The organism is Archaeoglobus neptunius (assembly GCF_016757965.1).
GTDB classification, from domain to species: Archaea; Halobacteriota; Archaeoglobi; order Archaeoglobales; family Archaeoglobaceae; genus Archaeoglobus; species Archaeoglobus neptunius.
Genome location: NZ_JAEKIW010000003.1, coordinates 1 through 108,549 on the forward strand (window position 1 = coordinate 1; position 108,549 = coordinate 108,549).

Below are 108,549 nucleotides of genomic sequence, written 5' to 3' on the forward strand. Positions count from 1 at the left end.
CCTCATCCGGACTTCTGACGTTGAGAACAACTCCACCGACATCGCTCTTGTGAATGATCTTCCTGCCGGCAACCTTCATCACAACGGGAAATCCGATCTTCCTCGCAGCGGCAATTGCCTCATCCTCCGATTGAGCGAAAATGCATCTTGCGGTTTTTATCCCGTATTTTTCCAGGAGTTCTTTGGATTCGTGTTCCAGCAGTAATTTCATATTTCACGAAAACTTTTTCGAGATTTAAAATACTTTTCAATCTCCAAAAGTTCTTATTCATGTGATTAATAGAAGAATACTGGATGAAGGTGAGGGACATTAACAGTATTGTTGAGGCCTTAAGGGAGGGCAGGGTTAACGAGATACTGTACTCAACCACAACTCAGAAAATTCGAGAAGTAATTGTAATGGCGAGGAAAAAAGGTGTGCCTGTTTACAGAGCCCGTATAAAAGAGAAAATCGTCGCAGACATCTCACCCATAAGGTTTGCCAGTTTTGAGAGAATTCTTGAAAGGGGGCTTAATGACGGTTCCTTCATACTTTTTCTCGACAATGTCGAGGATCAGAGGAATATAGGAGCTTGCATAAGAACCGCAGAATTTTTCGGTGCTGCGGGTGTTGTGATTCCCAAGCGAAGAGGTGGAATGATAGAGGAGGGTGCTTTGAGGGCATCAGCAGGAGCGATATTCCACATCCCGATAGCCAGAATTGACAATTTCGCATCAGCTTTGAAAAAGCTCAGAAAATATGGATTCACAGTAATCGCAGCAGATCCCGATGGAGAGGACATACAAATGTGCAACTTCTCCACACCATCCGCAATAGTTGTTGGTGGGGAGGACAGGGGAATTTCCACGTCGGTGAGAAAGCAAAGCGACATCATTGTTAAAATTCCCGGTTCGGGAAAAACCTCAAGTCTGAATTTAAGCGTGGCAGCAGGTATTTTAATTTACGAGCTAAGCCGACAGAAATATTAACATCCTTTGTCATATTCTGACCAATGCTGAAGAAGGTTGCCGGACTAGCATTGCTCATAATTTCGATCTCTTTTCTGTCATACTTCCTTTCATCGCTTGATTTCAGCAAGACGGGTTTTGAGGGGCTGATTGGAGAGGGCAACAGGGGAAGTGCCACAATTGAGCCTGTATCACAGGGTTACATGGTTTTCCAGAGTGCTGATCAGGGCGAGTTTTTGGGTGGTTTTGAAAATTCTTCTGGCGGTGAAGGCGGTTTTGCAGATTTCAGCAACATGAGCAGCCCGCTAAACCCCCCAAATGTACCTATTTTTTTTGTAGAGGGGCTCGACGAAACAACGAATTACCTCAGGCTCTACACATCCTCAAAATACGAAAGCGGCCACTGGATTCCAGATAGCCTCCAGTGCTCCCAGCCCCCAATCCCGGTCTTTTTCAAAAAATATAAGATTACCCCTATTGTGAATTTGTCCAGGTACCTGCCGGTCTCCAAAGACACGAAAGCAGTCATACCTCTTGGCCAGGATAAAATCTTTAACTGTTACGATTCCGACAGGGGCGTTTTCTCAACCACGTCAACAAAAACATCTTACTACGGATTCTCTACGGCATCAAAAATAACTCCGACCTCTTTTTACGGATCGATAGAACCCTTTCCTGATCCAGAAATAAGGAGTCTGGCGGAAAAAATTACCGCAAACGCCACTACAGACTACGAGAAGGTGAAGGCGATAGAGAGGTTTCTTAAAACAAACTACAAAAATCGCTATGCCAATGTTGATGTGAAGGACTTTCTCTTCAAAACCAGAGCAGGAACGGCGAAGCAATTTGCCTCTGCATTTGTTTTGCTATCTCAGTCACTTGGAATACCCTCAAGAATGGTTTTCGGATATCTCGCAGACCCCGTTTCGACAAATCAGACGATTTTTGCATCTGACGCCTATGTGTGGGCCGAGGTAAGATTCAAGGAGGGGTGGATTGAATTTGATCCCACTCCGAAGGGTTCGGGGATAAATACAACCACCGAAATAACGTATGTAGACGCAAAACTGACCGCAGGTGAGAACTTCACCGTAATGGGAAGGGTTACCGATGAAAATGGTGACCCTGTACGGGGGTTTGTTGAGATATATTTCAAGAAAGATAAAAATAGTGGAGAGGGAATTCTCGCAGGAATTGCTGTGGTAAACGGTACGTTCAATGCCAAACTCAGAGCTCCGAAGATAACCGGCAGGTACAACGTTGTCGCTCATTTCACAGGAAGCAAGTACTATCTCGAGTCCTGGAGCGATCCCGAGGTGGAGGTGTACAACAGACCAGAATTCAATCTCTCAATTCCAGACAGGATTCCGAGGGACTTTGTGCTGAAAGGAAGTCTTGAGACAGGTGGAGCATACACGGGGTACATCAGGCTGTGTGTGGATGGGGATTGCAGAGAGGTAAGGGTAACAGGAGGGCACTTCGAAACGAGGCTGAAACTGCCGGAGGGTGAGCACGATATAAAGCTTGTGTTTCCGGGTCAGGGCTATCTTCTGCCTGCAAAGTTTGAGAAAACCGTTGAAGCGGGTGATTTTGAAATACTGGTTGACGAAACCGTTAGAGAGGGCGAGAACATTACAGGAAAGGTTCTTTTCAATGGTAAGCCCATAAACGCAACTCTTATGATTGACGGAGTGAGTGTAGATGCTATAAACGGCAATTTTAGTGTCAAATTACCGTTAAAGCTCGGGAGAAACGAACTCGAATTTAAACTGGCAGATTTCGGTTACTCCGAGCAAAAAACGGTCTACTACAAAAGAGGGGTGCACATCGACGCCCAAAAACAGGGAGAAAAACTTGTTGTTTCCGTGACCGATAGCGATGGAAATCCTGCAGATGGGTTTGTCGAGCTGAATGGTGTGAAAAAAAAGCTTGAAAACGGAGTTGCCGTGTTTGAGATTGCAGATAATTTCAGCGATGGTGTTCTGATCTATTCCGGAAGTGAAAAATATCTGCCTGCTGTTAAAGATCTCTCTTTTCAATTCCCATGGTATATTTTTGTTCCCCCTCTGATTGCTGCCGGTGTGGCGGCTATCTACCTTCTCTACAGAGTGCTCTACAGGGGAGGCGAGATAAAAATATATGTTGAAAAAGAGTACCCGGAACTTCCAAATGTGTGGGACGTTGGTGAAACCATTAAGATCAGGCTTGAGGAGCCCGCTCTGGTATCTGTAAACGGATTTAGTGAATTTTCAGATCGTCTGGAGGTAAAATTCGACAGCTATGGCCTCAGAAAGGTTGTTGCCATTAAGAAGGAAGGCAGGAAAAGAAAAAAAGGTGAAGTTGAAATTAAAATCATGCCATACTCGGACGGCATCGCCGAAATCGTGAAAAAGCTTGAGGACATGGCCAGAAAACGAATCGATAACATAGAAAGCCTGACTGGCAGAGAGGTCATGGAAAAGCTTGGAGTCAGAGCTCCGGTCCTGCTCAACTATTTCGAGGGTGGGAAGTACGGAAATAGAAGTTACTCACGGAAAGAGTTTCTTGAGGCATTTGAAGACTATCTGAGGGTGGTCGGTCATGAGGATTTCTAAGCTGGTAACCGGGCTATCCACCGTCTTTGTGATATATTTTATCCTTCATAATCAGAAATTAATTTTTGGAAGGGAGTATGTGGCTGCCAGTGAATTTCAAACGGTGCTGCTGTTAACGCTGATCGCCGTATATGCAGTCATATCATCCCTGGAAAGGCTGAGCCACTTTAGGTTGATGCTGCTTCCATTTATTCTGATCACTTTACTTGACATCCTTTTTGCCTCGCTGATGTTTTTTGGATATCCTCAGTATTACGTGCTCTACCAGACACTCAGACTTCCACTTGCAGTTTTTGTAGGAGCACTGGCCTTTTCATACATCCCCCTTACAGAGAATCAGCTTTACCAGTCCCTGATTTCGGCATCGTCCCTTGTTGTGGCGGCCATCTTTTCCTACATACTCTTTTCAACCCTGTCCTCTGCTCTCGACATACCATCAGTGGCAATTCCTTCCTTAGTCCTGTTTTTGATTTTTGCAGCTACAGCCTTGGTAAATGCTTTTGAAGGTGAGGTTTTCGAGTGGATTAGAAGTGAGAGATCGTTTCTTATCCTGATTCTGATAATCCTGACCGTCTACTCCATAATAATAAAGCCGTACCTCTCCGACAGACCGGGTATTGCGAACTTTTTCGAATGGGCAGTAGTAGCTTTCACGGTCATAAAGGTAACAAGGGATCTGAGGGGTGGAATTGAGGTTGACGAGAGAGAATTTGTTGCAGCCCACAAACTTCAGGACAGGTTTTTGAAGGACAGACTTTTTTCAGAAATCGAATTTGCTGAAAGAGCATTTATAGAAGGGGGATCAAAAGCCCTTCTTCTCATCACCATAATAAAAGCTCTGGCCAGCGCCGAGGTAGAGTCGCACAGAATCGCCTCGCTAATAGTGCCCCTTGTCAATTACATTGACGAGAAACCTCCAAAACTCGCCTTTCCATGGGAGAAAAAACTGATAGAATCGAGAAACAGAAAAAGAAGGTTATCAATTGTAGAACAGATTAAAAAAGAGCTTGTGAAATTAAAAATTTAGATGTCAAAGTATTTCATGAACTCCCACGGAGTGATGTAGAGACAGTACTGGTTCCACTCGTCTATCTTCAGTTCCATGAACGCATCGAAGATGTGAGAGCCAAGAACTTCCTGCATGAGTTCGTCGCTGGCAAGATGATCTATAGCATCTCTCAATGTTGTGGGCAGCTCACCAACACCGAACTCCCTCTTCTGCGCAGGAGTGAGCTCGTAAACGTCCTCAAGGAGCGGGTCACCCGGATCAATCTTCTTTTTGATACCATCAAGTCCCGCTGCAAGCTGGGCGGTGATAGCCAGATAGGGGTTGCAGCTCGGATCTACACCGCGGTATTCAACTCTGATTGCGGAGGGCTTCTTCACATACATTGGAACCCTTACCAGAGCCGATCTATTTCTGGGACTCCAGCAGATGTATATTGGAGCCTCAAATCCCGGAACAAGTCTCTTATAGCTGTTCACGGTCGGAGCGCAGAGTGCGGTAAGGGCCTTTGCGTGTTCAAGCAGACCTCCTATGTAGTACCTTGCGGTCTGGCTCAGCATGTACTCGTCATCCGGATCAGCAAAAAGGGCATCTCCGCTGAAAGGCTCACCCTTCCAGAGGCTTTGGTGTGTATGCATTCCGCTCGCATTATCCAGATAGAGGGGCTTCGGCATGAATGTTGCATACAGTCCCTGCATTGCAGCAAGGTTCTTGGCAGCGAACTTGTAGAGGTAGAACGCATCTCCTACGTCCACAAGAGTTTTCGGCTTGAAGTCGAGTTCCACCTGTCCGGCAGTAGCAACCTCGTGGTGGTGGTATTCAACATCCACTCCCATCTGCTCGAGATAGTAAACAAGCTCGTTCCTGTATTCCACCGTTGTGTCCTCGGGAGGTGCGCGGAAATAGCCCTCCTTCGGTCTGATCATGTAACCGCTCTCGAGTTCTGTGCTCATGGGCATGATTCTCGGTGGCCCCCAGCTATCCCCGGCCCCGCCATTCGGCGAGACCCACATGTCCCAGTTAAGTCTTGTGAAGTCGACTCCCTCGAACAGGAAAAACTCAATTTCCGGTCCAAATACTGCGGACATCCCCTGATCCTTCAGGCTGTTTTCCAGCCTCTTGGCGACGTATCCCCTTGGATCGCAGTCAGCCTGCTCAGATCCCCATGCCTCATACACATCTCCAAACATTATGGCGGACTTCTGTATTGGGTCGTCCACCCACGGAATGACCTTCAGTGTTGTCGGGTCTGGCATCCAGACCATGTCACTCTTCTCAATCGTTCTGAATCCCCTGACCGACGAGCCGTCGAATCCAATACCGGTCTCAAAAGCGCTACCCTCGACGAACTCCTTTGCCGGAATTGAGAACATCTGCAAATAACCTCTGACGTCTGTAAAGGTGCAAAGGATCTGCCTTACTTCGTTCTCTTTCAATACCGTTTTAGCCTTCTCTATCTCATCCATTTAACCACCTCTCAGCCGAATTTGTCTTTCGGTATATATTTTTTTGCCTAATGCCACATCATTCTGAAGAAACTTTAAAGTTGTCTGAGAGTTTTTGAGTAATCCTCCACATCAAATCGAATACGTTTAAATACAAATATATACAGATTGCACAAATCTTCATGTATCCTGACGGTAAGGCTTAAATATACTTGGGGTGGAAGGGCAAATCCGGAGGCGAAGAAAATGGCGAAGATAAGGATAGTCTCAAAACCGGAGGTCTGCATCGGCTGCCATTTATGCGAGGTATGGTGCACTGTGGCTCATTCAAAATCAAAAGACATTATTAAAGCTTTTCTTTATGAGCAACCGAGAGCACAACCGAGAGTGGTTGTTGAAGAAGAGCTACCCGAAACGTACGCACTTCAGTGCAGACACTGCAATGAGCCTAAATGTGTTGCAGCGTGCATAGCGGGAGCTCTCTACAAGGATGATGATGGGGTTGTGATCCATGATGAGGAAAAATGCGTTGCCTGTTACAGTTGCATTATGGCGTGCCCCTACGGGGCGATAAGAATTAACCTTGAAACGAAAAAACCGCTGAAATGTGACCTCTGCAGGGGTCTTGATCATCCCTACTGCGTGAAGTACTGTCCAAACAACGCTCTGGAAATCGTGGTTGAGGCGGAGGAATTTGTATGAAGTACGATTATGTTATCATCGGAAATTCGGCGGGAGGAATTGGGTGTGTTGAGGCAATCAGAGAGCTTGACATCGATTCGAGCGTTCTTGTAATTTCAGCCGAGAAGTACCACACATATTCAAGGGCGCTGATACCATACTACCTTGATGGAAAGATAGAGTTCGAAAAGATGTACTATCGTCCACCGGACTTCTACGACAGGATGGACGTGGACACAAAACTGGGAGTTAGGGCAACACGGGTGGATGTCGAAAGAAAGAGGGTTCTGCTGGAAAACGGGGAGGAGATTGAATACGGAAAGCTGCTGATTGCAACGGGGGGAAAACCGTTCATACCTCCAATGGACGGATTGGGGGGGCAAAACAACGTCTTCACATTTCTGAAAATGGATGATGTGCTTGGAGTGGAAAGGGGACTGAAGGATGCCAGGAAGGTTGTGGTTCTTGGAGGAGGAATTATTGGTCTGATGGCCTCTGAGGTTCTGGCAAGAAAGGGTCTGGATGTCAAAGTTGTGGAGCTTGCAGACAGGGTTCTGGCCCCAGTTGTTGATGAAACAACATCAAGGATCATTGAAAAGAAGTTTCAGGAAAATGGTGTTGAGATCATCCTCAACAACACAATTTCCAGAGTTGTTGGTGAGGAAAGAGTTGAAAAGGTAATTCTGCGGGATGGAAGGGAAATTGATACCGACATGCTCATCGTCGCAGTGGGAGTTGTGCCGAACACGGAGGTTGTGAAGGATACGCCGATAAAGGTAAACAGAGGGATAGTCGTTAACAGAAAGATGGAAACATCCGTAAAGGACGTCTACGCCTGTGGAGACTGTGCGGAGATATACGACTTTGTATTCGGCTCGAACAGGGTGCTCCCTCTGTGGCCCACCGCATACACCGGAGGCAGAATTGCCGGCTTCAATATGGTCGGCAGGGAGAGGGAGTACAATCTGGCCACCTCGATGAATGCAATGCACTTCTTTGACTACTACATAATCAACGCCGGTCTTAACGTTCCAAACGATAGCGAGGAGTTTGAAGTAATCTACAGGCTCGAAGGAGACAGTTACAGAAAATTCGCCCTGAAAGATGGAAGGATAGCAGGCTTCATAATCGCCGGAAAAATGGAAAGAGCCGGAATTTTCCTCAAACTGATGGAAGAGGGTATAGACGTTTCAGCGTTTAAGGATAAACTGCTCAAGGAGAATTTTGGATTTATCGACATCCCCGAGCCGGTAAGATGGAAACTGCTTGAGGATAAAGTAAAACTCGGTGTGGTGAGAGAGCTATGAGACGAAGCAGAAGAGTTGTGTTACCTGATAAGGATCATCAGGCCTGCGGTCTTTTTGGAGTTATAGACCGCAGCGGTAACAGATTCAGTGGAGAAATGGCAGTAAATGCAATGGTAAGCATGAAAGTCAGGGGGAATGGGCTTGGTGGTGGTTTTGCGGCATACGGTATCTATCCGGACTACAAGGACTACTATGCCATCCACATTATGTTTCAGGACTGGGATATGGAGGCCAAGCACAGAGTGGATGAGTTTCTGGATGCAAATTTTGATGTGGTCTACGCAGAGGAAATACCTGTAAATCCAGAGGCCAATGTAGCCTCTCCACCACTCTTCTGGAGATACTTTGCCTCACCCAAGAAAAAGGGAGATGATAAGAAACTGAGTGACGATGACTATGTGGTCAAGAAGGTTATGGAGATAAACACCAAAATAGAAAACGCCTATGTTATCTCTTCGGGTAAGGATATGGGAGTTTTCAAGGGTGTTGGATTCCCCGAGGATATTGCTGAATATTTCATGCTGGCAGAGGAGTACAAAGGCTACATGTGGACAGCCCACTCTCGTTTCCCCACCAACACTCCGGGATGGTGGGGAGGAGCGCATCCGTTCTGCATACTCGACTGGACTGTAGTCCACAACGGAGAGATTTCATCTTACGGAACGAATAAACGCTACCTCGAGATGTTCGGCTACTACTGCACCCTGCTGACAGACACCGAGGTTATGGCCTATGCTGTCGATTTGCTGATGAGAAAGCAGGGGCTGCCGATTGAGATAGTCTCCAAGATATTCGCTCCTCCAATGTGGGATCACATAGACATAATGGACGAAAAGAAAAAGAGGTTCTACACCACTCTCAGAATGAACTACGGTCCGCTGCTGATAAACGGGCCTTGGACGATAATTGTTGCGAGGCATGGCGAGATGTTCGGCATCACAGACAGAATCAGACTGAGACCGATAACATCCGGTGAGAAGGGGGATATGCTTTTTGTCTCTTCAGAGGAGTCGGCAATCAGGGCAGTTTGCCCCGATTTGGACAGAGTTTACACCCCAATGGGTGGTGAGCCGGTTATCGGCAGATTGAGAAGCAGAGAGAAGGAAATAGCAAAGCAGCTTTCAGAGGTGGAATGATGCTGGAGGGAGAATTCCACACTCACATGCTTCCCGAATTCACGATTGAAAGAAGGCAGGATCGATGCATACGCTGCAGGGTGTGTGAGAGACAGTGCGGATTCAACGTTCACTGGTATGACGAAGAGATGGACATGATGAGAGAGGATGAGATGAAGTGTGTCGGCTGTCAGAGATGTGCAGTGATGTGCCCAACCAATGCCCTAATCATCAGGCCACACCCCGGAAATTACAGGCAGAACGCAAACTGGACAAGGGAAAGGCTGCAGGATTTGAAGAAGCAGGCCGAAACGGGAGGAGTACTGCTGACCGGAAGTGGAAATGACAAGCCGTACAGGATTTACTGGGATCACATCGTACTTAACGCCTCCCAGGTTACCAACCCATCCATTGATCCGCTCAGAGAGCCGATGGAACTGAGAACTTTCCTTGGAAGGAAGCAGGACAGACTTGAATTCAGGTTTGGTGAGGACTTTGAGGATGTCGAGATCACCACGGAACTCTACCCGAACGTTCAGATTGAGACGCCAATTGTCTTCTCAGCCATGTCGTACGGAGCCATAAGCTATCAGGCCTTTAAGAGCCTTGCAATTGCCGCCAGTGAGTTTGGAACGCTTTTCAACACCGGTGAGGGTGGACTGCCCAAAGAACTCAGGAAATACGGAAAAAATGCCATCGTGCAATGTGCAAGTGGTAGATTTGGTGTAGATCCCGAATACCTCAACGTGGCTGCGGTTGTTGAAATAAAGATCGGACAGGGAGCAAAGCCCGGAATTGGAGGGCACTTGCCGGGTGAGAAGGTTACGATGCCCATCTCGGTAACGAGAATGATTCCGGAAGGGACAGATGCCCTCTCACCTGCTCCACAGCATGATATTTACTCGATAGAGGACCTGAGCATGCTCATCTACGCCCTGAAGGAGGCTACTGACTATGAAAAGCCGGTAAGTGTAAAAATAGCAGCGGTGCACAATGTGGCTGCAATTGCCAGTGGAATGGTTAGAGCCGGAGCGGACATCATAGCCATAGATGGCTTGAGAGGTGGAACGGGGGCAGCACCCAAGATGATCAGAGATAATGTCGGAATTCCAATTGAACTCGCACTGGCTGCGGTAGATCAGAGACTGAGAGATGAGGGAATCAGAAACAAGGCCTCCATTCTAGTTGCTGGCGGATTTAGATGCAGTGCAGATGTCGTCAAGGCAATCGCTCTTGGGGCGGATGCGGTTTACATTGGAACTCCGGCACTGGTGGCGATGGGCTGTACTCTCTGTCAGAAATGCCACACCGGGATATGCAACTGGGGAATCTGCACTCAGGATCCTTACCTTTCCAAGAGGTTAAATCCGGAGATAACTGCAAAAAGGCTTGTCAACCTTCTCAGGGCCTGGAGCCATGAGATAAAGGAAATGCTCGGTGGAATGGGTATAAACGCAATTGAGAGTTTGAGAGGTAACAGGGAGCAGCTTCGTGGTGTTGGTCTGGAAGACTGGGAGCTTGAGGTACTGGGTATAAAGGGGGCTGGAGAATGAAGTACTCGATAGGTGGTTTTTGTGATCTTTTCCTCGACTTCTGCAAGGGGGTCGAGGAGCTGAAGGACAGGATCAAGCTTGAGGGAGACAGAGCGGTTATAGATGCAATGGGTCTTACCCATAAGGAACTCAACGACCTGATGAGGTACGTGGTGTTTGAGCGCTCCGTGAGAAAAATCAAGCTGATCAACGTGGTCGGGCAGAGATACATCGGAACAAGGCTGTGGACGCCAGATATGAAAAGGGTGGAGATAGAGGTACATGGCTATCCGGGCAATGATCTCGGAGCTTTTCTTGGCGGACATAAAATAGTGGTGTACGGCAACGCTCAGGATGGGGTTGGAAACACAATGGATGATGGAGAAATCATCGTTCACGGCAGAGCCGGGGACGTTGTGGCAATGTCGATGAGGGGTGGAAGAATAATGATCAGAGACGATGTTGGCTACAGAACTGCGATCCACATGAAGGAGTACAGGGAGAAGGTACCTGTTCTAATCGTGGGAGGAACGGCACAGGACTTCTTTGGAGAGTACATGGCTGGAGGAAGAGTTGTACTTCTCGGTCTGAATCTCGGAGATAAACCCCACAGAGCAAGATACATCGGAACCGGAATGCATGGGGGAATAATATACATCCGCGGAAGGGTTGAAAAATGGCAGATGGGAAAAGAGGTCGGAGTTGTGGACATGGATGAGGAGGACTGGAAGCTCCTTGACAGACATGTGGGTGATTTCAGCAGGGAATTTGGCTTTGACAAAGACGAAATACTTGGTGGAAAGTTCTTAAAGCTGAAGCCGGTCACAAAAAGACCGTACGGCAGGATTTACGCCTACTGATTCTTTATTTTTGTTTATAAAAACAGATATAAACCCATTCAATAGAATGTAGATGGTGCTGGATCAGCTTGCAGCAGAAATCGCTGAGAAGGCCAGAAGCAAGGAGGACGTATCAAGAATAAAGAGGAAATTCGCAAAGAGACTTGGCCTTTCCACAATTCCATCGGATGCAGAAATTCTGAGGGCTGCCAGAGGAAAGGAATACTACAAAAGGCTGAGAGATATATTGAGAGTAAAGCCGGTCAGAACGATAAGCGGGGTTGCAGTTGTGGCCGTTATGACCTCTCCAGCATCCTGCCCACATGGCAGATGCTTGCCCTGTCCGGGAGGAGTTGAGAGAAACACCCCTCAAAGCTACGTCGGCCTTGAACCGGCTGCGATGCGTGGAAAGCAGCATGACTACGACCCCTTCAGGCAGGTTACGGCGAGGCTGACAGAACTTGAGGCAATCGGTCATGACGTCAGCAAGGTTGAGATCATAGTGATGGGAGGCACATTTCCGGCGAGAGATGCGGAGTACAAGGAGAAATTCATGCTTGGGATATTCAATGCTCTCAATGTATTCAACAGCCGGGCAAGGCCAGAGAAAGATATCGAAAAAGCTGAGAGAAAGAATGAAAGGGCTAAAGCACGATGTGTGGGGATAACATTTGAAACCCGCCCGGATTTTGCGAGAAAGCAGCATGTGGAAGAAATGCTGAGGTACGGCGGAACCAAAGTTGAGCTGGGTGTCCAGAGTATATACGACGATGTTCTTGAGAGGATAAGAAGGGGGCACGGGGTTAGAGAGACTGTCGAGGCAACGAGATTGCTGAAGGATTCAGCTTTCAAGGTCGGGTATCACATCATGCCGGGATTGCCCGGTTCAGATTTCAAAAGGGATCTGAAAATGTTCAGAGAAATATTTGAAAACGAGAATTTCAAGCCGGACTACCTCAAAATCTATCCCACACTCGTAATTGAGGGGACTGATCTTTACGAAATGTGGGCAAGAGGAGAATACAGACCATACACAACGGAAGAAGTTGTTGAGCTTATAGCTCTGGCCAAAAAGCGTTTTCCTGAGTGGGTCAGAGTCCAGAGGATCCAGAGAGACATACCCGTAAGGGCTGCAATAGGGCTTGACAAGGGCAATGTCAGACAGCTTGTCCATCAGAAGTTGAAAGAGCTTGGATGGGAGTGCAGATGCATAAGATGCAGGGAGGCTGGTCACAGGGGTGTCAGGCCCGAGGAGTACTCCAAAGCAGAACTCGTGGTGAGAAGGTACAGAGCGTCAGGAGGAGTGGAACATTTCATTTCATATGAAATTCCGGATTACGATGCGCTGGTTGGTTTTCTAAGGCTCCGATTCCCTTCAGAACCTTTTATAGAAGTTTTGAAAGATGCTGCGCTCGTGAGAGAGCTTCACGTGTACGGCAGAGCAATTCCCATCGGCGAGATCGGAGAGGGATTTCAGCACAGGGGCTTCGGGGAGAAACTGCTGAGGGAGGCAGAGGAAATTGCAAAGGAGAGATACGACAGAATAGCGGTTATAAGCGGTGTGGGTGTCAGGGAATACTACAGAAAGCTTGGATACAGGCTGAAAGGCAGATACATGGTCAAAAGAATCACTTGAGAAGAGTTATTTTCGCCTTCGGCTCTCTTCTTCCGGTAGCAAAGTCCTTGGCTGCTACGATTACAGGACAGTACGATGGACACGATTTCGAAACGTGAACTCTGCAGAAAAGCTTTCTGGAGCAGTCAACAACCCTGTAATTGAGGTCTTTGGCGTTTATAATGACAAGTGCCCTTGTTCTTCTATGAGAAATGGCAAGCTTTAGCTCATCCCTTTCAAGAGCGGTTGTTACCATTGCAGATTCTTTCTTTGACAAAATAAAGGCTTTTTTCACAAAATAAGGATTTTAATAATGTAAGAACCTCTGTTGAATTACATTTTCGTAATTACACGACCAACCACAAGAGTTATAATGTATGTAATTACAATAATCGTAATCATAATGTCTCCTTAAAAGGAGGTGGTGTCGTGATCGATGTCGAAGCGCTGTTTGAGAGAAGGCCGGATGGGGAAGGCCAGAAGATACTGAAGGTTATTTCCCGCAGTGGTATGAGTAACATCCTTTTCAGCCTTGATAAGGCACCCCTCCGGTTTTCTCAGCTTATGTTTGAGACAAAGCTGAATCCGGGGATTTTGGACAGGCATCTCAAGGCCCTAATGCAGTTGAATATTGTGGACAAGAACTCTGATTCATATGAGCTGACCGAAAGCGGGAAGAGGCTTGTTAGGGTTCTTGAGCAACTGTTTTCTATCGTGTAGTTATGGAATGATAAATTATTATATTCTTTTTTAAAATTTTAAAGGTTTCTGCTTTTTGTATATACCGATACATTTAAGTGTCCTGCCGATTACAAGGGTTATGTCCAGCCAGTTTGGCAAAGAAGAGCTTGTTCATCTCCATTTGCTGCTTTTCCACATTAAGAAAACTTTTGAAAGCTATGGTATCGACAACGAATATTTCAAAGAGTATGAGAGTCTGCAGATCTCTCCCGTGCAGATCTTCAGACAGAAAAACGAGCATCAGGAGGCGATTTTTAAACTCTGCATGGGAATAATGAAGGCCATGGGAAAGGAAAAGGAGGCCGAAGAGCTCTGCAAAAGCCTGAAGAAACTGGCAATGGTGAGAGCTGTGTACTAGGGGAAATACCGGAATTCTACCGGTTCGTCGTATCTTTTCCAGTCGGTTTTCCTTTTTTCACCTTTTATAACTTTTTCAGCAATCCTCATAGCGCCAATCCTGTTCAGGGGCTGGTTGTTGTTTCCGCACTGATAGCTGTAGGTGCATCTCGGACATCCATCGGCTCTTCCGCACTCGCAGTTCTTGAGGATGCTGTACGAAATCTCAAATGCCCTTCTCAGTCTTTTGAAGAGGAGTTTTGACAGGCCGCTCCCTCCCGCAGTTGCATCGTAGATGAAGATATCCCCCTCCGGTACTGAAATTCCACCCATTTCCCTGCTTCCACCGCCCGTTATGGCATCCGTAGTTTCAATCAACACATGCTCGAGAGCGTGGAAACTTCCAGCGTAGTAGTCCTCGAAGTCGTCTGGTTGCGGGAACGGAGCGGAGAAGAGAAATCCTTTGGTTCTGAAAGTATAGCTTATAGGTTCTTTGAGGTAATTAATGCTCTTCCTCTCCTTTTCGAAAACGTTCCTCTCAACATAGCCGTGAACTATCATTGTGATTTCAAGATCGCAGTATACGGCGTTAACGGGTTCGTCGATTTCAGCCTCGACACCAACAATCCGGGGTATGGTTGTGTAGAGCGGATCGGTGATTTCGTTTTTCTCATCTATTCTTGCAAGTTCAGCCCTTAGCATGTCCAGATCCAGTTCGACTGATCGGTACGTTGTTCCGTTGTGTATTACTATGCTTCCCGGAAACAATTCTTTTACGGCTACCGGCAGAGACCTCTCACCCACAAACTCTCCGTGGTGATACATTTTCACTGACTTTCCCATTCCCCTCATGCTGAAACCCCTGGAAAATTCAACACCGTAAGCTGTAGGGAAGTAAAATCCGCCCTTTTTAACAACAAGTTTGCGATCCTCGAGCTCTCTGAGGACTGTTCGCCCCTCCTTTTCGATCTCTTCAACCTTCAGTGGTTTCTCAATGCACATCGAGAGAAGCTGGTACTTCATTATCTCTTCGTTGTACTTCTCAACGTAGCCGAGAGCCTCCTCTTTAAAGTACTCGTCGGGATTTGCCCTGTAGTATGTGCTTATCGAGTCCTCCTCTCTCAGGATTATAATCCCAATACTTTCCTGTCCCTTTCTCCCCGCCCTTCCGATTCTCTGCTGCATCTGGCTGTACGGCACAAGTTCGGAGATGACAACATCAACATCACCAATATCTATCCCTAGCTCAAGGGTTGGTGTAGAAACGACAACGTTGATTTCACCATTTCTGAATTTTTCCTCCACCTGCTCCCTTACTTTTTTCGGCAATCCGCTTTTGTGTATCGCTGACCTGATTCCTGACCTTCTCAAAATGAGGTTGATTGTCTCCACGCTTTTGTAGCTGTTTCCAAAAACAAGTATCTTCCTACCCTTTAGAGCGGAAACGATTTCCTTAATCGATGAGTAAAGGCTGGGAGTGTAGCGGGCAACGAGATGCAAAACACCTTTTCTGTGGTGTCCGCTAACATGGACAAATTCCCTGTCAAACAGCTCTTCAGCAAACTCCCTTGCATTGGACAGGGTTGCTGACGCACAGGCAATTTGAAATCTGCCGAACCTCGAAAGCCTCCTGATCAGGTAGTGCATGTTGCTTCCCAGTATACCGGTGTAGGTGTGCAGCTCATCAATTGCAATGAAGGTAACGTCCCGGCAAAAATGACGGAATGCCGGAGTGTTGCGCAGGTGGTAGTCAACCATGTCAGGGTTTGTAAGCAAAATGTCTGCCTTCCCGCTTAGAACCATTCTCCTCTCATCTGTATCTGAATCTCCATCAAATCTCACAGCCTTTAACCCGAGAGATGAGGCGTACTGCTTTATTTTAGCCTCCTGATCTCTTGCCAGAGCTTTAGTCGGATAGAACACAAGAGCCCTGCCATCTTCCGAAACTTTTTCAAGGAGCGGGATAATGAAGGCCTCGGTCTTGCCGAATCCGGTGGGTGCCGTCACAACCACGTTTTTTCCATTCAAAAGCAGTTCCATTGCTTTTTTCTGAAAGGGATACAGCCTTTTTATTCCTCTCTCCTTCAGGACCATTCTAAGTTTTTCTGGGAGAAAACCAAGTTCTTCCGTTGGTTCTTCGTTGAACGGCTTGAAAACTCTGTATATAACGATCTCATCCTCTGTGTTGAAAATCGGAAGGAGATGATCCCTGAAACCGGCTTCGTTCAGCAGCTTCAGATTTCTCTCTCTGATGCTCTCTTTTCTGCAACTGCACCTCGTTTTCAGCATCCCGCATTCCGGACAGAACAACTCCTCTACCACCTGTTTCTCTGAAACAGGAAGAAATAAATTGATTATGCAAGCTCAGTAAAATGTCAGAAACTCAATTCCCCTTTCAATAAGCATATCAATCCCCTCCCTCCCCTGCATCACCCTCTTATGACCCGGCATGATGTATTCCGCCTCAAGAGACCTTATCCTTTCAAGAGACCTTATCATTTGCTTCCTATCACTGCCATAAACGTCGAACCTCCCAACAACACCCCCTTCAAAAATCAGATCACCGGTTATGGCAATCCCAAACTCCTGAAGATAGAACGTGAGGCTTCCGGGTGAGTGACCGGGAGTTCTTATTACCTCTATCTCCGTGTTGCCCACTACAAAAGTCCTACCAAGCTTCAGGTCTGATGAAAAGCTGAACTGGCTTACCTCCCTGTCCCTCTCATCAAATCCCAAAAGCGCCCCTTTCCCCATGAACATGACGTTGCTCTCACAGTGATCTCTATGCAGGTGTGTGTTGAACACGAAATCGACCCTCTCAATTCCATCATTTCTCATTAAACCGAAAAGGTTTGTATAGCTTTTGAAGGTGCCCGGATCGATCAGAACACATTCATCATCTCTGATGATGTAGCAGTTTGATGAGTCGTAAAATGCTCTACCCCAGGTGTAGGCATAAACTTTGTCGAAGAGTCTCATAAACGGACTTGTTTTGAGCGGTTAAGTTTTTTGTGATTCGGTTACCCGAAAATTTTTTAAGTAAAAGAAAAATCATTTAGAATATGGATATCGAAAAAGCCGCCAGAGACCTCGGTGCTGATGTGTTCGGGGTTGCGGACCTGGACTATGTGAGAGGCTACGAAACCTACCCGAAAACCCTCCTGGATGGGTTCGATTACGGAATAACAATAGGGGTAAAGCTTCCCGACACTGTGTTCGATGGTCTTCCAGAATCGAGGCCGATTTATTCGAGGGAATACGTTGTGGCCAACGACATTCTGGACAATATTGCATTCAGACTGAGCAGATTCATTGAAAAAATGGGTTACAGAGCATTACCGATTCCGGCATCGAAGATCATAAGTAAGCTGTACTGGAGGAGCTACATCTCCCACAAAGCCATTGCCAGAGCTGCAGGAGTGGGATGGGTGGGAAGGAATCTGCTGCTGATCACGCCAGAATTTGGACCCAGAGTAAGGCTTGCAAGCATTCTGACGGACATGCCCCTTGAGGCTGGAAAACCTCTAAGGAACAGGTGCGGGGTGTGCAGAGAATGCATTGAGAACTGCATAGTTGGTGCCCTAAAATACTCGGATTTTGCGGATTATCCCTCTTCAAGAGAGGACGTATTCGACGTGGATACGTGCGCATCAAAGCTCCAGGAGTTTGCGGCCGATCCGAACATCGGAACTATGGTTTGCGGGATATGCATAAAGGTGTGTCCGTGGGGAAAAAAGAATAAAGTGCGGAAAGAAGTTAGAGCATGAAGGAGGAGATTGCCAAAAAGGTTAGGGACTGGCTGGTAGAGGAGGGTATTTACAAGGACAAGATTGCAGACGAAAACGCAGACTTTCACTTTCTTGCTGAGGTTCCCCCAAATTCAAGGCAGTTCATAGATGTCATCTTTCCCAAAAACAGGGAGGATATGCTGGTGATAGCTTCGGGTATAAAGCTGAGCGATGATCATTATCGATCCGTTATGAGCCTTGGCGATGCGAAGAGGGAGGAACTGCTATGGGAAATAAGATTCAAAATTCTATTTCTTGAGACCGGCTTCCAAATTTTACCAAATGCTAGAGATCCGCAGCTCTTTCAGTTTACAAGGGAGATATACTTCGACGGGCTTAACAAGAACCTTTTTATGGATGCCATAAGGCAGGTGCACAAATGCAAGCTCTTCATAATCTGGATGATGCAGAGAAGCTTTGGCGGTCATGAGGGTTCGGATTTGATAATGTATCGTTAATTTGTTAATTTTTAAATCAAAAAGTTCATATAGTCTGAATTCCTGTTGCCCCTATGGAATTCGGAACGGTTGCACCTACATTTCCGCCAATAAGTGACATGCCTAAGACTGTAAAGAGGATGGAGGAAAAAGGTTATGCAGCGATATGGGTAGCTGACCATCTGATGGGCTGGTATCCTCACGACCTGTGGAAGGAGACAATTTTTGCAATGCGCTATCCCTCATGTCACATGTTCTACGATGCATTCTGCGAGATATGCTACGCTGCTCCTGCGACGGAGAAGATAAAGTTTGGAGTTAGCGTTACTGAGGTGTTCAGAAGGCATCCTGCAGTGCTTTTGCAGCAGGCGGTAACAGCAGATCATGCAACAAACGGCAGGTTCATCCTTGGTATTGGTGCCGGAGAGGCTGAGAACATAGTGCCGTACGGTATAGATTTTGAAAAGCCTGTTGCAAGACTTGAGGAGGCAGTTGAGATCATGAAGCTCATGCTCAACAGCGATTACGGTGAGACGATAAACTACGAGGGTAAGTTTTACAGGCTTGAAGATGCAGTTTTTGATATTAAGCCTGTGGGAGAGATGCCGTTCTGGTTTGGTGCTCACGGGAACAGAATGTTGAAACTAACAGCAAAGCACGGGGATGGGTGGTTGCCGACAACTCTACCGCCCCAATCTTATGCAGAGAGAGCGGAGAAGCTCGAAAAGTATGCAAAGGAATTTGGCAGGGATCCAGATGATATAACCAAAGCTATTTTTGTTAGTTTGATAGTGGACGAGAAGGCTGAGGAGGTTGAAAGGCTTTTGCAATCGCCAATCCTGAAAGTGCATGCTTTGCTTGTCCCTTCCGAATTCTACGAAGCTCTCGGTTACAAACACCCGTTCGGCAAGTTCTACGGCCTGCTTGACTACATCCCAACGAAGTACACCAAGGAGCAGATAATGGAGGCGGTAAAACAAGTGCCGGATGAGATCATGAGAGTTGCGTACATTGCAGGAACACCGGAAGACATAGTTCAGCAGTTCGAGCAATACGCTAAGGTAGGGGTTGAGCACATCGTCATCTGGAACCTTACGTATTTCGGAGACGTCAGTAAAATAAAGACATCCTACACACTGGTTGATGAGATAATGAGTCACTTTTAGCGGGAAAGTTTTTATTGCCCTTACACCTTTTTTTAGATTATGACCTTAGTTGAGGATGCGAGGAAAGGCAGTGTGGATGAATTCGTTAAAAAAGCTGCTGAGTATGAGAGAGTAGAGGTTGAAAAACTCATCAGGCTGATTTCTCACGGTTATTTAGTACTCCCAAGGAATGTGGGGAGAGGGAATATAGAGCCGAGAGCCATAGGTATGTTCGCATCCACAAAGGTTAACGCTAACATAGGCACTTCGGCGGATTATGTAAATGTTGAAGAGGAGATCGAGAAGGCAATTGTTGCCCAAAAAGCTGGAGCAGATGCTGTTATGGATTTGTCCTCCGGTGGCAATCTGGACGAGATAAGGAAGAAGATAATGAAGGTCGTGAATGTGCCGTTCGGCACCGTTCCAGTATATCAGGCTGCGAGGGATTGTAGCAAGGTTATCGACATGGACGAGGATGACTTCTTCAGGGTTGTGGAAAGGCAGGCAAAGGATGGAGTTGACTTCATGACGATACACTCCGGGGTTAACTGGGTTAGTGTGGAAAGGTTGAAAAGGTCAAACAGACTGCTCGGTGTTGTCAGCAGAGGCGGGGCGATAATCATCGGCTGGATGCTCCACAATGAAAAGGAGAACCCCTACTACAAGGATTTCGACTACCTTCTTGAAATTTTAAAGGAATATGACGTTACGATCAGCCTCGGAGATGCATTCAGGCCGGGATGCATACATGATGCCGGAGACAGGGCGAAATACACCGAGTTCATAATGCTCGGCGAGCTCGTCGAGAAATGCAGGGCAGCAGGAGTGCAGTGCATGGTTGAGGGGCCGGGACATGTGCCTCTCGACCAGATTGAAACTTCCGTCAGGGCAATGAAGAGTGTTACCGACAACGCTCCCCTTTACCTTCTCGGTCCTCTTGTAACTGACATTGCCGCCGGATACGACCACATCGCTGCTGCGATAGGTGCTGCGATAGCCGGGATGGCAGGGGCGGATTTCATCTGTTACGTCACACCTTCAGAGCATCTCGCTTTGCCGACGGTTGAGGATGTGAGGGAAGGGGTTATAGCTGCCAAGATCGCTGCTCACGCCATAGATCTGATAAAAGAGGGACAGAGGGACAGGGCAAGGAGGAGAGATTACGAAATGTCTGTAGCCAGAAAAAATCTTGACTGGGAGAGGCAGTTCGAACTGTCAATCGATCCGGAGAGGGCGAGAGAGGTGTATGGTAGAAGAAGGTCGGAAAGTGATGCATGCAGCATGTGCGGAGATTTGTGTGCGATTAAGCTTGTTAAGGAGGCTTTTGAGCATAATTGAGTTTTTTACTCTGTACACATGCAGTATTTTAACAGTTAGTAAAACTTTTATATGTCATGAAGTGACATTAACAGAGTTATACTCTGTTTAGCTATAGCAGTTGGTATAGCGGGTGCGGAGCAAATGAACGAGTCTTGTATCGATGATTGCCAAGTGTGGCCTTCTGTGCATCCCACAGCGTTCGTCCATTCTACCCCTCCAAACTGAGATGTTGCCGTCCGCTTTGATGCTGCAAACTTTGGGCCGGTTTATGCTTTCAGACAGCAATTATCCGTGGGAGAGAGCAGATATGCGAGTCTTGATGATTCTGATAGCATGGCTGAGTGGATTCCGTACTGCTACACAGGTTAATCTGGGAGTAAAATGTAAGGAGCTTGATCCGGAGAAAACCGGCTGTATGTGCTATCATGGTGTGATTTTCGCTGCAATACCTCATGGCTGGCATGTTGAGAGGAAGAAGGTTGACGAGAACAAATACCACCTGCTCGTGGGGGGAGTTTCGGAGGCTGACTGCTATTACCCAGACCACGGATACGTCAGGGGGAGATTGGCTCAACCCTGACAGCGGGTGGGGGATTACCGGGGTTAACGATTGCAGATACAAGGTGGACAAGAACGGTGGCAGGCCCGCTTACTGTGAAGTAAATGATACGGCAGTCAGATTTGCATCCGGAAGCGGATGCATAGGGTGCTGTGTCTGCGAGGATTCGGGGTATGTGTGGGTGAATGTGACTGTCGAGAAAGGAAAACCAGAGTTGACTGGCTATGAAGTGAAGAACCTATGGGAGAAGTCTCTAAAGAGTATGGTTGCAGACAGTACAATTGATCCCCTATTAGCTTTAAAGACAATAATTGGAAATCCATATCCGATATGGGTCAGGATGAACTCATCGTTTTCAAACCACGTATCTATTAGAGAAGTGAAATACACTACTACACAATATGAGCCGTTTACTTTCAGACAAACTATTGATGCGATGTCAGTAGGAGGAGGTAAATACACAGCAAACGTTTATTTTAGAAATTTAGGAGTAGCACTAAGTCTGTTTCTTGGCACATTTTTTGGTGTGGAACTATGGTTCATCACAACGCCAGATGTATACTGGACAGAAATAAGTGCCTACGATTTCTTAGGGCTCGAACATAAATTTACCATTAACGAGAGATTACCAACCCTTGAAGATGCCGCCCAAGGTTACCAGATAAAAGGAAACTACTACATAGCAGTCTGGTTTGCTCCATTTGGCTCTGATAGAATAGATGTTCTGATCACAGACCCAGCAGGGAGAAACATCGGAACAATCATAACAAATAATGAATCCAAAATACTCAATGAGATACCAAACTCTACTCTACTACCAGATGTTGAGGTGAACGAATCGCAGATGATGCTTGGTTTAGCAATCATTCCAAATCCGTTGCCGGGAGAATATGTTATGACAGTTTATGGAAAAGAAGAGGCAAACTACACCTTACAAACAATCTGGTGGAACAATGGCAATTTAACTGATAAAACAACAATAAATGATAGCATTGAGAAGGGAGAAGTTAAAACGATCAAGAAAAGAGTAGGTAAAGAAGTTAGGGTTGATGTAATACCGCCAATCATCCACAAGTGTCTTAAACATGGTTACATGATGACATTCGTGGAACTACCTGAAGGAGAACTTAACGAATCATCAATCAAGCTTAACTATGCGGTGTCTCCAGTGAAAGTTAAAGTTATTGAGTTTGAAAAACAATTCAAAAAGCTAAAGCTGCCAAAGCATAAGTTCAAGAAACGCATACTGATGGCAATGTTCAAAGTTAGAGATGTCATAAATGTGCTCAGTTGCGGGAGGAATGAAGTTACCGTCAGTGGAGCGACAAACAAAACTCAATTTTATGGTAAAGATACGGTAAGGCTGATATGTCGGTGAGGGAGTTTCTGAGGTTGGAGAGGAGGAAAGTTGTGATAGCTCTGATTATGCCAAGTGTTCACTGGATCGTCATAGAATATATTATCAACTATCTGCATGCAGTTCTCAGTGGCGGTGTACTGCTATCAATTTATCATCCGCCTGAGACATATATTCTTTTTTCTTTATTTTTGATAATTTTTTCACCATTATACTACCCGTTTGCGTGTTCCTTGGTGGTGTTGTGGGATTACAAAAGACGTAAAATTATGCTCAACACAAAAACAAAAGTACTCGTAGCTCTGGGCTTTATTTTCTTCAATCCAATCAGTATTAAATTCATGCTCGTGATGGCAATTTGGATTCAGGTTCACTATTTCAGTAAGGAGGATTTCATAAAGTTTCTATTTTAGCCATACAAAATTGACGATACTCCGAAATCAAGTCAGATATAAAAAGAGTTGAGAGCGCTCCAAAGCTTTTTGATCTTAGCTCCCACCAGTGAATCTCCCGATTAGACCGAAACTTCCCATTACCCACTCTATCTTAAAGCGATTTTACTTAGATGTTCTGTCCGTACTTCTCCAGAATCTCGGCAAATGCATTGAGAACGTAATCCACCTCCTCCCTACTCAACCCATAAGTTGAAAGCTTGAAGTACCTCGTCAATCCGGGCTTTATGCCGTGTATCCTTCTCGCCTTAAGTTCTCTGTAAAGAAAGAACCTCCCCTTTTTTACCTTCTTCGATATTTCGTAAAGGTTCTCCGCATGGAAGAACATCAGATCGTGGTTGTGAGGCTTATCCCCGAGCTGTTTTATTCCCATCTCCTCCATTTTGCTGGCGAAGTATCTCGCCTTCTCCACCTCTCCGTCCCATCTCTTAATCCTTTCTTTCACATGAGGAAAGGAGGCCATCAGTGTTATTATCGTTGCACCTCTCGCTGTGCATCCAAGAAGCTCTAACTCCTTGTTCCTGTATTTCTCGGATCTTCTCAGAACGATCTTTGCCCAGTCTTCTCTCATACCCAGGACGCCAATTGGTCCACTCGCTGCCATGCTCTTGTGCCCGCTACCAACCACGAAGTCCGCATTAATCTTTCTCAGACTTACAGGCATCCTTCCTATGGCGTAAGCGGCATTGACGAGTAAAGGTACCCCGTATTCCTCGCATATCTTAGCAATACTCACAACATCGGGTAGATTTCCGTAATTACCGTCAGGATAAGTTATTAGGGCCAGGACAATCTCTCCTTTTTTCTTAGTCTCCTCCAGCGTTTTGGCAAAATTCTCGGGAGTTATTCTGTACTCGGGATAGTCTGTTTTAGGAACCAGAGCGATGTTCAACCCGGCCCTCTCAGCAGCAACGTAGCTTGAGTAGTGTGCATTCTCATCCATTACAATCCATCCATCCTTCCTCGCCAGAGAGTGCATGACCGCAAACTTCGCTTCCCTGGCACCGTTCGTAACTCTCGCCACATCGCAGTCCAAAAACTCGGGTAGTTGATGGTGTACGAAGTCAAATATGGGTGGAGTTTTTATCTCGTCAAGCCTGCCGGTTGTGCAGAAGTCACAGACGCTGTAACCGTCTCCCCATTCAGCCAAAGCCTTTCTTGCCTCTTCGGTGAGTTTCCCTCCTGTCTGCAGGGGATCGATGTTTATGAAATCTTTGGTGTCCCTCTTGAACATACACCACAAAACTGCCTGGAAGTTAATAAAGTTTTAGCAGGTAAGATGAACAGCAAGCAGAACTCTTTTACCGCTCCTCAGCAACTTGTTGTAGAGTTCAACCGCTTTCCCACTTTCAGATATAACGACCTCTGCGCCCAAATCCCTCAGTGCCTCAACAACATGCCTGTCAACTTTAACCCTCCCGTTCGCACCCGTTCCGAAAATAACGATTTCAGGCTCAGCTTTGATGATATCTTCAATATCCTCCAGAACAACTCTGTGTCCCTCTTTTCTCCACCAGTCTGGTTTAATGAAGTTTGCACCGACAATAACATCATTTGTGTAGTCCTTTCCTCCAATTCTGATTCTGCCAAATGAATAAGCTTCAACTTCCATAAAGATAGTCTCGACCGGACATTAATTTACTTTTTTCCACAATAAAAAAAGTTACATAATCTCCTTCTCCACATCATGGACACAACAATGGCAAAAGAGGCTGCTGTTAATCCGCCTGCTGTAAACTCTGGGATCGGTTCTGCACTTCTTCAATTAATTACCGCCCTGCCAAAACCAACCCCAAATTCGGCATTCGAACCCAGTTCCCACCGGACACGACGATGTTGAAGTTCATAACGGTTGAATCGTACTCTATTGACGGGCTGTTTTCAGGGTTTACGGTACGAGGAGAGTTCAACAGTTTCCGTGTTTCTGTAACACCCGGAAGTCTCTGGGCAGGGATGAGAAATTCAGCACAACTGGTGGAATGGTCGGTTGCCAGAGTACCTGAGGCCTGAGGAAAGGTAATCAATTGCAACAATAGTTCCTTACACCTTGAGTCTGATTGTTGTGTACGGTTATCCTGAATCCGGCCATATCACCAACATCCACATTCAGATCGCTCACCCACTACTATTGCCATAATAACCTGCTCTTGGCGGCTATAACTTCGAGTATGATCTTCGCAGCAAGAGTCTGCGTAACCCCGCTTTGGTCGGGCACCACCTCCACAATATCAAAGGCCACAACTTTTTCTGCCACACCCTCAAAAAACCTTATGAAGTCAATTGGGGCAATTCCAAACGGTTCTGGGGTTGAAACACCCGGGGCGTATGAGGGGTCAAAAACATCAACATCAAGAGAAAGATAGATCCTGTCGTATCTTTCAACCATCCTAACTGCCTCTTTAACGTCAAAATCCCAGGAATGTAACCATTTTATCCCGTTACTCCTTGCAAACTCCTTCTCCGCCTTTGTTCCACTCCTAACACCAAAAATTACCGCATCCATCCCTTCCTCAAAAATTCTCCTGACGGTGCAGGCGTGATTGTAGCGAGAACCATCAAATTCATCCCTCAGATCGAAGTGTGCATCGAAGGCAACGTAAAGACAGTTCCTGAACTTACCAGTCGCTGCAAAGCTCACAGTGTGCTCTCCACCAATAGCAACTGGAAATCCTCCTACATTGTTCAAAAATTCTTCAGTTCTGTGAATTATCTCCTCAAAACTTCCGTCACAGTTGATATTTCCTGCATCACAAATCTTAACTAACTCCAATTCCACATCAAAAAGATTGGAATAGGATTCGAGATTCCAGCTCGCCTCCCGTATCGCATTGGGAGCAAACCTCGATCCGGGCCTGAAAGACTGAGATGCATCAAATGGAATTCCATAAATAATGTATTCAGCATTTTCAAAATTTGAATTTGAGATTGAGAAATATGAGTCTATGTGCATTATGCCATTCTTTCAATTTTTCTTTTGCCGAGAGATTCCAGGTACATCACGTCTTTTCCCGGCTCTATTCTGTCCTTGAGTTCATCGGGAATCTCAAGCTCAAAGGTCTCGTACGTTTCAAGATCCATGAGCTGCGCAACATCGCCTGTTATGCTGATCACCTGTGCCCTTTTCCTTTCCACAATAGGGACGTAAATCTTTGCGGTCACCGGTTGCACTATGCTCCTCTTCTGAGAATCAAAAATCCCTATGGCATCAATTCTTGCCTTCGCAGCACCGTGCTTTCCGGGTTTGCTCACCGAAATGCTGAGAATTTCGCATGGTTCATCGTCAATAACAACATATCCTCCCTCTCTAAGCTGTCTGACCTCAACCTGCTGCCTCATACTCAACCCCCCTGCAGCCTTCTTTTGCGTAAATTTAAATCTTTCTGATATCAATTTTTAGTCTGGTATTTCGGTTCATCTCGGAGGGCAGGCATCTTTATATACATACCAAAAATAGTAACTTCATGTCCCTCAGAAAGGTCAGACGGATATTCTTGTTCTACTCAATGATCCTTTCAGGCATGTTCACGATTTTTACTGGATTTGTTCTTTACTTCTGGCCAAGAGGGCCAAGATCGGGCCAGCTTATTTTCCTTGGATTCCAGAAGCAGTTCTGGCAGGATGTACATACATACGTCGCCCTAGCCGGCGTGATTCTCATAACCCTCCATATTCTGGAGAACAGGAATTGTGTTAAGATGTACGTTAGGGAGACTCTTAAAGGCTAACCATCTCAATTGCGTGTTCCACAGCTTTTTCCACACTCTTCCCGGGCTTAATCGTCATCACAGGTATGTCTACAAGCTTTTCTGCAAGACTGCTGAGGATGGGGGCACAGACAATCGCCCTTGCCCCATCTTTTTCGGCCCTCACAATCGCAACAATCGCATCCTCCAGCGTTGAGGTGGGGTAGACTCTAACCCTCTCATCAACTCTCACGTCCTCAAGTACATACCTGGCGGCGATTAAAGCTATAAAGTCCCTTCTGTCATACAGGGCCGAAAAAATCTTCGCCAGTGTGTCATATCTTGGCTTGTAGCCATTGAGTATCTTGTAGAGTGTTGATTTGGGCAATCCAGCCTTTTTTGAGAACTCGGCTGGAGTTATCCCTTTCTCTGCAAGCAATTTTCTCAGGCAATCTCCAAAATTCTCCCCCCTCGCTATGCATTCTGCCAATCTTGCGCTCATAACCACAATAGAACATTAGAAAATAAAATTTTTCTCTTTTGGTTAGTTTTAAATTCTGATCAGAAAGGTTATTAACAAATGCCGGTTACCTGGGCATATGAGACGTATTGCAGCGCTGGCCCTGCTCGTTGGGCTGCTAATCGCCGGATGCCAGCAACCAGAGGTAACTAAGCATGAACAGGGGAAGATAAAGGTTGTAACGATGTCCCCCAGAGATATGGTTGAGCAATTGAAGCTTGGCCAGATTGACGCATTTGTTGCATGGGAACCCTTTGTTAGCGAAGCTGTAATTCATGGTTACGGAAAAATCATCGCCACCTCGAAGGATATCTGGCCGAATCACCCATGTTGCGTGGTTGCAGCAGCAAAAAACACGGACAGAAAAGTACTGATAGCGCTGGTGTGGGCACATGTAAAGGCAACGAGATTTATAAATTCGGAAGAGAACAGGGAAAAGGTTCTTGAGTACGCTTCTCAATTCACCGGGAAGAGCAAAGAAGTGGTTGAGGAGGCTATGAAAAGGATAAAATTCGTAGAATTTCCGGACAAGGATGAGTTTGTGAAGTACTATGAGGGGCTCAGGAATGGTGGGTATCTTACAAAAACGCCCGAAGAGCTGGGGTACAGAAGTGAGAAGGAATTTTTATCTGATTTTCTGTATGAGGATATTTACAACTACGTTGTTTCCAAGCTGAAGGAGAATGAAAGCTGGGTACCCGAAAAGGTTAACAGGAAGGTGAGGATCGGGTACCTTACTGCTGATCTTCATCAGCTTGCCTTCTATGTTGCCTTGAAAGAGGGTTACTACGATAAGGTTGGTTTGAAGGTTGAGGCAAAGGAATTTGCAAACGGAGTACAGGAGATGGAGGGTTTTAAGAACGGTGAAATAGATGCGGGTTATCTTGGCGGCGCTCCCGCAACACTTAAGAGGGTCAACGATAACATTAGGATAAGCGTGATAGCTGGAGCCAATGCAGAGGGTTCAGCGATAGTTGCCAGAGATGCAAACAGCATTCAGGATTTAGCCGGTAAAAAAGTTGCTATTCCTGGATTTGGAACTGTACAGGACTTTTTGCTTAGAATAGCAGCCGAAAAAGCAGGACTGGGAATAACAACATGAGACTTAAAAGTGCTGCCCTGCTCATTCTGATCTGGTACGGAATTTCATTGTTTACCGAGCTACCGTATCCACATGATGTAGCGGAAACGTTCTTTTATCTTCTGATCCATCCAGAACCTGTTCTCGGAAAAACGCTGATTGAGCATGCTTTTGCGAGTCTTTTGAGGGTTGTCCTTGCCTCGAGCATCGCATTCAGCATCGCAGTTCCTCTGGGAATAATCACTGGATGGAACAGGAATGCTGGAGAATTGCTGATTCCGGCAATTGAGGCTCTTCGTCCCATACCCCCTCTCGCATGGATTCCACTGGCATACATAATTTTCTCTCCGTTCCCGAATACGGTTCAGGTGGCCCAAATTTTCATAGTCTTTGTGGGTGCCTTTTTCCCATGCCTAATTTCGGTTCTGGATTACGCCAGAAACACTCCAGAGGAGCTTCTGGAAATGGCTAAGGCTTTTGGGGCTGACAACAGATTGATCCTGAGAGAGATAGTTATTCCACACTCCCTGCAGGGTATTATGACGGGCATCAGGATTGGAATGGGGGTTGGATGGATGAGCATAATCGCTGCGGAGATGATCGCCACATCCGGGGAGGGGCTTGGATACTTTATACTGATAATGTATCAGGTTGGGGGAAGGACTGCGGAAATCGTTGCCGGAATGGCGATGATAGGCATAATAGGATATCTTATGAACTGGATTCTTGTGAAAACTGAAAGGGTAGTGATGCCATGGCGCTGATCGTTGAGGGTTTGAAAAAATCGTTCGGAAGTCTCAAAGTTCTCAATGGTGTCAGTTTTTTGGTTGAAGAAGGAGAGTTTATCTGTCTTTTGGGCGAAAGCGGTTGTGGAAAGACCACAATTCTGAAAATTATCGCCGGACTGGAGGAGGCCGATGAGGGAAACATAATTTTTGAAGGTGGAAGTAGAATCGGATTCGTCTTCCAGGACGACAGACTTTTACCTTGGAGAACTGTATACGGAAACATTCTATTTGCGTTGAAGGCCGCTGGAACTGGAGGCAGCGTTGAAGACATAATCAACCTTGTTGGTCTCAGAGGATTCGAGAATTATTATCCAAAGCAACTCAGCGGTGGAATGAAGCAGAAAGTTGGAATAGCAAGAGCTCTCGCTGTAAATCCAGATGTGCTGTTGATGGATGAGCCATTTGCCAGCCTTGATGCAAGAACGAGAGAAAGAATGCAGGAGGAACTTTTGAAAATTGTGAGCGGGAAAAGTGTAATTTTTGTCACGCACAGCATTGATGAGGCCATTTATCTGGCAGACAAAATTGTCGTACTGTCTCCACGCCCTTCCAGAGTTGTCAGAACAATTGAAATAGAAATGTCAAAACCCAGAGACAGAAACTCGGAGGAATTTGTTGAACTGAGGAGAGAAATTTACGAAATTTTAAAGAGTTGAAGAAAAAACATGGTTTATGAAAAAAATCATTCCATTGGCAATTCTCATTCTACTGGTCGCTTCAGCTCAGAACACATATTTGATGATTTCTGGAAATAAAGGTGAATGCTTCGTTTCCGTTGCAGAAGGTGATACGTTCACGGTGTCTTTTATCCATTCTGTAGAGCTTTCGAAAGAGATCGATTTTTTCAAAATTGTGAGCGGATCCATAAAGCTGGAGAAAACTCTTGTCAAATCTTCAGGATGGGGGTTACCAAGTACCGAGAAAAACTTTTCAATAGCAAGTTATAAGGGGGAGGAATGGTTTGAGTATAAAATAGAAAGGGACATCGGTACTTTGAAAATATCCACAAGCCCTGTTAACGATTACCGGCTTGAAATTGGCGCTTTGAACATTTCACTTGGAGGGTTTGGTAGAGATATCGAAGTGAAAATCGTGAGGCTGAATCCTGCCATGGCCATGTTAGGGAGGTGCTGGAATGAATGAGGTTGACGTGACCGAGCTTGAGAAAAAATTTTTACACGAGAGAGAACTCAGGGGAAAGTACGCTATCGTTGTATCGGTGATAGCAATCGTTTTCTCAACATTTCACGTTATTAACGGCTCCTTTACTGGTTTGCTGCAGCATGACGTTGTGAAATCGATTCATCTGGCATTTGCAATTGCACTCTCATTTCTCGTCTTTCCAAAAACAAAGAAGAAGGTTGAGAAGAGAATTCCCGTATACGATTTTATACTTGCTGCGGTAGGGTTTTATGTGGCATTCTACCTGGCAATGAACTATACGGAGATACTTTACAGAGCTGCTGTTGGCTTCACACCTTACGACTTTTTTATCGCATTTCTTGCCGTAATTTTTGTTCTCGAGTCGACGAGAAGGGTTGTGAATCCCGCCCTTGTTGCGGTTGCAATTGCTTTCATACTCTACGCCAAATTCGGCTCCGGCCTTCCGGGGGCACTTTCACACCCGAATTATGACTGGAAACAGATACTCGAACACCTGTATTTCACAAAAGAGGGGATTTTTGGAACTCCTATTGCCGTTTCGTCAAGTTTCGTCGTTCTGTTTATAATATTTGGCGCATTTCTGGAGAAATCCGGGGCGGGAAAATTCTTCATTGATCTCGCCTACTCACTCACCGGATGGATGGTTGGTGGGCCAGCTAAAGCTGCAGTTTTGTCCTCAGCCCTCATGGGAACGATATCGGGGAGTTCTGTTGCGAACACCGTTACAACAGGGGCATTCACAATTCCACTGATGAAGAGGGTCGGATACAAGCCAGAATTTGCCGGAGCTGTGGAGCCAGCAGCATCAACCGGCGGACAGATAATGCCTCCAATAATGGGTGCTGCCGCATTCATAATGGCTGAATTCGTGGGAATGCCATACATCAGCATTGTTTACGCAGCAATAATCCCCGCTTTTCTCTACTTCTTCGGCGTTTTCTCTGCAGTTGATCTCGAAGCGAGGAAGGAGAATCTGAGAGGGATAAGGAGGGAGGAGTTGCCATCTCCTTTTCGCGTTCTCAAAGAGGGATGGTACTACCTGGTACCTCTTTTCGTTATAATTTACCTGCTTGTTAAAGGTTACACCCCAATTCTCGCTGCAGTTTTCTCGATCTACACGGTTGTAGCGATAATGGTTCTCGAACCCCTCATCAAGAATGTGAGGAGTGAAGAAAAAATCCCATTTAAAGTTGTGATAAGGGGTATTGCACTGAACATCCTGGCGGCACTTGAACACGGAGGGAGAAGTGCTGTTGCTGTCGCAATGGCATGCGCTTCCGCCGGCATCATTGTGGGAATTGTGACACTGACGGGACTGGGATTCAAAATTGCGGCATCTGCCATAGCAATTTCTCACGGATATTTACTCATCATTCTGGTTTTAACCATGCTTGTTTCTCTTGTTCTCGGAATGGGTGTTCCGACCACTGCCAACTACATAATAACAAGCACAATTGCTGCCCCGGCGATAATCACGTTCATGGCGCAGGGATACGGCATGTCTGTCAGGGACTTTTTAAGTGCCTACCCTGAACTCGTTTTGCCGGCACACATGTTTGTGTTCTACTTTGGCGTTGCCGCTGATTTAACACCTCCGGTCGCCCTCGCAGCCTATGCTGGTTCAGCCATAGCCGGCAGCGATCCGTGGAAAACCGGTATTAATGCTGTCAAAATTGGTATCGGAAAGTATCTTGTGCCGTATCTATTCATTTTTTCACCGGTTCTTCTTTTAATCGGTATCAGGACGTTTGATGATGTCGTTTACCTCCTAACCCTTCTGGCATCCATAATGCTGGGGATCACAGCAGTCAATGCCGGAACAATTGGAAATCTGATCAAACCACTATCAAAGCCCCTGAGACTTGTTGCCCTGATTTCTGGCTTGCTACTTCTAGCTCCAAACTATATGATAAAAATTGCTGGCCTTGCCATTTTTATGGGAATAATTATAAATCAGAAATACAGTGTATATAATGGGTGATATGATGAAAAAAATTTGGCCGATCTTGCTGCTTCTTTTTGGAGCTATTTTTCTACTTGGCTGCACCCAGGAGGGGAAACCTGCAGCGCCCACAGCCACAACCGCTGCTGAGGTAAGAGAGGTAACAATTTTGACCGGGGGCTCGGCAGGAACCTACTATCCAATTGGAGGTGCGATGGCACAGGTAATAACGGAGTACGCCCCCGGAATAAAAGCGACGGCGGTAACAAGCGGCGCCTCCGTCGTCAATGCCAGAAAAGTGGGCACACTTGAAGCAGAATTTGGTCTGATGCAGAACGATGTAGCATATTATGCCTACAACGGAATTGAGATGTTCAAGGACGCAAAGCAGGACAGGTTAAGGGGTGTCGCAACCCTGTATCCCGAAATAATCCAGATTGTTACGCTCAGGGAAAATAACATCAAGACCGTCTACGATCTGAAAGGGAAGAAGGTGGCAGTTGGAGCTCCGGGTTCAGGAACTGCTGTTGATGCATTGCAAATTCTGAAGGCTGCAGGAATCGACGAATCCAACGCGGAAATAAGATATCTTAATTTCAAGGAGGTTTCAGATGCTCTCAAAGACAGAACTATCGATGCAGGCTTCATCGTTGCTGGAATACCTACGGCTGCTGTGAGTGATATCGCAGCAGTGAGAGATGTCACAATAGTTGAAGTCCCTGATGAGATATACCAGAAACTCAAGCAGGACTATCCCTTCTACACCCAGGTGACGATTCCGGCAGGCACGTACAAGGGCCTGGATGGAGACGTTAAAACCGTAGCTGTTCTTGCAATGCTAGCCACCAATGCTGACCTTCCTGAAGACTTGGTTTACGAGGTGACAAAATCCATATTTGAGCATAGAGACGTGCTTGAAGCTGCCCACAAAAGAGCTGCTGATATAACACTTGAAACTGCGCTGGAGGGCATGTCCATTCCACTACATCCCGGAGCTGAGAAATACTACAAAGAGAAGGGTTTACTCCAGTAATTTTTACATTTTTGGCCTGAATGGAATTATATCGGCCATTGTAATCAAACCCGGTTTTGACCCGACAGCAAATTCTGTAAGATTGACGATCACGGAAGCAGTACCAAGATCTCCTTTTGTTCCGGTGCTTCTCCATTTTACCGGGTTATCCCCCTCAATCACGATCTCTTCGTACTCCTCTGCACCGACGTAAGAGTGAAATTCGACCCTTATCTTTTCCACACCGCCCTTTACTGCAGATCCAAATCCCCTCATGCCGACAACAGTATCGTTTTTTACAACAAATTCCTGCCCCTCTTTCACGTCGTCAGGCACAAAACCCATGGATTTTGCAATGAGGAGTACGGACTCAGCGTATCCGACATGCCCTGTAATTTCCCCGTTTCTGAGCTTTTTCTCTGCATCCTCTAAACTCAGACCAATTCCAATTTTCCTCTGGAATGATTCTCTTCTCTTCATCGCATCAATGCTTCTGACGGCCATAACTCGGCCAACTTCAGTGGACGTTGCGGAGAGGGTTACGATCAGGGAGTCCAGAAGAAACCCGGGGTTAATCCCGGAACCAAGAATGGTTTTTCCACATTCCATCGCCAGTACATCAAGCTTCTCGGAAAGTGCGGGATAGCGATAGTAGGGAAAGCTCAGAGTTTCACAAGTGCTGATCACGTTAAACCCCTTTTCAAGGCACTCCTTAATCTGGAGATAAATTTCATCAAGATAAGAGCCTGTGCAGAGAAAGGCAACGTCACCCTCAAATTCGAGCTCAGTTTTTATAATACCCTCAGATTTTATGCCAAAATCTTTCAGACGTTTCCCAACAAGCTGCGGGTCGACATCTACCGCTCCGACAACATTATAACCTTTTTTAACGCAGCATTCTGCAATGAGTCTTCCGATTGGGCCAAATCCATAGATAACAACGTCCATAAAAAAAATTGAAAGAAGGGTTATTAACTTTACTTAAACTTTTTAATCCACATGAAGTTTTGGTTTCATGCTTCCCGCTAAATACTCACCAAAAGATGTGGAATCTGAAATTTTCAGATTCTGGGAGGATAATGCCATATACAAAAAGGTAAAAGAGAGAGGAGAGAGAAAATTTTACTTTGTTGATGGGCCTCCTTACACCACAGGCAGAATTCATCTTGGAACGGCCTGGAATAAAGTACTGAAGGACACGATTCTGAGATACAAAAGGATGAAGGGCTTTGCCCCAACAGACACACCGGGCTGGGATATGCACGGACTGCCTATCGAAGTTAAAGTCGAACAGGAGCTCGGGTTCAGGACGAAAAGAGACATAGAAAGCTTTGGGATCGACAGATTCATCAAGAAGTGTATGGACTATGCTTTGAAAAACAAGGATGCCATGACCGAGCAATTCAAAAATCTGGCCGTCTGGATGGACTGGGAAAATCCGTACATGACGATCAAGGCGGAGTACATGAATGCAGCGTGGTTTGCGATTAAAAGAGCCTACGAGAGAGGGCTGCTTGAAAGGAAGAAAATGGTCGTCAACTGGTGCTACCGCTGTGAGACCGCTTTGGCGGATGCTGAAGTTGAGTATTGGGATGAGGAGGATCCATCAATATACGTCAAATTCCCGGTTAAGGGTGAAAGGGATACCTACATAGTAATCTGGACCACAACGCCATGGACATTACCAGCAAACATGGCCGTGGCAGTCCACCCATCCCTCGAGTATGCGAAGGTTAAGGCGGTGAGAAACGGAAAAGTCGAATACCTAATTCTGGCAAAGGAGCTTGCGGATAGCATCCTCGGTAAGGGGGACTACGATAGATGGGAGATTGTGGAAACATATTTAGGAGAAGACCTTGAAGGTCTGGAATATGAGCATCCGCTTGCAGATGAGGTTCCGGTGCAGAGGAGCTGGAGCCATCAGGTCTATCAGGCTGAATTCGTCACAGCAGAAAACACTGGCTGTGTCCACATCGCACCCGGACACGGTGTTGAGGACTACGAGCTTGGAGTGGAAAAGGGGCTGGAAATTTTCAATCCTGTAGATGACAGGGGAATGTATACGGAGAAAGCCGGAAAATATGCTGGAAAGCACGTTAAAGAGGCCAACGATGACATCATAGATGACCTCTACAGAAAAGATCTGCTCCTTGCCGAGGAAAAGATCGTCCACAGATACGGGCATTGCTGGCGCTGCAAGACGCCGATAATCTACAGGGCGACGGAACAGTGGTTTATAAAGATTTCAGAGCTCAAAGAGGAAATGATGCGCGAAATTGATAAGGTTAAGTGGATTCCGGAATGGGCGGGAAGTGCAAGGTTCAAGGACTGGGTGAGCAACGCCAAGGACTGGTGTATCAGCAGACAGAGGTACTGGGGAATTCCGATTCCAGTGTGGATCTGCGAAAACTGCGGGGAAATGAAGGTTATCGGAAGCATTGAGGAAGTGCCATGGGAGAACGATCTGGATCTGCACAGGCCAAAAATTGACCACGTGACCTTTAAATGCAATTGTGGAGGAGAGATGAGAAGGGTTCCAGACGTTTTCGATGTATGGTTTGACAGTGGAGTTGCAAGCTGGGGTAGCATCGCCTATCCGCTAAAAAAAGATGAGTTTGAAGATTTGTGGCCAGCAGATTTCATAACTGAAGGGCATGACCAAACGAGAGGATGGTTCTACTCACAGCTTGGTAGCTCAGTGGTTTGCTTCGACAGAGCACCTTACAGAGCAGTTCTGATGCACGGTTTCACCCTTGACGATCAGGGGAGGAAAATGAGCAAAAGCCTCGGCAATGTGGTTGAGCCCGAGGAAGTTGTTGAGCAAATCGGGGTTGACGGGTTCAGGCTTTACGTCCTCTACTCAGCCCCATGGGAGGACCTGAAATTTAGCTGGGAGGAGGCGAGGAATATAAACAGGATGCTGAACGTTGTGTGGAATGCCATAAGGTTCGCCTATACCTACATGAACCTCGACGGCTACAGGTTTAACAACGAGCAGGGAGAGCTGAAGATTGAAGACAGGTGGATTCTATCGAGACTGGAAAGCTTCTGCAGGGACGCAAATGAGGCCATGGAGGAGTACCACATACACAGAGTTGTGAGAGCATTCTTTGATTTCTTTGTTGAGGACTTCAGCAGATGGTACATCCAGCTCATCAGACCGAGAGTTTGGGAAGAAAGGGATTCACCGTCAAAGATTGCCGCATATTACACGATGTTCAGGGTAATAGACAGGTCCCTCAGAATTATTGCCCCATTTGCACCCATGCTGGCGGAATGGTTCTACCAGCACGTCATCAAGAACTTCAGGGATGGAGAGGAATCGATCTTTCTCGAAAGATATCCTGAAGTTGAGGCAGAGCTGATAGACACAGAACTGGAAGCTGCCATGAAGGTTGCAAAGGATGTTGTTGAAGCGGCAAGTAACGCAAGGAACAAGGCAAAGAGAAAGCTCAGATGGCCTCTAAGAGAGATTGTCGTAGAGACGGACAGCGAGAAAGTTAAGAAGGCGATTGAAATGCTGAGGGATATCCTACTAAGCCAGTGCAACGTGAAGGATGTTAGAGTCGTGGAGGAGTTTGAGAAAGAAATCGAGATCAAGCCAAACTACAGATACATTGGACCACTGCTTAAAGATAAGGCCGGAGAATTTGCGAGGTACGTTGCATCTCTTAAGGAAGTTCCGGAGAAAATCGTGTTTGAAGGTGAGGAAATCGACGCAAAGGAGGCAATAGTTGTAGAATACAGACTTCCTGAGGGATATGAATATGCAGAGTTCCCGGGTGGAATTGTTTACATTTACAAGGAGCTTGATGATGAGCTGATGAAAGAAGCATACGCCAGAGAGCTTGTGAGGAGAATACAGGAAATGCGGAAGGAGCTCGACCTTGATGTGGAGGAGTTTATTGAGACAGGTGTGGAAATGGACAGAGAGCTCGTAAGGGGCTTCGAAGAGTACATAAAGAGAGAAACAAGGTCTGAGAGACTCGAGTTCGGCAAGGCTGAAGGATACGTCAGGGAATGGGATATAGAGGGGCATAAAGTCATAATCGGTATAAGGAGGCTGCAGTGAGATAATTTTAAATATTTTAAATATATCTTATAATGAACAGAAAAACTGACCAACCTGAATCATAGTGGAAGACTACGTTCTGAGGAAAATCTTACTTCTCTGGGGATTTCGGGAGCATTCAGGCCTTCTTCATCACCCTGACGAACTTTCTGTACCACTCGAACTCCCTTGGCGTAACAAGGTGTATCTCGAAGGGTGCGAAGACGTCTATCTCCTTCATCACTGCACCCCTTATCCTCGCCCGCTCATGCTGGCTTGCAGGCATGTTTTCAGAAACGATGAGTATGTCTATATCACTTGCCGGAGTGTGGCGATGATCAACAACAGAGCCGAACACGTAAACTTCAGCGTCGCCAAGCAGAGTTTTAACCTTATCTTTTATCAGTCTGGCGTAATGCATGTAGTTCTCGAAGTACTTTTTTCCTCCTCCGCCACTTCTCTAACAGCATCCATCAGCTTCATAGTCCATCAACAAGCGACCTTATTCGCTTTGCTAGGTTCAGCATGTTCTCAACTTCCCTCCCTTATTTCGTCGACTTTATCCGCAACCTTCCCTATCTCCTTCAGCAGCCTTTCTATCGAATGCGTTTTCGGATAATCTCCGGCGAGAAGAAAGAGTTTGTTTCTGAGGTACAGCTCGACAGATTGCTGGATGTTGAAGGCTGCGAGGTCGAGAACACCTTTCGATAGCAGATATTCTCCATTCTCCAGCTCAACCCTCTCTTTGAGTATTTCCACCTCTTCGAAGCTCATTATGTTCAACTTTTTCAGAAGTACAGTTAGCGTTTTTGGCGATTTGCTGCAAGTTTCTTCGTTTGATGTGCTATTTATATATTAAACTTTTAAAAATATAAACCATAGGTAGCAAAAAACTTAAGTTACGTTATGGCAAGTCAATGACGGCGGTGGTATGGCAGGATGGAGAAAACTTGTAAGCTTGCTGCTAGTGCTGGTGATGGTTGGAAACATGATGCCGGTGATGGCCTATTAGATAAACGATGGGAAGAAAATAAAAATCCAGAGTGCGGCAAATGAATTGGTATCCAAGGAGAACAGTGTGTTGAGTAAAATAAAAATCAAAAAAGTATCCCTACACAGCAGGCCAGAAAACTGGCGATTATCCTGCATGAAAAATCGAAAAAGGCCATTCATGAATCGGTAAGAAGATTAGGGAGCCGACATGGTATGGATCCCAGTACGACTTGTCGCTGAATAAAGTTGAAGCTGCAACGCTCCTAGGACCAGGCGGTTATGGTAGCGCGTCAGCCTGGGGATGGGTAGGCAAATCGTTCTATGTGAGTGGAATCGGTACAAAGCCTGCAAATATAATCATGAGAGGCCATATCTACGGACTCACGAGTGCTGTTGCTGGGGGCAATAGCAATGTCGAGATAAACTTGGTTGTCTACGATGCTACGGCAGATGCAAGATATTCGACTACCATATATCAGAAATCCGAAGGAGGAATTGGCTGGACAGGGGTTGACAGAGATTTCAGCAGCGGAATTTCTGTCAATTTACAGGGCGGCCACACCTACATAGTGTACATTGAGGTTATAACGAGCGGAGCAGTTTACGGTGCTGGAGAAGCTGGATCGGATTTTGGAAGATTGACGGTGACTATCTGGGTGAGGGGGCGTGGTTCTACAGCATTACGATTGATTTTTAAATTTTTATCGAGGTGAAACCTTATGTCTGAGAACATCAGGGCAATAGAAATAGTCGGAAAGGTTTTGATTCTCGTACCCACATTCATCGCACTCATACTGCTCATCTATGCGAATATAACCGGTAAAAGCGTTAGTGCTGGTGGTTCGGGATTCTGCATTGGCACGATCATAGTATGCGGACTGGTGTTGGTCGTTTACGCTGCTGTGAAAGAGTTTCATGAAAATGCAAAGGGCAGATAAAGTGTGAAATCAAATAAGCTCCTTTTCTCTCAACCATTTAAAAACCTCTTCGAAGAACTCCGAAATTGAAACTTCCTTGCTACCATTCTCCCCAAAATCGTGTTCGTCGGGATTTTCGAACGGATGCTTGTCCATTCCCCTCCGACGCAATCTCTTCCGAACAGCCTTCTGTTCCATCCTATCAAAACGTAGTTCTTGGTGCCACTTTCCCTGTTGTAGTACAACTGAATGTAGGTGTTTTCGGTTACTGGAATCCTAACTTTAACGGCATTCTTAGTCCTTGCGAGCACTTCAACTTTGAGGGAATACAGACCTGCAACTTTTTTAACATCCTCGATAAACTCATCTAAGTTCATAACAGCCTTTCAAGCTTCTCTATCTTTTCTTTAATAGTTTTTATGCCGTCCACAGCCAGTTCCCAGTCGCAGTAGTCACTTTCAACTTCAAATGAGAAGTTCTTTTCCTTAACGATGTTCTTTGCTTTAAACTCTTCGAGGCTCATTCCGTACTTTCTCCTCATACTGCTGTCTATCAAGATGAACTCGTTTAGCTTTCTTCTGAGCTCGTTAATCAGAGCTTTTACGAGGATCCTGTCTATGGGTTCCTCTATGATGCTTTCTATTTCTTTAATTATTGTTGAAGCCATAGTTCCACTTCATCTTTGGGATATTAATATCTTTAGCAATCTCATAACAGCAAAGATTCCTTGGAACCGTTGAAGCGATACACGGAGAAATTCATGGCGGATCAAATGGGGTCAGTTGACCTTCGTCAGATCACCGTACCTTGCCTACTAATATCAAGTTTTAATTTGGCTGGGTTATGGTTTGATTATTGTCAATTATACTTACCTTCTGAATATATAGATATATGATAGCAAAAAGTTTAAGTTACGCTATGTCGATGCAAAGATGGTGCTTGGAATGCGGTGGGAGAGAAGATTTGTGGCCTTGCTGATGGTTTTTGTGTTGTTGGTAATTTGCCAGCAATGGTAGTAGAAACCAAACTACATCTTTTAGGAGGGTGGCTAAGTGCTTAGAAGGATAGTCTCCGAAGAAGCACCAATCATGGTCCTCTCTTTTTTGAACTTTTACGTAGCCCTTGCCATATCAATTGTCATACCGATATACGAAATTACCAAGGAAAAACAAAAACCTTTAGCTTTGCTGAAGATACCTGTTTTGATTTCGCTTTCCATCGTAGCAGCCCATGCGTACGGCAAAATAAACTTTCTTGAGCTCTCCACCCGCGATCTTGTAGGAGCACTGATAATCATTTTCTGGATACATCTTTACCTGATCCAGAGGTTGCGAAAGACGAATTGGGAAAGCGTTTTATAGTTCAACACACAATCTAACCAACATTTAGAATAATTCGAGAATACTATCGTTAACTTTCAGAAATATAAATCATAGATAGCAAAAGACTTAAGTTACGTTATGGCAAATTAATGACTGTGTAGCATAGCAAGGTGGATGAGGGAAGAGGTTTGTAAGTTTGCTGGTATTGATGACAGTTAGTAGTGCTGCAGGGAGGCTGTCGGAACGTAAACTGGAACACGTGGGTTGACCAAAAGGCACAAGACTTATTTGGTGATGGATTGAGAGTGAGAGTGATAAACAACCACTCTGTAGATGTATTGACTCCAAATTGGTGAGGTGTGATATGCTTAAAAATAGAGTTGGATTATATTTTGTATTTTTCATTTTAATCTTCATACTCTGGGCATCTTTTACTTTCACACGGCAGGATTTCAGCACTGCCAAACCTCTGCAAGTCGAATTCCTCGTGAAACCAGAAAACCAGACGCAAACAGTTGCAAACCACACATGTATTTTTCCCGGTTTCGGGGAAAGAAACGCTCGTGTTTTCTCCATAGGGCAGAATGGTCTTAACATTTCATTAAACAAATCTGCCTGCGTAGATTTTTCCCTAAATCCCAGAGAGTACCACACCAACAACAGAATTTGTGAGTATGACGGTTCAGTAAAACTATACGCCTATCTCGCTCCCAGACCGAGCAAATCTCTGATTAATCACTGGAGTCTTCTTTCTTCAAAACTTAAACTATGCATCGGAAAGTCGAAATCGATTCCCCTTAACGGGACAATTAACGTCACAGCATGCATAAAAGGACTCGAAAAAGGAGAATACTACGTTTACATAATAGCGTTTAGTCAGCAGGGATGGAAAAGCTGGGATTGGCTTAAACTGCGGGTTGGATAAAAAAATTCGGGTTGTGTTTTTGCGGCGTTTCATCTTATTATGCGTATTAACAGTTAAGCAGGGGCCCACAGAAACATTTCAAAAGGTTACGGGAGCGGGGCGCTGGATATGGATTCGGGAGAATTGAGGAGCAAAAGTTTTTTAATACTGATCACTTTATCGAACACATGTTCGTCGAACAAATGTTCGATATTGAAGGACTTAAAAAGCAGAAAAATGCCGTAATTTTGTCCCACAACTATCAGATTCTCCCGATTCAGACAATTGCAGATAGCGTGGGGGATAGTTTGGAGCTTTCAATGGCTGCAAGGGATGTGGAAGCTGATATTATCGTCTTTTGTGGGGTTGACTTCATGGCAGAGACGGCAGCGATACTCAATCCCAACAAAAAGGTGCTTGTACCATCTACTGAAGCAAGATGCCCGATGGCAGCACAGCTTAATGCAGATATGGTCAGGAAAGCGAAAGAGAAGTACAACGCTCCTTTTGTTGCCTATGTAAACACCCACGCTTCCGTGAAGGCAGTTGCAGATGTCTGCTGCACCTCTGCAAACGTCGCAAGGGTGGTGGAGAATATCGACAGCGAAACTGTTTTGCTTGGACCTGACGCCAATCTTGCCTGGTATGCCGCAGAGAAAACAGGTAAGGAAGTTATACCGGTTCCTGAATACGGAAACTGCTGCGTTCACCAGTCCTTTACAGTTAAAGACGTTGAAAGGGCCAGGATTGAACATCCAGAAGCTGAAATAATCGTCCATCCAGAATGCAGGCCAGAGGTGCAGAGGTTCGCAGATTTTGTGGGATCCACGAGTCAGATGATACGATACGTTGCGGAAAGCGGAAAGAATGGAATCATTATTGGCACGGAAATCGGACTGATAGAGAGACTGGTTGACGAACATCCCGGAAAGGAAATTTTTCCGCTCAGGACCTCTGTATGCAGTGCCATGAAGAAAAACACCCTTGATGGAGTGGTAAAGGTTCTCAGGGAGGAGAACAATGTGGTTAGGGTCGATGAGAAGATAGCCGTAAGGGCAAGAAAGGCGATTGAGAGGATGTTCGAGCTATGTTAGTGGGTATAATAGGCTTCGGTGCTGTTGGAAAATGGGTTGCAGAATGGATCGAGAGAACTGAGGGATTCGAACTGACCGCCATTTTAGATGCCGTGAAAAAGAGTCACGAGAAGCTGACCACAGACGTTGACGAGTTCTTATCTCGAAAGATGGATGTCGTGGTTGAGGCAGCGTCGCAGGATGCGGTTAAGGTTTACGCAGAAAGGATTATCGAGTCTGGCAGGCACCTGATCGTCCTTAGTGTAGGTGCGTTTGCGGATGCAGAATTTTTCCAGAGGATAAGGGAGGCCTGCATGAAAACAGGAAAAAAGGTGTTCATTGCTTCAGGAGCCATTGCAGGGCTCGATGCAATCTATTCCGCTTCTGAACTTGTGGAGGAAGTTGTGATAACGACGAGGAAGAACTGGAGGCAGTTTGGCCGGAGGGGGGTGGTTTTCGAGGGATATGCATCTGAAGCTGCCACCAGATTTCCAAAAAATCTGAACGTTGCCATTGCTTTGAGCATTGCTGCAGGGATGGAGGCAAGGGTTAGGCTCGTTGGCGATGATGTCGAGGAGAACATCCACGAGATAGTTGCCAGGGGGAGGTTTGGAGAAATAAACATTCGGATAAAAAATCTACCCATGGAAGATAATCCAAAAACCAGTTACCTTGCAGCCCTTTCCGTTACAAGGATTTTGAGAAACTTAAAAGGAGGAGTGGTTGTGTGAGGGAAGTGATAAAGAAGAGATTGCTGAATTTCCTTGAGGAGGACATGCCTCACGGTGACATCACACCGGTTCCATCAAAAAACGTTATTGCGGAGATCATTGTCAGAGAGTCTTGCGTTCTCGCAGGTGTAGATGTGGCCAGGCTACTTTTTGAAATGGTGGGAATTAAGGTGTTAAACAGCAGAAATGATGGAGAATGGGTGAAAGCCGGTGAAGTTGTACTGAAGGTGGGAGGTCGGGCGAACAGAATTCTACAGGTCGAGAGGCTCGCCCTGAACCTTCTGATGCGAATGAGTGGTATTGCAACAACCACAGCGAAAATGGTTGAGTTGGCGAGAAGAGTCAATCCGAAAATTATAATCGCCGCAACGAGGAAAACCACCCCCGGATTCAGACTATTTGAGAAAATGGCCGTTGAAATTGGTGGAGGAGATACTCACAGATTTTCTCTATCCGACTGCGTTATGCTGAAGGATAACCACCTAGCCGTGTGGGGTGGCATCGAAAAGGCGATGGAAGGATTGAAAGCCAGCTTCACCAAAAAGATCGAGGTGGAGACCAAAACCATTGAGGAGGTTTTGATGGCGGCCAAGCTTGGTGCGGACATCGTGATGCTCGACAACTTCACGCCGGAGATGGTGGAGCTTGCTGTTAAAAAGCTCGAAAGTGAGAGATTGAGAGAAAAAGTGATACTGGAGGTTTCTGGAAGAATTACTCCTGAAAACGTCGAGGAATACGCATCAAAAGGTGTGGATGTGATTTCGTCAGGCTACATAACTCACTCCGCCAGGGCAATCGATTTCAGCCTTCGAGTGTTGGGCTGAGGTAAAACTGCAGTAAATTCAAATACCTCTTTTTACTCTTTTAAACAATGGACGAGGAGGTTAGGGAAAAACTTCTTGAAGCAGGAAAGATTCTAAAACAGGCGGTTTCCGAAGCTTCGGAGAAGATCGCACCCGGGGTAAGGATTCTTGAGGTTGCGGAATTCGTGGAAAACAGAATAATCGAGCTGGGAGCCAAACCAGCTTTTCCGGCGAACATCTCAATAAACAGCGATGCGGCCCATTTCACACCCAAGAAGAATGATAACAGGGTTTTCAATGATGGAGACGTGGTAAAGCTGGACGTTGGAGCCCATATAGATGGCTACATTGCAGATATGGCCGTGACAGTGGATCTGGGGGACAACAGGGAACTTGTTGCCGCGTCAAGAGATGCGCTGGATGCGGCAATTGAAGTTGTTGAGGCAGGTGTGAGCGTTTCGAAGATAGGGAAGGCAATAGAGGATGCTATTAAGAGTCACGGATTTAAGCCAATTGTCAATCTCACAGGTCATGGTCTTCTGCCCTACCTGACCCACGCTCCGCCGAGCATCTACAACTATGCAACTGAAAGAGGTGTGGAACTCAAGGAGGGGATGGTGATTGCAATAGAACCCTTCGCAACGGACGGTGTGGGGAAGGTTGCTGACAGAAACGAGTGCGAGATATACAGCCTTCTAAATCCGAGACCTGTTAGAATGAAAATGGCCAGAGAGATAGTAAAGGAAGTGAACGAGAGATACAAGACGCTTCCATTCGCCAAGAGGTGGCTGAACAAGGCTCCAGAAATCATAATCTCCAGACTCGCAAGAGAGGGTATTTTAAGAGCCTATCCCGTGCTCACAGAAGTAAGCGGTGGATTGGTGAGCCAGTGGGAGCACACGCTTATAGTTGAGGAAGGAGGAGCAACCATAACAACTAGATAACTCCTGCTCTTTCCAGCAATTCTGTATCTTCCAGCACTTCCTTACCGCCTGCAGCCTCAACCCTGTGTTCAAGATTGAGAAGTACGAATCTGTCCACAAGTCTGGCCGCAACATCCAGCTCATGGGTTGCTATTACGAGAGTGCCTTTGTAGCTTTCCAGAATTTTCATTATCTGTCTTTTAGTTTTCCCATCGACGTAGGCTGTGGGCTCGTCAAGAAATAGAACTTCCGGGCTGTAAATTAAAACACTGGCTATCTCAACCTTCTTTTTCTCCCCGCCGCTCAGCCTGAAGGGTGGCTTTTCAAGAACGTGGGTTATTCCAAATATCCCTGCAAACCGGTTTACGGCTCTTTCCATTTCTTCGTCACTCCATTCAAGCTGTCTGGGGACGTACAGGAGCTCGTCCCTTACACTCGGATTGAAGAGAAAATCATCGGGGTTCTGGAAAACAACACCCACACGCCTTCTGATCTCCTCAATGTTTTTCTTGTCAGGGGTTTTCCCGAAAATTCTGATCCTGCCTTCCTTAGGCCTGACCAGACCTGCGAGGAGCAGTATCAGAGTGGACTTTCCACTTCCATTTGCCCCGATTAGACCGATCCTCTCGCCCTCAGAAATTTCAATGCTTACATCTCTCACCCCAACACTGCCGTCGGGATAGTCGTAGCTGACGTTCTCAGCTTCAATCACCTTCAGATTACCACCCACCAGAGGACTGTGAATGCCACGATTATCGTGTAGATTAAATCGAGCGTTTTAAATTTTCTGCTGTAACTCACCCTGTTCTCCCCTCTAGCCTCAAGGGCCAGTTGGATTCGTTCAGCCTTTTCAAAGCTTCTGAGGAAAAAAAGCCCAACCGCCTCTCCACCCTTACGCCACACATCCATATGGCTCCCTTTTGAAACCCTTCTGCTTTCTCTAGCGAGTAGAATGGAAAGAAGTTCCCTGAACATCAAAATTGCATACCTGTAAGCCAGCCAGAGAGCCGAGACAAAGGTTTCAGGCACTTTGAAGTACCTCAAAGCCGAGCATATTTCGGCAAAGTTTGTTGTCATTATGAGCATCTGGATGGCAATGAGGGACGCTGCAACTCTCAGCGTAAAGGTTATCGAGTAAAGTGGGTTGTTTATGGAGACGGGAAGGACGACAATGAAGGAAAAAAGTGTGAAAAGCCATATTCTGCCCAGTACCTTTCTCAGGCTTAAACCGGAAATGGCCGAGATCACAAGAAGGAAGACGAAGGTAAGTATTACCTTTTCCAGATCAAAGGTTGAAACAGCGAGAAGAATGAAAACTATGGTCGAAACGAGCTTTATTCGGGGGTCAATCTTGTGCAGAATGCTGCGCTTTGTGTATTCGTGGATTAAAAAATTTTGAAAATATCCTGATGCTTCCCTTATTGTCCTTTCAAGTAGTTCGTGCATATCGAGTCAGTGCATAGCCGAGAACTAAAACTATTGCTGTGCCCACGATTCCAGCTATCAGTGTGCCCACATAGGGGTTAATACCAGGGACAGAGTAATCAGGTAGTATGCCCTCGTATATCGGCTTCTCCGACAGTCCAAGTATTTTAGCAGCATTCTCAAGCGGCTCTGCATATCCAACGAGCTCTGCTGCATAGGCAAAGAGAGGTGAAACCGCTATCATAGCTGCAATGACTGCAAGAGCTGCCTTGCCTGGAGCTTTTTTCTCTTCCAGAACATCGGGTCTGGCAGAGGAGATGTAACTTACAACACCTGCCGTTATGATTCCCTCAACAATACCAAGAATTGCATGCCACATCCCCATCACTGGAACGGTTACATCCACCGCATATATTACCGATTTTGAGACGCCTATCTCCAGCCCTGCAAATATGGCTGCAAGAGTGATGCCAAGCCACCCGGCAACGAAGGCTGCAACGTTCCTGTTTTTCTTCTCTAGTATTTTGTAAATGTAATAACCTACAAAGACGTCAACAATGGCCATATTCCATATGTTCGCACCAAGAGCAGTGATTCCACCATCAGCGAATACCAGACACTGTATCGTAAGTACCACAGCCATTGCAAGACATCCCGCATATGGTCCGAGCAGGATTCCAGCAAGAGCGCCTCCGACAAAGTGGGCTGAAGTGCCACCCGGTATCGGCCAGTTGAGCATCTGAGCCGCAAAAATGGCAGCAGCAACTATTCCGAACAGCGGTGTGAGTTTCTGTCCCCTCAGCCGGTATATGGAGTATCCAAGCACGGCTAGGGTTAAAACATAAAACAGAGCCGCAATGCTCAGGTCCAGATATCCATCCGGTATATGCAAATTCCCACCTCGTGTTACTTTTTCTCAAATAGATCACATCTGTTAATAAGAATTTCCATTTAACGATTTAAAACTATTGAATGTTTAAAACGGAGATCCAGAACAGCCAGCTAGATATTTTTCAAAATTTCCTCTATTTTCCTGATTTCCTCTTCGATCTTTTCAATGGCTTTACTGCAATCCAGATACTCCAGCATCTCCTCACATCGAGGGCACACAAAATTTAGCTCCATTGCCTCATCATAAGAAACTTTAACGCACATGTTCGGGCATACATAGTAAATTGTGCTCGTCTCTGCCTCTATCTTCTCTCTCAGCTTGCTCACCGTTTTTTCAAGTTCTCTTTTGAGAACGTCCAGAGCTCTGTCATAGTTTATCCTCCAGTAGTACTCCATCCACCCCGTTTCGTCGTCTCTCCTCCTCACGTAGTCAGCCAGACCTATTTCATACATGGCAAAAAGAGCCTTTCTGATTTCGTTAATCTCTATGCCAAGCTCAAGAGCAAGCTGATCATCAGTAAATTCGCCTTCAATTCCAAGTGAGAAAAGAATCAAACCGACCTCGCCAGAAACTCTTTCTACAAGCTCATTTAAAAGCTCCTCTACCTTCGTTGCGGTCTCAGCTTTCACAACTATATTTAAAGAACTGAAACCTTTTTTAATTTTTTGGTTGTGATAATATGAGTCTTACTATAACCGAAATAAAAAATTAGAGTTCGGAGAATGCTTTTTCGAGCGGCGGCACTACCTGTTTCTTTCTGCTCATCACACCGTCAAGCCAGACGCTCTTGCCTTCAAGCTTCTTGCCGAAAGCCTTTTCGACCACTTCTGGATGGTCCGTAACTGCGAGGAGTTCCGTCCCCTCCTTCATAATGTCTGTCAGCATCAGGAATATGGCTGCGTATCCACCTTCCTCCTTCATCTTCTGCAATTCTGCGTAAATCTCATCAACCCTGCTCTCAATCAGAGACAGATCAACAAGTTCGATCTGACCCACACCGACCTTCTTTCCTGCCATGTCAAAATCCTTGTAATCCCTCATTATAATCTCCCTTGCACTCAAATCATCGACTGCAGATAGCTTTGCCTTTATCTCCACACCAAACTTCGTGATATCATCCACACCAGCGACCTTTGCAAGCTCCTCTGCGACCTCCTTATCAAGCTCTGTAGTCGTTGCCGATTTGAATATCACGGTATCGCTGAGGATCGATGACAGGAGAATTCCGGCGATGTCAGCCGGGACCTCAACACCGGTCTTATCAAAAAGAAGCTTTATTACGGTAGCCGTACATCCAACAGGTAGATTGACAAAGAGTACTGGCTGAGGTGTTGTTACATCACCGATTTTGTGGTGATCAACTATAGCAACGACCTCCGCCTTATCGATATCATCGACTGTCTGGGCTTTTTCGCTGTGATCAACAAGAGCCACCTTTTTGCCTTCACCACTCTTCAATACTTCTGGAACCTCAAATCCAAATTTCTCGAGTACATATTTTGTTTCCGGATTGATGTCACCCTGAACCGCAGCCACAGCTTCCTCCCCGATTTTCATAATTTTGTCTAAACTGCCCCTCTCCTTCCACTTGTTCCAGAGATATGCAAGGGCTATCGCAGAACAGACGCTATCTGTGTCCGGGTTTTTATGCCCAACAACATAAACCACGTGCTCCATGATGTAGTGGCAGTTCGGTAGGTAATAACATTTTCGAAATTTTTCCCATCTTAAATGGGAGCCGCTATATTTCAGATTGCCGCAGGTTCCGATACACATCCGTGCAAAAATTTTTATTTGCAGTTCGAATATTACGAAATCCATAATAAACAAAAATTTCAAATACTGTCCGGGGATTTTTGAAAAACCAAAAAGGGGTGATGAAATGTCCGAACCGACAAGGGAACTCCTGTGGGGTGTTGACGAAATATCCGTACTGCTGCACTTCGCACTTTTCATAATCGCCGGAATCATATTCCTAATTGGTATTGCGAGAGCATACAAGCTGATAAGAATGGGAAGAAATGACGAGAACAGGTTTGACCGTCTTGGCAACAGACTTCTTCTGGTCGTCAAAGATGCTCTTTTACTCCTGAGACTTTTTCAGAAAGAGTTCAGGATGGGTCTGATGCACATTCTCATTCTCTGGGGAATTATAGTTCTTACCATAGGAACGGCCGTACTCACCATTGCCGACCATTTCACATCCGAATTTTTCAGAGGTACTTTCTACCTGGTGCACGAGGCTTTGATGGACATTGCAGGTATTGCGTTCATTGCGGGGACAGTTATAGCTGTTGTAAACAGATACGTGCTCAAACCCACAAGATTCTCCAAAAAATGGCCTTTCGCCAATGACGATGCTCCCGTCCTTCTCTCTTTGCTGCTGATTGCGGTATTGGGTTTTATAGTTGAGGCGCTTAGGCTTTCTGCAGGATATCCTGCATACACTGCTGTGATCGGTGGATTTCTCTCTCAATTTCTACCATTTGACCTCTCAGCATACAGAGCTGTCTGGAGCATCCATTCTCTGCTTGCTCTTGCCCTCATTGCCGCAGTGCCTTACTCAAAACTTTTCCACGCCATTGCGGCCCCGATCAACATACTGACGAAATCTGACAGAATTTCTGCAAGGGTGATTGAGGATGAGGAATATATGGGTGCAGTAACTGTCAGAGACCTTCAGTGGAGAGATCTGCTTTCCAGCTTCGCATGCATGAGGTGTGGCAGATGCCAGGACAACTGTCCGGCCTTCAACTCCGGTACAACTCTCTCTCCGATGTATCTGATGCAAAACCTCCGCAAAAATCTCACCGACTCCTCGAGCATTCTTGGAAAAATTGATGAGCCCTTTACTCTCGTTGATGCTGTTCTGGACAGCGAGGCTGTTTGGGCCTGTACAACGTGCAGAGCATGCATGGAAATGTGTCCGGTTTACATAGAACAGATGGAGATTATCGGAGAGATAAGAAGAGGAATTGTCGAGTCGGGGGAGGCGCCACCCGACATAAGAGACTTTCTCACAAACATCCAGAAGCAGAAGAATCCGTGGGGTGAGGCAAAATTCAAGAGAGACCAGTGGATAAAGAAGAGCGATGTTGAGGTGCCAACTGTGAAGAGCAACCCCGAATTCGAGTTGCTCTGGTTTGTGGGCTGTGCTCACAGCTTTGATAGCAGAAGCATTCAGGTATCAAAGAAGCTTGCCCGAATTCTAAACGATATTGGAGTTAACTACGCAGTTCTTGGCAGAGAGGAAGGTTGCTGTGGAAATGATGTAAGGAGAGTTGGTGAAGAAGGTCTTTTCCAGCTTCTGAAAGAGGAAAACACAAATACGTTCGATAAGTACGGAGTTCAGAAAATTTTCACTGCCTCCCCTCACTGCTACAATACATTCAAGAATGAGTATGAGGGCTATGATGTCAGGTTCATACTCGAGATCATCCACGACGCCATAAAATCCGGTAAGCTTCAGCTCAAGCATCCGGTAAAAAGAAAGGTAACCTTTCACGATCCGTGCTATCTCGGGAGATACAACGGCATGTACGATCTGCCCAGAGAGATACTGAAATCCATTCCGGGAATAGAACTTGTTGAAATGCCACGAAACAGGAACAGAAGCTTCTGCTGTGGCGGTGGAGGAGGAAATCTTGTTAGAGAGTATCCCGGAGAGGACAGGCCGAACAATATTAGGGCAAAAGAGGCGGCGGAAACGGGTGCAGAAGTACTGGCAGTTGCCTGCCCATTCTGCATGATAATGCTCGAAGATGGCGTCAAAAGTTCTGGATTCGACGGCAGACTGCAGGTTCTTGACGTTATCGAACTCGTATATGATTCCGTGTATGGGGAATAACCCCATTTTTTTTTGCATGCCTTTAAGGAAAACAGATATATTCAAAAGACCGTCTGAATCCATGCGAAAATGGCTGGCAACAGTTCTGATAGCTGCCGTTGCTTTTGCTGTGAGGTTTTACAATTTAGGCAATCCTCCACTGTTTTTTGATGAAAGCATTCACGCCACAATCCTTAAATCGCTCATTTCCGGAACATACAAGTACAATCCCGCCTATCACGGTCCCCTGCTTTACTACATTCTCTACCTGCCCGTTACGACTCTCGGGGAGAGCGAGTTTTCGCTCCGCCTAGTTCCGGCGGCAGTAGGTGTTGCAGTATCCCTGACACCCCTTCTGTACCGGAGGTTTATAGGATTCAACGCTGCCGCAATTTCATCAGCCTTTGTGGCGATATCACCGATTATCGTAAACTACTCCAGATTCGCAAGAGCGGACATATTTCAGCTTTTCCTGACGGCCCTCTTCACCTACTTCATTTTCAGATACCTCGAGGTTGAGAAAACCATACTGGAAAAAAAGTTTGACAGAGACTCCCTGTTCCTCATCGCATCGTTCATATGCATGGCTTTTTTCGCAACCCTCAAGGAAACATTCTACCCATTTGCAGCTCTTTTCCTGATCTTCCTGATATTCGACATAAAGAAGTTCAGACTGACAGATCTGCTGGTATCAATTCTGGTCTTCTTTGTGATTTATTCCGCTCTGTACACAAACTTCTTTACCTACACCACCCCATTGACAAATTTTTCCGAGTTTCCTGCTGTTAGGGCGGTCAGTTACTGGAAGTACCAGCACGAGATAGCAAGAATAGCCGGGCCATGGTACTACTACCTGGAACTTCTGATTCTGTATGACTTTCCTGCCTTTGCTCTGGGCATATTTACAATTATATTGACACTGAAGAGGAGAGATAGGAGCGAATTTGAAGCTTTTATTGTTTACTGGTTTGTTGCTTCGCTTATATTCTTCTCCTACATGCAGGAAAAGGTCCCCTGGCTTGCGGTCCACATCCTCTTTCCGATGTACGTCCTGGCTGGAGTGGGGATATGCAAAATAAATTCAAGAAGTATGAAAGCCCTCGCCCTGATATCATGTCTTCTGTTTTTGGGATACGGAATGCTGGCTGTAAACATACTGAACCCTGTAAATCCTGCAGAACCAGCGCTGTACCTTCCAACCCAGTACGATGTGAGGGAATTTGCCGAAAAAACTAGAAATGATACGATTTACGTCTTCACAAATATTGGTGAATACTGGCCGCTGGCATGGTATTTGAAGGACCATCACGTGTATTTCTCAACCAGTAGTGTGAAGGGCAGAAGTTTTAGCAAGGGTGTTTACGTGGTGGTAAATCAAACAAACGACATCTATATCCCCGGTAATATGAAAAAAATCGACACTATGGTTGTGAGATGCTGGACGTTCTGGACTCACCCGGAACTTTCCAGAATACCAGAATTCCTGCTGTTCAGAAGGCCCCTCACCAAGGTTTACTGCATGAATTTCACCGTGTACACGAGAGTTGACTAGAATGCATCAATCCAACACTGAAGTTTCCCGATCCCTCCAGCTTTATAGCTGCATCACCATAAACCTGACCGAAAACTTTATATATTTAGGCGAAAACCTTATATACTGCATGAAAAAACTCCGAGAACTCGGTAAGGTGAAGCACATATCAAAATCCGGGATGCTTGTAATTGCTTTGAATCCTGCATACATCCCCAAAATTGGGGATAAGGTTGTTACGAGGAAAATGGAGTATGTTGGCGTCGTTAACGACATAATAGGGCCTGTATCATCACCCTACGCCCTTGTGAGACCAAAAAATTCTGAAAAAATAATATTTGAAGATTTATTTGTGGTGAAAGAATATGGCGGAAGTAGAAAAGGTTCGGGAAAGGGAAGTAGAAAAGGAGGTAGAAAGAAAGGAAATAGAAAGGGAGGAGGACATAGAGGTATGTCCTGAATGTGGTAGCCCGCGCCTTATTCGTGATTACAGAAGGGGAGAATTCATCTGTCAGGATTGCGGGCTTGTAATTGAAGATACTTACATTGACGCCGGTCCTGAGTGGAGAGCCTTTGACAGCGAGCAGAGGGACAAAAGAAGCAGGGTTGGTGCGCCTGTAACCTATACTATCCACGACAAGGGACTGTCCACCATCATCGACTGGAGCAACAAGGACTATTACGGCAAGGCAATCTCTGTCAGAAACAGGGCACAGCTTTTCAGACTCAGAAAATGGCAGAGGAGGATAAGGATAAGCAATGCCACCGAAAGAAACCTCGCCTTCGCTTTAAGCGAGCTGGACAGAATGGCCTCCGCCCTCGGACTGCCCAAGAGTGTCAGAGAGACGGCTGCTGTGATCTACAGAAAGGCGGTTGAAAAGAACCTGATAAGGGGAAGAAGCATCGAAGGTGTTGTGGCTGCAGCTCTGTATGCCGCATGCAGACAGGCGGGAGTGCCAAGGACTCTCGATGAGATAGCAACTTACTCCAGAGTTGACAGGAAGGAAATCGGAAGAACCTACAGGTTCATAACGAGAGAACTTGGTCTGAAGCTTATGCCCACCAGTCCTGCCGATTACGTACCCAGATTTTGTGCTGCTCTCGGTTTGAGCGGTGAAGTGCAGAAGAAAGCCATTGAGATAATAAAGAAAGCTGAGGAAAGAGAGCTTACCAGCGGTAGGGGACCAACTGGGGTTGCTGCTGCCGCCATTTATGTGGCATCTATCCTTCTGGGTGAGAGGAGAACTCAGAGAGAGGTTGCCGAGGTTGCAGGGGTTACAGAAGTTACGATAAGGAACCGATACAAGGAACTTGCTGAAAAGCTCGGAATAGAAATTATTCTATAATTTTTTTCAGATCTCCGACTGTGGTCAACCAATCAAAAATAATTCACCAGCGCAATCAATCCGGCTGCACTGAAAAACGCTATGTACGGCAGCAGTTTTCTGATTGTCTTCATTCTTTCTTTCGAAAGTCGCAAATTTAAAATATTATATATTGTAATTATCAACTTGTGGTTGTATGAAACTTGCATATAATTCTTTGTGATGGTGGCAATTGCCTAGTTATTGCCACTGACGATAGTGGTGGGGACGACGCTGACATCCCTGACCGGACTAAACAAGGATGTGACACTATCCATATACAGTATGGGCAATGAAGCAAAAACCACCAGCGAGAAGCTGACTGATGAATACCTGAAAAAATCGGGAGAGTACACAGTGCTTATACTGGCACAGGAAAATGCGCTGTGGCTTAGAGAGTATCTCTCATCCAAAAAGATTACCACACTACAGGAAATGCTGAACGATAGTGTCGTCCAGAACATCGGTAAACATAGATGGTTTGGCAAGGAGTACGTCTGGATAGCCGGAGTGTATGGGGATGGGGACTGGCGGCTTTTGGTCCACCCGCTGGGCGACGAGGTGAGAGGAAAACACATTATAAAGGATTTGCACTGGGACGAAAAGTATCCTGAGGTCGTACCGATCCTCCAGAACTCCGCCCTTGGAGGAACTGCAACCCTGAGCTGTGGATACTACACCTGGGGAGAGGTTTACGGCAAGCCTGCAAAGAAATACCTTTGCAACGTGCCGGTGAACTACGAGGTTATCGATGAAAAGACCGGTAAGAGGATACCGCTGTCTGTGGGTACGGGTGCCTATCTCGACGGATACTTCAAAGAGATAACCAAATCCGAAGAAATGCCCGGTGCAACCGTGGCAGAAGAAATAGGCTCTAAGGTTGATGTTGCTGCGCCAGCGGCGTCGTTCAGAAGATTTCTGCGGCGATATACAACGTTGGAATTTTCTCAATTGTCAGCGTGGTCGTTGCCATTGCCGTTGCAGGATTGATTCTGGTTGCGAATAACAAACATTATATCGAAACCGGTTATAGATATCGCAGATGCGGCCGATAAAGTCAGCGAGGGAGAGCTTGACACACGAATTCCGCACCAGGGGAGAGATGACGAAATAGGGATACTGGCAAAAAGCATAGAGAGGCTGAGGAGGAGTCTTCAAGCTGCCGCTGAGAGTCTGGAAGGGGCCTTCAGGTGATGTTCATGCCCATCACCTACTCCATTTTTCTCGAAGAGCTGAAGAAGGAGATAGGTCCGCTGGCAAAGATCTTCCTTGACAGGGCAATGGATGCCTTGGGAATAGATGACATTACCAGTGAAAATTACAAGGACGTGCTCAACGTCCTCAAAATGAACAGAAAGATGAGGGAATTCGTGGAAATTGTCGAGAAAAAGCTGGAAGAGTTAGAGTGAGAACTTCTCCATGGGAAAGTATTCTGTAATATTTATGAGTGTTTCCCCACCCATGATTATATCGTAATTCCTGACAATAACTTTCCCTCCTTCTTTAATTCCCAGTTCCCTTGCGAGCCTGCTGTTTGAATTCACAACCTTGGCCCATCTGATCTCCCTTCTTGCCTCTATTCTGTGCTTTTTCATTATTTTACCGATTGGAATATCAGCTTTCATTAAATCATCTTTAAAACTCTCTTCCAGCCTCTTTATTGGGGTTAGCGATATCGCCTTGGCGTAAATTTCCCCGTTCACTTCGAGATAAACGACTCTGTAGTTCACCTCCTCACCAACATCCACATCCAGAATTTCAGAAATTTTATCATCTGCCGGAATTATCCTCTGTTCAACAGTTCTCACCTCAACCTTGCCTTGAGCGATTGCCTCGATGATTGCCGTTATTGACCCATCTGTAGTCATCAGAATCCTGTGGATGGCATTCATAGCCTTTCAAGCTCCTTTACCGGCCTCCCATCTTTTGTTTCCGGTGCAACATAGTCAAGGAATCTCGAAAATGGTATGTTGTGAAGTCTGAACGTTACCTTTATCGGAGATAAAACAGCATTCTCATCGCAGAAGTTTATTCTGGAGACGGTTGCCGTCTGCTTGTTGAGGAAGACTGTTATCTCACCACCTCTCCGACCCTTCAAAATTTCTGACCTCGCAGTGTCAAGAATTCTCTGCCTTCTCAGCAATTCTCTAAATCTATCGAGACTTCTGGCCTTTGCAACCACCCTGCCATCCTCAATTTTCATATCAGCATCAGGAAAGAGGTTTTTTATCGCCCGGACTACCTTTTCCTCATCCTCTGTCGGATGAATCCTAGTTTCAATTTCTATCTCCACATTTCTTGCGATTTTCAGCAAAATCTCCCTTACAGTCTCGATGAAATCTTCATAGTCACCCGTATTCTCTACGGTGAAGTCCGCAATTTCCATGGCCTCCTTTAAACCCCACGATTCCTCTCTCCTATCTCTCTCCATCAGATCTTCGATTCTTCCGACATCGTCACTCCTCTTTCTAGTCTTTGCCCTCTCAAATCTCACCTCAAGAGGGGATTCGATAGCAATTAGAATAAAATCATCACCAAATACTTTTCTGAATCTCTCGATCTCGGCAATCCCCCTTATTCCATCAACCACAACAACATCCTTTTCTCCGGCAGCCTCCCTTATTCTGGGTATGCACCTCTTTGCAATGGCGTCCATGCCCTCCGTTTGCCTCAATTCCGATGCCACTCTACCCAGATTTCCATCGGTAAGTTCCAGCCCTCTTCTCATTACCTCTTCTCTAACAACATCTCCCATAACGACAACAGGTATCCCGAGGTCTCTCGCAACTTCTGCAGCGGTACTCTTACCGCTCAGAGGATAGCCCACAAACGCTATTACCTTCATTGTCAACACCACAACGACAGTGTATCAGGCTGTAATATGCGGCAGCAATTCTGAGGTCCTTCTCATCCGCTGAAGGTCGCCCTGCCAGAATTTCAACCTCCTCAGCCTTAACTTCTTTCCTTTCAACACAATCGTAAATCCACATCTCTTCCCCTGAGATCACAACAGCATATCTGGCTCCTCTGACTCTCGCATAGCTTTCCACAAACCTCTTTACCGGTGACGTTGCCGTGGGAGAGGCAAAGTCAATGCAGAGCACAAGCCTGTCATTGTAAAAGCCAAGGTACGAGCATTTAACATAACATGACTCTCTTTCAAGCTCAATTCTGATTCCATCGTCTGGTTTCAGCTCAACACACTCAATCATACCGCCTCACGGATTTTTGCTGCGATTTTCTTTACGGGTTGTGTGAATATTGGCTTCTCCTTTATAAGACCTTCAGGTCTGTAAAGCAGGACAAAGTACATCAAAAGGCCAAAGAGTATGTACTCCAGCCAGACGGCTTCGAAAGGCAGGTGTAGGATCGTTCTGATTTCGTGCTTGTAGATCGTTAGAAGTATTTTTACAATGACGAATGTCAGGGTTCCCACAACCACACCTCTGTTGTTGCCAGCACCACCAAGAAGTATCATGAGGAACGGGTAAAATGTCCACTCCACCCTGGAAAAGCTTGTAGCTATGACATTTACAGAATACAGTGAATAAAGGGCTCCAGCGAGGGACGCAATAGCCGAACCGATGGATACGGCTTTGATTCTCAGCATCATCACACTTTTTCCGGTTGCTTCCACAACAGACTCATTTTCCCTCATCGCCCTGAGAAGTCGGCCAAAAGGCGAATTCGTCAGTTTACCAACGAATATATACACGACCAATGCCACCAGGAGTGTTATCACCGTAAATACGAGCATTCTGTCCTCACCGGGAATGAAGGCGAGAACATCTGGAGTTGACACGCCGTAGTAACCGCCGATAATTGTGGTGTCATAATTGCATACCATAAACATAACTTCGCTGATTGCCAGAAGTGTAATGGCAAGATAGTCCTCCGAGAGCTTGGCACTTGGAAGAATGAACAATGCTCCCGTCACCGCACCAAGCACTGCAGCGGTAATGAGGTAGACCAGAAGCAAACCGATTCCGTATGCCGGGTTCGATGCTATTATTTCGTTTGTCATGCTTCTTATCTGTGCACTGGCTGTGATCAGATCTCCACTGACACCAAAATAGAGAATCAGCAGCCTGTTAACAACTCCACCAACTGCCACTGCACCCATCAACACTGCCAGAGCTCTACCAAAGTTAGGAATGCCCGCAAATCCATACTCGAGGTTCAGGCTGAGGGTAACTATTGTGTAAAGCCCAAACCACAGTGCTATTGTGATGATAATCTCTTCCATACCAACCGCCTCCAGTTAATTCCGGTGATACCTGTTGGTGCGACAATCAACATCGCAACAAGCACCACAAGTGAGATAACCTTGCTGTACAGAAGAACCCCCGTTCCAAACACTGCTGCAAGATTATAGGTCAGATACGATTCCGAAAATCCGATTATGTATCCTCCAACAAGTGCACCGTTGATGTTGGACAGACCGCCAATGATGCTGGCAGCAAATATCGAAACAATGATTATCGCTCCAGTTGAAGGAAAGATCTCCTGTCTAAATGGCAACAGAACTCCAGCCATCGCTGCAAGAGCTCCAGATAGGAACCACGAGAAAAGTCTGGTGTACTCAACGTTTACACCCATCACTTCTGCCAGATCGGGATTTTCCATCGACGCTCGTAAAGCCACGCCAAACTTTGTTTTGTAGAGAAGCAGAAAAAGACCGAACAGAGATATAAAAATGACCAGAGAAGAAATAAAGAGTATCCCGGAAACTCCAAAAATGTTGAAATCATACTGAATGAAAATAAATCTGGATGCGGATTTGTGCGTAATCCCCGCAAGGTAATCGGAGTAGGAACCCAGTATCCCAAGCAATACCAGATCGAGCGCCAGAGTTGATATCATTAGTATAACGATGGAAGCTTCTCTCCGTATCAGGGGCTTAAGCATGAGAATGTAAACGGCCAGTCCCATCAACCCACCCAGAACAAATGATACGGGAATAGACTGGTATGGGTGGAGATTGAGAATGCGAAGAAGTGAAAGAGAGATGTACGATCCGAAAACAGCAAACGAGCCCTGAGCAAAGTTCGGTACCCCTGTAGTAATGTAGGTTAGAGTCAAACCTACGCTCAGGAGCACCAGAAGGTTCGAGTAAACAATCGCTCCTTCTACAACACTCATGGTCGTTGCATTCAGTAAAGTTTTAAAATATTAACGTTTTTACTTAGAACATGATTCGTGCTAGAGTGTGCATATTGGTAGCTGTGCTGACAATCCTGTCGGCCGCAGCAGTCGCATCTGCAGAAGAAATAAAAATAGGAGTGCTGGTGGATCTTTCAGGTCCGCTGACAACTTACGGAACAGATATCAAAAACACCCTTGAGATAGCAAAAGAAGATATCAACGCCTATTTCAAGTCCAAAGACCTGCCCTACACCGTCAATTTCTACGTCGAGGACACGAAGGTCGATCCAAACATCGCACTTCAAAAGATACAGGACCTGTATGCCAAGGGAATAAATCTGGTAATAGGCCCAATGGGTAGTGGAGAGGTTTCCAACATAAAAAGTTTCGTCACATCCAACAAGATAATCATAGTTTCGCCATCTTCAACCGCTCTACCGAGCCTGATTGGTGTTACAAAGCCGGAGGAGAAGAAATATATCTTCAGGTTTGTTGGAACCGATGACCTGCAGACCGACGCCATAACCGCCGAACTCAAGGATATGGGTGTGAAGGCGGTGGTTATCACATACATTGGCAACGCATGGGGCAAGGGTCTTTATGAGACAATAAAGCCCAAACTTGAGAAGGCCGGAATTGAAATAAAGAGCCACGTTGAATATCCCGATCCGCCACCGGCCGACTTCTCACCCTACATTGCCGAGATGGAAAACACGGTGTCCGATCTGCTGAAAACATATAAACCATCCGAGATTGCGATTGTTGCCTTCAGCTACGAGGAAACTGCAACCCTGCTTGCACAGACCAAAAGTGATAGCCCGCTCCTCAGCGTCATCTGGCTTGGATCAGACGGTACTGCACTGAGCAGCAAGGCGCTTGATGTTTGCGACAAGGCATCCAGGGTCGGTCTGTACTCGACACTGTTCGAATCGAAGGGCAAGGCCTTTGATGAACTGAAGGCAAAGTATAAGGAAAAGGGGTTCGGAGAGGAGCCCTACCAGTATGCAATGAATGCCTACGATGCCGCATGGGTTCTGGCCTTGAGTTACGTGAAGGTTGTACAGGAAAACGGCAAGTATGACGCAGATATTATGGCCGAAACGATTCCAAAAGTAACGATTGACTACAGCGAGGGCAAGTACGGAGTGTATCCCGTCACAGGAACGATAAAGCTCAACGAGTGGAACGACAGAGCAAGCGGTGACTACGCCATCTACTACGTAACCAAGCAGTGCAATTGGGACAAAGCCGGACTTTGGGTATTCGCAGAGAACAAGATTGAGTGGTCTCACAAGCCTGAAGCTCCAGCACCACCCGTAACAACCACAACCCAGGCAGCAAAGAGAACACCGGGATTTGAGGCCGCACTTGCAGCAGTTGGATTGATTGCAGGAGCATACTTGCTTAGAAGAAGGTAGCATGAAGAACGACATTATCCTCAAGACTCAAAATCTTTCTAAATTTTTTGATGGTTTGAAAGCCCTGAACAGAGTCAACATAAACGTCAAGAGAGGCAGTATTACCCTTGTTATTGGCCCTAACGGTAGCGGAAAGACGACGTTCATAAACACCGTATCAGGGTTTTACAGAGCAGACGAGGGCAGGGTGTTTTTTGAGGACAGAGAGATAACAAACAAACCGCCCCATGAGATTAGCAAATTTGGAATAGCAAGAACCTTCCAGATCCCACAGCCGCTTAAAAAGATGACCGTTCTTGAGAACCTGCTTATAGCACCCGACGACTACGGAGTGGGTGTTCTGAACTCGATTATGGGGAGATGGATCAAAGACGAGGAAGAAATCGTAGAGAAGGCATTTAAAATCCTTGAATTTCTCAAAATCGACCATCTCTGGGACTCCGAGGCTCAGAATCTCAGTGGTGGTCAACTGAAACTGCTCGAAGTCGGAAGAGCACTGATGAGGGATGTCAAGCTGATCATTATGGATGAGCCGATAGCCGGAGTCAATCCTGTTCTCTCACACAGCATGCTTGACAGGTTTGTTGAGCTGAAAAAAATGGGAATGAGTTTCCTCATAGTTGAGCACAGACTCGACATAGTGCTTAAATACACAGACCACATTTATGTTATGGCTAATGGTAGCGTGATTGCGGAGGGCAAGGAAGAGGATATCCTGAACAATCCAAAAGTGGTGGAGGTGTATCTCGGTGCTTCGGACAGTGAAATTGAATGCGGGATATAAGGAGCTTCACATCCTGTTTGATGTGGATGCGGAGATGAAAAAGAACAAGATAACAACCATAGTCGGCCCTAACGGCAGTGGAAAGTCCACTTTGCTAAAATCAATATTTGGACTTGCCACCGTTCATTCGGGGCAGGTGTTCTACAATGGCAGCGAAATTACCGGGTATCCTCCCCACAGCAGAACCAAGCTTGGTATAGCCTATCTTCCCCAGACGGACAACGTTTTCGCCAATCTCACTGTCGAGGAGAATCTGAAAATTGCCGCCTACACTGTTGATAAGGATGAAGTTAAGGACAGAATTGACACTGCCCTACAGTCCTTTCCAGAACTCCAGAACTTCATGAAAAGGAAAGCAGGTACACTTAGCGGTGGAGAAAGACAGATGCTTGCAATGGCAACGGCTCTGGTCAGAAAAGCCAGCGTCCTGATGCTCGATGAGCCTACAGCTCAGCTATCACCGAAATTCGCCGAGATAATATTCGACAGAATTCTTATGCTCAGAGACGATTTGAAGCTGACGGTTTTGCTGGTTGAGCAGAACGTCCAGAGAGCCCTTGAGATAAGTGACTACGCCTATCTGCTTGTAAGCGGAAGAGTGGCATTCGAAGGGAAAGCAGAGGATCTCTTGGAGCACGAAAAATTTGAGAAGCTCTGCATGGGCATTGTGGACTAACAAATTCTGCTGTAAATTCCTCTTCTCCTAACATATTCAATCAGCCTTCTGTACGTATCGTTTGAGGACAGGGTTTCTGAGTCGCCCACCATTATGAGCTTCCTTTTCGCCCGCGTAATTGAAACGTTGAGCCTCCTCAGGTCATCAAGAAAGCCAATCTCCCTTTTTCGATTGCTACGCACAAATGATATCACCACAACCTCCCTCTCCCTCCCCTGAAAGCCGTCAACCGTGCTCACATCAACCCTAACCCTTCTTCTCAGAAAATCCACCTGATCTTCGTACGGTGTTATAACACATATCCAGTCTTCCTTTACCCCCATTCCAACCAGACCGTCCACGATCCTCTCAACGATTCTGCATTCAAGCCTGTTGTACCTTGAGGGGGAGTCTGCGAGCTTGCTTTCCCATCTGTCAGGACAGTCTGATGTGTCCACGAATACTATAGGCTCTGCAGGGTCTAGGACCTCCCAATCCGCCCTGCCGTTAATAAGGTCACTGAGGGTGATTTTCCTCACACTTTCATGCGCCTTTATTCTGCCTCCGTAAAACTCTCTGCTTGGAAACTCCATTATCCTCTCATTCATCCTGTACTGAACGTCCAGGAGACGAGATTTCTCGGGAAATCTGTCAATCAGCATTTCGAAAAGTGTATTGCTCAATTCTCTGGCCTCAAGCACCGTAGGTGGAAGCTGCTTGTGATCACCTGCCAAAACGAACTTTCTGGCCTTGCTGATGGGTATGAGGATGCTCGGAATCGTAGCCTGTGTGGCCTCATCAATCACAACCACATCAAAATTTCCATCAAGGACGAATGCCATAGAATTTGTTGCGAGAACGACTTCAGAATTCTCGATAATTTCCTTTGCTATGGACTCCTCAATTTCCCTCATCTTGCTATAAATTTTATCCAGCTCTCTTCTTAGCTCTATCCACCTTGCCATAGAGATGATCTTATCCGCCGACAGGCCCCTCAACCCCCTACCTTCTCTTGCCAGTCTGAAGATTTCTTCATCACTCATACCCCTTCGCAGAGCAGGAACGGGCTTTGTAAGGGTATCCATATCCTTTTCAAGCTTTTCAACTGTCATCTTGAGCTTTTTAATCTCCTCGTAGGTTGTATGGCTGCAGATCTGGTGTGAGAGTGTGAAGGTTTTAAGCCTGTGATCCACTCTTGCAGGATGCCCGACTCTGACTATTCTGAGATCAGAGAGAATTTCAACAAGATTGTCCACAGCAGTATTGCTCTCAGCAGTAACCAGAACCCTCTCACCACTTTTAACCAGTTGTCTGACAACTTCAGCCAGGGTTCTCGTCTTACCCGTCCCGAAGGGTCCATGGATCAGGAAAAAGTCCGGAGACCCCAGTGCAAGTGACACTGCCTCTCTCTGCGCGCTGTTAAGCTTGTCGTCCAGCGGTGTAAAATGAATTTTACTGTTCTCCAATGGCTCTTCAATACCAAGGGCCAGTTTTAACGCCCTTACTCCACTGGCATTCAGATTCTGCAGATTCTCAATCCACCTTTTGAATGTGAGATCGCTTGCAAACAGATCTACCCTCACATCCTTCAAAGCCCAGTCGGGGACAGTTTCAAGAGCTACGGTGATGTATCTGCTTCCTTTTTCCGCCACAACTCCTCTCAGGTCACTCTTAAGTGGGTCTCCTCTGCTGACTATTACCTCATCGCCAACAGATATCTCAGTCTCAATCTCTCTCCTTCTCCCGTATCTGACAAGTTTGAATCCAAACTCTTCACCAGCAATCTTTCCTCTCAAACCCAGAATCGCTCTCCCCTTCTTCTCCCTTTTCTCTCCGCTGAGTCTTTTCATTTCTTCAATCATCGTCTTGATCTGGGCATCTCTCTCGATACGGGTTAGTTCCAGAAGTCTTTTTTGAAACTTTTCGGGTTCCACACCCCTCTGTAGCGTCGAGATTGAAAAGGATAACTTTAATATATCTTATGGTCGTTGTTATTATTATAATGATATCCAGTTCAACACAGTATGGCGAAAGATTCTGGAAGGATGTCGTTGAGAACTCCCTAACGGGCGTTATTATTGTCGATGAGAGCCTGAAAATAAGATACGTTAACAGAATAATCGAAATTACGACCGGCTACACAAAGGAGGAGTTTCGCAGGATGAGTGTTTTTGAACTGATCCCTGAAGAGGAGCATCATAAAATACTCGATGCATACAGGAAGGGTTTGGGTGGAGAACAGATTTTTATGGAAAACAGATACATCACCAAGGACAAACAGGTGAGATGGGCCTGGGGGTTTATTTTACCGGCCGAAATTGGTGGAGAAAGAATCGGTGTGACAAACTGGATTGATATCACTGGACTAAAGAGGTATGAGAAAAAGCTCAGAGAGAGTGAGGAGTTCCATCGCTCTCTCATAGAGGAATTTATCACGCCAGTTGCTGTAATTCAGGATGGCAGACTGGTTTACGTCAACAGGATATTTGAAAAAAACACCGGGTATCGGAAAGACGAGTTGATCGGGAAAGACCCTCTTGAGCTGCTGGTCCATCCGGAAGACAGAGATTTATTCAAAAGATGCATTGATGGGGGCAACTCAAAAGATTACGAAATCCATAACTTTTTCAGGATAAAAACAAAATCGGGCCGGGAGAGATGGATGGCAATCAGGCTGTCAGAAATAACGTACAGGGGGAGAGAAGCTGTAGCCATAACCAGCGTAGACATGACGGAGTTGCATAGATTGACCGAAGAACTGAGGCGAAAAAACGAGTATCTTTCTCTGCTTAACAAGGTTCTCAGACATGACATACTCAACGATCTCACCATTATAAGGGCAGCACTTGAACTGAAAGATGAGAAGCTGATAAAGGCGGCAAGATCAAGAGTAGACAGGATATCAGAGCTTATTGACGAAATAAAAATCCTTGAAGAGGCTGGAAAGGAGAAAAGGGTGCTAAATCTGGCCGAAGTCGTGAGGGAAATAGCTGAAATGTACAGAGACGCCGCGGTGGTAAAACTCAATCTGGAAGATGTCCATGTTTCCGCAAATGAGGGTATCAAGACCGTGATTCAGAACGTTTTGAACAACGCCGTGAAGCACTCGGAAAGATTTCCGGTCGAGATTGAGATTGAAACGATGGTGGAGGGGGACTGGATCGTTTTGAGAATAGCCGACAACGGCAGGGGGGTTCCCGATGAAATCAAGGCAAAAATATTTGACGAAGGTTTTACAACCGGTGGAGGAAGTGGTCTCGGGCTGTTTATCGTGAAAAACATAACCGAACTCTATGGGGGAAAGGTTGAGGTTAAAGACAATGACCCGTCCGGAGCAGTTTTCGAGATAAGACTTCCAAAAAGTTTCTAGAGCACCACATCTTTTATGTGCTCCGGAATATCCTCATCACCCTCATATCCGAGAGCCTTGTCCACCGCATGTCTTGCAATGTATCCGGCTATGTGGAGGAGCGTTTCGTTGTACTCGTTATCCCTCTCCATACTTGCCGTGCATGGAAAGCTGTGATGAGCCTCAGAAACAACATTCCACAGTTCCCTCATCTCCCCTCTGACAACCTCTGAGAAATCGAAACCCCTCAGCTTAATTCCGATGTAATATGCACATCCACATGGCTGAGTCCTCAGGATTCTCACGTAGGCCTTTCCGTCCTCCAGAATGTCAATTTCGAACTCCGGGTAACCTATTCCCATCTCATCTATCATCCTGTTTATCGTGGGATGTTCCTCACTTTTCCTGAGATTGCAGAATGGTTTGGGTGCAGCAAACTCGATTCCGAGTTCTTCACATTTCTCCTTTATCTGTTTTGCAAGACCTGGCGAACACCACCCGGGCTCTTCAACCGGAACCACGAGAGCCTTTACCCTCCCCTCAAGCTTTTCCGGTAGCACCGCCAGTACATCTGGATGCAGGTTGATCGCAACGGCTATATCGGCGTCGGGTATGACCTTCGGAAGAAAATCCTCTGCATTTTCGATAAAATCAGGCATTGTTGTAGGGTCGGGCATTGAGAATGCAGCGATGATGTTCTTTGAGAAGTTGTACAGTCCCTCCTTACACTGTGTGCATCCGTCAATGCCGCAGGCTCCGTAAGCAGGGCATGAGTTGGGGTAGTTCATTATATTGGCAATGAATCTCTCTCCGAAAAATCCATGCTGGAACACTACAAGTTTCAAATCCGATGTGAACATGTTCTTTTTTAATTCCCCTGTAGATATAATGATTCTCCCTAAGACTTTCGAAATTCATCAGCCTCGTAGTAGCTAATTTTTTAAATTATCAGGTTTAATTATTAATTGTGGAACTCGTGACCTGGAAAAGAGTTGCAGGCTGGAGGTGCCGGCGCTGCGGAAAGTGCTGCAGAGACCTTGATATCATGGTCACGCCTGAAGAGGAAAGGAGACTGCAGAAGTACGGTGAAGTTTTTGAAAGAGGCAAAATACTGACATATCTCAGGAAATTAAACGGGAAATGCATTTTTCTGAGAGGAAACACGTGTACAATTTACAGTGAACGTCCAATGGCATGTGTAAAGTACCCCTTCTACTTCAGATTGAAAGGCGATGCAGAGGCTTTCTTTCAGGGTATCTACGTTTACGTCGATCCTTCATGCCCCGGACTGAAAATAACCCGGTGTCCTGTCCCAAATTTTGAAATCGCCGCCATCATCTACCAGTTGCTGAAAAATGAAAAACTTATTATAGTGTAATTTCAATATTGAAATATGGAAAAGGTGAGGGTACTTAGTTTGTCCTTTGCTCTGGTTAACGTTGCCGATTACATCACCACTGTTGAGGGTATTAATCACGGATTTCATGAGCTGAACAGCCTAGTGGCATCTTTAACCCCCGGTTTATTCCTCATGTTAAAAATTCTGATAGTATCCTCAATCACGGCCTTAATCATGCTTACCTGCGATCTCAGAAAGAGAAATGTTTACGCAAGAGGTGTTTACGTGGGTCTTATCGCCGGAATGGGCATCTCAACAGTTGTTATTGCAGTAATAGCAGCCCACAACGCACTGCTTCTGGTCGGTTTTCCGGAAATTGAAATTGTGACCAGAATATTCTCAAATATTCTGATCTAAAACCTCCAGAACCTCGGCTTTCAGGCTCCCCTTCCCACCTGTGGGTTCTGCGAGAGTTCTGCCGCAAATCAAACACTTGACAACCGTTGATGGGTGGTCAAAGATCGTCTGCTCGTGCTCGCAATCCGGACACTTCACCTTAATGAACTTGCTTTTTTTGACTGCCAACATTACCACCCCCTTACCTCTCCACAAGCTCAAATCTCTTTGCCCTCCAGGTCGGGCGGTGATGGGCTTTCTTGCATTCCGTACATCTGAACCTTATGTTGACCCTTTTGGTCGGCTTATCTCCTCCGGGAACCTTGCTGAACTTACCGAGATTTCCGACCTTTCCCCGCCTTGCCTTCTGTCTGTTAATCCATTTCAGCGAACTGGCCTTTCCCTTGCTAACCTTCTCCACTTCATGCAACGTGTGTTTTCCGCAATATTTGCAGAACGTTTTAATTTTCTTGGGATATTTCATCCTCTTTCACCTCTATCCTCTCTGCAACACCACCTTTTATCAGAGCATCAGCATTCAACTGAGGGAGTGTAACCACATCTTCTTTCCTCAATTTATATGTTTTTCCGTCAACACCCTGTATTTCAACATCTTTTTTAATCCTTACAAGTACTTTGTCATCCCTTTTGCGGATCTCTCCCTCAATAACGCTTTTCTTGAACTCCCTGATGATTTCCATAAGCCTCTTGAAAAAAGATCTCTCGTTACTGCACATATTTTCAATATCGCTCGTCATCTGCTGACCGCATACCTCAGCCCATGCAGCATTGATTATCTTGCCAGTCCTGAGCTCAAAAATCTTTCTTTGCAGCCGCCTCAACGCCCGTATTTCATCTTCGTATCTGAAAAAGTCAAAATCATTGGCGGAGGCTTTAAGCTCCTCTAGTTCCTTTATTCTTGCTCTTATTTTTTCATATAGCTCGTCATCAATTTTGGAGAGATGGTGACGGTTCTTCTCAACGAGGAGGAGCAACTCATCTATGTTCATCAAAGTCCTTACGAGTTCCTGAACTTTAATGTTGTTCATAATCTTTAAATCTTAGATAGCCAAGAACCTACATGGAGTTCCGTAAAGAGATTGAGGTGGCAAAGGTTCTTGTTGGCGGTAAGGTTGACGAAAGCGTTGTAGAAATTCGTTACGACCCTTTAACCCTCCAAACAACGAGAATCGTAAAGAAGAACTTTCCCATACAGAGCGGTGACTTTTCGGAGGAAATTGAGAGCACAAAAAGCTGGTGCCCTTTTTGCTCTGAAAGGATTGATCAAATGGCTGCCCGCGACCCGGAGATCATGAACGGGGAGCTTTGGAAAAGGGGTGAGGCGGTACTATTCTCAAACCTCATGCCTTACTCAAAGCACTCCCTCGTTTTGAGGTTGACGGAAAATCACTTTGTCGGCGTTTCGGAGTTTAAAACCAAGCATTTCATCGATGCCTTTATTCTGGTTCAGGATTACATCAAAAAGATACCTGACGGGAAATACTATGTAACAATCGGTATGAACTACCTGAAACCTGCAGGAAGCAGCATAATGCATCCCCATATTCAGGTCATGATTTCTGAAGTTTCCACGGACTACTTTGCGAGACTTGACTGGAGTGCACTGGAGTTCATGGAATCCAACGGGGTAGATTACTGGAAGAAGCTTGTGGAGGATGAGATAGAGGGGGAGAGATATGTCGGAAGGACTGACAAAACCGAATGGATTGCGGCTTTCGCTCCAAAGGGCTTCTTCCACATAATGGGTATCCCGGAGGAAAGGGAGTTTGCAGAGATGAGTGAGGAACAGCTTAAAGGCATTTCCAGCGGAATTGTAAAAATTCTGCGATATTATGGCAGTAAAAATCTCAACTCGTTTAACTTCACGCTCTACTGTGCTGACAGGCTTGGAGAGCACTTCAGAACGAACTTCCACATTGTGGCGAGATCTCCTTTCGGCAAGTATTACTGGTGTGACGTGTTCTACCCCAAAATGCTCCACGACGAGAGCGTTGTATTTTTCACACCAGAGGAGTATGCCAGAGAGATCAAGGAACGCTGGGAGGAGCTATGATTGTTGAGTCCTATCTGTACGAAAAGCTGAACGGAGAGGTGAGGTGCAACACCTGCTGGCATCGATGCAAGCTCAAAGAGGGAAAGTGGGGAATTTGCAGAACCAGAAAGAATGAAGATGGAGTTTTGAAAGTGTACAACTACGGGATGGCATCTTCAATAGCCCTCGATCCGATAGAGAAAAAGCCCCTGAACAATTTTAAGCCCGGAACCAAGGTGCTGTCTTTCGGAAGCGTTAGCTGCAACTTTAGATGCCTGCACTGTCAGAACTACGAAATCGCATTTGCAGACCTAAATTACACCTACATCAGGGAAATTGATCCCGGTGGAGTTCTAAGAATGTGCATGGACAGAAATGCGGACGGTGTAGCATGGACATACAACGAGCCTTCGATATGGCATGAGTTCGCTCTCGATAGCTCAAGACTTGTTAAGAACTCAGGATTTTTCGTCGTGTACGTAACAAACGGATATATGACTCCAGAGGCCGTAGATCAGTTTGAGGGGATTCTCGACGCTGCCAACGTCGATGTGAAGGCCTTCAGTGAAAGATTTTACAGAAAGGTTTGCAAGGCCAGTCTGGAAAACGTTATCAGAAGTGTTGAGTACATGCACAGAAAGGGAGTTTTTCTGGAGCTTACATACCTCATAATTCCGGGTGAGAACGACGACAGGGAGGAGATCAGGGAATTCGCAGAATGGGTTGTGTCAGTTGACGCAAGAATTCCCGTTCACTTTTCAAGATTCCATCCGGACTTCAGGATGATGGATAGGTCAGCAACACCGGTCGAGAAAATCGAAGAGGCAATAGGTATTGCGAAGAAAGCGGGTATTGAATACGTCTACGCAGGCAACGTTTGGGGTCATGAATACGAGAATACGTACTGCCCGAACTGCGGAGAACTTCTGATAGCACGGGAGGGTTTCTACGTTTACAACATAAATGTGGTAAAGGATCAACCACCGAGATGTCCAAATTGCGGTTACGAGCAAAACATCATTCTTTAAGGTGGTTTCTGATTATTTCGTCAACATTTTTTCTCACCGCAGAATAGTCATACGTGCATTCAACGATGTTTCCTGCCATCAGGCCGTTGAGGTTTCTCGGGTTGAATGGCTTTCTGCCACCGTACACGACTAGTGTGTCTGCCCTAAACTCCTCACCATCAACCTCAACCCTCTCAACTCTTTTTCTCCCGAACACCTCCGCAGGCTCTGTTGAATTCACGACCTCAACATCGTAGTCCATACTCACAAACTGCGAAGATGCAGTATCCACAACTTCACCTCCAGTCCTTGCAAGAACCAGCACCCTGCTCCCGATCCTGAATCCAAAGGCCAGCAACCTCAAAGCCGTTTCGAGGGTGTAAATACCGGCAACTCTTTTTCCATAAACTCTGCTTGCCGCCGGTGTTAGATCGGTAGCTCCAGTACAGATTACCGCCTTCGCATCACAGGTCTCAACACCTCTGGCACTCAGTACCTTAAAGGGCACGGTTGATAAAACACAGCCCTTCCTCACGTCCAGATCTTCACTCAGCTCGTTAATTTCAGAAATAAACTCACCGTATTGGTCTTTAAACTCTTCTAGCTTTTCAAAAATTCGCAGCTCCCCTCCCACAACTCCCGCATCATAGAGGATTGCATCAAACCCCATGTCCGTCAGAGCCCTGGCTACCCTCAAACCGGCATATCCGGCACCAACTACTGCATACTCCATGCGATATCACTCCCTTCAATCTCCTTTTTCGCCTCACCCGCATGTTCATACATAATTCTGATTATGCTGGCATGACACCTGCAGCAATCCATTCCAGCTCTGGTAAGATGCTTGACGGTATCAAAGCACCTGCCCTCCTCAAGAGCGTTCAAAATTTCGGCCTTGCTCACCATGTTGCATATACAGACAATCTCACCGAAATTCTCATCCTCCGCCACTGCTCTGTTTATTTCCATCTCATCCATCTCCGAAAGTCTTTTCCATTCCGGCTTCTTCAAATCATCCTTCTTTCTCAGTTCGAAAATGGATGAGAGCATTTCAACGACCATTTCAGCTATGGCTGGGGCTGCGGTCAGGCCGGGACTCTGAATTCCCGCTACGTTTATGAAGTTCCTGATCGGCTGGTTGATCACAAAGTCTTTCCCCGCAATTGATCTCACGCCGGCATAAACCGCAACAATCTCCTCAGGTCTTCTTTTAAACAGCGGCGAGAATTTTGCCAGTATCCCGTCAATCTCCCCCTTTTTCACTGAGGTGTCCTCCTTGCTCTCAACGTCAATCAAATTCGGTCCCCATACTGGCTTTCCGTCTATGCTGACCAGAGCTCCTCCACCCTTCGTCCTTTTGTTTGGCTTGAGTGGGATTGCCACAACCAGATGATTCGAGAAGCTCCTCTCACCGAAAACCAAATGTGTGCCCTTTCCAGGGGTGATTGTCATATCATAACCAACCATTCTCGAGATTTCGTCAGCATGCAGTCCGGCGCAGTTCACAACACATCTCGCCTCAAAATCACCTTTGGTCGTCCTGACAGTGAAGTGATCTCCCCTGTTCTCAATCCCAACAACCTCACAGTCGTAGTGGAATTCCACTCCGTTTGCCTTCGCAAACCTGCATGCAGAGGCAGTCATTTCAACCGGATTTACAACTCCAGCAGTCGGGAGCAGCAATCCTCCCCATATTTCCTCTCTGAGGTTGGGCACCATTTCCAGCACTTTTCTCCTGCTTAACCTCTTGGACCTCACTCCATTGATCCTGAAATAAAGCTGGATCAGAGGGATCGCAAGGAATGTGAGGATGTTCGTTGCAACGAGGATCAGACCAACCCTTTTAAAGGAGAAACCGAGTTCCTCAGCCTCCCTGTCCATCATGGCATTTCCCTTTAGACACAGCCTGCCTTTGAGGGAGCCGAAAGGTAGCTGCAAAGGGTGAATTATTCCAGAACATCCCTTGGTCTGATCCAATCCTGGTCCGGACTTTTTTTCCACTACAACAACGCTGAGTTCGTATTTTGATAGTTCCTTGGCCAGAAAGCTGCCGGTTACACCTGCGCCAACAATAAGCACATCCTTCACAATGTGCCTTTGACCCTCAGTATTAAAATTTTCACCATAGTGAATTGAGGAGATGGTATGTGATTGCCCTGCCGGGCAGTTTGATTTTTCAGAACCTTTAAATTCTCCCTGCCAACTTTCATCCGTGAAAGTCGAGATCGGAGACTTTGAGGAATGGCTGAGGGAGAGGGGTTACGATCTGATGATGGGGGAGGAGAACTTCAGGCTATATCTCAGGCTCGGTTTTTCTTCAATGCTTTTCTACAACAGCAATCTCCTGTTCAGTTTCATTCTCGACAGGATTGGAGTTAAAATCCCTGAGGATAGGGTGCCCGACAGAGCAAGATTTGAAATTGCGAAAAGAATTAGAAGGATTTCAGCCACAAAAAACACTCTTGAAATAGAAATTTAATCTCTGGTTTCAACTATTTTCTCCCTCTCGCTTGGAATCACCCTTATTTTTCCGTCCGGAAACTCGATCTCAAAGGTTTTCCCAATGACCCGATCAAGAAAGACCGCGAGAGCCGCGACCTCACTGTGGGGCTGCGTGCCAATGGAGACATTCATGTCACACATCTCGTAAACTTCAGGCGGCACTTTTTCGGCCCCCACAACGATCAGAACTCTCCTTGCCCTTTTAATATCCTCAATTTTCTCCGGTAAAGGTCTTCCGTACATCGTGAGATGTACTTTCAGTCCATCGAATTCCCTGAGAAGCTTTTTCCAGCTCACAGCCTCGATGAAAAAATCTCCACCCCATCTCTCAACAACATCCCGTACACTCTCAAAAACAGAGGAATCTTCCCTGTCAAAATAAATTCCCTTCGCTCCCAGAGCTCTTGCAGTTAAAGCAACGTGAGTTGAAATCCTTCTGTCCCTCTCTGGCCTGTGGCCGAGTCTCAGAACGTAAACCTCCATACTACCTCCTGTAAATTCTGTATATCGCCTCCTCAAATGTTTCGTCTTCCTTTTGGTAAAACACACCGCATACCTTTTTGTCAGAGCACAGCTTTAGTGCTGTCTGAACACTGTCAGCCCTTTCGACCCATTTTATCTCGTCTCTGATCCCCCAGAAATTGTTGAAGCTGACGCATGGCTGAAGGATTTCAACGAATGAAAATCCCCTGTGTTTCATTGCATCGTACATAATTTGTGCAAGCTTCTGGATGTCGCCGGCAAAGGCCCTCGCAACAAAGGTGGCACCGCTCATCAGCATAAGACTGCATGGTTCGATGGGATTTTCGGGATTTCCGTATGGTGTTGAACGCCCTTTTTGCCCTTTTGGACTCGTTGCTGTGACCTGACCCGTCGTAAGACCGAAAACACCGTTATTATGGAGAAAAATAGATATGTCTGTATTTCTCCTTGCCGCATGTATCAGATGTTCAATACCCTCGTTCATCGCATCCCCATCGCCCACAAAACCAACTGAAATCATTTCTGGGTTCGCAAGCTTGAAACCTGTCAGAAAAGGCGGAACCCTCCCGTGAATAACATGAAAGCTTGGAACTTTGAGATAATCAGCAATCTTGCCATGACATCCAATTCCGGATGAAACAACAACTCTGGCATTTCCAATCATTTTAACTGCCTTCTCAAACGCCCTCATGATTCCAAAGTTTCCGCATCCCGGACACCACGTAATCTTTGCAGAAGTTTTCACCCTATCACCTCCTGGCGAGCTCTTCTTTGACTTCCTCCGGTGTGAAAGGTCTCCCATCCCACCTCAGCACCCTTGCAACATCTATACCGGTCTCCCTCTCAATCAATCCGGCCAGCAACCCCCTGTAGTTGCACTCAACACAGATTACATTTCCACCAAGTTTCGGCAATATCAAAGGCCTTAAAAACCGAATTCCCAGTACCGAATAACCAAGCTCTTCTGCAGCTTCCAAAACTGCACCAAAATTGCTTCCCCACGTTACAATGGTATCCTGACCGTTCTTAATAAGCCAGTACGGCTCAAGTTTCTTAACTTCCTTCAGAATCTCCTCTTCCTTTCTCATTCTTTTCGCATACATCTCAGTTGCCATTTTCGCATCGTCGGTTGTTATTCCAAACTCATCGTGCTCGTTGCTGTTGCATTTAACAATTGCAGGCGGTACTGCAAATCTCGAAATCCCGCTCTCTGTAATCTCGTACCTCGGAAACACATCATCTGTAACAGAACTGAAAATATCCACCTCCTCAACTTCAACTCCATCTAAATCCTCGTTCTCATAGCTCTCGGTCATGTGCTTCTCCGTAAGAAGAATTGTCGGTGTCTGGAACTTCCATGCAAGATTCAGTAAAGTGCCCGCCAGAATGTAGGAATCCTTCAACGTAAGCGGAGAGGCAACGATAACCGGAAATTCTCCATGTGCCGGGCTGAGGGAGAAGTAAAGGTCCTCCTGCGCTGTAAATGTAGCCATACCTGTTGATGGAGCACTTCTCTGAGCTAAAATGATTAAAAGCGGTATCTCTGCCATCGCAGCAAGACTTATGCTCTCGGACATTAAAGCAAAACCTCCTCCGCTCGTACCGGTAGCACTTCTCTTTCCTGCATATGCACTGCCTATGGCCATCATAATTGCCGCAATCTCGCTTTCTGGCTGTATGGCATAAGCAAGCTTCTTTTTTGCAAGAAAATGAAGAACCGGTGATGCCGGTGTCATTGGATAGGCAAAGTAATATTCAAGCCCCGCATCGACCATTCCGAGGGCAATGGCCTCCGACCCCGAGAACACATTTCCATCCTGAGATTTTTTTGCAGGGATTTCCATCAACCTATCAAAATTTCTCTCGGCATAATCAAACGCAATTTTTGCCAGTTCCACGTCAACTCCCGATTTCTCGCCGTACTCTGACTGAAAGACCTCATTCAGGAATTTTAACTCCACACCTGATAGATGGCAGAAGCTGCCAAGAGCAGCCGCATTTCGGTAAAGAAATGACAGATTTTCTTCTTTCACAAATTCTGAAAGTGGAACCGGGAATGAATTTGAATACTCACACTCGAACTTGGCATCGTGAATAAGAAAACCCTTCAACCTCTCTATGTGATTTTTCAAAACATAATCCTCAAGGCATATCATTGCATCGTAATAAAACCTGTGTGCGTGCACCTTTCTGTCCGATATTCTGACAACACTTGCATTATGCCCTCCTCTGATAAGGGACTCGTATTCCTGATACACGAACACATTGTATCCCATCCTGGAAAAAAGCTTGGCAAGTACTTCCCCTGCCTCTTTAACACCATCCCCAGCCGCTCCCGCGATACAGACGTTGAAGTCGAACATGTTCGAAATGAGTTCTTTAAAATTTATAACATTTTGGTAATAGTACTTTAACAGCCCTATCCAGGACTTCTATTTCTGCATAACCCTCCCCGACGGGATTTCCGTCGCACGAAATTATCTCATCAGCCCACACTCTCACCGTTTCATCATCAAAACTCATCGTCTGTGTTACAATCGGTTCAATTTTCCTCAGATCATCCTTGGTGTACGTCGAAACCACTATGCCCTCACTCACACATGCAACAACTGCCTTAAAATTGAGGAACGCCGAGAGAGATGCCCCTCCCGCAGTACCTTTCCCGAGAAATCTCCTGTCAGATAAAGAAAAAAAGACGTTGCCAAATTCCCCCTCCACGATCCTCTCTCCCACCTCAACACGCGCCCTGAATTTTCTCGGTAATGCAACAGCCCTCTCTCCCATCATGAACTTTCTCGCATCAACCTGAACTCTTTTATTTCCAACCGTCGCCAGAATCGTGGAGCCAACAACAACGTCGTTGAATGCAATCCTTTCTTCATTCCCTATCTTCAATTTCAGCCCCCTCATATCACATGATTTGAGCTCATCAGGATCGAAATCCGGCGGACATAAAACAGGACTCACATTGGTTGTGCCGATACCAATGCAGAGTAACGGACTCTCCGGTCTTGCCGAAGCCGCATCGCTTACGGTTCCGTCCCCACCAAAAACAGCTATCAGATCCACAACCCTATCAATCTTTTTAACCAGGTCTACGGTGTCATCTCTTGTTCCCTTTAAGGGTATTTCGACTGTCCGGGGATTTAACACTTCGAGAATTTTTGCTGTATTCCCCGAAGTCCACACCTCACCTCCGAGCTTTTTCAGGGTGCTGACTATGAGTTCAACCTTCTCCTGGTTCAGCCCACCACCAGCGGTTGGATTCACAACAACCCCCACTCTCACACCATTCATTTGCTCATCATTTTTTTAAATCTCTCCCCAGACCTTGACCCATGCGGGTTAGGGTAACAAAAATGCACGGGAATGGAAATGATTTTATTCTGGTAGATGAATTCAAGGAGGTCATTATCCCGGAAAATGAGAAACCAAAGTTCGTTAGAGCGGTCTGCCACAGAAATTTTGGTGTGGGTGCGGACGGTGCTCTTTTCGTTCAGCCATCCGACAGGGCGGATGTCAGGTTCAGATATTTCAACAGCGATGGCAGTGAGGCTGCGATGTGTGGTAACGGGATAAGATGCTTTTCCCGTTATGTCGTTGAGGAGGGCTACGCAAGCAACAGGTTGAAGGTGGAAACTCTCGCAGGCGTTCTCGAGCTGGAGGTATACAACGAGGATGGATGGTGGGTCAGGGTTGATATGGGAAAGCCAAGATTTGAAAAAGAGAGCATACCCGCTGTGGAGGACGTCTGGGGGTACGAAATCGAATTTGAAGGTGAGAAATACAAACTCTACGCCGCAAACACGGGTGTTCCGCATGTTGTTATTTTTGTCGATGACCTGAATTTTGACATCATACCGCTGGCAAGAAAGGTGAGATACCTCAATGTGTTCCCGGAAGGGACGAATGTGAACCTTGCAAAGGTTGAGAGCAGGAGCAGGATAAGGATAAGAACGTACGAGAGAGGTGTGGAAGATGAGACTTTGAGCTGTGGAACGGGCAGCGTTGCAGTTGCAGCGATAGCCAGCGAACTTGGGATGGTTGACGAAAAAGTAGAGATTATCACAAAAGGTGGTGTGCTGAGAATAGAGCTAGCAAAGGATAGCGCATACATGACCGGCAGAGCGAACAGGGTTCTTGACGGATTTGTTAACGTAAAGGAGTTATATGAGGTTTGAGAACAGACTTGTACTGTCAGCAATGGCAGGAATCAACGATGCGGATTTTTGCAGGAATCAGAAGGCTGCTCTGGTGATTCTTGGTGGGTTTAGTGCCGATAAAACAGCTATGGAGGCTGCAAAGATGGCTGCAATGAGAGGACGGAAGGAATTCATTTTTTCCGAACCGCTGGATGGAATAGAGAGGGAGATAAAAAACCTTAAAAGAGAAAAGTTTGCTGTAAATGTCAGATCCGGCAGTCTTGAGGGTTATATGGAGGTTGCAGAAATTGTGGAGAGATACGGTGGAATACTGGAGATCAATGCTCACTGCAGACAGCCCGAATTCGTTTCGGCTGGGTGTGGTGAATGGCTGCTTTTCAATCCAGAAAAGCTACTGGAAATTACACGAGAAGTTTCCAAAATTTCCACAACATTTGTGAAAATTCGAGGAAGTCATCCGATTGATTACGAGAGGCTTGCATCCAAGATCTTCTCAGCGGGGGCAAAGGCAATTCACATTGATGCAATGATTCCAAACGGAGGCTGCAATTTTTCTCTGATCAGCAGAATATCCAGATACGGCCCCGTTATAGGAAACAACTCTTTCACGGATATTGAGAGTGGAGAAAAGATAATCAGGTCGGGAGCGAGAATGGCATCGGCGGCAAGGGCTGTTCTCAAGGACATGAAATTTTTTGAAAAGATGCTCAGAAGTGGGATTCTTTCCCAGCCCGTTGAGCTCTAATCGTGGGCTGTGCCTACAAGCTCAGTTATGGTACAGTTATTTGCCCTCGTGTATGCAATGAGACTTTCCTTGAGGCTGTAGAAGATCCTTCTGCTGTAATATACCGCCGATCCTATCTGCACAGCGTTCGCTCCTGCAAAGATGAACTCCAGAACGTCCTCAAAGCTCGTAACACCTCCACACCCTACAACCGGGATCTCAAGCTCCCTGTAAAGGTCGTAAACGCATTTCAATGCTATCGGCTTGATTGCCTTTCCACTGACCCCTCCAGAAATGTTGCTTAGAACCGGCTTTTTTGAAACAATATCTATTTTCATGCCCCTCAGTGTATTTGAAATCGATATTCCATCCACCCCTACCTTCTCGAGTTTCTTCGCAAGATTGACATAATCATGCATTGCAGATATCTTTGCAAAAACAGGATTTTCAGTGGAATCCTTCAACGCCATTACAATCGCCGAAGACAGTTCCAGATCACTCCCCACATCGTAACCTGCACCTTTGACGTGTGGGCAACTGAGGTTGATCTCGTAACCGTGTTTGAATGGCAGTGATTCGTCAAATATCTCAGCCAGCCTTGAGAAATCCTCGGGCGTATACCCGTAGAGGCTTACAATCAACGGTGACTCGTTTGTAAAATCCTTTAGCTCCTCTGCAAATTCGACTGCAGGAGGTGATGCAAGACCCACAGCATTGATCAGACCGCAACTCCAGTTTATAACGGTAGGGTTTCTGTAACCTTCTCTCCCCTCCAAGCTTACAGATTTTGTCACAACTGCCCCGGCATCCCTCGCAATGAGGTTGAGAGAATGAACGCTGCTTCCCAAAACGCCACTTGCCAGCATCAGAGGATTTTTCAGTCTCAGACCGCACAGCTCGATCTCCAGAGGATTCATTGATAGTTGTTTTTCAGAGGGTTATAAAGATTTAGCCATCAAACAAAACAATTAAATCTCCGGAATCGAGGTAAATTGTGGAAAAAGTACTCCAGCTTGTAAGGCGGGGTGAAGGAGAGAATATTGAATTCAAAGAGTTTCTTACCTCTTACCACCTCAGGGAGGGTAGATTCAGGCAGCTTGCCTGTCAGATGAACCACAGGATCATAATGGGAAAGGGAAAGGCCATTTACGTTATTGGCGTTTCTGATTCCGGACAGATAAGAGGTATTGATGAGAGCAAGTTTGAGGAGACTGTTGAAATTCTGAAAAAGCTTGCTGAGGAGGTTGAAGCAGAGTTAAGCTCTGTAGAGAGATACAGCATTAATGACGGGCTCGTGGGCATAGTTGAAATCAGAAAAACAAATGCGAAAGAGCACATACTTGTCGGGACCGCCGGACACGTTGATCACGGTAAATCAACCCTTGTAGGCTGTCTGATCACAGGAAAACCGGATGATGGAGATGGTGCAACGAGAATTTATCTGGATGTTCTCAAGCACGAGATTGAAAGGGGATTGAGTGCAGAAATAAATTTTGCCGTTTTTGGATACAAGAATGGCAAAACCATAAGACTGAAAAATCCTGTAAGTAAGAGCGAGAAGGCTCTTGTGGTGGAAAACGCTGACAAGCTTGTCAGCTTCGTTGATACAGTGGGCCACGAACCATGGCTGAGAACTACGATAAGAGGTCTGCTGGGACAGAAAATAGATTACGGTCTGCTTGTGGTTGCTGCAAATGACGGAGTAATGAGGACAACAAGAGAGCATCTTGGAATCCTGCTTGCAATGGAGCTCCCTGTAATTGTGGCAATCACAAAGGCAGATATGGTTTCTGAAGACAGGTTAGAGGGAGTTATCCGGGAGGTTTTCTCCACACTCAGAAGGGTTGGCAGAATACCATTCCTCATGAAAAGTCCAGAAGATGCGGGCAAAGTTTCAGAGCTTATGGCAGAGAACAGACTTGTCGTTCCCGTTGTCGTGACCTCCGCTATAACTCTGGAAGGCTATGACATTCTTGAGGAGATCTTCTTCCACCTTCCAAAACGCTACGTGTCTGAAGAGGACTTTTTGATGTATATCGATAAGATCTACAGAGTTACGGGCGTTGGTACCGTTGTTAGCGGAAGTGTGAAGAGCGGTGAGCTGAGGGAAGGGGAGGAACTCTACATAGGGCCGTTTGAGGACGGAGAATTTAGAAAAGTGAGGGTCCAGAGCATCGAAATGCACCACTACAGGATCGATAGGGCAAAAAGCGGGGATATAATCGGAGTTGCGCTGAAAGGTGTGAGGTACGACGAATTGAGAAGAGGGATGGTTCTGAGCAAAAATGAACTCAATGCAGTCTGGGAATTCGATGCAGATGTTTACGTTTTCACTCATCCCACACTGATAAGTGCTGGCTACGAGCCAGTCATGCACGTCGAAACGATTTCGGAGACCGTTACATTCGTTGAGATCGACGGAGACTACCTGAAGTCCGGAGATAGAGGAAAGGTGAGGATGAGGTTCAAATACCGCCCGCATTATGTTTACGAAGGTCAGAAGTTTATTTTCCGTGAAGGAAGAAGCAAGGGGATGGGAGAGATAACAAAAATCTTCGTATAATGCTGAAAATAATATTTCCATTCAGAGCGGCGGAACCATCCATTGCAATCTCGGCTGGAACCGGGCTGTTGAAATCGGACAAAAACTGTAGAGATACATTTTTATAAATTGACCGCAAAAGTCCTCTCATGGAGGAAGGAGTGACGAGAATCGGTGTAAGCCTCCCAAAAAATCTTCTTGATGAGTTTGATAAGATCATATCAACAAGAGGCTATTCATCAAGGAGCGAAGCGATAAGAGATGCGATAAGAAACTACATTTCCGAGTACAAGTGGCTTGAAAGCGAAAAAGGGGAGGTCGTGGGAGCTCTCGTTGTTGTTTACGATCACAACGTAAAGGGTATCAGCGATATGATCATCGACTTTCAGCACGACTACAATGATGTCGTCACTTCAAGCACGCACATCCATCTGAACAGGGACCAGTGTCTGGAGTTGATTCTGGTTAAAGGCAGGATGGATGAGATAAGGGGTCTTGTGGACAAGCTCTCAGCGGCCCGAGGAGTGCTAAACGTCAAGCTTATTACGGCAGTGAAGAGATTTGAGTGACTAGGGCTCATAACTTGCAAATCCTCTGCAAATAAGGAAAACTGCTGCATATTCAGGGAGCTTCACCCTCCCCGGATAAACTCTGGTGTCAACATCTCCCAGTCTGAGATGCATTTTTCTGCTAACCTTTACAACCACCTCTTCACTGCCAAAGGCTACTGCTTCTTTAAGGGGATTGAAACTGTCGATATCCTCCACCTCTGTCACCTTCAGCCCGGTTTTCCCGTGAAGACTTCCAGGCAGCCTTATCAGCCGTCTGGTGTCTGCTGTTACGGGGGCATCTATGTGGACTCTCAAAACAGTCTCTGCATGATTTCTGAACTTATCCAATGCCTTCAAAGCCTTTTTTGTGAGCTTATCCTTTCTGAGATCTTTGACAGTTATTTTTAGCTCTTTAGCTAGGGACTCATCCTCCTCGAGCTTCTTTCTCATGTAGTTGAAGAACCTCCTTGCGGCATTAGAACTGGCAAATCTGCCGTCTTCAATCAGTACAGGTGAGTTTAAGGTCAGATAATCCACTATCTCCCTTCTCTCCGCACTCCCAAGCCTCAAAAACTCCTCATCGTGAACATGAACGTGATATCCTCTCCCACCAGAAAAGTAAACATCCATGTCCCTGACACCAAAATCTGTTTTCAATATATTTACTAGCTTTTTCAGCTCCCTTCTGGCTAGCTCGAGAGCCCTTTCAAAAGAGTTCGTTCTCACAGGCAGGTGATCCGCATCTATGTCGAAAATCAGATCTGCGCCGACCCATTCCTTGTCCTCCATTCTGGCCTCATCCGGTCTTTCATAGTATGCGGACGAGAAGTACACATGTGCAGGTATTTTCGAGAGCAAATACGCTCTGAACTCCTCATACGACCTGAATGAAATGTGTCTGAACATTACGAAATCAGGGAGAAGCTCCAGCGGTACAAAGGCAAATTCCCTTTTTCTGAAGTGGGGTGGAAGTGAAATGTCATTTTTAGAGTAAAACTCCTCAAACTTTTTCTCCAGATACAGCTTGGTCAGATCCATCGCTAGGCCCTCAGAATCTGCAACAAAACCCTTCTTTTCCTCCTCCTTGTATCGAAGTTGATTATGACCACCTGCTGCCACCTTCCCAGAATCAGCCTCCCATTCACGAATGGTACGAGCAAAGAGGGGCCAATAATGCTGGCCCTAACGTGTCCCGAGCCATTGTCGTCTCCCCATGTCCTGTGATGCTCGTAGTCCTCACCATACGGAGCAATTTTTTCCATTATTCTAGGAAGGTCTTTTTTCAACCCGGGTTCATACTCGATTGTGGTTACAGCCCCTGTTGAACCGATATTAAAAACCAGCACCGCCCCCTCATCAATCCCCATCCTCTCAACATACTCGTCCACAAATTTCCTTAGCTCTTCGGTGATGTCCGCCATATCTCCAAAACCATCGAGTTCCACCTCAATCTCCCTTATCATGCTCCCTCCCCCAGTAGTAGAAGGCAAGACCTCTGTAATTGAAAAGCTTACCATCAAAGTGATCCCCATAAAGTGGTTTCACTATGCAATCTGCCCCAATCTCTCCTGCAACTCTTAGAATGGCCGGAACTATTTCAGGTGGAGGCCTGATGGAATACACGAGGCTTGCTTTGTCGTATATCCACAATCTGGGACTGTTGATGTCATCAACAAAAAATCCCACACCATCCGGAACTTTCCTCCTTACAACATCTGTTGCAACAACGTGAAGTCCGGACTTCGCCAGCATCTCTGCTACAGCCGTAAAATTCCCGATTCCTACCTCAACAACCTTCCCCCTGTATCTCCCGGCGATAAATTCGGCAAGCCTCAGCATGAATAATCTATATATCTCAAAATGACAATTAAGTTTTGTGCAGAGCATAATTATCAGAGACTACAGCACCAGGGATTTCAAGGAGATTTTGGAGATAGATAAGGAAGCCTTCTCGCCGAGAAATCCGGCTTACGATGTTTACGTCTATCTGACCTACGGAAGTGACCTGCTTGTGGCCGATCTGGGGAATAAAATAGCTGGCTACATCGTTACCATGGACGTTGACGAAACCACGGGAAAAATCATAGCGTTTGCTGTCAGAAAGGAATTCAGGAGAATGGGGATCGGAAAGATCCTGCTCGGCAGTGCGATTAAAAGACTTGAGGGGCGAGGGAAAAAGAAAATTATTCTGGAAGTGCGGGTTTCAAATATACCTGCGCAAGAACTGTACAAAAAATTTGGATTTAAAGTTGCTGAGATTATTCCTGGTTACTACAGCGATGGTGAAGATGCCTATCTCATGATTCGCACATTTCAGGAACAATAGACTCTATGACTATTCTCAAATTCTCGTTCTCTATCAGGTCATCCGGGCTGCGCTCTTTAAACACTTCCGATATTCCCTTACACAGCAATAAAATTGCCTTTTTGTGGTCCGATTTGCTTTTGTGGATGTGTACAGGCTGTACACCCAGCTCATCATAGCTCCTGAAGTGGCCATTTGCAATGCCTGCATTTTCGAAAAGTTTTTTAACATGGTACAGTGTCATGTGCAGAAGGACGATTTCCTCTTTGTGCATGGGGCATCACTCCCTTCGGGTTGTACTCACGATAACTTAAAAACCTTTCTGCTGCTTAAAGGCTAACAAGCTTCTATAATGTTTTATTCTTAAAAATTAAGCCGGTAAAGAATTATCGAAATTTTAAATTTTTAAAAAATATTATTTATCCACCAGAGATTACTCTGATCACTTTAACTTCGCCAGGCTCCGCCACGTCATCTGTGGGTACCGGGAGCCCGTCCTTAACGACGACCACGGACTCAGGATTGATTCCAAGCGAATCCAGAATTTCCGAGTACCGCTGACCATTAACTTCAACTGTAACCTCCTTTTTATCAAAACCGATAAAATTAATTTTGAGCTTCATTCTTCCGGGAGAACCTCTTTTGATATCTCCTTAATGCTCTCTCCAGCACGGACGTTCTTTATTTCCGGTACAATACTTTCGATCAGCTTTTCATCTTTGCTAAAAAGCTTTCTCTTGCCCTTTCTCCTGTACTTTCTCCAGTTGAACCTCCTCATGGAATCACCCAATCTAATATAGTGTGAGAGGAAATAGAAATAGTTTTTGATTCAGACTGCACCTTCCGGATACCCTCAATCATAACACGCCCTTTGTTGGTGATCTGTCTTGTGAGAAAGCTTATCGATTAATGCAGAAGGGGATCAGATAGCTCAAGATAACATGAACGGTTTTAATGGACGTTAATTTGAAGTTACTGTCGGGTTGCTGGCGTTTTATGTCATTCTCGGCAGCACATCAGAAATCCACGAGAAAACTGTATATTTCCAAAAAAATTAAAAATGGCTTTCACACTACATGCAATCTTGATCGGGAGAATAAATGGGCTCGCCCGGATTCGAACCGGGGCTAAAAAGGGTTACTGGCTTTAACTTCCCCACTGAATTTCTCGATGAGCTTAAGAAGACTAAAATTGATCAAGGATACAAAGTAATTCAAAAGGCAATAGCTCACGGAAGAGTGAATGCAGAAACAATCAGGAAGTGGCATTTTAACTTCATGATAATCGAGAACGATGTTCCAGAATCCATAGCCGATTTTATTCAGGGAAGAAGGCCTGACAACCTCTTCATTCGGTATGTGTGCTCCACACTTCAAACAAACCCCACTTCCTCTTGAAACATTCCCCTCGGGAGCCTTACCCTCTTTGACCTCAAGCTTCAGCTCATCACCTTCAACTTCGTAAGCGAGATAAAGTTCCTTCTTTTTCGTTTTGGCAAGCTGCCATGAGCCAACCAGAGGAGTTTCAAAACCGCACTGCGGGCATTTAACCACCCAAGCAAATATGTAGGCTGCAACATCCTTCCTATCGTGCTTCGGATAAAATCTGCCGAGCTCCTCTTTCAGCTCGCTGAATATCTGCTCCGCATACTTCTTAACGTCATAATAGAGCTTCATCCCGTACTTCTTCGGATATTCAAGGGTGGCTTTGAGAATCAGGTAAGCAACGGGGTTGTAATCAACAGCCACAGCATTGCACCCAAGCCTTAAAGCTTCAAATGGAATAGAGCCTCCACCGGCAAAGGGATCGAGAACTGTGGGCATTTCCCCCCACGTTTTGATTATGGCGTCTTTCAGATACTCTGCTGGCGGATTCTGGGTGTGTGCTCTTGGGCCTTTACTGATATCTTTGGGTATTCGCAAAATATGCAGTAGGCTTGTTTTTAGATCACCATTTCCAAATGTTTTTGGCAGATTCTCTTTCGAAACTAAAGCCCCCAGAACTGCCGCTCTTGCGGTGATTAATGGCTTTCTCGCCCACCAGTAATGGAGTTCAAAGGTAGGAGCCCTTCCAAGCTTTTCCTTCTTAGCCTCCTCGCTAATCTCCTCAACCGGGATGAATTCCTCGATCAGCAGCCTCATCGGATCACCTATCTCAGGTTTTCAACATCTGAGATGAGTGTAATGCCCTCATTCCTGCAGGCTTCTTCATAATCAGTATCGAGACTCGCCAGAGCATCCAGTTCGTAGTGCTTGCAGGTTGCCAATATTAGGGCATCATTTGGAAGCAGCCCGTATTTCTGGATGAAATTATTTGAAATGCTCACAACCTCCCTATTGATCTCCAAAAAGTTCGCAAGCTTCAAAGCTGGGTATATCAGTTCTACAAACTTCTTACCGGCAGCAGAAACAAGTTCTCTATTTTTCTTCAAATCAGGGTACGATTTCTCGGAAAACGTTCTTATGAAGATGTATGCGACCTCTGAATAAACAACTTCGTTGATATACAGCTCTTCTCCAATCACTCTTTCCAGCAGGCTACTTGCATTCTTGTTTCCTTTAAAATGCTCTATGAAGATGTTACTGTCCAAAAATATCTTCATACATTTCAGCCTCAAGTTCCTGCCAAGATTTTTCTGTTTTGAGCACTCCTTTGGTCTTTTTCAGGGTTTCGAATCTTTTTATTGTATCCTCTACTTTCTTCTTCAGAATTTCCTCAATTTCTTTTTCAGAGCCTTCAAGCTCCTTGGGTATTCTTGCCTTAATCGTTATCTCGCCCATTTCCAGCACCTGTTTAACATAAGCTTTTAACCTTAAAAAATTACCTGAAAATGTCACTTTATCCACAGAATATCCGGATAAACTCCGTCAAACTCCTTGTCTCCAGTTACAATAACCCCTTTCCTGTCAATAGCAGTGGCAACAACAAAGGCATCAGCATAGGATAGTTTGTGAATGGCTTTAATTCTTGCAGCGATCAATGCAATACTCTCATCAACTCCAACGAACTCCAAATTCCACCTCTTCACGATGGCTATCGCCTCGTTTGCCTTTGAAACACCCAATTCTCTCGCAATGATGTAGTAAACCTCCCCAAGGTTGACGTAGTTCATGAATATCTTTACCTCTCCTCTCTCAGCCTTTTCAAGCAACTCCTCGACCTTATCCGCTCCCTCTTCATCGCCGAGATAGGCAAGAACTGCCATAGCATCAAGGACGTAGTTCACTTTCTCATCTCCCTCCTCTTCTCCTCCTCTTTGTATTCGGCAATTATCTCGTCCAGCTTCCTCTTGAATTTCACGAATCCCCTTCCCTTGGTTTCAGGGACTGGCACGATGACTATCTCACCTCCAAAATCAAGTATTTCAACTTCCTTTCCCGCTTCAATTTCGTATTTTTTCCTCAGTTCAGCGGGCAGAACAAGCTGCCCCTTGGTGGATACCTTTACTGGCATAATAATCTGTCTTACTTAATCAGTTATATGTTTTACCTTTGTGAATTACAGCAAACTTGTCTCAAGCTCCCATAGGTTATTCTCACTTTTGACTTAAATCTGAATCGAAACAAATTATTTATCTCTTCAAAGCTGAATGAATACGGGTGAAATTATGAACGAAGCACTCCTCCAAGAAATTTACAGCGAGATAAAAAAGATAAGAGAAAAACTCGAGCAGCTTGAAGAGCTCATAATACCGCCGGAGAAAGTTTCTGATGAGGAACTTCAGGAAATCAGGAAGCTGAAAGAAGAATCGTTAAAAGGAGAGCATGTTGATTGGGATGAGTTGAAGAGGGGGCTTGGTGTTTAGAGTCGTTGTTCACAAAAAGGTAAACAAGGAGCTGAAAAATCTACAAAATATTGATTAAACCAGCCCATACAGCACCCTGAAAGCGTAAGCTCCATTCTTCGTTGATGAGAGCTTCCATGCCCAGAAAAACACTTCTTCTGGCGGTAAATTGAGAACTACATCTATCAGCTTGTACCTCTGCTCCGCCTTCTTCATTGAGTTTAAAACTTTAAAGGCAACGTAAACCCTCATCGCCTTCTCAACGTCATCCGTTTTTTCCTGAATTTTGAGCTTCTTCATCAGTTTTTTAATCGCATCTTTTCTCCATGCAGTGGCTGAGGCTATTTTCATCCTGTAACTCTTCTCCCTGTTCTGGTAGCTCTCATACATCGTTATGTACTTAGGGGTTTCAACCACCTCGTAAACAGTATTTCTGATGGCGAGCATCATTCCACCCAGAACTGCTTCTCAGACTTTGTTGAAGTGAGCTCCTCCGCAAATATTCTGAAGTCATCGTTTATTTCAGCATCAGTTTCAAGTTCTATGGAGTATTCAGGATTTGCATCCAGCTCAGTAATTTTCTTGAGAATCTCCGCTATCACTCCTACCTTTTCAATCTCAGCTCCACATCTGAAAACAACGCTCCCCCTCACGTCAACCTTAATCCTGCCGGCAAGGTTGAGGAAAGATACGGCTCCAGATACACTCAGAGAGTCCTCTTTGAGATCTGAACCCTTACCAGCAATTCTCAGCAGCTTAACCTTCTTCCCCCTTAACTCCTCAAATTTCTCAATTAGGTTCTGAACGTCAACTTTCTCCATTTCGGGCATCGGTGGCGGAGATGGAGGTGCAGGAGTGCTAATCAACCTCTTCTTAATTTCTTCCACATAGTCGCTTTTGAAAATGAAATCTCCATCTTTACCAAACCCTGAAATTATTTCCTCAGTCTCATTTTCATTCACTTCAACCCCATCTTCCAGCTTTTTAACAAGAGATATTTTCCCACCATACAGCTCAAGCCTCTGAGATCTTTTCGCTGCATCAACGATATCTTTTCTGCTTAAATCCGGAATTGCTGACTCAATGTATGAAATTTCGGCATAGTTGCTGTCACCAAGCACTTCGAGAATTCTCTGGGCAATTCTGTCGGCTCTCTTTTTCTCCGCAGCTTCCAGCAGTTCTTCAGCAAATTCTTTTTTCAGGATGTAGTCCGAATCTCTGACATCCTGAATCTCACTGCGGATCTTCAAACTTCTAACTATTTCTTCACTTTTTGTAAGATCAACTTCCTCTGGTTTGCAAACCTCTCCTCTATATAATGCAAGCTCCCCATCTCTAACCAGCTCCTTTATGCTCCCTTTGAGGTATTTAGCAGGAACGAAAGGGTAGCTCGTCGAATTTGCTATTGTACTTATCAGCTCTGAAACCCTCATGTGCTCTCTTTCCATGCCCATAACTCCGTTAATGTAATCCACGCTTACCGAACTCAAAACCTTGCCCCATTTTCTTTCAAGTTCTTCAAAAATCCTTTCCGTGTATTTCGCCTTTTCATCGTAGGTTATCGGCGAAAGTTGCCTGACCACATGGTCATTCCTCTGGAAGAATCCAGTGTATGAGTAGAGGTTTACAAGCTTTTGAGCTGTTTTTGCGTAAATTCTTTCCTGTATTGACTTCAATTCCCTGAGGAATTCCTTATCCTTTGCCCTCTCCTTTTTAAGCTTCTCACAGGCAATGAGCTCTTTCACGTCATCCATAAAGGAAGGGATCTCCCAAGCAACCGGGAAAAGGAGTACAACTGAATTTCTGTTTGGAGTTGTAATCGATAACATGCTTGAGAAAATCCTGCTGTAAACCTCTCCAGCCACTACATCCTCGGATTCGCTTTCGTATTCTTTGGTCCTCTTCAAACTTGCATACAGCCTGAATACCTCTTCGTAATCAATTAAAAAGATGTTGAGCTTTTCCGGATTCGTACTGTCTCTCTTGATTTCCTTCTCAAAGATGTTAACTGAAACCACATCTGTAGAGGGGATTATCTTTCCAACAAGCTTTTTCTGCAGGTGAAGCTTCACCTCCTCATCCTTAACATCCTTAGCAGCATACCTCACAAGGGCTCTCGGATTCTCCTCGGTCTTGAAGTAGTATCTGTCAGTCCCCTCCGCTCTGAAGATGTGCGTGGCAATTTCATCGTACAATTTTTCGAGATACGCATCTATCGTTGAAGGGTTGAGACTCTCATCTCCCAGAACTTTAAATATTTGCCTGCTATTGGCACCTTTTTTGGTCTCATCCGGATAGAGAGAATAAAGATAAACTGCAGTGGCTACTCTCACGAAATTGCCAAATCTCGTTTTTCTATCCGCTATCTGTGCATGAGCCGTGCCTTCAGCCGTAGCAATGTCCGTTTGGATAACCTGATCAAGCTTTGCACCAAATACCTTGTCCGCAAGTTTTCTCATAAGTTCCGGATCGGATAGATCAACTTCCCCAGCTGAAATGAAGATGGTGGTTTCTGGAAGCTCATCTGCATGCCTCAGCAGATTTACAATAACCCTTGCCATTATCTTGAGAATCCCTCTCGTTCTTTGGAATTCCTCGTACATACCTATTCTACCAAAGAAAATCTCTTCTACGAGTTCCGGATTAAAAGGATAACATTCAAACAATCTTTCCTCACTGATGGACTCTCCGATACCAAGTTTTGTCACGTAAAGGTCGTGTAAAGCTTTAGCAGCCTCCTTTGCGTATTTTTCATCAATACTTTTCACAAATCTTTTCTTCAGAATTCTGATGATGTCTTCTTTGGCAACAGGAGCGATTTTGGTTGCCCCTCTTTCGGCAATGGTTGTTATATCCCTTAGAATTTCCGATTCTCTCTTGTATGCTTCACTCTCCGGTATCTAAGTATTACAATTGAAGTTCTTGTCGCCTCAACTGCAACGAAAAGAGAGTGAATGAATCCCTTGTTCTGAGCTACCCTTGCTTCATCATTCAATATCTTGGAAATGTAAACCACAAGCTCATCAAGCAGAAATACAACAGGTCTTCCTACTTTTCTGATAGCTGTCTCGATGTCTTGGGCTGTTGGTGGTGAGGTGCGGGATGCGAGAGTTTCATCTCCGAGGATTTTTCCTATGGCATTCCAAAGGTTCTCTTCTGCATCGATATTATGCCCATCTACAGCAACAATTTCAACATCAGGAATTGTTGAAATCCCAAGATCTCTCAGAATTTGCTTTATATCCTGATAATTCAGAGCGACATCCCTATTTTTAAACTGAAAAACAGTGCAGGGTCGAGATATATCGGATGTGCATTCCCATTCAAGAAGTTGGAGAATTCAACTTCGAAAATTGCCTCATTTATATTCGCATGTGGATCGGATGCAATCCTTACAAGCTCATCATCAAAAACAACTTTGTTCTCAAGAATTGCTCTTCTTAGAGATGGTGTTTCCAGCATTACCATGTTCCGTATTCCACTCTTTCCAAAATTAAGTTTTCTATTTGGCTGATAATGATGTGAATCCAAATGCTGATTTTGGAGGTTGAATCAACGTAATTTGTTTGATCAACTTTGACCACAAAACTGGATCCCGACATCTCAAACCTACTAAATTCGGGTTACTTTCACTTCAAAAACCTGCTGCAGGTGGTAAACTGTCTAAAAAACTACCTCTTTCACCACGAAATGTTTAAGACCTTTCCCCGATATTACGTTCATGCACGAACGTGTGCGAACGTATGGTGGATCAACATTTAGAGAAGAGATCTCGCCGAAAAGAGTCAGAGAACTCAAAGATTTGCACATTACAATTTCAAAGGAGAACTATATATTTCTAAAAGAAAATTTTAGAGGAAGGATTTCAGAGACATTCGATAAACTTGTGGGCTGGCTCAGGACTGGAGAGCCAGCAGAAATCCAGATTTTAAGAATAGGAGGTTTTAATGGGCTCGCCCGGATTCGAACCGGGGACCTCCTGCGTGTGAGGCAGGCGTCATAACCACTAGACCACGAGCCCTCATCATATCAGGAAGACACATGTTTATAACGTTTGCTCTGTAAATCCAATCTTCTTTGAAGTGTACGGCAAACTCGGGAAAGGTATAAATATCTTCTTAACAATGTTAATAACATGAAAAGTGTTGATTGTATAGGTCTTTACTGCCCTGAACCGGTATTCAGAACAAGAAAGGCCATAGAAGAGGCACGAGTTGGAGAAATAATAGAGGTTCTTGCAGACGATCCTGCAGCGGAGTCAGACATCCCAGTTCTGGTTAAAAAACTCGGTCAGGAACTGGTTGGATTTGAAAAAGATGATGACGGAATTCTTAAGTTTACCATCAGAGTGGTAAAGGAGGTGAGATAGAATGGCAAAGATCGTTTACGTTCAGACCAGCGGTACAGACACTCCTGAAAGGTTGTATGTGCCGTTCATACTGGCAATGACGGCAAAGGCGATGGGAGACGAGGCCATTATATACTTTGTCGTTAAGGGTGTAACTGTTGTAAAGAGAGGTAATGCTGAAAAGATAAAAATCGGTCAGTTTCCCACACTCAAAGAGGTGATGGATCAGGCAGTGCAGAGTGGGGTGGAGATGATGGTATGTGACCGGAGTTCTGAGCTTCTTGGAATTGATAGCGGGGAAATCGTCGAGGGTGTTAAGGTAGTCGGTGCTGCAACGCTAAACCAGCTTGTTCTGGAGGCCGACGCAGCCCTGTATTTCTGAGGTGATGGGAATGGCATATTTTGACTACGCTTCATCATCCCCTGTGGACAGGAGAGTTGTTGAGGCGATGCTGCCGTATATGACCGACCATTTTGGAAATCCATCGTCTGTCCATTCTTTCGGTTTCAAAGCTAGGGAGGCAATTGAGGAGGCAAGAGAAAAGGTTCTGCAGCTTATAGGCGGAAACGGTGATCTGGTATTTACATCTGGTGCTACCGAGGCCAACAATCTTGCATTAATAGGCTACGCAATGAGAAATTCAAAGAAGGGGAGACACATTCTTATCTCCTCTGTAGAACACATGTCCGTTATCAATCCGGCAAAATACCTGCAGAAGCAGGGATTTGAGGTGGAGTTCATACCCGTTAACGGCTTTGGGGAGGTGAAACTGGATTTTATCGAGGAAAAGCTCAGAGAAGATACAATCCTCGTATCGGTACAGCATGCCAATAGCGAAATCGGAACGATTCAGCCATTGGATGCCGTATCTGAAATTCTCGAAAAGAGTGACGCCGTGCTTCATGTTGACGCAACTGCGTCTGTCGGAAAAATTGATGTATCAAAACTCAACGCAGAGCTTATTACAATCTCATCCAACGATATCTACGGTCCAAAAGGAGTGGGGGCGCTTTTCATTGCAGAAAATGTCAGGATTCAGCCCCTGATTCTCGGTGGAGGGCAGGAAAAGGGTCTGAGGAGCGGGACTGAGAATGTTCCTGCAATAGTTGGTTTTGGAAAGGCTGCAGAGATAACGTCAAAAGAATGGAAAGACGACTCGGAGAGAATTAAAAAGCTCAGAGACAGGATAATTGAAAATGCCTTGAAAATTGAGGATAGCTATCTCAATGGTCATCCGGAGAGAAGATTGCCGAACAATGTGAATATCAGATTCAGCTACATCGAGGGTGAGTCAATAGTCTTAAGTCTGGATATGAACGGAATACAGGCCTCAACAGGCTCTGCATGCAGCTCCAAAACACTGCAGCCAAGCCACGTTTTGATGGCATGCGGTCTGAAACACGAAGAAGCCCACGGATCGTTGCTTCTAACCCTCGGAAAATACAACACGGATGAGGATGTGGATAAACTGCTCGAAGTGCTGCCGGGTATTATTGAGAGGTTGAGGAGCATGTCTCCTCTCTACAGGAGGTGATGTGGAATGTACAGCGACAAGGTTTTCGAACACTTCCAGAACCCGAGAAATGTTGGTAAGATAGAGGATGCTGATGGTGTTGGTACCGTGGGGAATCCGGTGTGTGGAGACCTGATGACCATCTATATCAAGGTTAAAGATGGCAGGATAGAGGATATAAAATTCCAGACTTTTGGCTGTGCTGCAGCCATAGCCACGAGCAGCATGGCAACAGAAATGGCAAAGGGTAAAACTATCGAAGAGGCTTTGCAGATAACCAGAGACGCTGTAGCTGAGGCACTTGGAGGTCTGCCAAAGCAGAAGATGCACTGCTCCAACCTTGCAGCAGATGCGCTCAGGCGTGCTATAGTTGATTACTTCAGAAAAAATGGAAACTTTGATAAAATAAAAGAACTTGGTCTCGAAAGGGAACTTGAAAAAATGGAAAAGGGAGAGATGGATGACCATGGAGAGTACTGTGAGGCCTGAGAGAGGGTGCAGATGAAGCCACACTGTGTGGTAATGGTGAAATACATTCTTCCCGCCTTGAGAGCGAAAGTGGCGGGAGAGCTGATAGAAAGAGGATACAGAGTAAAGGATGTTGCCGAACTTCTTGGACTGACTCAGGCGGCAGTATCACAGTATCTTAAGAGCAAAAGGGGGCAGAAGGGGATGGAAATAATCGAAAAATCTGACAGAGCTCTGAACGTTGTAAGCGAGCTTGTTGATGACCTTATTGCGGGCAAAACGACCATTGAGGACGAGGTTGAATATCTCTGCAGGGTGTGCGAAATTCTACGAAAAGAAAATATTATAGAGGAAGAACATGCCGTTTGAGCTTGAAAGAAGTGCTGCACGACTCAGATGTGATGTTTGCGGTAAGATTGCGAAGGATCCAATCGTTGTTAAGACGTGCTGCGTTGACAAACCGGTGACCTTTTGCGGCAGAAAATGCTACCAGAAATGGAAGGCCGGATGGATGAGGAGACAGGAGCAGATTGTTGACAAAAGAAAAAGGATTCTTTAGCTTCGAAATGCCTTAACGCATCTCAACTGGCTTTCCTTCGCCTGCCTGAGACTTTCTTTGAAGTCAACCATCCAGCTCTGCTCGATCAAACGCTTTGCCTCCTCCAGAACCACCCCGGGTACTGAAAGCAATTTTTTGGAGTACTCCTCAATGCCCTTCTCAAGATCATCAAAGATTTCATTGACAAGCCCAATAGCTCTGGCCTCCTCGGCCGTCACCTTTCGCCTTGTGAAAATAAGATCTCTCGCCACTCCATCACCAACCAGCCGTGGTAGAAGATATAGAGCTCCCATATCAGGTATTATGCCAAACTCTGGCTCTCTGATGAAAAACACAGTCCCGGGGGTGGCTATTCGAATATCTGCAGCAAGAGCAAGCTGCATCCCTCCACCTATGGCATACCTCTGCACAGCAGCCACCACAGGAATATGCAAATTTCTGAGTTCGTAAATTATTTCCTGAACGAAGTCAATGGACTCTGCAAACTCCTCCATATCCATGTTGACCATGCTCATCAGCAGGTTCCTGTCCAATCCAGCACAGAATGTATCCCCTTCACCGCTTATGATCAGAACTCTTGCGTCAGATTCCTTAACGGCATTAATGGCTTCTCTGAGTTCTGTCAAAAGCTGAATGTCCAGCGCATTTTTCTTTTCCGGACGGTTCAGACTTATTCTGGCCACATCAGCCAGGGTAAGTTTTATTTTTTCCATAAACCTGCAGTGAAAGACAAGTATTTAAAACTGCCTGACCACACCTCTTAAATATCCGCAAATGTACTATTATTTATGAAGAAAGTTCTGATCGTTGCCGGTGATGCAGTAGAAGCGCTTGAAATATTCTATCCATACTACAGGCTAAAGGAGGAAGGTTTTGAAGTTCACGTTGCCGCCCCTTCAAAGAAGGACCTTTTCACGGTCGTGCACGATTTCGAAGAGGGCTGGGAAACCTATACAGAAAAAAGAGGATACGTTTTCCGCTGGGTTGATCTGAGTTTTTCCGAAGTAAATCCCGAAGAGTACGACGGACTTTACATCCCGGGTGGTAGAGCCCCAGAGTACATTCGCACGTACCCAGAACTGGAAAGGATAGTAAAGCACTTCTTCGAAGCAAATAAACCCGTTGCCGCAATCTGTCATGGTCCTCAGATACTCGCAGCCTACGGCCTGCTGGAGGGCAGGAAGGGAACGTGTTATCTCGCTGTGAGGCCAGATCTGAAATCATGTGGGGCAGAATACGAGGACAGAGAAGTTGTGGTAGACGGAAATCTCGCAACAAGCAGGGCTTGGCCAGACCTTCCCGCCCTGATGAAAGAATTCATAAAGATGCTCAAAAAATAATTTTGCTAAACGTACTTTGCATATATCTCCGGAAATAGCTCGGCCTTTCCCGGCAAGCTGATAGCAGCCCTGTACTCGTCCACAAAATCCGCATCTGTTGCTAGGTCGAAGTATGCAAACATTGCCGCTATTGTATCTGCCAGCTCTCTTTTTCTTCTTGATGTCAGAACCATGTACGCCCCAGCCAGAGAACCGTTGCCTATCTGGTGGACTCTGGCCCTCATCTCCGGGAACAAACCTATGGTTACCGCATTGTCGAAATCTATGTAGTAGCCGAAGGCACCAGCGATATAAAAGTCGTCAATATCCTTCATGCTTAACCCGGCCTTTTTCACAAGCACGGCAATTCCCGCACACACTGCAGCCTTAGATTTTATCAGCGTCTCTATATCTTTCTCTGTAAACGTTATGGGCTTCCCGGTTGCAGATTCATCAGCCTCAGCAACCACGAACTCCGCCCCATCTTCCGTTAGAATGACTCTCGGGTGATCTCTCTTCAACGTTCCCTGTACATCCACAATGCCATTCTTGAAGAGTTCCGCCAGTAGATCGATCAAACCGCTCCCACAGATGCTCCTGGGTTTTGTATTCCCTACGACGGAGTAAACCACCTCATCTCCCTCAATTTTGACGTGGTCTATTGCCCCTTCAACAGCCCTGCTACCATGTTTTATCTCGTAGCCCTCAAAAGCCGGACCACTTGCAACGCTTGTGGCCATGGCCCAGCCTTCACTTCCTATGACTATCTCTCCATTCGTTCCGAGATCAACCATCAGGGATATTGTCGCAGAGTCTACGATTTTCGATGCTATAATGTCTCCGACGATATCGCCACCGATGAATCTCCCAACGGAGGGAAGAGCATAGAAGCCTGCCTTATCATTGACTCTCAACCCCAGTTCGATGCCCCGATACTCGTATCCCTTCCTGTTCAGCTTCACGTCGGATGAGGAGAACAGATACTCAACATCCTTGCCAATAAGAAAGTGCGTCATTAGTGTATTACCGGCCGCAACAACATCGTATATCCTATCTGGAGATGCATAGCCCTCGAGCAGATTCTCAACCAACCGGTTTATGGAGTCCACAACAGCTTTCTGCAAAATCATGATCCCATCACGTCTGCTTCTGGCAAATTCAACCCTGCTCAGTACCTCTTCACCGTAGATTATCTGTCCGTTGTAGTCGGATGCTATGTTCAAAATTCTTCCGTCTGTTAAATCAACCAGGGCAGCAACGATTGTGGTTGTACCCACATCTATGGCCAGACCGTACACCTCTGCTTTCCCCGGAAGAACGTCTATTACGTTACCATTTCTGATCACCAGAGTCAGCTCACCTTCCTCAACCTCAGGAGTTATGCTGAGTCTGTAACCTTTTTCGCTAAGAATTTCCGGCAGAAATGCATCGGTATAATGCTCAACCCTTACAGCGGGATTAAAATCTCTCTCCTCAACAAAAAACTCTTTAAGGATCTGCTGCTTTTCAAGCCTCGATTCTGGAGGGATAAACACCTCAACATCACCAACAACAGCAGTCTGACAGGCCAAATAATATCCTTCATCCTTTATAAATTTCTCATGTGCCTCCTCGCTTATAACCTGAACTTCCCCCTTTCTGACCGCAACCCTGCACTTCCCGCAACTTCCCTTTCCGCCGCATAAACTTCTTATTCCCTCACCAACATCCTGTGCTGCAGAGAGGATCGTTCTACCCTTTTCCACCTCAACTCTTTTGCCGGAAGGGAGAAACGTGATCAAAGGCATGGAATTTTCTAATCAAAAAAGATATTTAGCCCTTTCCTTACATTGGTTATGGAAATTGCAATTGTTTATTCAAGAAACATAATCACAGAATTAATCCCTGCCTCAGGCAGATTCGAGGTTCTTCTCGAATTTCCGGTTAAATTTGAGATGCCGGGGGAGGTTGAAGTTGAGCCCCTTCTCCTTAAATTTCACGATCCTGGATACGTTACCGAAATGAAGAATCATCCGTTTTATCATGCGGCTGTTGAAAACGTGAGGTGCATCGCTAAGGGTGTTGAGATCCTGAAAAGCTACAGTACAGTGGTCGTGCCGGTAACCGCTGCCGGACATTTGGCCGAGAGGGACAGAATGCGGGGATACTGTCTTTTCAACGGTCTCGCAATAGCCGCAAGCCTTATGAGCGAGCAAACCGAAAAAGTCGCCATCATCGAGACTGATGCTCATCACGGTGTGGCTGCAATTGTTTCTTCTGAGAAGGTCGAAGTTTTCTGCCTGGGCGGGAGGAAGTGCAGGATATCCGACGACCTGAGATGTGTTCTGGGCAGACAGGTTGGGAAGAGATACGTGGAGAGTTTTGAAAAAATGGTTGAGAGAGTTAAGAGATACGAACCCCGCGGAATCATCTGGTATCTCGGTGCGGACATAGACAGCAGGGAGTACTCCGAAATGGAACTCGATGTAGAGGATGTCAAAGCTATTATGGCTAGGATGGCTGAAGTTGCAAAAGGTAAGAAGCTGCTCATCCTCCTGTCTTCAGGATCGAAACCCGAGGTGATTAGGGACTTTGTAGCGGGTATAGTGAACGTCTTTAAAAAATAATTTATTTGCATGCTTTGGTCACGGCCTCATGAAAATCGCCCTCCGGAACAGAATAAAACTACAGACGCCAATCCAGTAGTCAAAGGATCTGAAGCAGAAGAAAATGTGCCCGGACCCGGATTTGAACCGGGGACTATGCGGTCTTCAGCCGCACGCTCTCCCTGGCTGAGCTACCCGGGCTCAGCTAAACATCGATCGAAGGTATTTTAATATTTTTGGTCGACTCTTGGGTAAAATAATTTAAGTCAGACCGTTCCATGAAAACCATGGAAAAACTCTCTCATCTGCTGGAGCACTGGCTCGAACACAGTCGTGAGCACACGATGAAATACGAGGAGTGGGCGGATAAAATTGCTGACGAAGCACCTGAAGTTTCTGAACTGCTTAAAAGTGCTGCAGAAAAATTCAGAGAAGGTGAGGCAATACTGGAGAATGCGCTGAGGAAGGTGAGACATGTTTGAGGTGAAGGTTGAGTCTGAGGATGGAGTTTGCAAAATAAAACTCTTCCCTTCAGACCCCGAACTGGAAATTGGAGGATACGGAAGAGATGACATACTCGTCTTTAAAGGAGCCCCGGTCAGCATATCGGCTCTCGAGAAAATGCTGGAGAGGGAATTCGGAAATACCATTATAACGCTGAAGGGAGGGTCAGTTGAGGTTGAAGTCCAGAGGACTGACTGTATGCTCTTGATAGAGGAAGTAGCGGATGCAATTAGAGAAATGATGGAAAATGCTGCCAGAGATCTTGATGAAATAGAAGATGCCATAAAGAGATCTCTTGAAAAATTTGTCAGAAGGTCGGTAGGGCGAAACGGAGATTAGCCCTTGACCATCCTTGCCAGAATGACGAGTCCTGCTAACACTAGCGAGATTACAATTGAAACGGTCAGGCTAAAGCCGGAGTAGTGGAGAACGAGGAGAACTACTGCAAACGTCATTACTCCACTGCCCACCACGGAGAGCAGATTGAGACTTTTAAAAAGTTCATTTCTCGTTCTTTCATTCATAGATTTTGCCAGACGTTCTCGTATTTGTCTTTTACCACAGTATTTATTTAACCCGCATCTTTCCCTCAACATATGAAGGTTGCACACACACCCGATGCCGACGATGCCTTCATGTTCTACGCCATGACTCACGGAAAGGTTGAAACATGGCTGGAAATCGAACACGTGATTGAGGACATCGAAACCCTCAACAGAAAAGCTCTTAAAGGTGAATATGAGGTTACCGCACTCTCAGCTCACGCTTACGCTCTTCTTGACGAAAAATACAGAATTCTGTCTGCTGGGGCTAGCGTGGGAGATGGATACGGGCCAATTGTTGTTGCAAAGAAGGAGATGAAGCTTGAAGGTAAGAGAATAGCTGTACCGGGAAGCTACACCACTGCCAGCTTGCTGCTGAAGCTTGCAGTAGACAATTTTGAGGTCGTTGAGATGACCTTTGACGCAGTAATTGATGCCGTGCTTAGTGGCGAGTGTGATGCGGGACTGCTGATCCATGAGGGTCAGATCACCTACAGAGACTACAACCTGGTCTGCCTGCTTGATCTCTGGGACTGGTGGAAGAGTGAGACTGGAGGTCTGCCGTTACCTCTTGGCCTCAACGCAATCAGAAGAGATCTGCCTGATGACATGCAGAGGGAGTTTCTGAGGGTATTGAGGGCAAGCATAAATTACGCCCTTGAAAACGTTGATGAGGCCATAGATTATGCTATGAAGTTCTCGAGGGGCCTGGACAGAGAGAGGGTGAGGAAATTCGCACTGATGTACGTTAACGAATACACCTACAAAATGCCGGAAAGTGTTGTTAAAGCTCTTGAACTGCTTTACAATATGTCTGAGGAGAAAGGGATCCTCAAAAAACCAAAACTAGACATTTTAGAACAGGAAATGGCTTGAAGTTAAGGCGTAGTGTATAAAATCAAGTCCGAACAGAGCAACGAGGATGGCTAGTGCAAAAAGCAGAGATCTGTATATTTTAAGACTGAAACTGCTCAGAGACGTCACGTGGGCAAGAAGAATCAACCATGCGAAATCCAGCCATACGTGACTGACATACAGAACAACAATTCCGGCCATCCCCCACAAGGAAAGAGCTTCCCTTATAAGGCTTGCCCCTACACTGGCCCACCAAGCTATGAAAAACGGATTGAGTGCGGTTAGGCCGATTCCCGTTAGAAAAGGTGATGACGCTTTGCCCCAATCATCAAGCGATTTAACCTTAATTGCGCTTTTTGCTGTGAGATAGCTGAAAAAGAGCAGCATTATTCCACCAAAAAAGCTGAGCATCGCTGCCACATCTTTTCTTGTTAAAACTGCGGCAACACCCAGTGCGATGAGCACAACCAGAGGTAGCTCAACCACCGCATGCCCCACACTTATCCAGAATCCGCCCCTCCATCTGTACTTCAAACCGCTTGCAGCCGTTGCTGCGGTAAGCGGACCGGGAGCCAGAGCACCCGACGTACTTATCAGGACAACCTTTAAAACAAAAGATAACATTATAAAAAATTGATTATTATTCTTCTTTCCTCAAATCCAGGCCGTATTTCTCTGCGTTTTCATCGGCGAATTTTTGCAGAACCTCAATCATTTCTCTGCCTCTTTCATGAGTAAAAAGGTGTCTGAATCTCCTCTGAAGCTTGAGATACTCTTCAACTGGCTTCCTGTCCTTTATCTTTTTCACTGAGGTGAGCTTTCCGTATTCGTACTCAACCAGTGGATAAAGGCCGGTTTCAACAGCAAGTCTTGCAACCTTGATGGACAGGCTACCATCAATTCCCCAGCCGGTAACACAGGGCGAATGGATCTGGATGTACTTTGCACCTTCAAACTTTACAGCTTTCTTAACTTTTCTTCTGATGTCGGAAATGTACCCAACTGAAGATGACGCTACATAAGGAATGCCGTGTGCAACAGCAATGGATATCATGTCTTTCTTTCTACCAACCTTGCCCGGTAGAACTCTGCCCGCCGGAGTTGTGGTTGTTGACTCGCCGGGAGGTGTTAAGCCACTCTGCTGATGTCCGGTGTTCTGGTACGCCTCATTGTCAAGACAAATGTAAAGAATGTCGTGATTTCTGTCGAAAGCGCCGCTGAGAGTTCCAATACCAATGTCTGCGGTAGCACCGTCTCCCGCAAAGACCACCACGTACCCCTCATCCTTCCTTTTCATCGCTCTTAAAGCAGCCTCAACACCCGCTGCCACGGCTGCTGCATTCTCAAAGAGAGAATGAATGTACGGTACGTTCCAGGCATTCTTTCCGTACTGCGAGCTTATGATTTCCAGACATCCTGTAGAGTTGACAGCAAAAACCTTTCCCTCGAGAACATTCAGAACAGTTTTGACCGCTATGGGCAAACCGCATCCAGGACAGGCTCCATGTCCGCTGCCGAAAAACTTCACGGTATCACCTCCTCAAACTCGTGATATCCCTTGAATGCAAACCCTGGTTCCTCTCTGCCTTCAGCGACATCTCTTATCAGTTTCTCAAGGAAGTCCTTTGGCATATCTCTTCCACCCAGCCCTACAGCGTATGAGTAAATTTCCGCCGAGCTGTGCCCGTAAATTGCAGACTTCAGGTCGATGGAGACCGGCCCTTCATACCCGAAGCTAACCGATCTGTCCAGAACTATCACCTTTTCTGCATCCTTCAAAGCATCTCTGAGTTCTTCAACCGGGAAGGGGCGGAAAGTTCTTATCTTGATCAGACCAACGCTCTGACCCTCTCTCCTCAACTCCTCAACAACTTTCCTGAGCAGTCCCACAACAGATCCCATAGCTACGACGAATATCCTGGAATCCGGGAAGTCAACAGCGATATGCCCTCCCCAGTCTCTACCCGTAAGCTCCCCCCATTCCCTATACACTTCAGACATTACTTCTTTTGCCCTCTCCATTGCCTGCTGCATCGCAACTCTGAGTTCCATGTAAATGTGCGGTGGTGCGTAGCAGCCGAATGCGAGAGGTTTTTTGGTGGTCATGTAGGCTGCCGGCTCGTAAGGTGGGAGAAAACTGTCCACAGTCTCCTGATCAAGCAGGTCTATTGGCTCATACGCATGCGTGAGCTTGTATCCGTCCATACAAACCATAAAGGGCAGCAGCACTCTTCTGTCCTCAGCAACCTTGTATGCCTGCGGAACCATATCATGGGCCTCCTGATTGTTCTCAACGTAAACCTGCATTATACCTGCATCCCTCATTGCCATACTGTCCTGATGATCGTTCCATATGCTCAGAGGGGCCGAGAGAGCTCTGTTGGTATTCACAAGAACTATTGGTAGTCTCATACCAGCAGCATTGAAAAGCACCTCACTCATCAGTATCAATCCCTGACTGCAGGTTGCCGAAAAAACTCTAGCTCCCGCCGCTGAAGCCCCAACGAGCGTACTTGCAGCTCCAAATTCAGATTCCGCTGTGATATACTCCGCATCACCGAGCTCGCCGTTAGCGTACATTGCGGCAAGATTTTCCACGATTTCTGTCTGAGGGGTTATCGGATAAGCGCAAATCACGTTTGGTTTGCAGAGTTTAACCGAGTAGGCTACTGAGTAAAAGCCTCTAACAACTTTCCTCATTCTACCACCTCAGCATACCTCAAATTTGAATATATCCTTCAGCTCCATCTTTATCGCCTCAAATGGGCAGACTGACGAGCAAATTCCGCATCCCTTGCAGTAGTCATAATTTACAACCGCATACTTTTCATCGTTGAACTCTTTGACCTCTATACACGAATCGGGGCAGTACTGCTCGCAGGTCTTGCACCCGGTGCATTTTTCCCTGTCAATGACGGGATAATGGGTGCCCCAATCCCCGGTTTTCATTTTTTCAGATTGTATCGGTTCAGAAATTGCTCCAAGATTGATTTTGAGCTTCATCTGCACACCTCCATCATATACCTGTAGGCATCTTCAACAAGTCTGGCATTTTTCTCCGCCAGTTCCCCCCTGAACCACTCATTAACAACCTCGATGAGAGTCTCCAGAGATACAACTCTTGTGGCCCCTCCAAAAGCTCCCACCATTGTGGTGTTTGTGATCGGCCTTCCAAGAACCTCCATTGCCATTTTTGTGGCGTTAATCGTGACCGCCTTTATCCCAAGCTCATCAGCTTTCAGCTCGGCTTTGAGATCCTCACTGCCCTTGGGATAATTTGCGATCAGCATTCCGTCTTTCTTCAGTCCGGCCACAACGTTAACAGTCTCCATAACGGTTGGATCTAGAACAACAACGTAATCCGGATTGTAAACCTCATCTCTCGCAACAATTGGCTCATCAGAAATCCTGAGGAATGAAACTACCGGAGTTCCCCTCTTCTCTGCACCAAACATCGGGAATGATAGGGTATAATAGCCCTCCTTAAACCCAGCAACCGCAAGAAGGTCGGCTGCCGTTACAGCACCCTGTCCTCCTCTTCCGTGAAATCTCACCTCAATCAGAATTTTAACCACCCCTTTCAATGCAAGAAAATGGGAAATAAAAAAATTTTGTTTTCGCTCTTATCGGGAATAGACTCCGTAAATTTCGCCATACTGCAATACGTGATTTTCTATTGCTTTTAAAAGCTCTTCTCGACTGAAATCTCCATCGAGAGTGGTGTCAATTGCGAAGACCCTGAAATAGTATCTGTGAACTCCGGAAGGTGGGCAGGGGCCGCTGTATCCAATTTTGCCGAAATCATTTTTACCCTGAACCATCCTGACAGGCCCGATCACTTCTTTTGATTTCGGAATGTTTTCCGGAATTTCATTAACAACCTGTACGTTCCAGGCAATCCAGTGCGTGAAAACTCTTCCGGGAGCATCCGGGTCTTCGCAAATTATGACGAGGCTTTTTACATTCTTGCCAAGTCCATCAATGTACAGGGGTGGAGAAACATCCTCTCCATCGCATGTGTACTTTTTGGGAATCCTATCCCCATTGCCGAAGACCGATCTCACGGTCAGGGTTTTCTGATAATGCTTTTCCTGAGTGCATCCAGCCAAAGTTAGGGCAACAAGAATTACGAGGACCAGCACTCTCCTCATATCGAAAAATATCCCGGACTCTATAAGTAAATTGGGTTGAGCATCTCAGGACATGAAAAACTGTGTGATATATCGCAGAGCGGTGAATATCACAACGACAAATAGGATCAGCCTTATAAGCCGCTCCGGCATGTACCTCTGGAATCTTGCTCCAAAGTAAAGTCCGAAAAATCCACCAATACCAAAGAGTATACCCGTGGTGAAGTCAGGAGGATAGCCAAGGTATGAATAGCTCACAACTCCAACAACAGAGGTGAGAAACGTGCCCATCAGGTTTGCGCCAGCAATGGTGTAGGTGGGAAGTCCAAAGAAGCTCACAAAGAAAGGGGCAAGTATTGCCCCGCCTCCAATTCCATAGATTCCCCCGACCACACCCACAACGAAAGAAACGGCCAGGGCTATGATGGGAGAAAAGGAGAACTTTTCTCCCCAGAACTCGTACACTATCTCTCTGAAGCTGACACTAACGTTTCTCACTACCGCATCTCCTGGAATTCCTGCACTGAGCAACCCTTCCTTGGCCTCACCGAATTTTCTGTCTATCTTCCTGATTCTGATGTCCGGTTTCACCACAGAAAACGCTATCCTGCTTGCAAGATACAGCAGAACGCATCCAACAAAAAGCTTGAACAGTTTTGGATCCAAAAACAGGTGTACCCTCAAAACAGCACCGAGAAAAACTCCCGGCAGAGTGCCTGAAATTACAATCAAGACGAGTGGCCATGCCATCCTCTTCTCCACCGTATATCTGTAAACACCACTCGGAATTGCGAGCAAATTGTAAACGAGATTGGTTGAACTCACATTTGGTGTCGTAAATCCAAGGACGCTCATCTGGAATGGCAGGAGGAGGAATGCCCCGCTAACACCTGCCGGTGCCATGAAGAAGGCCAGAATGAATGATACCAGAGGTAAAATCAGATATTCCTCCATAAACGGTGTTCCGGAAGAAGCTCATAAGCCTTTCGTTCTATCTCCTGAATTTCAGAAACAGAAAAAGAAGGATTGTCGCCAAAGCTAAAAGCAGCAACAGATACTCATATTCAAAACCCTGTGCGGCTCCAGCGATTTTCACTCGCTTTTCCGCTGCTGCAAATAGGAGCTTGGGTTTTTTCATAACTCTTATTGCAGCAAAGGCCATTAAGGAAATAGCAGCAGTTACTATGGATACTGCTGAGACTGTCTTCTCAACCTTCACAGTCTTTCTGCCCCTCTCTGTAATCCTGTAGTAAACCCATTTTCCCCTTTCCATCCTCTCCACAAGCCCTGCTTCATACAGTCTGTTCAGATGATAACTTACTGTCGTCTTTGAATAGCCGGTGAGTTTTGCTATTTCGGATATCGTAAATGGCCTCTCTACGAGTTTGGATAGAATCTGGACTCTTGTAGAGGTGAAGATCTCAATCACACTGAGAGTAGCCGGATGCAAAAAATAATTTTTTGGTTTTGTTTTATTTAATAAAACTTCCAATTGAAATTACTCCCAAAGAAGCAAGAAGAACTATCAAACCCGCAATACAGATTCCGGCAAAGATTGATACTAACGCTCTGACCCTGTTAAGTCTCAGCAGAAAGGCCATCAGTACACCCGTCCAGGCTCCTGTTACGGGTAAAGGCATGGCCACGAACATCACAAGACCAATATACCCGTATTTTTCAACAATGGCCTTCTTTCTCTCGACCCTTTCAACTATCTTCCTGTAAAATGCATCTAAAAATCCTATTCTGGTGGCCACCCTTATCATATAGTCAAGAAACATCAGGAGAAAAGGAATGGGCAGGAAATTGCCGGCAAGAGCAAGTAAATAGGCTTCAAAGGGATCAAAGCCATAATAAAGGGCAAGAGGCAAACCTCCCCTTATTTCTGAAATCGGAAGGGCAGAAACCAGAAGCACATTAAGGACTGAATTCACTTTCAATCCCCCTGACAATATTCAGCAATGTTTCATTCACAGGGCAGTGAACGCCAAGCTCTTTCCCTTTCCTTACTATTGCACCGTTTATGAACTCAATCTCAGTCTTCCTTCTTCTTTCAAAATCCTGCAGCATTGATGACCTATTGCTGGCGGTCATTTCCGCAACCCTTCTGACCTCACCCACAGCATCGAACTCGTACCCCATTCTTTTCATCACCTCTCCCCCTTCTTCAGCCACAGCCCTAGAAACTTTCCACAGGTACTCGTTCTCCACAATTCTGCCATTTCTCACTCCGCAAATTGCAGTTACGGGATTGATTGCAGCATTCACCACAGCCTTTGCCCAGATTCTGAACCTGATGTTATCAACCGCCTCACAGTTCATTCCAGCTTTCTTTAAAATCTCAGCGACCTTCAATGCATCCTCACTCAATCTACCATCGAGCTCACCAACGTAGGTGAAACCTTCACCGGCGTAAATCACATGGCCGAAATCTGCAAGATTTGCCGCATAGCTTGTCACTCCACCCAGAACTTTTTCGCAGTATTTCTGAAGAATCTCCTCGTTACCAACACCATTTTGAAGACTGCACACGATTCCGGGGTTTACTTCAGACAGCATTTCAGCCGCTCTTTCCGTGTCGTAGGCCTTAACGGTCACAAAGGTAATCTCGGCATCTTCAGGTCTGCTGGACACGTTAACCTTCATGGTCGCCTCCATAAGACCGGAGACCTTCAATCCAGATTCAAGAGCTTCAAGCTGCCTGCCTCTCGCAACAAACAGCACATCAAAACCTGAAAGGTGAAGTATAGCCCCGACAAGTGATCCAAGAGCCCCTGCACCCATTATCTGTATCTTCATCAAACTGCAATCTGCACAAAGAATATTAACCTGCCGCCTACTGAATGCCATGCAGGTTACACCCTGGGATGTCGAGGGAGTCATAGATTACAACAAACTCATCAGGGATTTCGGGATGCAGCCCTTCAGCGAGGTACTGGATGAGATTGATGAGCCGCACATTCTGATGAGGAGGGGAGCAATTTTCGGTCACAGAGACTACTGGAGGATTGTAAACGCCATGAAGAAGGGGATACAGTGGGCAGTCATGTCCGGATTCATGCCCTCAGGCCACCCGCATTTCGGCCATAAGATGACGATGGATGAGATCGTATGGCATCAGAGGGCCGGCGGGAGGGCTTTTGTTGCGATTGCAGATATGGAAGCTCACGCTGTCAGAGGACTGAGCTGGGAAAAAACAAGAGAGATCGGGCTGGAGTACATCAAGTCCATAATCGCCCTCGGGCTTACCAGAGAATCTGTAATTTACTTCCAGTCGAAAAGCAGCTACGTAAAGGATCTCGCATTTGAACTCTCAGCAGAGGTTAATTTCAGCGAGTTAAGGGCCATTTATGGATTCAACGGTGACACGAAGCTTGCCAAGATGTTTATAACCTCGATACAGGCTGCTGACATTCTTCATCCCCAGCTTTCCGAATTTGGTGGCCCGAAGCCGGTTGTCGTTCCGGTTGGTGCCGATCAGGATCCCCACATGCGTCTTACCAGAGATCTCGCTGCAAGAGCAAGCATATTCTCTTTCGAGCCGATAGAAGGCGGATTGAGGATCAGAAGCCGAAAGGGGAAGGTATATCTGGAAGCCCTGTCCGAAATGCCCCTCGAGGTCAGGTTTTATGAAGAACATGCAGACATTTTTGGTGAAAGGGATGAGATTGAGGAATTCGTCAGGGAGATCGAAGTGAAACTTGGCGGTTTTGCCTTCGTTCCTCCTTCCTCTACCTATCATCGCTTTACCACAGGACTGACAGGAGGGAAGATGAGTTCAAGTAAGCCTGAAAGTTACATCTCTCTGCTGGATAAGCCCGAGGATGGGGCCAGAAAGGTTATGAAGGCTTTCACCGGTGGAAGAGCTACGGCAGAGGAACAGAGGAGGTTGGGAGGACAACCTGAGAAATGCGTGGTATTCGAGCTATACAGCTACCACCTAATCCAGAGTGACGAAGAGCTAAGGCAGATTGAATCAGACTGCAGAGAGGGGAGACTGCTGTGTGGAAAATGCAAGAGGCTTGCATCTGAGCTGGTCAAAAATTTCCTTGAGGAACATCGGGAGAAAATTGGAGAGGCTGAGGGGATGCTGGAGGATTACTTCATTATAATGTGATCAAACGTCGATCCTGAGGTCCTCCACATAAACTCCCTCTCCTCTGTCTACATAACCCACAACTGAACCGTCACAGAGATTTAGCACCTTATCTACCTCTTCTTCAGGCAGAATGACCATGAAACCCATTCCCATGTTGAATGTCCTGTACATCTCATCCCTGTCAACATTGCCAAGCTCCTCGATCAGCCTGAAGATCTTATGGGGCTTCACAGGCTTGTCTATGACGTATTTGACATCACCTTT

133 protein-coding genes, 2 tRNA genes and 1 pseudogene (1 of these 136 only partly in view) are annotated in these 108,549 nt (G+C 45.9%); 69 read left to right on the forward strand and 67 right to left on the reverse strand.

The window, feature by feature from the left end; genetic code table 11:
• The coding region (locus JFQ59_RS02265) for an acetate--CoA ligase family protein (protein WP_202318798.1) at positions 1-211 on the reverse strand (211 nt) is incomplete at its 3' end.
• Between the two features lie 83 nt (positions 212-294).
• On the opposite strand from JFQ59_RS02265, the gene rlmB reads away from it, so the two are divergent.
• From rlmB to JFQ59_RS02280, 3 genes are read left to right on the forward strand one after another with little or no spacing between them, the layout of a single operon-like run.
• Positions 295-969: a 23S rRNA (guanosine(2251)-2'-O)-methyltransferase RlmB gene (gene rlmB, locus JFQ59_RS02270; RefSeq protein WP_202318799.1), complete on the forward strand. Its 675-nt coding sequence runs from the start codon at positions 295-297 to the stop codon at positions 967-969.
• A 23-nt stretch (positions 970-992) separates the two neighbouring features.
• Entirely contained in the window at positions 993-3,542 is a 2,550-nt protein-coding gene (locus JFQ59_RS02275) for a transglutaminase-like domain-containing protein (protein ID WP_202318800.1), read from the forward strand.
• Positions 3,529-4,569, forward strand: coding sequence for a hypothetical protein (locus tag JFQ59_RS02280; protein WP_202318801.1), 1,041 nt, complete (start codon positions 3,529-3,531; stop codon positions 4,567-4,569). The genes JFQ59_RS02275 and JFQ59_RS02280 overlap by 14 nt, the downstream gene beginning before the upstream one ends.
• On the opposite strand, the gene glnA is transcribed toward JFQ59_RS02280, so the two are convergent.
• A complete protein-coding gene (gene glnA / locus JFQ59_RS02285) occupies positions 4,566-6,014 on the reverse strand; it encodes a type I glutamate--ammonia ligase (protein ID WP_202318802.1) in 1,449 nt (482 codons plus the stop codon). The two genes, JFQ59_RS02280 and glnA, sit on opposite strands and share 4 nt — an antisense overlap.
• Before the next feature lie 225 nt (positions 6,015-6,239).
• On the opposite strand from glnA, the gene JFQ59_RS02290 reads away from it, so the two are divergent.
• The 6 genes from JFQ59_RS02290 to JFQ59_RS02315 are packed head-to-tail and all read left to right on the forward strand — an operon-like array spanning position 6,240 to position 13,103.
• On the forward strand, positions 6,240-6,695 hold the full coding sequence (locus JFQ59_RS02290; RefSeq protein WP_202318803.1) for a 4Fe-4S dicluster domain-containing protein: 456 nt from the start codon (positions 6,240-6,242) through the stop codon (positions 6,693-6,695).
• Complete coding sequence (locus tag JFQ59_RS02295; RefSeq protein ID WP_202318804.1) at positions 6,692-7,981, forward strand: NAD(P)/FAD-dependent oxidoreductase; 1,290 nt, start codon at positions 6,692-6,694, stop codon at positions 7,979-7,981. The genes JFQ59_RS02290 and JFQ59_RS02295 overlap by 4 nt, the downstream gene beginning before the upstream one ends.
• Positions 7,978-9,117, forward strand: coding sequence for a class II glutamine amidotransferase (locus tag JFQ59_RS02300; protein WP_202318805.1), 1,140 nt, complete (start codon positions 7,978-7,980; stop codon positions 9,115-9,117). Before JFQ59_RS02295 ends, JFQ59_RS02300 begins: the two co-directional genes overlap by 4 nt.
• A complete protein-coding gene (locus tag JFQ59_RS02305; RefSeq protein WP_202318806.1) occupies positions 9,114-10,649 on the forward strand; it encodes a glutamate synthase-related protein in 1,536 nt (511 codons plus the stop codon). The genes JFQ59_RS02300 and JFQ59_RS02305 overlap by 4 nt, the downstream gene beginning before the upstream one ends.
• On the forward strand, positions 10,646-11,488 hold the full coding sequence (locus JFQ59_RS02310) for a GltB/FmdC/FwdC-like GXGXG domain-containing protein (protein ID WP_202318807.1): 843 nt from the start codon (positions 10,646-10,648) through the stop codon (positions 11,486-11,488). The genes JFQ59_RS02305 and JFQ59_RS02310 overlap by 4 nt, the downstream gene beginning before the upstream one ends.
• Before the next feature lie 52 nt (positions 11,489-11,540).
• Entirely contained in the window at positions 11,541-13,103 is a 1,563-nt protein-coding gene (locus JFQ59_RS02315; RefSeq protein ID WP_202318808.1) for a tRNA uridine(34) 5-carboxymethylaminomethyl modification radical SAM/GNAT enzyme Elp3, read from the forward strand.
• On the opposite strand, the gene JFQ59_RS02320 is transcribed toward JFQ59_RS02315, so the two are convergent.
• On the reverse strand, positions 13,096-13,359 hold the full coding sequence (locus tag JFQ59_RS02320) for a hypothetical protein (protein ID WP_202318809.1): 264 nt from the start codon (positions 13,357-13,359) through the stop codon (positions 13,096-13,098). The genes JFQ59_RS02315 and JFQ59_RS02320 overlap by 8 nt on opposite strands.
• A gap of 152 nt (positions 13,360-13,511) precedes the next feature.
• On the opposite strand from JFQ59_RS02320, the gene JFQ59_RS02325 reads away from it, so the two are divergent.
• Positions 13,512-13,802, forward strand: a complete 291-nt coding sequence (locus JFQ59_RS02325; RefSeq protein ID WP_202318810.1) for a helix-turn-helix domain-containing protein — start codon at positions 13,512-13,514, stop codon at positions 13,800-13,802.
• Between the two features lie 100 nt (positions 13,803-13,902).
• The gene (locus JFQ59_RS02330) at positions 13,903-14,181 is read left to right on the forward strand and encodes a UPF0058 family protein (protein ID WP_202318811.1); all 279 of its coding nucleotides are present in this window, start codon (positions 13,903-13,905) and stop codon (positions 14,179-14,181) included.
• On the opposite strand, the gene JFQ59_RS02335 is transcribed toward JFQ59_RS02330, so the two are convergent.
• Together JFQ59_RS02335 and JFQ59_RS02340 are read right to left on the reverse strand one after the other, a co-directional pair.
• A complete protein-coding gene (locus JFQ59_RS02335; protein ID WP_330999824.1) occupies positions 14,178-16,481 on the reverse strand; it encodes a DEAD/DEAH box helicase in 2,304 nt (767 codons plus the stop codon). The genes JFQ59_RS02330 and JFQ59_RS02335 overlap by 4 nt on opposite strands.
• Positions 16,482-16,523: 42 nt before the next feature.
• Positions 16,524-17,138 (reverse strand): MBL fold metallo-hydrolase, encoded by a 615-nt coding sequence (locus tag JFQ59_RS02340; protein WP_202318812.1) that lies wholly within the window; start codon positions 17,136-17,138, stop codon positions 16,524-16,526.
• Between the two features lie 83 nt (positions 17,139-17,221).
• Between JFQ59_RS02340 and JFQ59_RS02345 the strand changes: the two genes are divergently transcribed.
• The 7 genes from JFQ59_RS02345 to JFQ59_RS02375 all read left to right on the forward strand — a co-directional run bounded on the left by JFQ59_RS02345 (position 17,222) and on the right by JFQ59_RS02375 (position 23,178).
• A complete protein-coding gene (locus tag JFQ59_RS02345; RefSeq protein ID WP_230972232.1) occupies positions 17,222-17,926 on the forward strand; it encodes a 4Fe-4S double cluster binding domain-containing protein in 705 nt (234 codons plus the stop codon).
• Positions 17,923-18,405 (forward strand): DUF2299 domain-containing protein, encoded by a 483-nt coding sequence (locus JFQ59_RS02350; RefSeq protein ID WP_202318813.1) that lies wholly within the window; start codon positions 17,923-17,925, stop codon positions 18,403-18,405. The genes JFQ59_RS02345 and JFQ59_RS02350 overlap by 4 nt, the downstream gene beginning before the upstream one ends.
• Before the next feature lie 53 nt (positions 18,406-18,458).
• Entirely contained in the window at positions 18,459-19,550 is a 1,092-nt protein-coding gene (locus JFQ59_RS02355) for an LLM class flavin-dependent oxidoreductase (protein WP_202318814.1), read from the forward strand.
• A gap of 39 nt (positions 19,551-19,589) precedes the next feature.
• On the forward strand, positions 19,590-20,867 hold the full coding sequence (gene thiC / locus JFQ59_RS02360; RefSeq protein ID WP_202318815.1) for a phosphomethylpyrimidine synthase: 1,278 nt from the start codon (positions 19,590-19,592) through the stop codon (positions 20,865-20,867).
• Between the two features lie 289 nt (positions 20,868-21,156).
• A complete protein-coding gene (locus tag JFQ59_RS02365) occupies positions 21,157-21,429 on the forward strand; it encodes a hypothetical protein (RefSeq protein ID WP_202318816.1) in 273 nt (90 codons plus the stop codon).
• Positions 21,430-21,589: 160 nt separating this feature from the next.
• The gene (locus JFQ59_RS02370; protein WP_202318817.1) at positions 21,590-22,786 is read left to right on the forward strand and encodes a hypothetical protein; all 1,197 of its coding nucleotides are present in this window, start codon (positions 21,590-21,592) and stop codon (positions 22,784-22,786) included.
• A complete protein-coding gene (locus tag JFQ59_RS02375; RefSeq protein WP_202318818.1) occupies positions 22,777-23,178 on the forward strand; it encodes a hypothetical protein in 402 nt (133 codons plus the stop codon). Before JFQ59_RS02370 ends, JFQ59_RS02375 begins: the two co-directional genes overlap by 10 nt.
• 148 nt (positions 23,179-23,326) lie before the next feature.
• On the opposite strand, the gene pscS is transcribed toward JFQ59_RS02375, so the two are convergent.
• From pscS to eif5A, 4 genes are all read right to left on the reverse strand, one after another.
• A complete protein-coding gene (gene pscS / locus JFQ59_RS02380) occupies positions 23,327-24,451 on the reverse strand; it encodes an O-phospho-L-seryl-tRNA:Cys-tRNA synthase (protein WP_202318819.1) in 1,125 nt (374 codons plus the stop codon).
• Between the two features lie 33 nt (positions 24,452-24,484).
• The gene (locus tag JFQ59_RS02385; protein ID WP_202318820.1) at positions 24,485-24,829 is read right to left on the reverse strand and encodes an Mth938-like domain-containing protein; all 345 of its coding nucleotides are present in this window, start codon (positions 24,827-24,829) and stop codon (positions 24,485-24,487) included.
• A gap of 513 nt (positions 24,830-25,342) precedes the next feature.
• Entirely contained in the window at positions 25,343-26,167 is an 825-nt protein-coding gene (gene speB, locus JFQ59_RS02390; protein ID WP_202318821.1) for an agmatinase, read from the reverse strand.
• Positions 26,167-26,553 carry a translation initiation factor IF-5A gene (gene eif5A, locus JFQ59_RS02395; RefSeq protein ID WP_202318822.1) on the reverse strand — a complete coding sequence of 129 codons (387 nt, stop codon included), beginning with the start codon at positions 26,551-26,553 and terminating at the stop codon, positions 26,167-26,169. Before eif5A ends, speB begins: the two co-directional genes overlap by 1 nt.
• A 125-nt stretch (positions 26,554-26,678) precedes the next feature.
• Here eif5A and JFQ59_RS02400 point away from each other — a divergent pair, with 125 nt between their 5' ends.
• Positions 26,679-26,942, forward strand: coding sequence for a DUF4405 domain-containing protein (locus JFQ59_RS02400; protein WP_202318823.1), 264 nt, complete (start codon positions 26,679-26,681; stop codon positions 26,940-26,942).
• Here the strand turns inward: JFQ59_RS02400 and JFQ59_RS02405 are convergent.
• Positions 26,932-27,402, reverse strand: a complete 471-nt coding sequence (locus JFQ59_RS02405) for a helix-turn-helix domain-containing protein (protein ID WP_202318824.1) — start codon at positions 27,400-27,402, stop codon at positions 26,932-26,934. The genes JFQ59_RS02400 and JFQ59_RS02405 overlap by 11 nt on opposite strands.
• A 97-nt stretch (positions 27,403-27,499) precedes the next feature.
• Between JFQ59_RS02405 and JFQ59_RS02410 the strand changes: the two genes are divergently transcribed.
• Genes JFQ59_RS02410 through JFQ59_RS02435 form a run of 6 tightly spaced genes read left to right on the forward strand, consistent with a single transcriptional unit; the run spans position 27,500 to position 33,428 of the window.
• Positions 27,500-28,522: an ABC transporter substrate-binding protein gene (locus JFQ59_RS02410; protein ID WP_202318825.1), complete on the forward strand. Its 1,023-nt coding sequence runs from the start codon at positions 27,500-27,502 to the stop codon at positions 28,520-28,522.
• Positions 28,519-29,265, forward strand: coding sequence for an ABC transporter permease (locus JFQ59_RS02415; RefSeq protein WP_202318826.1), 747 nt, complete (start codon positions 28,519-28,521; stop codon positions 29,263-29,265). Before JFQ59_RS02410 ends, JFQ59_RS02415 begins: the two co-directional genes overlap by 4 nt.
• Positions 29,256-29,945: an ABC transporter ATP-binding protein gene (locus tag JFQ59_RS02420; protein WP_202318827.1), complete on the forward strand. Its 690-nt coding sequence runs from the start codon at positions 29,256-29,258 to the stop codon at positions 29,943-29,945. The genes JFQ59_RS02415 and JFQ59_RS02420 overlap by 10 nt, the downstream gene beginning before the upstream one ends.
• A gap of 16 nt (positions 29,946-29,961) precedes the next feature.
• Entirely contained in the window at positions 29,962-30,432 is a 471-nt protein-coding gene (locus JFQ59_RS02425) for a DUF1850 domain-containing protein (protein ID WP_202318828.1), read from the forward strand.
• The gene (locus JFQ59_RS02430) at positions 30,425-32,434 is read left to right on the forward strand and encodes a TRAP transporter permease (protein ID WP_202318829.1); all 2,010 of its coding nucleotides are present in this window, start codon (positions 30,425-30,427) and stop codon (positions 32,432-32,434) included. The genes JFQ59_RS02425 and JFQ59_RS02430 overlap by 8 nt, the downstream gene beginning before the upstream one ends.
• A 4-nt stretch (positions 32,435-32,438) precedes the next feature.
• Positions 32,439-33,428: a TAXI family TRAP transporter solute-binding subunit gene (locus tag JFQ59_RS02435; RefSeq protein WP_202319000.1), complete on the forward strand. Its 990-nt coding sequence runs from the start codon at positions 32,439-32,441 to the stop codon at positions 33,426-33,428.
• Positions 33,429-33,431: 3 nt separating this feature from the next.
• Here the strand turns inward: JFQ59_RS02435 and JFQ59_RS02440 are convergent, their stop codons facing one another.
• Positions 33,432-34,355, reverse strand: coding sequence for a dihydrodipicolinate reductase (locus JFQ59_RS02440; RefSeq protein WP_202318830.1), 924 nt, complete (start codon positions 34,353-34,355; stop codon positions 33,432-33,434).
• Between the two features lie 67 nt (positions 34,356-34,422).
• Here JFQ59_RS02440 and ileS point away from each other — a divergent pair, with 67 nt between their 5' ends.
• Positions 34,423-37,479 carry an isoleucine--tRNA ligase gene (gene ileS / locus JFQ59_RS02445; protein WP_202318831.1) on the forward strand — a complete coding sequence of 1,019 codons (3,057 nt, stop codon included), beginning with the start codon at positions 34,423-34,425 and terminating at the stop codon, positions 37,477-37,479.
• A gap of 118 nt (positions 37,480-37,597) precedes the next feature.
• Here the strand turns inward: ileS and JFQ59_RS02450 are convergent, their stop codons facing one another.
• Positions 37,598-37,879 (reverse strand): nucleotidyltransferase domain-containing protein, encoded by a 282-nt coding sequence (locus tag JFQ59_RS02450; RefSeq protein WP_230972234.1) that lies wholly within the window; start codon positions 37,877-37,879, stop codon positions 37,598-37,600.
• Positions 37,880-37,989: 110 nt separating this feature from the next.
• Positions 37,990-38,232 (reverse strand): HEPN domain-containing protein, encoded by a 243-nt coding sequence (locus JFQ59_RS02455; protein WP_230972235.1) that lies wholly within the window; start codon positions 38,230-38,232, stop codon positions 37,990-37,992.
• Positions 38,233-38,681: 449 nt separating this feature from the next.
• On the opposite strand from JFQ59_RS02455, the gene JFQ59_RS02460 reads away from it, so the two are divergent.
• A complete protein-coding gene (locus JFQ59_RS02460; RefSeq protein ID WP_202318832.1) occupies positions 38,682-39,164 on the forward strand; it encodes a hypothetical protein in 483 nt (160 codons plus the stop codon).
• Positions 39,165-39,170: 6 nt separating this feature from the next.
• A complete protein-coding gene (locus JFQ59_RS02465; protein WP_202318833.1) occupies positions 39,171-39,389 on the forward strand; it encodes a hypothetical protein in 219 nt (72 codons plus the stop codon).
• A 29-nt stretch (positions 39,390-39,418) separates the two neighbouring features.
• Here the strand turns inward: JFQ59_RS02465 and JFQ59_RS02470 are convergent, their stop codons facing one another.
• Both JFQ59_RS02470 and JFQ59_RS02475 read right to left on the reverse strand, forming a co-directional pair.
• Positions 39,419-39,745: a hypothetical protein gene (locus tag JFQ59_RS02470; protein ID WP_202318834.1), complete on the reverse strand. Its 327-nt coding sequence runs from the start codon at positions 39,743-39,745 to the stop codon at positions 39,419-39,421.
• Positions 39,742-40,035: a hypothetical protein gene (locus JFQ59_RS02475; protein WP_202318835.1), complete on the reverse strand. Its 294-nt coding sequence runs from the start codon at positions 40,033-40,035 to the stop codon at positions 39,742-39,744. Before JFQ59_RS02475 ends, JFQ59_RS02470 begins: the two co-directional genes overlap by 4 nt.
• A gap of 385 nt (positions 40,036-40,420) precedes the next feature.
• Here JFQ59_RS02475 and JFQ59_RS02480 point away from each other — a divergent pair, with 385 nt between their 5' ends.
• From JFQ59_RS02480 to map, 6 genes are all read left to right on the forward strand, one after another.
• Positions 40,421-40,729: a hypothetical protein gene (locus JFQ59_RS02480; RefSeq protein ID WP_202318836.1), complete on the forward strand. Its 309-nt coding sequence runs from the start codon at positions 40,421-40,423 to the stop codon at positions 40,727-40,729.
• 325 nt (positions 40,730-41,054) lie between these two features.
• On the forward strand, positions 41,055-41,615 hold the full coding sequence (locus JFQ59_RS02485) for a hypothetical protein (RefSeq protein ID WP_202318837.1): 561 nt from the start codon (positions 41,055-41,057) through the stop codon (positions 41,613-41,615).
• A 167-nt stretch (positions 41,616-41,782) separates the two neighbouring features.
• The gene (nadA, locus tag JFQ59_RS02490; protein WP_202318838.1) at positions 41,783-42,688 is read left to right on the forward strand and encodes a quinolinate synthase NadA; all 906 of its coding nucleotides are present in this window, start codon (positions 41,783-41,785) and stop codon (positions 42,686-42,688) included.
• Complete coding sequence (gene nadX, locus JFQ59_RS02495; RefSeq protein ID WP_202318839.1) at positions 42,682-43,398, forward strand: aspartate dehydrogenase; 717 nt, start codon at positions 42,682-42,684, stop codon at positions 43,396-43,398. Before nadA ends, nadX begins: the two co-directional genes overlap by 7 nt.
• Positions 43,395-44,222, forward strand: a complete 828-nt coding sequence (gene nadC / locus JFQ59_RS02500; protein ID WP_330999826.1) for a carboxylating nicotinate-nucleotide diphosphorylase — start codon at positions 43,395-43,397, stop codon at positions 44,220-44,222. Before nadX ends, nadC begins: the two co-directional genes overlap by 4 nt.
• A gap of 47 nt (positions 44,223-44,269) precedes the next feature.
• Positions 44,270-45,145: a type II methionyl aminopeptidase gene (map, locus tag JFQ59_RS02505; protein WP_202318840.1), complete on the forward strand. Its 876-nt coding sequence runs from the start codon at positions 44,270-44,272 to the stop codon at positions 45,143-45,145.
• On the opposite strand, the gene JFQ59_RS02510 is transcribed toward map, so the two are convergent.
• The 5 genes from JFQ59_RS02510 to JFQ59_RS02530 all read right to left on the reverse strand — a co-directional run bounded on the left by JFQ59_RS02510 (position 45,138) and on the right by JFQ59_RS02530 (position 49,118).
• Positions 45,138-45,836 (reverse strand): energy-coupling factor ABC transporter ATP-binding protein, encoded by a 699-nt coding sequence (locus tag JFQ59_RS02510; RefSeq protein WP_330999827.1) that lies wholly within the window; start codon positions 45,834-45,836, stop codon positions 45,138-45,140. The two genes, map and JFQ59_RS02510, sit on opposite strands and share 8 nt — an antisense overlap.
• A gap of 2 nt (positions 45,837-45,838) precedes the next feature.
• The gene (cbiQ, locus tag JFQ59_RS02515; RefSeq protein WP_202318842.1) at positions 45,839-46,570 is read right to left on the reverse strand and encodes a cobalt ECF transporter T component CbiQ; all 732 of its coding nucleotides are present in this window, start codon (positions 46,568-46,570) and stop codon (positions 45,839-45,841) included.
• Entirely contained in the window at positions 46,554-47,441 is an 888-nt protein-coding gene (locus JFQ59_RS02520) for an energy-coupling factor ABC transporter permease (RefSeq protein ID WP_202318843.1), read from the reverse strand. Before JFQ59_RS02520 ends, cbiQ begins: the two co-directional genes overlap by 17 nt.
• 110 nt (positions 47,442-47,551) lie before the next feature.
• Positions 47,552-48,070, reverse strand: coding sequence for a transcription factor E (gene tfe / locus JFQ59_RS02525; protein WP_202318844.1), 519 nt, complete (start codon positions 48,068-48,070; stop codon positions 47,552-47,554).
• Between the two features lie 79 nt (positions 48,071-48,149).
• Positions 48,150-49,118, reverse strand: a complete 969-nt coding sequence (locus tag JFQ59_RS02530) for a manganese-dependent inorganic pyrophosphatase (RefSeq protein WP_202318845.1) — start codon at positions 49,116-49,118, stop codon at positions 48,150-48,152.
• A gap of 205 nt (positions 49,119-49,323) precedes the next feature.
• On the opposite strand from JFQ59_RS02530, the gene JFQ59_RS02535 reads away from it, so the two are divergent.
• The 7 genes from JFQ59_RS02535 (at position 49,324) to JFQ59_RS02565 (ending at position 55,571) form a co-directional block, all read left to right on the forward strand.
• Positions 49,324-51,288 carry a (Fe-S)-binding protein gene (locus JFQ59_RS02535; RefSeq protein WP_202318846.1) on the forward strand — a complete coding sequence of 655 codons (1,965 nt, stop codon included), beginning with the start codon at positions 49,324-49,326 and terminating at the stop codon, positions 51,286-51,288.
• Between the two features lie 61 nt (positions 51,289-51,349).
• Positions 51,350-52,819, forward strand: coding sequence for a flippase activity-associated protein Agl23 (locus JFQ59_RS02540; protein ID WP_202318847.1), 1,470 nt, complete (start codon positions 51,350-51,352; stop codon positions 52,817-52,819).
• Between the two features lie 109 nt (positions 52,820-52,928).
• Positions 52,929-53,258 carry an H/ACA ribonucleoprotein complex subunit GAR1 gene (locus JFQ59_RS02545; RefSeq protein WP_202318848.1) on the forward strand — a complete coding sequence of 110 codons (330 nt, stop codon included), beginning with the start codon at positions 52,929-52,931 and terminating at the stop codon, positions 53,256-53,258.
• On the forward strand, positions 53,164-54,144 hold the full coding sequence (locus JFQ59_RS02550) for a transcription initiation factor IIB (RefSeq protein ID WP_202318849.1): 981 nt from the start codon (positions 53,164-53,166) through the stop codon (positions 54,142-54,144). Before JFQ59_RS02545 ends, JFQ59_RS02550 begins: the two co-directional genes overlap by 95 nt.
• A gap of 222 nt (positions 54,145-54,366) precedes the next feature.
• Complete coding sequence (locus tag JFQ59_RS02555; protein WP_202318850.1) at positions 54,367-55,152, forward strand: hypothetical protein; 786 nt, start codon at positions 54,367-54,369, stop codon at positions 55,150-55,152.
• Between the two features lie 6 nt (positions 55,153-55,158).
• Entirely contained in the window at positions 55,159-55,356 is a 198-nt protein-coding gene (locus tag JFQ59_RS02560) for a HAMP domain-containing protein (protein WP_202318851.1), read from the forward strand.
• 5 nt (positions 55,357-55,361) lie between these two features.
• Positions 55,362-55,571 (forward strand): hypothetical protein, encoded by a 210-nt coding sequence (locus JFQ59_RS02565; protein WP_202318852.1) that lies wholly within the window; start codon positions 55,362-55,364, stop codon positions 55,569-55,571.
• Here JFQ59_RS02565 and JFQ59_RS02570 read toward each other — a convergent pair.
• The 5 genes from JFQ59_RS02570 to JFQ59_RS02590 are packed head-to-tail and all read right to left on the reverse strand — an operon-like array spanning position 55,563 to position 59,304.
• A complete protein-coding gene (locus tag JFQ59_RS02570) occupies positions 55,563-56,054 on the reverse strand; it encodes a chorismate--pyruvate lyase family protein (RefSeq protein WP_202318853.1) in 492 nt (163 codons plus the stop codon). The genes JFQ59_RS02565 and JFQ59_RS02570 overlap by 9 nt on opposite strands.
• Entirely contained in the window at positions 56,051-57,007 is a 957-nt protein-coding gene (locus JFQ59_RS02575) for an AAA family ATPase (RefSeq protein ID WP_202318854.1), read from the reverse strand. Before JFQ59_RS02575 ends, JFQ59_RS02570 begins: the two co-directional genes overlap by 4 nt.
• A complete protein-coding gene (locus JFQ59_RS02580) occupies positions 56,967-57,374 on the reverse strand; it encodes a hypothetical protein (protein ID WP_202318855.1) in 408 nt (135 codons plus the stop codon). Before JFQ59_RS02580 ends, JFQ59_RS02575 begins: the two co-directional genes overlap by 41 nt.
• The gene (locus JFQ59_RS02585) at positions 57,371-58,408 is read right to left on the reverse strand and encodes a branched-chain amino acid ABC transporter permease (protein ID WP_202318856.1); all 1,038 of its coding nucleotides are present in this window, start codon (positions 58,406-58,408) and stop codon (positions 57,371-57,373) included. The genes JFQ59_RS02580 and JFQ59_RS02585 overlap by 4 nt, the downstream gene beginning before the upstream one ends.
• Complete coding sequence (locus tag JFQ59_RS02590; RefSeq protein ID WP_202318857.1) at positions 58,384-59,304, reverse strand: branched-chain amino acid ABC transporter permease; 921 nt, start codon at positions 59,302-59,304, stop codon at positions 58,384-58,386. Before JFQ59_RS02590 ends, JFQ59_RS02585 begins: the two co-directional genes overlap by 25 nt.
• A 50-nt stretch (positions 59,305-59,354) precedes the next feature.
• Between JFQ59_RS02590 and JFQ59_RS02595 the strand changes: the two genes are divergently transcribed.
• From JFQ59_RS02595 to JFQ59_RS02605, 3 genes are read left to right on the forward strand one after another with little or no spacing between them, the layout of a single operon-like run.
• A complete protein-coding gene (locus tag JFQ59_RS02595; protein WP_202318858.1) occupies positions 59,355-60,725 on the forward strand; it encodes an ABC transporter substrate-binding protein in 1,371 nt (456 codons plus the stop codon).
• Between the two features lies 1 nt (position 60,726).
• Positions 60,727-61,509 carry an ABC transporter ATP-binding protein gene (locus tag JFQ59_RS02600; protein ID WP_202318859.1) on the forward strand — a complete coding sequence of 261 codons (783 nt, stop codon included), beginning with the start codon at positions 60,727-60,729 and terminating at the stop codon, positions 61,507-61,509.
• Positions 61,475-62,185: a branched-chain amino acid ABC transporter ATP-binding protein gene (locus tag JFQ59_RS02605; RefSeq protein ID WP_202318860.1), complete on the forward strand. Its 711-nt coding sequence runs from the start codon at positions 61,475-61,477 to the stop codon at positions 62,183-62,185. Before JFQ59_RS02600 ends, JFQ59_RS02605 begins: the two co-directional genes overlap by 35 nt.
• Here the strand turns inward: JFQ59_RS02605 and JFQ59_RS02610 are convergent.
• Positions 62,182-64,098: an IGHMBP2 family helicase gene (locus JFQ59_RS02610; RefSeq protein WP_330999828.1), complete on the reverse strand. Its 1,917-nt coding sequence runs from the start codon at positions 64,096-64,098 to the stop codon at positions 62,182-62,184. The genes JFQ59_RS02605 and JFQ59_RS02610 overlap by 4 nt on opposite strands.
• 68 nt (positions 64,099-64,166) lie before the next feature.
• Between JFQ59_RS02610 and JFQ59_RS02615 the strand changes: the two genes are divergently transcribed.
• Positions 64,167-65,534, forward strand: coding sequence for a sensor histidine kinase (locus JFQ59_RS02615; protein WP_202318861.1), 1,368 nt, complete (start codon positions 64,167-64,169; stop codon positions 65,532-65,534).
• Here the strand turns inward: JFQ59_RS02615 and JFQ59_RS02620 are convergent.
• Positions 65,531-66,373: a DUF166 domain-containing protein gene (locus tag JFQ59_RS02620; protein WP_202318862.1), complete on the reverse strand. Its 843-nt coding sequence runs from the start codon at positions 66,371-66,373 to the stop codon at positions 65,531-65,533. The genes JFQ59_RS02615 and JFQ59_RS02620 overlap by 4 nt on opposite strands.
• Positions 66,374-66,480: 107 nt before the next feature.
• Between JFQ59_RS02620 and JFQ59_RS02625 the strand changes: the two genes are divergently transcribed.
• Together JFQ59_RS02625 and JFQ59_RS02630 are read left to right on the forward strand one after the other, a co-directional pair.
• Positions 66,481-66,891 carry a YkgJ family cysteine cluster protein gene (locus JFQ59_RS02625; RefSeq protein WP_202318863.1) on the forward strand — a complete coding sequence of 137 codons (411 nt, stop codon included), beginning with the start codon at positions 66,481-66,483 and terminating at the stop codon, positions 66,889-66,891.
• A 15-nt stretch (positions 66,892-66,906) separates the two neighbouring features.
• A complete protein-coding gene (locus JFQ59_RS02630; protein ID WP_202318864.1) occupies positions 66,907-67,269 on the forward strand; it encodes a DUF5658 family protein in 363 nt (120 codons plus the stop codon).
• Here JFQ59_RS02630 and JFQ59_RS02635 read toward each other — a convergent pair.
• From JFQ59_RS02635 to JFQ59_RS02645, 3 genes are read right to left on the reverse strand one after another with little or no spacing between them, the layout of a single operon-like run.
• Positions 67,252-67,440, reverse strand: coding sequence for a 30S ribosomal protein S27e (locus tag JFQ59_RS02635; RefSeq protein WP_202318865.1), 189 nt, complete (start codon positions 67,438-67,440; stop codon positions 67,252-67,254). The two genes, JFQ59_RS02630 and JFQ59_RS02635, sit on opposite strands and share 18 nt — an antisense overlap.
• Before the next feature lie 10 nt (positions 67,441-67,450).
• Positions 67,451-67,732 (reverse strand): 50S ribosomal protein L44e, encoded by a 282-nt coding sequence (locus tag JFQ59_RS02640; protein ID WP_202318866.1) that lies wholly within the window; start codon positions 67,730-67,732, stop codon positions 67,451-67,453.
• A complete protein-coding gene (locus JFQ59_RS02645) occupies positions 67,710-68,297 on the reverse strand; it encodes a hypothetical protein (RefSeq protein ID WP_230972236.1) in 588 nt (195 codons plus the stop codon). Before JFQ59_RS02645 ends, JFQ59_RS02640 begins: the two co-directional genes overlap by 23 nt.
• A 32-nt stretch (positions 68,298-68,329) precedes the next feature.
• Between JFQ59_RS02645 and JFQ59_RS02650 the strand changes: the two genes are divergently transcribed.
• The gene (locus JFQ59_RS02650; protein ID WP_202318868.1) at positions 68,330-69,322 is read left to right on the forward strand and encodes a hypothetical protein; all 993 of its coding nucleotides are present in this window, start codon (positions 68,330-68,332) and stop codon (positions 69,320-69,322) included.
• On the forward strand, positions 69,319-70,329 hold the full coding sequence (gene amrS, locus JFQ59_RS02655) for an AmmeMemoRadiSam system radical SAM enzyme (RefSeq protein ID WP_202318869.1): 1,011 nt from the start codon (positions 69,319-69,321) through the stop codon (positions 70,327-70,329). The genes JFQ59_RS02650 and amrS overlap by 4 nt, the downstream gene beginning before the upstream one ends.
• Here the strand turns inward: amrS and JFQ59_RS02660 are convergent.
• Both JFQ59_RS02660 and JFQ59_RS02665 read right to left on the reverse strand, forming a co-directional pair.
• Positions 70,319-71,041, reverse strand: a complete 723-nt coding sequence (locus JFQ59_RS02660) for an NAD(P)/FAD-dependent oxidoreductase (protein WP_202318870.1) — start codon at positions 71,039-71,041, stop codon at positions 70,319-70,321. The two genes, amrS and JFQ59_RS02660, sit on opposite strands and share 11 nt — an antisense overlap.
• A complete protein-coding gene (locus JFQ59_RS02665; protein WP_202318871.1) occupies positions 71,026-72,396 on the reverse strand; it encodes an FAD-dependent oxidoreductase in 1,371 nt (456 codons plus the stop codon). The genes JFQ59_RS02660 and JFQ59_RS02665 overlap by 16 nt, the downstream gene beginning before the upstream one ends.
• 124 nt (positions 72,397-72,520) lie before the next feature.
• Between JFQ59_RS02665 and JFQ59_RS02670 the strand changes: the two genes are divergently transcribed.
• Positions 72,521-72,787 carry a hypothetical protein gene (locus JFQ59_RS02670; protein WP_202318872.1) on the forward strand — a complete coding sequence of 89 codons (267 nt, stop codon included), beginning with the start codon at positions 72,521-72,523 and terminating at the stop codon, positions 72,785-72,787.
• Here the strand turns inward: JFQ59_RS02670 and JFQ59_RS02675 are convergent.
• Genes JFQ59_RS02675 through JFQ59_RS02690 form a run of 4 tightly spaced genes read right to left on the reverse strand, consistent with a single transcriptional unit; the run spans position 72,784 to position 76,581 of the window.
• Positions 72,784-73,293 carry a tRNA (cytidine(56)-2'-O)-methyltransferase gene (locus JFQ59_RS02675; protein WP_202318873.1) on the reverse strand — a complete coding sequence of 170 codons (510 nt, stop codon included), beginning with the start codon at positions 73,291-73,293 and terminating at the stop codon, positions 72,784-72,786. The genes JFQ59_RS02670 and JFQ59_RS02675 overlap by 4 nt on opposite strands.
• A 1-nt stretch (position 73,294) precedes the next feature.
• Positions 73,295-74,038, reverse strand: coding sequence for a thiamine pyrophosphate-dependent enzyme (locus JFQ59_RS02680; RefSeq protein WP_330999829.1), 744 nt, complete (start codon positions 74,036-74,038; stop codon positions 73,295-73,297).
• A 4-nt stretch (positions 74,039-74,042) separates the two neighbouring features.
• A complete protein-coding gene (locus JFQ59_RS02685; RefSeq protein WP_202318875.1) occupies positions 74,043-75,656 on the reverse strand; it encodes a 2-oxoacid:acceptor oxidoreductase subunit alpha in 1,614 nt (537 codons plus the stop codon).
• Between the two features lie 16 nt (positions 75,657-75,672).
• Positions 75,673-76,581: a diacylglycerol kinase family protein gene (locus tag JFQ59_RS02690; RefSeq protein ID WP_202318876.1), complete on the reverse strand. Its 909-nt coding sequence runs from the start codon at positions 76,579-76,581 to the stop codon at positions 75,673-75,675.
• Between the two features lie 50 nt (positions 76,582-76,631).
• Here JFQ59_RS02690 and dapF point away from each other — a divergent pair, with 50 nt between their 5' ends.
• Both dapF and JFQ59_RS02700 read left to right on the forward strand, forming a co-directional pair.
• Complete coding sequence (gene dapF / locus JFQ59_RS02695; RefSeq protein ID WP_202318877.1) at positions 76,632-77,474, forward strand: diaminopimelate epimerase; 843 nt, start codon at positions 76,632-76,634, stop codon at positions 77,472-77,474.
• Positions 77,464-78,201 (forward strand): MJ0144 family RNA dihydrouridine synthase-like protein, encoded by a 738-nt coding sequence (locus tag JFQ59_RS02700; RefSeq protein ID WP_202318878.1) that lies wholly within the window; start codon positions 77,464-77,466, stop codon positions 78,199-78,201. The genes dapF and JFQ59_RS02700 overlap by 11 nt, the downstream gene beginning before the upstream one ends.
• Here the strand turns inward: JFQ59_RS02700 and JFQ59_RS02705 are convergent.
• Positions 78,198-79,097, reverse strand: coding sequence for a dihydroorotate dehydrogenase (locus JFQ59_RS02705; protein ID WP_202318879.1), 900 nt, complete (start codon positions 79,095-79,097; stop codon positions 78,198-78,200). The genes JFQ59_RS02700 and JFQ59_RS02705 overlap by 4 nt on opposite strands.
• Positions 79,098-79,174: 77 nt before the next feature.
• Here JFQ59_RS02705 and JFQ59_RS02710 point away from each other — a divergent pair, with 77 nt between their 5' ends.
• On the forward strand, positions 79,175-80,743 hold the full coding sequence (locus JFQ59_RS02710) for a GTPBP1 family GTP-binding protein (protein ID WP_202318880.1): 1,569 nt from the start codon (positions 79,175-79,177) through the stop codon (positions 80,741-80,743).
• A 128-nt stretch (positions 80,744-80,871) separates the two neighbouring features.
• On the forward strand, positions 80,872-81,291 hold the full coding sequence (gene nikR / locus JFQ59_RS02715; protein WP_202318881.1) for a nickel-responsive transcriptional regulator NikR: 420 nt from the start codon (positions 80,872-80,874) through the stop codon (positions 81,289-81,291).
• Here nikR and priS read toward each other — a convergent pair whose 3' ends face one another.
• From priS to JFQ59_RS02730, 3 genes are read right to left on the reverse strand one after another with little or no spacing between them, the layout of a single operon-like run.
• The gene (gene priS / locus JFQ59_RS02720; protein ID WP_202318882.1) at positions 81,292-82,311 is read right to left on the reverse strand and encodes a DNA primase catalytic subunit PriS; all 1,020 of its coding nucleotides are present in this window, start codon (positions 82,309-82,311) and stop codon (positions 81,292-81,294) included.
• A 2-nt stretch (positions 82,312-82,313) separates the two neighbouring features.
• Positions 82,314-82,736: a secondary thiamine-phosphate synthase enzyme YjbQ gene (locus JFQ59_RS02725; RefSeq protein WP_202318883.1), complete on the reverse strand. Its 423-nt coding sequence runs from the start codon at positions 82,734-82,736 to the stop codon at positions 82,314-82,316.
• Entirely contained in the window at positions 82,720-83,112 is a 393-nt protein-coding gene (locus JFQ59_RS02730) for a UPF0146 family protein (protein ID WP_202318884.1), read from the reverse strand. Before JFQ59_RS02730 ends, JFQ59_RS02725 begins: the two co-directional genes overlap by 17 nt.
• 37 nt (positions 83,113-83,149) lie before the next feature.
• On the opposite strand from JFQ59_RS02730, the gene rimI reads away from it, so the two are divergent.
• A complete protein-coding gene (rimI, locus tag JFQ59_RS02735) occupies positions 83,150-83,599 on the forward strand; it encodes a ribosomal protein S18-alanine N-acetyltransferase (RefSeq protein ID WP_330999830.1) in 450 nt (149 codons plus the stop codon).
• On the opposite strand, the gene JFQ59_RS02740 is transcribed toward rimI, so the two are convergent.
• The 3 genes from JFQ59_RS02740 to JFQ59_RS02750 form a co-directional block, all read right to left on the reverse strand.
• On the reverse strand, positions 83,571-83,852 hold the full coding sequence (locus JFQ59_RS02740) for a UPF0058 family protein (protein WP_202318885.1): 282 nt from the start codon (positions 83,850-83,852) through the stop codon (positions 83,571-83,573). The two genes, rimI and JFQ59_RS02740, sit on opposite strands and share 29 nt — an antisense overlap.
• A 145-nt stretch (positions 83,853-83,997) precedes the next feature.
• Positions 83,998-84,201: a ubiquitin family protein gene (locus JFQ59_RS02745; RefSeq protein WP_202318886.1), complete on the reverse strand. Its 204-nt coding sequence runs from the start codon at positions 84,199-84,201 to the stop codon at positions 83,998-84,000.
• Entirely contained in the window at positions 84,198-84,356 is a 159-nt protein-coding gene (locus JFQ59_RS02750) for a hypothetical protein (protein WP_202318887.1), read from the reverse strand. Before JFQ59_RS02750 ends, JFQ59_RS02745 begins: the two co-directional genes overlap by 4 nt.
• Positions 84,357-84,678: 322 nt before the next feature.
• Between JFQ59_RS02750 and JFQ59_RS12745 the strand changes: the two genes are divergently transcribed.
• Positions 84,679-84,975 (forward strand): integrase, encoded by a 297-nt coding sequence (locus JFQ59_RS12745; protein ID WP_202319004.1) that lies wholly within the window; start codon positions 84,679-84,681, stop codon positions 84,973-84,975.
• Positions 84,976-85,215: 240 nt separating this feature from the next.
• On the opposite strand, the pseudogene JFQ59_RS12750 reads toward JFQ59_RS12745, so the two are convergent.
• The 5 genes and pseudogenes from JFQ59_RS12750 to JFQ59_RS02780 all read right to left on the reverse strand — a co-directional run.
• A pseudogene (locus tag JFQ59_RS12750) lies at positions 85,216-85,719 on the reverse strand (DUF1156 domain-containing protein); the annotation flags it as partial.
• 8 nt (positions 85,720-85,727) lie between these two features.
• Positions 85,728-86,180 (reverse strand): type II toxin-antitoxin system VapC family toxin, encoded by a 453-nt coding sequence (locus JFQ59_RS02765; protein WP_202318888.1) that lies wholly within the window; start codon positions 86,178-86,180, stop codon positions 85,728-85,730.
• A complete protein-coding gene (locus JFQ59_RS02770) occupies positions 86,158-86,424 on the reverse strand; it encodes a hypothetical protein (protein ID WP_202318889.1) in 267 nt (88 codons plus the stop codon). Before JFQ59_RS02770 ends, JFQ59_RS02765 begins: the two co-directional genes overlap by 23 nt.
• Positions 86,412-86,804, reverse strand: a complete 393-nt coding sequence (locus tag JFQ59_RS02775; protein WP_202318890.1) for a type II toxin-antitoxin system VapC family toxin — start codon at positions 86,802-86,804, stop codon at positions 86,412-86,414. The genes JFQ59_RS02770 and JFQ59_RS02775 overlap by 13 nt, the downstream gene beginning before the upstream one ends.
• Positions 86,801-87,031, reverse strand: a complete 231-nt coding sequence (locus tag JFQ59_RS02780; protein WP_202318891.1) for an AbrB/MazE/SpoVT family DNA-binding domain-containing protein — start codon at positions 87,029-87,031, stop codon at positions 86,801-86,803. Before JFQ59_RS02780 ends, JFQ59_RS02775 begins: the two co-directional genes overlap by 4 nt.
• Positions 87,032-87,185: 154 nt before the next feature.
• On the opposite strand from JFQ59_RS02780, the gene JFQ59_RS02785 reads away from it, so the two are divergent.
• Positions 87,186-87,383 (forward strand): hypothetical protein, encoded by a 198-nt coding sequence (locus tag JFQ59_RS02785; protein WP_202318892.1) that lies wholly within the window; start codon positions 87,186-87,188, stop codon positions 87,381-87,383.
• A 54-nt stretch (positions 87,384-87,437) separates the two neighbouring features.
• Here the strand turns inward: JFQ59_RS02785 and JFQ59_RS02790 are convergent, their stop codons facing one another.
• The 4 genes from JFQ59_RS02790 to JFQ59_RS02805 all read right to left on the reverse strand — a co-directional run bounded on the left by JFQ59_RS02790 (position 87,438) and on the right by JFQ59_RS02805 (position 91,383).
• Positions 87,438-87,812, reverse strand: a complete 375-nt coding sequence (locus JFQ59_RS02790; protein ID WP_202318893.1) for a hypothetical protein — start codon at positions 87,810-87,812, stop codon at positions 87,438-87,440.
• Entirely contained in the window at positions 87,809-90,130 is a 2,322-nt protein-coding gene (locus JFQ59_RS02795) for an ATP-binding protein (RefSeq protein ID WP_202318894.1), read from the reverse strand. The genes JFQ59_RS02790 and JFQ59_RS02795 overlap by 4 nt, the downstream gene beginning before the upstream one ends.
• 484 nt (positions 90,131-90,614) lie before the next feature.
• Positions 90,615-90,830, reverse strand: a complete 216-nt coding sequence (locus JFQ59_RS02800) for a hypothetical protein (RefSeq protein WP_202318895.1) — start codon at positions 90,828-90,830, stop codon at positions 90,615-90,617.
• 480 nt (positions 90,831-91,310) lie between these two features.
• Positions 91,311-91,383, reverse strand: a tRNA-Val gene (locus tag JFQ59_RS02805).
• Between the two features lie 114 nt (positions 91,384-91,497).
• Here JFQ59_RS02805 and JFQ59_RS02810 point away from each other — a divergent pair.
• From JFQ59_RS02810 to JFQ59_RS02835, 6 genes are read left to right on the forward strand one after another with little or no spacing between them, the layout of a single operon-like run.
• Positions 91,498-91,731, forward strand: coding sequence for a sulfurtransferase TusA family protein (locus tag JFQ59_RS02810; protein WP_202318896.1), 234 nt, complete (start codon positions 91,498-91,500; stop codon positions 91,729-91,731).
• Position 91,732: 1 nt separating this feature from the next.
• Positions 91,733-92,092: a DsrE family protein gene (locus JFQ59_RS02815; protein ID WP_202318897.1), complete on the forward strand. Its 360-nt coding sequence runs from the start codon at positions 91,733-91,735 to the stop codon at positions 92,090-92,092.
• Between the two features lie 10 nt (positions 92,093-92,102).
• The gene (locus tag JFQ59_RS02820) at positions 92,103-93,245 is read left to right on the forward strand and encodes a cysteine desulfurase family protein (protein ID WP_202318898.1); all 1,143 of its coding nucleotides are present in this window, start codon (positions 92,103-92,105) and stop codon (positions 93,243-93,245) included.
• Between the two features lie 6 nt (positions 93,246-93,251).
• Positions 93,252-93,713 carry a Fe-S cluster assembly scaffold protein NifU gene (gene nifU / locus JFQ59_RS02825; protein WP_202318899.1) on the forward strand — a complete coding sequence of 154 codons (462 nt, stop codon included), beginning with the start codon at positions 93,252-93,254 and terminating at the stop codon, positions 93,711-93,713.
• A 12-nt stretch (positions 93,714-93,725) separates the two neighbouring features.
• Positions 93,726-94,061, forward strand: coding sequence for a transcriptional regulator (locus JFQ59_RS02830; RefSeq protein ID WP_202318900.1), 336 nt, complete (start codon positions 93,726-93,728; stop codon positions 94,059-94,061).
• Positions 94,051-94,251, forward strand: a complete 201-nt coding sequence (locus tag JFQ59_RS02835; RefSeq protein WP_202318901.1) for a hypothetical protein — start codon at positions 94,051-94,053, stop codon at positions 94,249-94,251. Before JFQ59_RS02830 ends, JFQ59_RS02835 begins: the two co-directional genes overlap by 11 nt.
• Here JFQ59_RS02835 and JFQ59_RS02840 read toward each other — a convergent pair.
• On the reverse strand, positions 94,248-94,964 hold the full coding sequence (locus JFQ59_RS02840) for an enoyl-CoA hydratase/isomerase family protein (protein WP_202318902.1): 717 nt from the start codon (positions 94,962-94,964) through the stop codon (positions 94,248-94,250). The two genes, JFQ59_RS02835 and JFQ59_RS02840, sit on opposite strands and share 4 nt — an antisense overlap.
• Positions 94,965-95,039: 75 nt before the next feature.
• Between JFQ59_RS02840 and JFQ59_RS02845 the strand changes: the two genes are divergently transcribed.
• Positions 95,040-95,591: a DJ-1/PfpI family protein gene (locus JFQ59_RS02845; protein WP_202318903.1), complete on the forward strand. Its 552-nt coding sequence runs from the start codon at positions 95,040-95,042 to the stop codon at positions 95,589-95,591.
• A gap of 5 nt (positions 95,592-95,596) precedes the next feature.
• Here JFQ59_RS02845 and JFQ59_RS02850 read toward each other — a convergent pair whose 3' ends face one another.
• A complete protein-coding gene (locus JFQ59_RS02850; RefSeq protein WP_202318904.1) occupies positions 95,597-97,357 on the reverse strand; it encodes an ASKHA domain-containing protein in 1,761 nt (586 codons plus the stop codon).
• Between the two features lie 48 nt (positions 97,358-97,405).
• Here JFQ59_RS02850 and JFQ59_RS02855 point away from each other — a divergent pair, with 48 nt between their 5' ends.
• Positions 97,406-98,176, forward strand: a complete 771-nt coding sequence (locus tag JFQ59_RS02855) for a hypothetical protein (RefSeq protein WP_202318905.1) — start codon at positions 97,406-97,408, stop codon at positions 98,174-98,176.
• 106 nt (positions 98,177-98,282) lie between these two features.
• Here the strand turns inward: JFQ59_RS02855 and JFQ59_RS02860 are convergent.
• Positions 98,283-98,356 (reverse strand) — tRNA-Phe (locus JFQ59_RS02860).
• An 86-nt stretch (positions 98,357-98,442) separates the two neighbouring features.
• Between JFQ59_RS02860 and JFQ59_RS02865 the strand changes: the two genes are divergently transcribed.
• Together JFQ59_RS02865 and JFQ59_RS02870 are read left to right on the forward strand one after the other, a co-directional pair.
• A complete protein-coding gene (locus JFQ59_RS02865) occupies positions 98,443-98,637 on the forward strand; it encodes a hypothetical protein (RefSeq protein ID WP_202318906.1) in 195 nt (64 codons plus the stop codon).
• On the forward strand, positions 98,630-98,998 hold the full coding sequence (locus JFQ59_RS02870; RefSeq protein ID WP_202318907.1) for a hypothetical protein: 369 nt from the start codon (positions 98,630-98,632) through the stop codon (positions 98,996-98,998). Before JFQ59_RS02865 ends, JFQ59_RS02870 begins: the two co-directional genes overlap by 8 nt.
• On the opposite strand, the gene JFQ59_RS02875 is transcribed toward JFQ59_RS02870, so the two are convergent.
• Positions 98,995-99,183, reverse strand: a complete 189-nt coding sequence (locus JFQ59_RS02875; protein ID WP_202318908.1) for a hypothetical protein — start codon at positions 99,181-99,183, stop codon at positions 98,995-98,997. The genes JFQ59_RS02870 and JFQ59_RS02875 overlap by 4 nt on opposite strands.
• Positions 99,184-99,255: 72 nt before the next feature.
• Here JFQ59_RS02875 and JFQ59_RS02880 point away from each other — a divergent pair, with 72 nt between their 5' ends.
• A complete protein-coding gene (locus JFQ59_RS02880; protein WP_202318909.1) occupies positions 99,256-100,077 on the forward strand; it encodes a menaquinone biosynthesis family protein in 822 nt (273 codons plus the stop codon).
• On the opposite strand, the gene JFQ59_RS02885 is transcribed toward JFQ59_RS02880, so the two are convergent.
• Genes JFQ59_RS02885 through JFQ59_RS02930 form a run of 10 tightly spaced genes read right to left on the reverse strand, consistent with a single transcriptional unit; the run spans position 100,057 to position 106,985 of the window.
• Complete coding sequence (locus JFQ59_RS02885; protein WP_230972238.1) at positions 100,057-100,680, reverse strand: LysE family transporter; 624 nt, start codon at positions 100,678-100,680, stop codon at positions 100,057-100,059. The two genes, JFQ59_RS02880 and JFQ59_RS02885, sit on opposite strands and share 21 nt — an antisense overlap.
• Before the next feature lie 16 nt (positions 100,681-100,696).
• The gene (locus JFQ59_RS02890) at positions 100,697-101,584 is read right to left on the reverse strand and encodes a thiamine pyrophosphate-dependent enzyme (RefSeq protein WP_202318910.1); all 888 of its coding nucleotides are present in this window, start codon (positions 101,582-101,584) and stop codon (positions 100,697-100,699) included.
• On the reverse strand, positions 101,581-102,756 hold the full coding sequence (locus JFQ59_RS02895) for a transketolase C-terminal domain-containing protein (RefSeq protein WP_202318911.1): 1,176 nt from the start codon (positions 102,754-102,756) through the stop codon (positions 101,581-101,583). The genes JFQ59_RS02890 and JFQ59_RS02895 overlap by 4 nt, the downstream gene beginning before the upstream one ends.
• Positions 102,757-102,765: 9 nt before the next feature.
• Entirely contained in the window at positions 102,766-103,059 is a 294-nt protein-coding gene (locus JFQ59_RS02900) for a 4Fe-4S binding protein (protein WP_202318912.1), read from the reverse strand.
• Positions 103,056-103,631, reverse strand: coding sequence for a pyruvate ferredoxin oxidoreductase subunit gamma (locus JFQ59_RS02905; RefSeq protein ID WP_202318913.1), 576 nt, complete (start codon positions 103,629-103,631; stop codon positions 103,056-103,058). The genes JFQ59_RS02900 and JFQ59_RS02905 overlap by 4 nt, the downstream gene beginning before the upstream one ends.
• A 48-nt stretch (positions 103,632-103,679) precedes the next feature.
• Positions 103,680-104,207 carry a YbhB/YbcL family Raf kinase inhibitor-like protein gene (locus JFQ59_RS02910; RefSeq protein ID WP_202318914.1) on the reverse strand — a complete coding sequence of 176 codons (528 nt, stop codon included), beginning with the start codon at positions 104,205-104,207 and terminating at the stop codon, positions 103,680-103,682.
• A 45-nt stretch (positions 104,208-104,252) separates the two neighbouring features.
• Entirely contained in the window at positions 104,253-105,140 is an 888-nt protein-coding gene (locus JFQ59_RS02915) for a sulfite exporter TauE/SafE family protein (RefSeq protein WP_202318915.1), read from the reverse strand.
• Positions 105,141-105,177: 37 nt separating this feature from the next.
• Entirely contained in the window at positions 105,178-105,615 is a 438-nt protein-coding gene (locus JFQ59_RS02920; RefSeq protein WP_202318916.1) for a winged helix-turn-helix domain-containing protein, read from the reverse strand.
• Positions 105,616-105,658: 43 nt separating this feature from the next.
• Positions 105,659-106,120 (reverse strand): COG2426 family protein, encoded by a 462-nt coding sequence (locus JFQ59_RS02925; protein ID WP_330999831.1) that lies wholly within the window; start codon positions 106,118-106,120, stop codon positions 105,659-105,661.
• Complete coding sequence (locus tag JFQ59_RS02930; RefSeq protein WP_230972241.1) at positions 106,104-106,985, reverse strand: ketopantoate reductase family protein; 882 nt, start codon at positions 106,983-106,985, stop codon at positions 106,104-106,106. The genes JFQ59_RS02925 and JFQ59_RS02930 overlap by 17 nt, the downstream gene beginning before the upstream one ends.
• 49 nt (positions 106,986-107,034) lie before the next feature.
• Here JFQ59_RS02930 and JFQ59_RS02935 point away from each other — a divergent pair, with 49 nt between their 5' ends.
• On the forward strand, positions 107,035-108,303 hold the full coding sequence (locus tag JFQ59_RS02935; protein WP_202318918.1) for a tryptophan--tRNA ligase: 1,269 nt from the start codon (positions 107,035-107,037) through the stop codon (positions 108,301-108,303).
• On the opposite strand, the gene purM is transcribed toward JFQ59_RS02935, so the two are convergent.
• Positions 108,304-108,549: the final stretch of a phosphoribosylformylglycinamidine cyclo-ligase gene (gene purM / locus JFQ59_RS02940; protein ID WP_202318919.1), read on the reverse strand. Its footprint extends 747 nt past the window's final position; the window shows 246 of its 993 coding nt (coding positions 748-993); the start codon falls outside the window, past its right edge; its stop codon occupies positions 108,304-108,306.

What these genes read in the sequence shown, in the direction of transcription:
- rlmB (WP_202318799.1), top strand. Translation starts at nt 295, where the DNA reads ATGAAGGTGAGGGACATTAACAGTATTGTTGAGGCCTTAAGGGAGGGC.
- JFQ59_RS02275 (WP_202318800.1), top strand. Translation starts at nt 993, where the DNA reads ATGCTGAAGAAGGTTGCCGGACTAGCATTGCTCATAATTTCGATCTCT.
- JFQ59_RS02280 (WP_202318801.1), top strand. Translation starts at nt 3,529, where the DNA reads ATGAGGATTTCTAAGCTGGTAACCGGGCTATCCACCGTCTTTGTGATA.
- glnA (WP_202318802.1), bottom strand. Translation starts at nt 6,014, where the DNA reads ATGGATGAGATAGAGAAGGCTAAAACGGTATTGAAAGAGAACGAAGTA.
- JFQ59_RS02290 (WP_202318803.1), top strand. Translation starts at nt 6,240, where the DNA reads ATGGCGAAGATAAGGATAGTCTCAAAACCGGAGGTCTGCATCGGCTGC.
- JFQ59_RS02295 (WP_202318804.1), top strand. Translation starts at nt 6,692, where the DNA reads ATGAAGTACGATTATGTTATCATCGGAAATTCGGCGGGAGGAATTGGG.
- JFQ59_RS02300 (WP_202318805.1), top strand. Translation starts at nt 7,978, where the DNA reads ATGAGACGAAGCAGAAGAGTTGTGTTACCTGATAAGGATCATCAGGCC.
- JFQ59_RS02305 (WP_202318806.1), top strand. Translation starts at nt 9,114, where the DNA reads ATGATGCTGGAGGGAGAATTCCACACTCACATGCTTCCCGAATTCACG.
- JFQ59_RS02310 (WP_202318807.1), top strand. Translation starts at nt 10,646, where the DNA reads ATGAAGTACTCGATAGGTGGTTTTTGTGATCTTTTCCTCGACTTCTGC.
- JFQ59_RS02315 (WP_202318808.1), top strand. Translation starts at nt 11,541, where the DNA reads ATGGTGCTGGATCAGCTTGCAGCAGAAATCGCTGAGAAGGCCAGAAGC.
- JFQ59_RS02330 (WP_202318811.1), top strand. Translation starts at nt 13,903, where the DNA reads ATGTCCAGCCAGTTTGGCAAAGAAGAGCTTGTTCATCTCCATTTGCTG.
- JFQ59_RS02340 (WP_202318812.1), bottom strand. Translation starts at nt 17,138, where the DNA reads ATGAGACTCTTCGACAAAGTTTATGCCTACACCTGGGGTAGAGCATTT.
- JFQ59_RS02345 (WP_230972232.1), top strand. Translation starts at nt 17,222, where the DNA reads ATGGATATCGAAAAAGCCGCCAGAGACCTCGGTGCTGATGTGTTCGGG.
- JFQ59_RS02350 (WP_202318813.1), top strand. Translation starts at nt 17,923, where the DNA reads ATGAAGGAGGAGATTGCCAAAAAGGTTAGGGACTGGCTGGTAGAGGAG.
- JFQ59_RS02355 (WP_202318814.1), top strand. Translation starts at nt 18,459, where the DNA reads ATGGAATTCGGAACGGTTGCACCTACATTTCCGCCAATAAGTGACATG.
- thiC (WP_202318815.1), top strand. Translation starts at nt 19,590, where the DNA reads ATGACCTTAGTTGAGGATGCGAGGAAAGGCAGTGTGGATGAATTCGTT.
- JFQ59_RS02365 (WP_202318816.1), top strand. Translation starts at nt 21,157, where the DNA reads ATGCGAGTCTTGATGATTCTGATAGCATGGCTGAGTGGATTCCGTACT.
- JFQ59_RS02375 (WP_202318818.1), top strand. Translation starts at nt 22,777, where the DNA reads ATGTCGGTGAGGGAGTTTCTGAGGTTGGAGAGGAGGAAAGTTGTGATA.
- pscS (WP_202318819.1), bottom strand. Translation starts at nt 24,451, where the DNA reads ATGTTCAAGAGGGACACCAAAGATTTCATAAACATCGATCCCCTGCAG.
- JFQ59_RS02385 (WP_202318820.1), bottom strand. Translation starts at nt 24,829, where the DNA reads ATGGAAGTTGAAGCTTATTCATTTGGCAGAATCAGAATTGGAGGAAAG.
- speB (WP_202318821.1), bottom strand. Translation starts at nt 26,167, where the DNA reads ATGCACATAGACTCATATTTCTCAATCTCAAATTCAAATTTTGAAAAT.
- eif5A (WP_202318822.1), bottom strand. Translation starts at nt 26,553, where the DNA reads ATGAGGCAGCAGGTTGAGGTCAGACAGCTTAGAGAGGGAGGATATGTT.
- JFQ59_RS02400 (WP_202318823.1), top strand. Translation starts at nt 26,679, where the DNA reads ATGTCCCTCAGAAAGGTCAGACGGATATTCTTGTTCTACTCAATGATC.
- JFQ59_RS02405 (WP_202318824.1), bottom strand. Translation starts at nt 27,402, where the DNA reads ATGAGCGCAAGATTGGCAGAATGCATAGCGAGGGGGGAGAATTTTGGA.
- JFQ59_RS02410 (WP_202318825.1), top strand. Translation starts at nt 27,500, where the DNA reads ATGAGACGTATTGCAGCGCTGGCCCTGCTCGTTGGGCTGCTAATCGCC.
- JFQ59_RS02415 (WP_202318826.1), top strand. Translation starts at nt 28,519, where the DNA reads ATGAGACTTAAAAGTGCTGCCCTGCTCATTCTGATCTGGTACGGAATT.
- JFQ59_RS02420 (WP_202318827.1), top strand. Translation starts at nt 29,256, where the DNA reads ATGGCGCTGATCGTTGAGGGTTTGAAAAAATCGTTCGGAAGTCTCAAA.
- JFQ59_RS02425 (WP_202318828.1), top strand. Translation starts at nt 29,962, where the DNA reads ATGAAAAAAATCATTCCATTGGCAATTCTCATTCTACTGGTCGCTTCA.
- JFQ59_RS02430 (WP_202318829.1), top strand. Translation starts at nt 30,425, where the DNA reads ATGAATGAGGTTGACGTGACCGAGCTTGAGAAAAAATTTTTACACGAG.
- JFQ59_RS02435 (WP_202319000.1), top strand. Translation starts at nt 32,439, where the DNA reads ATGAAAAAAATTTGGCCGATCTTGCTGCTTCTTTTTGGAGCTATTTTT.
- JFQ59_RS02440 (WP_202318830.1), bottom strand. Translation starts at nt 34,355, where the DNA reads ATGGACGTTGTTATCTATGGATTTGGCCCAATCGGAAGACTCATTGCA.
- ileS (WP_202318831.1), top strand. Translation starts at nt 34,423, where the DNA reads ATGCTTCCCGCTAAATACTCACCAAAAGATGTGGAATCTGAAATTTTC.
- JFQ59_RS02450 (WP_230972234.1), bottom strand. Translation starts at nt 37,879, where the DNA reads ATGCATTACGCCAGACTGATAAAAGATAAGGTTAAAACTCTGCTTGGC.
- JFQ59_RS02455 (WP_230972235.1), bottom strand. Translation starts at nt 38,232, where the DNA reads ATGAGCTTCGAAGAGGTGGAAATACTCAAAGAGAGGGTTGAGCTGGAG.
- JFQ59_RS02465 (WP_202318833.1), top strand. Translation starts at nt 39,171, where the DNA reads ATGTCTGAGAACATCAGGGCAATAGAAATAGTCGGAAAGGTTTTGATT.
- JFQ59_RS02470 (WP_202318834.1), bottom strand. Translation starts at nt 39,745, where the DNA reads ATGAACTTAGATGAGTTTATCGAGGATGTTAAAAAAGTTGCAGGTCTG.
- JFQ59_RS02475 (WP_202318835.1), bottom strand. Translation starts at nt 40,035, where the DNA reads ATGGCTTCAACAATAATTAAAGAAATAGAAAGCATCATAGAGGAACCC.
- JFQ59_RS02485 (WP_202318837.1), top strand. Translation starts at nt 41,055, where the DNA reads ATGCTTAAAAATAGAGTTGGATTATATTTTGTATTTTTCATTTTAATC.
- nadA (WP_202318838.1), top strand. Translation starts at nt 41,783, where the DNA reads ATGTTCGTCGAACAAATGTTCGATATTGAAGGACTTAAAAAGCAGAAA.
- nadX (WP_202318839.1), top strand. Translation starts at nt 42,682, where the DNA reads ATGTTAGTGGGTATAATAGGCTTCGGTGCTGTTGGAAAATGGGTTGCA.
- map (WP_202318840.1), top strand. Translation starts at nt 44,270, where the DNA reads ATGGACGAGGAGGTTAGGGAAAAACTTCTTGAAGCAGGAAAGATTCTA.
- cbiQ (WP_202318842.1), bottom strand. Translation starts at nt 46,570, where the DNA reads ATGCACGAACTACTTGAAAGGACAATAAGGGAAGCATCAGGATATTTT.
- JFQ59_RS02530 (WP_202318845.1), bottom strand. Translation starts at nt 49,118, where the DNA reads ATGGAGCACGTGGTTTATGTTGTTGGGCATAAAAACCCGGACACAGAT.
- JFQ59_RS02535 (WP_202318846.1), top strand. Translation starts at nt 49,324, where the DNA reads ATGTCCGAACCGACAAGGGAACTCCTGTGGGGTGTTGACGAAATATCC.
- JFQ59_RS02540 (WP_202318847.1), top strand. Translation starts at nt 51,350, where the DNA reads ATGCGAAAATGGCTGGCAACAGTTCTGATAGCTGCCGTTGCTTTTGCT.
- JFQ59_RS02545 (WP_202318848.1), top strand. Translation starts at nt 52,929, where the DNA reads ATGAAAAAACTCCGAGAACTCGGTAAGGTGAAGCACATATCAAAATCC.
- JFQ59_RS02550 (WP_202318849.1), top strand. Translation starts at nt 53,164, where the DNA reads ATGGCGGAAGTAGAAAAGGTTCGGGAAAGGGAAGTAGAAAAGGAGGTA.
- JFQ59_RS02565 (WP_202318852.1), top strand. Translation starts at nt 55,362, where the DNA reads ATGCCCATCACCTACTCCATTTTTCTCGAAGAGCTGAAGAAGGAGATA.
- JFQ59_RS02570 (WP_202318853.1), bottom strand. Translation starts at nt 56,054, where the DNA reads ATGAATGCCATCCACAGGATTCTGATGACTACAGATGGGTCAATAACG.
- JFQ59_RS02575 (WP_202318854.1), bottom strand. Translation starts at nt 57,007, where the DNA reads ATGAAGGTAATAGCGTTTGTGGGCTATCCTCTGAGCGGTAAGAGTACC.
- JFQ59_RS02580 (WP_202318855.1), bottom strand. Translation starts at nt 57,374, where the DNA reads ATGATTGAGTGTGTTGAGCTGAAACCAGACGATGGAATCAGAATTGAG.
- JFQ59_RS02585 (WP_202318856.1), bottom strand. Translation starts at nt 58,408, where the DNA reads ATGGAAGAGATTATCATCACAATAGCACTGTGGTTTGGGCTTTACACA.
- JFQ59_RS02590 (WP_202318857.1), bottom strand. Translation starts at nt 59,304, where the DNA reads ATGAGTGTTGTAGAAGGAGCGATTGTTTACTCGAACCTTCTGGTGCTC.
- JFQ59_RS02595 (WP_202318858.1), top strand. Translation starts at nt 59,355, where the DNA reads ATGATTCGTGCTAGAGTGTGCATATTGGTAGCTGTGCTGACAATCCTG.
- JFQ59_RS02600 (WP_202318859.1), top strand. Translation starts at nt 60,727, where the DNA reads ATGAAGAACGACATTATCCTCAAGACTCAAAATCTTTCTAAATTTTTT.
- JFQ59_RS02615 (WP_202318861.1), top strand. Translation starts at nt 64,167, where the DNA reads ATGATATCCAGTTCAACACAGTATGGCGAAAGATTCTGGAAGGATGTC.
- JFQ59_RS02620 (WP_202318862.1), bottom strand. Translation starts at nt 66,373, where the DNA reads ATGTTCACATCGGATTTGAAACTTGTAGTGTTCCAGCATGGATTTTTC.
- JFQ59_RS02630 (WP_202318864.1), top strand. Translation starts at nt 66,907, where the DNA reads ATGGAAAAGGTGAGGGTACTTAGTTTGTCCTTTGCTCTGGTTAACGTT.
- JFQ59_RS02635 (WP_202318865.1), bottom strand. Translation starts at nt 67,440, where the DNA reads ATGTTGGCAGTCAAAAAAAGCAAGTTCATTAAGGTGAAGTGTCCGGAT.
- JFQ59_RS02640 (WP_202318866.1), bottom strand. Translation starts at nt 67,732, where the DNA reads ATGAAATATCCCAAGAAAATTAAAACGTTCTGCAAATATTGCGGAAAA.
- JFQ59_RS02645 (WP_230972236.1), bottom strand. Translation starts at nt 68,297, where the DNA reads ATGAACAACATTAAAGTTCAGGAACTCGTAAGGACTTTGATGAACATA.
- JFQ59_RS02650 (WP_202318868.1), top strand. Translation starts at nt 68,330, where the DNA reads ATGGAGTTCCGTAAAGAGATTGAGGTGGCAAAGGTTCTTGTTGGCGGT.
- amrS (WP_202318869.1), top strand. Translation starts at nt 69,319, where the DNA reads ATGATTGTTGAGTCCTATCTGTACGAAAAGCTGAACGGAGAGGTGAGG.
- JFQ59_RS02660 (WP_202318870.1), bottom strand. Translation starts at nt 71,041, where the DNA reads ATGGAGTATGCAGTAGTTGGTGCCGGATATGCCGGTTTGAGGGTAGCC.
- JFQ59_RS02675 (WP_202318873.1), bottom strand. Translation starts at nt 73,293, where the DNA reads ATGGAGGTTTACGTTCTGAGACTCGGCCACAGGCCAGAGAGGGACAGA.
- JFQ59_RS02685 (WP_202318875.1), bottom strand. Translation starts at nt 75,656, where the DNA reads ATGTTCGACTTCAACGTCTGTATCGCGGGAGCGGCTGGGGATGGTGTT.
- dapF (WP_202318877.1), top strand. Translation starts at nt 76,632, where the DNA reads ATGCGGGTTAGGGTAACAAAAATGCACGGGAATGGAAATGATTTTATT.
- JFQ59_RS02700 (WP_202318878.1), top strand. Translation starts at nt 77,464, where the DNA reads ATGAGGTTTGAGAACAGACTTGTACTGTCAGCAATGGCAGGAATCAAC.
- JFQ59_RS02705 (WP_202318879.1), bottom strand. Translation starts at nt 79,097, where the DNA reads ATGAATCCTCTGGAGATCGAGCTGTGCGGTCTGAGACTGAAAAATCCT.
- nikR (WP_202318881.1), top strand. Translation starts at nt 80,872, where the DNA reads ATGGAGGAAGGAGTGACGAGAATCGGTGTAAGCCTCCCAAAAAATCTT.
- priS (WP_202318882.1), bottom strand. Translation starts at nt 82,311, where the DNA reads ATGGATCTGACCAAGCTGTATCTGGAGAAAAAGTTTGAGGAGTTTTAC.
- JFQ59_RS02725 (WP_202318883.1), bottom strand. Translation starts at nt 82,736, where the DNA reads ATGATAAGGGAGATTGAGGTGGAACTCGATGGTTTTGGAGATATGGCG.
- JFQ59_RS02730 (WP_202318884.1), bottom strand. Translation starts at nt 83,112, where the DNA reads ATGCTGAGGCTTGCCGAATTTATCGCCGGGAGATACAGGGGGAAGGTT.
- JFQ59_RS02740 (WP_202318885.1), bottom strand. Translation starts at nt 83,852, where the DNA reads ATGCACAAAGAGGAAATCGTCCTTCTGCACATGACACTGTACCATGTT.
- JFQ59_RS02745 (WP_202318886.1), bottom strand. Translation starts at nt 84,201, where the DNA reads ATGAAGCTCAAAATTAATTTTATCGGTTTTGATAAAAAGGAGGTTACA.
- JFQ59_RS02750 (WP_202318887.1), bottom strand. Translation starts at nt 84,356, where the DNA reads ATGAGGAGGTTCAACTGGAGAAAGTACAGGAGAAAGGGCAAGAGAAAG.
- JFQ59_RS12745 (WP_202319004.1), top strand. Translation starts at nt 84,679, where the DNA reads ATGGGCTCGCCCGGATTCGAACCGGGGCTAAAAAGGGTTACTGGCTTT.
- JFQ59_RS02765 (WP_202318888.1), bottom strand. Translation starts at nt 86,180, where the DNA reads ATGAAGATATTTTTGGACAGTAACATCTTCATAGAGCATTTTAAAGGA.
- JFQ59_RS02780 (WP_202318891.1), bottom strand. Translation starts at nt 87,031, where the DNA reads ATGCCAGTAAAGGTATCCACCAAGGGGCAGCTTGTTCTGCCCGCTGAA.
- JFQ59_RS02785 (WP_202318892.1), top strand. Translation starts at nt 87,186, where the DNA reads ATGAACGAAGCACTCCTCCAAGAAATTTACAGCGAGATAAAAAAGATA.
- JFQ59_RS02790 (WP_202318893.1), bottom strand. Translation starts at nt 87,812, where the DNA reads ATGATGCTCGCCATCAGAAATACTGTTTACGAGGTGGTTGAAACCCCT.
- JFQ59_RS02800 (WP_202318895.1), bottom strand. Translation starts at nt 90,830, where the DNA reads ATGGTAATGCTGGAAACACCATCTCTAAGAAGAGCAATTCTTGAGAAC.
- JFQ59_RS02810 (WP_202318896.1), top strand. Translation starts at nt 91,498, where the DNA reads ATGAAAAGTGTTGATTGTATAGGTCTTTACTGCCCTGAACCGGTATTC.
- JFQ59_RS02815 (WP_202318897.1), top strand. Translation starts at nt 91,733, where the DNA reads ATGGCAAAGATCGTTTACGTTCAGACCAGCGGTACAGACACTCCTGAA.
- JFQ59_RS02820 (WP_202318898.1), top strand. Translation starts at nt 92,103, where the DNA reads ATGGCATATTTTGACTACGCTTCATCATCCCCTGTGGACAGGAGAGTT.
- nifU (WP_202318899.1), top strand. Translation starts at nt 93,252, where the DNA reads ATGTACAGCGACAAGGTTTTCGAACACTTCCAGAACCCGAGAAATGTT.
- JFQ59_RS02830 (WP_202318900.1), top strand. Translation starts at nt 93,726, where the DNA reads ATGAAGCCACACTGTGTGGTAATGGTGAAATACATTCTTCCCGCCTTG.
- JFQ59_RS02835 (WP_202318901.1), top strand. Translation starts at nt 94,051, where the DNA reads ATGCCGTTTGAGCTTGAAAGAAGTGCTGCACGACTCAGATGTGATGTT.
- JFQ59_RS02840 (WP_202318902.1), bottom strand. Translation starts at nt 94,964, where the DNA reads ATGGAAAAAATAAAACTTACCCTGGCTGATGTGGCCAGAATAAGTCTG.
- JFQ59_RS02845 (WP_202318903.1), top strand. Translation starts at nt 95,040, where the DNA reads ATGAAGAAAGTTCTGATCGTTGCCGGTGATGCAGTAGAAGCGCTTGAA.
- JFQ59_RS02850 (WP_202318904.1), bottom strand. Translation starts at nt 97,357, where the DNA reads ATGCCTTTGATCACGTTTCTCCCTTCCGGCAAAAGAGTTGAGGTGGAA.
- JFQ59_RS02855 (WP_202318905.1), top strand. Translation starts at nt 97,406, where the DNA reads ATGGAAATTGCAATTGTTTATTCAAGAAACATAATCACAGAATTAATC.
- JFQ59_RS02865 (WP_202318906.1), top strand. Translation starts at nt 98,443, where the DNA reads ATGGAAAAACTCTCTCATCTGCTGGAGCACTGGCTCGAACACAGTCGT.
- JFQ59_RS02870 (WP_202318907.1), top strand. Translation starts at nt 98,630, where the DNA reads ATGTTTGAGGTGAAGGTTGAGTCTGAGGATGGAGTTTGCAAAATAAAA.
- JFQ59_RS02875 (WP_202318908.1), bottom strand. Translation starts at nt 99,183, where the DNA reads ATGAATGAAAGAACGAGAAATGAACTTTTTAAAAGTCTCAATCTGCTC.
- JFQ59_RS02880 (WP_202318909.1), top strand. Translation starts at nt 99,256, where the DNA reads ATGAAGGTTGCACACACACCCGATGCCGACGATGCCTTCATGTTCTAC.
- JFQ59_RS02885 (WP_230972238.1), bottom strand. Translation starts at nt 100,680, where the DNA reads ATGTTATCTTTTGTTTTAAAGGTTGTCCTGATAAGTACGTCGGGTGCT.
- JFQ59_RS02895 (WP_202318911.1), bottom strand. Translation starts at nt 102,756, where the DNA reads ATGAGGAAAGTTGTTAGAGGCTTTTACTCAGTAGCCTACTCGGTTAAA.
- JFQ59_RS02900 (WP_202318912.1), bottom strand. Translation starts at nt 103,059, where the DNA reads ATGAAGCTCAAAATCAATCTTGGAGCAATTTCTGAACCGATACAATCT.
- JFQ59_RS02910 (WP_202318914.1), bottom strand. Translation starts at nt 104,207, where the DNA reads ATGAGGAGAGTGCTGGTCCTCGTAATTCTTGTTGCCCTAACTTTGGCT.
- JFQ59_RS02915 (WP_202318915.1), bottom strand. Translation starts at nt 105,140, where the DNA reads ATGGAGGAATATCTGATTTTACCTCTGGTATCATTCATTCTGGCCTTC.
- JFQ59_RS02930 (WP_230972241.1), bottom strand. Translation starts at nt 106,985, where the DNA reads ATGAAGATACAGATAATGGGTGCAGGGGCTCTTGGATCACTTGTCGGG.
- JFQ59_RS02935 (WP_202318918.1), top strand. Translation starts at nt 107,035, where the DNA reads ATGCAGGTTACACCCTGGGATGTCGAGGGAGTCATAGATTACAACAAA.